Source organism: Kineosporia babensis, assembly GCF_021129305.1.
Taxonomy (GTDB): domain Bacteria; phylum Actinomycetota; class Actinomycetes; order Actinomycetales; family Kineosporiaceae; genus Kineosporia; species Kineosporia babensis.
Window position 1 is genome coordinate 57,672 of the sequence record NZ_JAJOMB010000006.1, and the last position, 115,343, is coordinate 173,014.

Consider the following 115,343-nt stretch of genomic DNA (forward strand, 5'->3'; position numbering starts at 1 on the left):
GCGGCAGCCAGCGAGGTGGCCACGGACACGCTTGCCGGGCTGCGCATCGTGCACGGCCTCGGCGCCCAGGCCGAGATGATCCGGCGCTATCGCCTGGCCAGTCAGGCATCTCGGGTCGGGGCGATCGCTGCTGCCCGGATGCTGCTGGCATATCAGGCGGTCAGCACCGCGGTTTCGGTGATCTACCTCGCGGTGCTCGCGCTGGCGGCATCATGGCTGGCCGTGGCCGGGCAGATCACTCCGGGGCAACTGGTCACCGTGGTGGGACTGGCGCAGTTCCTGCAGGGCTCGCTGGACCACGTGGGGACGTTCGGGGCCAACTGGGCGCACAAGCGGGCTTCCGCCCGGCGGCTGCACGGCTTCGTTGCCGAGCCCTTCGTGCTGCCGGCCGGTTCCCCCGAGGCTGTGCTGGGCGAGTCGTCGCTGCGCTGGCAGGGGATCGATCTGGGTGCGAAACAGCTTACCGGGGTGAAGGTTTCCTCGGCGATCGAGGCCCGGCGCGTGGCTGAGGTTCTCGGATTCCGGGTGGCGGCTCACGGGCTGACGCTGCGCGGCCAGGATGTACGAGAGATCGGGCCTGAGCGTTACGCCGAGAACGTGGTTGCCCCGCCGCACGATGCGATGGTCTTCAGCGGCACCTTGCGCTCGAACATCGTTACGGGGCGCGAACTTGACGCGGATCTTCTGGCCGCCAGCGCGCTCGACGACGTGATCGATCAATGGGGGACGCCCGACGCGCCGGTGGGGGAGGGTGGCCGTCGGCTCTCGGGTGGGCAACGACAGCGCGTGCTTCTGGCCCGCGCCCTGCACGCCCCCGGGCGGGTGGTGGTGCTGGACGAGCCCACCACCGCACTCGACCCGGTCACCGAGCAACGGGTGGCCAACCGCCTGCGTGAGCTGAAACGTCCCATTGTTGTGGTCACTTCCAGCCGGATTCTGCTCGACGCCTGTGATCTGGTGGTGCAGCCGTGAACGTCCTGAAGGTGGCCGGTGCCCGGGAGACCGCCCGGGTCGGGTTCGCGTTGCTGGCACGGCGCCGCCGGCTGTTGGCCCTGACCGTGGCGCTGCTGGTTCTGGGTGCGGCCACGGCGCTGCTGATTCCGCCGCTGCTCGGCGCTTTGGTGGATGCGGTGATCGAACGCAAGCCGGTGCGCGACCTCTGGCCGGTCTGCGCCGCGCTGCTCGGGGCAGGTGTGCTGGCGGCCGCCGCGGAGTGGGCCGGTGGGCTGCTGCTGGTGCGCTGCCTGCAAGGTGCGCTGAGCGAACTGCGCGAGCAGGTCTTCGCCACCGCCCTGACCCTGGACCTGGCCGTGGTCGAGGAAGCCGGCAGCGCCGACGTGGTCTCCCGCGTCACCGGCGACGTCGAAGCCGTCACCGAAGCCGTCTCCGGCGTGCTTCCCCGTTTCCTGCAAGCACTTTTCACCATCGCTCTGACCGCCGTGGGCCTGGCCGTGCTCGACCCCTGGCTGGCCCTGGCTGCCCTGCTGGCCGTGCCCGTCCAGGCATTCGCCACCGTACGATTCCTGCGCCGATCCCGGCCCCTCTACATCCGCCTGCGCCGAGAGGAAGCCCTGCGCGGCCAGGTGCTGATCGAAGCCGTGGCCGGCGCCGACACCGTACGCGCCTACCGCCAGCAGCAGGAGCATCTGGACCGGATCGCCGTCGCCAGCACCGCCGCAGTGCAGACCCAGCGCACCGCCGCCCGCGAGCGAAACCGCTTCTTCGCCGGCCTGAACGGCGCCGAATACCTAGGGCTGGCGGCAGTTCTGGTCACCGGCTTCTGGCGCGCCACGACCGCCGGCCTGTCCATCGGCTCGGTCACCGCCGGTGCTTTGTTCTTCCACCGCCTGTTCGGCCCGATCGGCGCCCTCCTGGGCAGCATCGACGACCTGCAACGAGCGATGGCCGGGCTGGAACGCCTGGTCGGAGTCCTTCAGACCGCACCGGTTCACGGGGAGCCCGGGCAGGAAATCAAGGACGCGGGCGTGCACGTCTCCGGGGTGAGCTTCCGTTACGCGGTGGCCCCCGAACGCGAAGTACTCAGCGACGTCACACTCACCGTCGAGCCCGGATCAAAGGTTGTGCTGGTGGGCGCATCCGGCTCGGGCAAGAGCACACTGGCGCGACTGCTTGCCGGATTCGAGAAGCCCGGCCAAGGCTATGTACTGATCGGCGGCGAGCCAGCCTTCCAGGCCCGGCGCTACGGCCGGCCGGCCGTGCTCCTGGTCACCCAGGAGACCCACCTCTTCACCGGAACCCTGGCCGAGAACCTGCGCCTGGCCCGCCCGGACGCCTCGGACGAGGAACTGCGCGAGGCACTGCGAGCGGTTGGCCTGAACGCCGAACTCGACGCAGCGCCGGTGGATCAGGCCCAGCGGATCGCCCTGGCCCGGGTGCTGCTGGCCGACCCCGCGGTGGTGATCCTCGACGAGGCCACCGCCGACGACACCATGGAAGAGGCCCTCAATGCGGTGACCGCCGGGCGCACCTCGATTGTCATCGCACACCGCCTGTCCCAGACCCGGGACGCCGACCTGGTCGCGGTGTTCGACGGCGGCCGGATCGTCGAGGTCGGCGCCCACGCCGAACTCCTGAACCAGCACGGAGTGTTCGCCCGTCTCTGGACCGCCTGGGACTCGGCGGCGTGAGTCACGGGAAATCGAGCCTCTCGAGGTAACGATCTTGTCAGGATCGGTGGTCCGGGCGTCAGAAATGTGTCAAGGCGCATGATCCGGCAGCAGATCGGCGGTTCACTGCTCGAACCTCCCGGAAGGCGGAGCGGATGGAGCACCGAAGGAAACGATCATGGGCGCGGCTATGCCGTTCGAGCCGGACGGCCCCAACCACGAATTCCAGCAGAATGTGACGGTTCCCGAGCCCCGATCGTCCTCTGAAGCCCGAGAGCCCACCCACTGGGGAATTGAGTTCGTGGCTGGAGCTCTCATCATCGTGACTGCGGCTCTGTTCGCAGCTCGCCTGCCGTCGTCGGCCAGCGAAGCTCGCTGTCTGGTCGTGGCTTTCGCCGTGATGGCGGTGGCCGGGTGCAGTCGCGACCTTCTGACCCTGCTGTTTCTGGTGCCGACAGCCGGGGCGCTGGTCAGCGGATTTCTGGTCGGCGGGCCGGACACGCTGGTGTGGTGCCTGGCCGCCCTGACTGTCGCTGCGCTGGCCGGGCGGGCTGCCGGGCGGTTTCTCAGAGCCAGTTCCGCTTCTTGAACGTGTGATGCAGGGCCACGCCCGAGCCCACCATGAGCAAGAGCGAGAAGGGATACCCGAGCTGCCAGCCCAGTTCGGGCATGTGCTCGAAGTTCATCCCGTACACCGCTGCGACCAGCGAAGGCGCGAAGAAGATGGCCGCCCACGACGAGATCTTCTTCACCTCCTCGTTCTGGGCGTAGCTGGCCTCGGTGAGGCGCTCGATCTTCTCGTTCTGCAGGGTCGCTGTGTTGGTGTTCCGCACCGTCAGCACCCCTTGGTAGAAGTCGATGACACCTTGCAGGTATTCGCGTTCACCGTCGGCGAGTTGGCGGACCCGGGTGAACTGCTCGGCGTTCTCCGTGATCAGCGGTGCCCCCTCGGCCGGCAGGCCGGGCAGTGAAGCCAGTCGTCCGTAGATCGCCCCGCTGAGGGCAGCCATGGTCCGCACCGCCAGCAAGCCGTGCCGAACCTGGAACAGATCCTCGAGGAAGATCTCGGGTTCGCTGACTCGGCCGCCGGTGACCTGCTGTTCCAGGCGCCAGACGTCAGCTGTGGCCTGCTCGATGTATTCCTCCTGATTGCGGGTGACCTCGGAGACGATGGCGTGCGAAAGGGCGATCGCCGAACCAGCTGTGAACCGCCTGGCCGCCAGACGCTTCAGCACAGCCCGGGTCTCCCGTTCGGCCGTGGCCGCCGTAACCGCCGGATTCACCGGACCGTGCACCGTGACCAGGAAGCCGTGGCCGATGAACAGGTCGAGTTCGAGGTAGTGCACATGCCCGCGGTCGCCGCGCTCGGGAGCGTGCAGGACCACGAGGATGACGTCGGTGTAAGCGTGCATCTTCGGGACACGGTTACGTTCCAGCGCGTCCTTGACCGCCAGAGGATGGAACTGGAACACCGACTCCAGCACGTTCGCCGTACGTGGGTCCTCGGCCTGGGCGTCGACCCAGACGAACCCGTCGGATCTTTGCCGCAGCACGGCAATGTCTCCGGGTTCGTGCTGATGGATGCCGTCGACGGTGATCAGGTGCACGTTCATCGCCCCAGCATGCATGATCGTCCGTCGGATATCAGCTTGCTGGGGAGAATGTTTCATTGATTCTACGCGAAAGATACTGCACTTATGATGACTCTGGCATGCTCTGACAGGCATGAGCGGACGATTCGGTCAAGATCCGTGGATTTGCTGTCAGGAATCTGTCAAGGGGTCTTGTAGCGGAGTTCTTTTGGTGCTCTTCCCCGCCCGGGCTGGAAGGGTCGTGCGGGCCTTTCAGTGTGGACGAGTTGCTGGCCCGGATCCCGCCCGCGCATCTGCTCACCGAGCCGGGCATGGGTTACCGCTTCGAACCCTGAATCCCATCGAAACGGTCAGCCTCGCCACTGGTTTCGTTGACAAGTCTCTGACGATCGTGGGAACGATCTCACTGATCTGCTGCATTTTGACGGCGCTCTGACAGTTGTTAGCGAAAGCACGTGAATGGTGGCTGTTCATCGGCAAATTCGGCGAACCTTCAGCGCGGTCGCCGACGTTGCAAACGTTTGTGAACGACATCCGCGACCAAGACCTCCGGCGCTTCCTGGAAGCCGTCACCGGAATTCCTTATCCGGCGGTCGACGAAGTCAAGCTACGGGCCGTCGCCGAGGTCCTGTCGCGTTCCGCTGTCAACGTGGGGGAGATCGCTGACCTGCTCGTTCCCGTCGTGCACGCGGTCCAGGGCGATCTGAACGGCCAGACCGGAAGAGCTTTCCGGCAGCGGGTTGCCCCTTTCGTGCTGCAGGAGCCGGGTCTGCTGCAGAGGACGGCGGACCATCTCTCGGAGTCCGGCCGGCACGCCGAGGCGGTTGCCCTGGAGATCGACTATCTCAAGCGCCTGATGAGATACATGATGGTCTTTCTGGCGATCCAGATCGCGATCGCCTACGTCGAGGTGCTCTACAACCCGCCGGGGGCGGCTGCCCGGATCCTGGCCGCCCAGACGATCGCCCGCACCGCCGTGACCAGGGCCGCGGCTGCGGTCATGGCGCGGGTGACGGCGCAGGTCATGGTGCTTGAGGTCGGGCCGGTGCTGCTGGCCCAGCTGGAGCAGATCGCGGTCGGTCTGCGTACCAAGGGCCTGGACCAGAAGAAAGTGGTGGACGCGGTGGCTGAGGGCTTCCTCGGTCTGGGCCTTGGGCTGACGGCGGCCAAGGTGCTCGACAGCGGACTGTCGGCGCTGGGTCGGAACCTGGGCCCCGATCTGGGCAAGACCGGGTCGTTCGCCAACGCCCTGCGGGACCTGCCTCTGGCGGTCGGTACGGACGTCGTGGCCGAGTTGCTGACCACCGGAATCCTGTACGGCACCTGGTCGGTGGGCTGGTCGGCGGTGACCTCGGCAGCGATCGAGAGTGCCGGGGTCGCCGGGGCTGCCGGGATCGGCACGCTGGCCCTGCTGAACAAGCAGAGCGGACTCAACGATCTGCCTCGGACGCCGAAACAAGACAGAGAACGGGGCGTGTCGGCTGAGCGGGCCGGTTCACCATCTGCGGTCCCTCCCCGCGAGAGAACCGAACCGGCCCCGCTCACTTCCCCGGCAACGTTGGCCTTCGGTCCCGGAGTCCGCGCCGCAGAACAGACTCATCGAAACGATCTCTCGGTCGAAGCACCGCGCTCGGCCGCCGGGGAGGAAACCCCGGCCTTGGGTGCGTGGGCAACTGAACAGGCAGCAGACAGCAGCCTGGCCGAGCACCTCGCCGAACTGCTGGCCCGGCGCCGGCAATACCTGGAGGACTGCCTGGACCTGTTGCGGCGCCTGCACGAACGGTTGTACTCCGGTTCGGGTCCGGCTTTCGCTGCGACTGCGGATCAGGCCCTGACCCCGGAGGCTCAGCTCGCCCAGGAACTCGGAGCGCGACGATGGCAGCCGGTCGGAAACACCTGGGGCGCCGTGACCGAAGCCGTGCAGCGCAGTGGGCCGGGTAGTACTGCCTTCGTCTATTCACGCCTGCCCGAGCGCCCTCAGCACGCGTTCGCGGTGACGAACTGGGGTGGGCAGGTGCTCTGGGTCGATCCGCAGGCGCCGCGCGGCGAGCAGATCCGGGCCGTCGATCAGGCCCCTCAGATGCCGGTCGAGGCCCGGGCGATCGTGCTCGACAGCGCCGGCCGGGTCGTGGAACTTCCCGAGACCGGCCGATTGGGCAGGCTGGCCGACGCGCTGACCCTGCCGAGCACGTCCCATCACCCACTTGGGCGAGAAGCCCTGCCGGGCAACCGGATTCTGGCTGAGGCCGAACGTGTGCTGGATCTGCCCGCAGCCCGGGGAATTCGCTGGTTCGAAGCCCAGCGGGAAGCGTTTCAGCACCTGCGGGACCTTGGCGCCGACAGCCCGCAAGGTGCAGTCCGGCTGGCGGAGCAGGTCGGCGCCCGGCGCTCGGACTTGCTCAACGACGCCGTGCTGGCCCGGCACTTCTACCCCGAGGGATACACGGTCGGCGAGCTGCGCGGTATGGAGCGGTTGCGGGCCATGGTCGCTGACGACCCGACCTTGCGCAGCGCGGTCGTCTCGGTGGACGGCCAACTGTCCCCGGCTCACCTGAGAGAGCTGGCCAGGGTCACGGTCCCCGCATTCTCGACCGACCAGGCAGGGCTGGACGCACTGGTGCGCGACCTGGCGAACGCCGGCACCCGGGCCGAACGTCTTTACCTGCAGCAGGATTGGAGTGACTGGCACGATCGTCTGGCTCAGCAGCGCATCTATGATCTCGAGCAACTCAAGGTCCGGATCGGTGACACCGGTCGCTCGCTAGCCCTGCTTCCGCTGCCGGAACAGCAGCAACATCGTCAGTCTCTGAACGAAAGTTTCTCCTCCGCAAAGGAACTGACAATCCTGCAACGGCCCAGCTGTCAGGAACGCGACACCTTCGAGCGGATCGTCCGGACCGTGGAGGACGAACTCACCGCCATCCACGGCGCAGCCGTCACGCAGGCTTCTGACCTGCCCCACCGGATCGGCGCACTGAGCCAGCAGTATGCCGATCGCTACGGTCCGCCCGGGGCAACTCATGGCCCGGTTGCCCCGGGTCCGCTGACGGCGGCCGACGTCGTCACCGCGCGCGCGGCCCTGAACGACATTGAGACCGGCCTCAACCGCCTGGCCGTTCTGAGCCCGGACGCCGGCGTGGCCGACCGCGCCGCGGTTCTGCAGGAGCAGTTGGCGAAACTGGAGAAGGACTACCAGACGCATCATGCCGCGGCCGGAGGGGATACTGCGAAGCCGCAGCCGGAGGCCTCCGCAGCCGGCCGCCGTCTGCCTGGCCGGGTCCTGGTCGAGACAGAGGCCGGGCGGCCGGTGCCCTGGGGTGAGCTGGGTCATGTGGTGCGCGTGGGCGACGTTCCGGTCCAGGCCCTCGACCGCGTTGCCGACCGGGCAGTCATCGCCTTCGGTGACCGGATCGACGAAACGGTGAGAACAGCTATCCGTCAGGAGATTTCGAATCTGGCTCTGATCAACCAGGCACCGCCGCCGGAGCACGTCCCAGCGGTGGAGCAGACCGACCACGGATACGAGGACCAGCAGTCCGGATGGGAGGCCGGACGGCGCCTGAGCGCTCCGGAAGGGCTGGACCTGGGGCACGGCGTGCGCCTGCATCTTGACCTGGGACCGTTGCACGAGGACGGCGCGGTGACGTACCGCAAGCCCGAGGACATGCAGAACCTGCGGATCGGACAGAAGCCGACCAAGACCAGCGACCCCACCCACATCCACATCCCGGGTACCTACGCCGCCACCTACGACGGCCGTTCCGCCAACCTCAATGCCGGCCTGGACGTGAACCTGCCCGGTGCGGCCACGCTGAGTGTGGGCGGCCGGCTGACTGCGCGCGGTCAGAAGCTGCAGGCCAGGTGGGAGGGCGGTCTTTACACCACCGAGCACTTCGTCGAGACCGCTCAGTTCGCCTACTTCAGCACCAGGGCGGACCGCGGTCCTACCGGAAGCCGCTGGCGGCTGACCCGGGCCGGGGCCGAGGATCTGACCGCCGCCGAGAACGTCCTGCTGGCCTTCCCCGACAACGAGTCTCCCGAGTCCAAGGAGATCAGAACCAATCAAGGACGTCTGTTCCGGCTCCCGGAGGCTGCCTCACCGATGCAGCGGGAGGCGCTCATGGACGTCCTCTGGCGGGTCGTCCCGATCGACGAGTCGATCAGTCTGGACGCGGCCGACGACCCGGCCCGGCAGTTGGCCGGAAGGTTCACCGGGATCGGCGAACAGACCCGGCGAGCTCTGGACGACCTCTTCACAGATTCCTCGCTATTACGGCATCGGATGGACATTTTCGGATCCGGTTACCTGACTCCCGCAATGGAGACCGACGATCACGGTGGCTGGGCCGCCTTCCGTCTCAAGGGCCAGGCGCTGTCGGTACAACTGGTCGACACCGGTAAAGGATCGATGCGCCAGGATGCTCGGCATCTGTTCTGGGGGAGCGAGACCAAGAACTACCAGGGGACGCAGGGGGGTGCGGGGCGTGGGTCGGTCCGGTTCCCGAAGATTGGTCTTCCGGAGGGAAGTTCGTCGTTCGGCCTAGGAGGCAGTAGCGGGCCGCTGGGCGCCCGCACCCGGGAGGAGGGAGCTTCCAGCGGCGCGGGTGACTGGCGCGTGCGAAACATCGAAGGGAAATGGCGCACCTACCGCATCGAGGCAGAGCTGGAGACAGACGTCCGGTCCGACGACCACACGGCCCGGGAGCCGATCGCCTCCCGGCTCATCCGGTACCTGCGGGTCGGTGAGAACGAGGCCGATCGTTTCGAGAAGGAGGTTGAGGCGGTCGTGAACAGTACCGACGACCTGACCGTGCGCCCTGGCTCTCGGTTGCCGGTGGACGCGGACAGCGCCCGTGACCGGCAGCCGCCGCCCTCTGTCCTGGCCGGAAAGAGCCGGGGGCCAGGGGTGGTGGACGTCCTCGGCACCTACTACCGGATCGCCGGTGAAGCCACCGAGCTGCTGCAGGAGGGGCTCAACCGCTCAGGACTGCTGGGTGCTCAGGGGCTCTCGGCCTGGGACGCGCACGACCTCGAACGCTGGATCATGCAGAACTTCTCGGTCCGGACGGCCCTGCCGTTCACCAGCCAGCTGATCAGCCACCATCACTCGCGCACGACATACCTCGACGCGCCGGGCGGCCGGCTGAAACTGGCCGTACAGGTGCGTTCCGATCAGGGCACTACCTGGGAAGGCGCGAAACTTGCCAAGGGTGCCATCGACCACACGCACATCGGTTACTCCGACTTCGCCAACATCGAGCGGCTTCTGGCCGACGTGTCCTCCACCTGGAGCGGCAATTTCGGTGGTTCGTCCGGTGGCGTGACCGACGCCCGGGGAACTCTGGGCGTCGGCTGGCGCAACCGGCACCAGGTCGAGGCGATGATCCGGAACGGCACCTCGATCACCCACGGCTACCAGTACAGCGGGGCCTTCCGGTCGTTCACCTTCCCGGCCAGCTTCAGGATCGACACCTCGATTGTGTTCGAACCGCACGTGGCCACCGGGGGAGTGGTCTCGGCCGCACTGGTCAAGTCCGCGACCGGAGCAGTTCCGAAGGCCTTCTCATGGTCAGGATCCCGGAACATCGCCGGCATCATCCGCTACAACGTCCCGGAAGGACTCTCCCCCACCGCCGACCCCGGGAACCCAGCACCGGCGTCCCCCGTTCTGGGTTCTGTTCAGACGATCGTGCCGCCCGGTCCGGGCCCCCTGCCCCCGATGGATCTGGCCGCTCTGACCAATGGTCCGGTGCTGGAGACCCCACGACTGCGGCGCAACGATCTCGCTCTGGAAGTCCTTGGCGTACCGGAGATTGCGGCGACGACCGCCCGGCTGCTGGAAGCGGCCGGCATCCCGGAGAGCGACTACCGCAACCCGCTCGAGACCTGGATCAACGAGGACGAGTTCCTCGGCCGGCTGATGATCAACCGCGAGATCGTCTCGTTCAACCACTACTTCGCCGCCGGCGCGACCGCCAACCGGCATGCCCGGGTCACCCTGGTCGGCCGGCCGTTCACCGAGCATGTCGAGGCCGGCCACGGCACCTTCCAGCAGACCGTCGTGGTTCAGGCCGAGCCCGCGACCTTCTCCCGGTACCGGGTGCGGCCCACCGAGATGGCCACCACCGGCCTCGACCCGGTCCGGACCGGAAACGGTGCTTTCACGGCCACGAGCACTCGCACGGTGCGTGACACCGAGATCAGCAAGATCCAGTTGAACGAGCCAATCGGTGCCCGACGCCTGTATTTCGAGAAACGGGAGCACACCCTGGTTCGTTCAGGCATGGTCTGGGACATCCAGGTCGACAGCGCCGACGCCAATCTGGCGCTCAATTCGGCCGACACCCGGCACGGCGGAGCCCGTCTGGTCGTTCTGGGCGGGTTGCTGGTCCTGCGTCCGGAAGCCGACCTTCCGCAGCCCCAGCCCACCGGCATTCCCCAGACCTTGTCTCCCCAGAGCTTCCCACTCTTCACGCTGCCCATCACCCTGGACGTCCCGCAGGAGGCCCCGGGCACGATCAACGACGTGCTGGCCGCAGTCCGGGCCGTTCTGGTCGGGATCGACCCGAAACTGCTCGACGGGGAATGGGTTGCCGGGAAGGACGGGCGGGTGCCGGTCGGGCTCAACGCCGGGCTGAGTACGTTGCTGGACGAGGGGGCGGTGCTGGGGGAGCGGTATCCGATGGAAGGGCCCGGGCTGCTGCTGCACCAGAGCCGTTCGGTTCCCGGTGGGATCGAGGACGTGACGTTGACCCTTCGCTCGCAGGAGATTCCGCCGGAGGAAATCCGCCCGGAATGGGTCGAGGCGGGCCTGATCGCACCGGACGGCAGCTACCTCTACGACGGTTCGCAGACCGGCGACCAGTACATCGGCAAGGTGAACACCCAGAAAGGCGTGACTCTCAAGAACTGGTTCACCATGCGAATGAACACGGCGACCGGAACCGTGTCGGCCTTTCCGGTGCTGCCCGGAACCAGCGGGGGCAACGTGTCTGGTTCGGTGATGAGCAACCCGTACATCTCGGAGGTTCGCAGTCGGGCGAAGATGCTGCGTACCCGGGACCTGTTGAAGTTCAGCGGACAGGTGCACGGTTACCGGGGCATGTACCAGATCACGGTGTCTGCCGAGCGCTATTTCCGGCCTTCCAAGCCGGTTCGCGCAGTGGGCTTGGGCCTGGCTGGGCGAGCCCTGAACTGGGTGGCCCAGGAGCGTAGTCCTGCGGTGGTGAGGGTGTACGTGCCCGAGACGGTTCATGTTCTCGACAGGGTGCTGCGGGCCCCGGGCCCGGTTCCCGGACGTTCTGCGGTTGTGCTTGAGGGGATCGGGGATCTGTCGGAGATTCTCCGGGAGAACGGTTTACGTGAGCTTCCCGTGTCGCGGGCCGAGATCTTCGATCGTAACGTGGTGGTCTCCAACCTCAGCCCGAGAGCTCTGCGTGAACTGTACGACTCCACCCTGCATCTGCTGGGCACCCAGGCGCCGGGCATCGTCCGTACTTTGATGGCGGTCACCGGTGGGCCGAGGGAGGCGTACTCGGCCATGGTGGGGCACACCCAGACCGTGACCAGTTTTCACCTGACCACCGGGGACGGCCACACCTATCCACCGCTCGTTCTGGAAGACGGTTCGCTGTCCGACCCGCGGGGCAGTCTGCATCTGACCCATCGGTTCTACGATGCCGAGACAGTGGACTGGATCACCAGCGCGATGCTGACCGAGACCAACGGCATGCGGGAACAGGCGAATCTGAAGATCTTCGGGGACAGCCTCAGCGGCACGATCGGTGGCGTGGTGAACAAGCCGCTGGCAACACCCTCGGTGCTGTTCACCTTCGGCGCGGGCGCCGGCGGCGATCACGGCAAAGACGTCATCCAAACCGTGAACGAGCGGCTGCCGTACCCTAGCCCGCACCGGCGACTGGCCCCGTTCATGCGAGTTCAGGCCGGGCTGCTGGTGGCTCAGGAGTTCGGTGCTCATCGCGAGCGCCGCTCGTCGTCGCACGGGCAGGGCGACTGGAACGTGGTGCATCGACTGGACCAAGCGGTCGAGATTCTGGTGGACAGCGAGACCGTGGTGACGAACCGGCTTCTGCACCGGGAACTGGGTTCCCCGACCGCTCATGGCCGGTGGCTTCCGGACCTGCCGGTCGAGGCTCCGGAACCCGGATCAGATCGGTTCCGCGCTGAACTGACGCTCTTGCAGGCGGCTTTCGCCCTGCCTCGGTACGGCGAGTGGTATCCGGTCGCGGGCACCTATCGTCCGGCTTCGGCCGGCGGGCCCGGGCATGTCCTGCTCACGTCCAACCGCGAACGGGAGGTGATTCGTGAGGAATTGACGGTGAAGGAGTTCGCCCGCCGTCTGGACCTGTTCCCGGATCGCTGGACGGCAGCGGGTGACCCGGCTCCGCGGCCGGTGTTGCTCGTGATGGGCGGGGTCGATCACGAATTCGGGAGCCGTCTGGCGGAGTTGACCGGTACGGACGTGATGGCCACCCCGCATGCCTGGCGCCAGGACGGGCACCTGCGGGCGGTCCGGCGAGGACCCGTTGTGGATGTCGACGGTGAGATCGTGCTCTACCCCCGGGACGGTTCCGTTGCCCTGACTTACGAGGGGGACCTGGGCAAGGTACTGACCGAGCAGGTTCCCTGGCATCTGCTGGGGAAACGGGTGAAGGATCCGGTGGGGTTGATCACCCCACGTCAGCCGGTGTACTGGGAAGCCACGTCATCGGCGGTTCGGCTGCCGGACAACATCGAGGACCTGCTGACGGCCGAGGCGGAGGCTTGGCAGACCGAGACTGTGCTCCGGCCTTCGGCGGTCCGTCCGTTACCGGCTGCGCTGGTGCGAGACCTTCTGAAGCGCGAGGCCAGGGCCTGGCGGGAGGAGGTGGACCGCAGAAACGCCGGCGAATGAGCGCAGGCAGCTTGGGGACGGTCCGGAAACCGGCACGCTGGTCGCATTCTCCGGTTCACTCACCGACGAGGCCGCACAGCCACTCACGGGCGCTGGCGAAGTTCGTGCAGGTAGCCGACCGATTCCAAACATACTTGATTTGTGCGATGTGGCCGGAGGGCCGTTCTTGATCGGATTGCAGCGCTGGCGAAGGGCTGGTGATCGAGATCGAGGAGGCGCACGGCGATGAGGTCCGAAGAAGTCGACACCGTTGTGATCGGTTCGGGTGTGGGCGGTCTGGCCGCGGCCCGGGCCCTGGCCGAGTTCGGCGGGCAGCGCGTGCTGGTGCTGGAGCAGCACTACACGCTGGGCGGAATGACCCACGAGTTCTCCCGGGAGGGACGGTTTCATTTCAATACCGGGCTGCACTATCTGAGTGCCCGCCACGAGCCGTTCCTGCAGTACCTGACCGAGGGTCAACTGCAACTGGCGCCGATGCCCCAGGACTTCGACATCCTGCACTTCACCGGGTTCGATTTTGCTGTCCCCGGCGGGCTGGGGGAGTACGAGCGGCGGCTGTGCGAACTGTTCCCGGACGAGGCAGAAGCCATCACCAGGTATTTCGGGCAGGCGCTGGCGACCACCGATGCCTTGTACGAGCGCAATGACCTCGTCTCACTGCCGGGCGCCGACCTGGTTGAGCACGAGAAGCGTTTTCCGCTGGTGTATCGCACGCTGGAAGAGCACCTGCAGTTGAGCTTCCGGAACCCGAGGCTTCGGGCCATTCTGGGTGCGCGCTGGGCGCTCTACGGGCCGCCGCCAGAGCTGGGCACCTTCAGTTACCACGCGGCGGTGACGCATTCCTACTACGGCGAAGGCGGCTGTCATCCGGTGGGCGGCGCCCAAGAGGTGGGCCGGCTTTCGATCGAGGCGCTGCAGCGGCGCGGGGTGCAGTTGCGCGCTCGGCAACGGGTTCAGCGCGTGCTGATCGAGGACGGCCGGGCGGTGGGGGTGGAGGTGCTCGGCCCCGAAGGGCTCTATCAGGTCAAGGCCGAGACCGTGATCTCTGATGCCGGGCACGTCAAGACCTACGAGTTGATCGGCCGGCCGGCTCCCCTGCAGAGCCTGGGTGGTTTCTCCTGCGTCTCGCTGTTTCTCGGCCTGGACCGCTCACCCGCCGAGTTCGGGCCCCGCGGCGGCAATCACTGGTTCATGCCCGACGATGACGAAACCTTCTACGTCGCCTTCGCCTCGCTGAACAACCCGGCCGCCCGGCATCACACGGTCGAGGCCTTCGCCATGGTCGACCCGGCCGACTTCGATCGCTGGCGCGACGCCAAAGACGAGAGCTATCGACAGTTCAAGCGGGACAAGATCGAACAACTGATCACCCGCCTGGACACCCAGTGGCCGGGCCTGCGTGAGGCCATCGTGTTCGCCGAGTTGGCAACCCCGCTGACCTTTGAGACCTACCAGAACAGCGATCGCGGCATCTTCTACGGCCTTCCCGCCACACCCGAGCGCCTGCGTTCGACGGCGGCCGGCCCGCTCCTGCCGGTGGAAGGGCTGATCCTGGCCGGCCAGGACGCGGACATGCCTGGCGTGGTCGGCGCGCTGTCGGGTGGTCTCAGAGCTGCCGGGCTGGTGCTCGAGCCGGAGCAGACCGGGACGATGTGGGAAACGGTCAGCACCTACCAGGCCGCTCCAGCCGAATCCGGCTACCTGAAAGTCGCTGCGGTGCAGCAGCTGACCGCTTCGGTGAAGCGCTTCCGCCTGGAGCCACTCAACGGTGATGAGCTGCCCTTCACCTTCCAGGCCGGGCAGTACCTCACCCTGGACCTGCCGGTCGCCATCGACCCGATCGCCCGGTCGTACTCAATCTGCAGCAGCCCGGCCGAGCGCGGATTCGTCGAGATCGCGGTCAAGCGCGAGCCGGAGGGCCTGGGCTCGGTCTTCCTCAACGACGAGCTGGCGGCGGGGCAGGTGCTGCGCTCGAGCGGCCCGCTCGGCGACTTCACCTGTGACTTCGCCGAGGACCCGGGCCCGCTGCTGCTGATCGCCGGAGGGATAGGCATCACCCCGCTGCTGAGCGTGCTGCACGCTGCCGTCGCGGCCGGACACCAGGGCAGGATCACCCTGCTGGCGGCCTACCGCGGTGAGCTGCCCTTCGCCGACGAGTTGCCGGCGCTGCCGGGCCTGGAGGTGCAACTCTTCCCCTCCGAAGCAGGCCAGCGCATCGGGGCCGAGCAACTCACGCCATACGTGGCTGATGTAAGCCGAGTGCACGTCTGCGGACCGGCGCCGATGATGCAGGCCATCCTCGGCCACCTCGCAGACCTGGGCGTTCCTCGTGACCGTGTGCACACCGAGGCCTTCGTGTCGGGCGACAGCAAGCAGACCCGGCTGGAGCGCGCGCACGCTATCGCCCTGGCCGCCACGGTCGACGAGTTCACCATCGCCATGCCGGACGGGAAGGCGTTCCCGTGCCGCCCAGGGGAGTCGCTGCTGACCGCAGCCAATGATGCCGGGGTGGAGGTGGAGCAGTCCTGCGAGGAGGGAGTGTGCGGCAGTTGCAAGATCCGCGTTCTGAGCGGCCCCGCCGACAGCGATCCGCGCGGCCAGTTCTCCACAGCCGAGATCGACGCCGGCTGGACCCTGGCCTGCCAGACCCTGCCGACAGGGGACCTGATGATCGCCCAGTAGCCGGCTGACCGCTCGGGCACGAGGCCGAAACGGGGCTCGAGACCGGGCACCGATATCGTGGGCCGAAGCCGCCACCCGGCCGTACCCGGCCAGCCGTCATCCGGCGGCCGGGAGAAACGATGACCAGGCCACCTCTGCGGGGCCGGGAAACCGAGCTAACTGAACTGCGCCGCCGCCTGAACCTCCTTGCCGGAGGCCGCGGTGGCGCAGTCGTCGTCGAGGGGACGGCCGGTAGCGGCAAGACCCGGCTACTGGCCGAGGTGAGCGAGCAGGCCCGGACACAGGGGTTGCGGGTCTTCACCGGCGCTGGTCAGCAGGCGTGGCAGGTGCTGGAACTACTCGACGGCCTACCCGGCACCAGCACCAGCGCAGGCCCCGACGATGTGGTCCGAGAACTGCAAGAAGGCCTCGAGCGCGCCGCCTTGGACACTCCCGTTCTGGTGGTGCTCGACGACTTTCAATGGGCCGACGCGGCAGCCGCCACTGCGGTGCGAACCCTGCTGCGCCGCCTGGCCGCCGACCCCGTCCTCTGGCTGATCGCCCGCCGCCCCAGCGCCTCACGAGACCTTGACGCCGACGTCCTGAGCCTGGGTGACCTGGACGAAGCAGCTGTGGAACAGGTCGCGCGAGATGTCCTCGGCACCACCCCGCACCCGCACCTGAGTGAACTGCTGGCCGGTGCCCAAGGCAATCCGCTGTTGCTGGGCGAACTGCTGCACGACATCAAAGATGGGCAGCTGAGAGCGGGCGAAGCCGTGACCCGCTCAGGCTTAGCCCCACAGCGCTTCCGGGAGTCGATCCGCCGACAGGTCCGGCAGCTGTCCGAGCCAGCCCGCGCGGCCGTGGAACTGGCCGCCATCCTGGGCCGCACCTTCACCGCCGGCCAACTCGCCCGCATGCTCGACCGCAGCCCGGCCACCCTGCTCAGCCCACTGAGAGAAGCCCTGGACGCACAACTGATCCTCGAGCAGAGCGATCGGTTCGCCTTCCGGCACGACCTGGTCCGCGAAGCGATCGAGACCGGCCTGCCCGAGCCGCTACGCCGTGACCTGCGCCGACAAGCGATCGAAGCAAGCCTGGCCGAAGGCGCACCGGCCGCCGACGTCGCTGCCCTGGTCCTGCAGACCGCCACCCACGGCGACACCCGATCCATCGCCCTGCTACAGCTAGCCGCCGCCGAGATCGCCCCGCGCTCGCCGCTGGTCGCTGCCCGCCTCAGCACCCGCGCCCTGGACCTGGCCCGCCCTGGAGCTGCCAAAGGCGCGCTGCTCACCGACGCCGTGACCCAGCTGGTCCTGGCCGGCGAGGTGGACGAGGCATCAGCGCTGTTCGAGCGCTATGCCGCAGCCGCACTGGAGCCACCGACCGCGGCCCGATTGCGTTGCCTGCTCGCCGAGGTGCTTCTGCCGGCTGACGCAACCCGTTCAGCCACCCTCTGCCACGAGGCCCTAGCCCTGCCTGATCTGCCCGAACACCTGCGTGCCCGGCTCTGCGCGGCCCTGGCCAACGCCCTGATCATCTCGGGTGACGCCGCAGGCGGCCGCCGGCACGCTCAGGCCGCCCAAGCCTTGGCCGCGAAGAACACCGACCCGTTGCTGATGTCGGCGGTGGTGATCACCGACGCAGTCAGCGGCTTCCAGCAGTGCGACTGGGAAACCGGGCTCCACAAGGCCGACCAGGCCATCCGCCTACGAGACCAAGTTCCGGGTGCTCGGGCCTTGTGGCTGCCCGACGGCTACAAAGCGATGATGCTGGACGCGATGGGTCGTCTGAGCGAAGCCTGGCAGCTCACCGAGGCAGGCCTGCGCCTGGCCCGAGCCGATGGTCAGCACGCCAACGAGTGGACGTGGGCGATGATCCGGGCGCGAATCCTGTTGCGCAGCGGCCGTCTGAACGAAGCTCAGGCGGAGGCGGAAGGCATCCAGGCGATGTCCGAAGAGCTCGGCACAGCGCTCTTCCGTGGCTTCGCCTCCTCTGTGCTGGCTCATGTCGCGCTGCACCGCGGTGACCCAAACTTGCTGCCAGCAGCCAGGTCACATGCGGCAACGATGGGCCCTGGGAAAGCTTGGAAAGGGCGCGGGCAGTGGCTGCGCGCACTGCTCGACGAAGCCTCCGGTACTCCAGCGGTTTCCCCAGACCCAGCAATGGACGACTTGTTCTCGGGTTGCGTGGACATCGTGGCACTTTCGGGTCACGCGGAGACGGCCACGTTGGTGCGTCTGCTGCTGCGCGCTGACCAACCCGAACGAGCCGAGGCGGCCGTCGAGCGCCTCACAGCAGAGGCGAGCCGCCATCCGCAGGACCGACTGGTCGCAGCGGCGGAAATGCACGCCCGCGGAATGCTGCTGGCCGATCCCGATCGGCTGTCCAAAGCGGTCGAAATGTATGACGCCGATGAGCGGCTCCTGCTGAAAGCCCGGGTTTACGAGGACGCGGGTGTGGCGATGGCCCGCACTGACCGCAGCGCGGGCGTTGCTCTACTGGATTCCGCGCTGAACCAGTGGTCGTCGCTGGGCGCAGACCATGATGCGGGACGGGTGCGGAGTCTGTTGCGCCAGCACGGAGTGCGTCGGCGAGCCCCGGAAGGCCCTCAGACCGGATGGGCCGGTCTGACGGAATCGGAGACCCGGGTTGCCCGCCTGGTCGCGCTGGGCCGGACCAACCGCCAGGTGGCCGACGAACTGCACCTTTCCCCGCACACCGTCAGCACTCACCTGCGGCACGCCTTCGTAAAACTGAACATCCGCACCCGAACCGAGTTGGCCCGGCTCAGCCCTGACACCGGCCTGTCCCTCGGACGCTAAGGCTCAGGTAGGTTCAACCGTTCGCTCCAGACCCACCCCACCACGCGCCAACCCTCGCCCAAGAAGCTGCGGCCGGCGGGCGTCCTCTGGTAGTTGCAGTGAGGGGCGACGGCATCCGGCCTGGGGCACCGCAAGGTCTGGGCGATGGCTAACTACGGCGTTCTGTACCGGGCCGCGTTGGCCGCGAACGACTCGATGCCGACCTCGGCCCGGCGCTCGTCCAGGCCGGTGGGATCGGTGCACGGCCACGGCACCGGCTGCCCGTCCACCACATCGGCGATCTGCGTGCCGTAGACCTGATAGCGGCCCTCATTCATCGCCACTCGATCCTCCAGGAACGCCAGGTCACGAGCGTTGGCCGCGCCCTCGGCGACGGCTTGGCGCAGCAGGTGAAGGGCCAGGCGTTGCACATCGAGTTGGGTGTCGGCGTGCTGGGCGATCAGCCAGGCCGCTCGCGCCGCCTGCTCGTCGCTCGGCCAGCCGTGGGTCTGCAGTAGCTCGCGCAATCGGTCGGCGTGCCGCACGAACACCTCGCGCTGCTCCCGCTTGGCCTCCAGAGCGACTGGGCCCGGCGCGCCCGCCCCGGTCCGGATCATCAGCTCCTTCTGCTCGGTCATCATCGCGATCAGTTCCTGCGTGACCATGTTTTTCCTCCCCGAAAACATCTCTGCCGCAGGTACTCTGCCGCACAACGGGGCCCTTGCTGCAAGCCCCCCTCAAGCCGGTACAGTTAAGGAAGGGGAACAACCGGTGACCGGGGCTGCGTGGGAGGATCGGCGCGCATTGACGGTTTCCCGAGGAGAGTCCCCTTGAATGCCAGGCCGATCCTGCTGTCCGTTGCCGCTGGTGTGCTCGTGGTCGGCGCGATCGCGGCGGTCAGTTCCCTGAACCGGTCCGATGATGATGCGGTCGAGGTGGTCAGCACTCGCGGTAGCAATGCCGTGCAGGCTGGTCCGGCCGATGTCGGGGCCAGCTACGAGCCGATCCCGGAGGAGCCCACCGACGAGCTGGGCTACGCCAAGACCGGCCTGGAGTTCGGCTTCATCACCAAGGCCGAGCTGGACGGGGGCAAGCTGCGGATCACGTTGCGCCAGGCCGAGTTCTACCTGGGCAAGGCGGCCAAGACGGTGAACGGCGGTATCACTCCGCCGAACGACTACGTGGTGGCCGAGGACGCGACGATGGGGGAGTTCCGTTACGTGGTCGACCCTCAGGCCAGCCTGGTCGGCGTCAACACCCTGCTCCCGGAGCCCGGCGCGGTGGAGCGGCAGGAGATCACGGCCGAGGAGCTGGTGAAGAGCTTCAACAGCGACTCCAACCGTGGGGTCGCGGTCTGGCTGCGGCACACGGACACCTCCACCAACAGTGGGCCGGTGCTGGCTCTGGCTGAGCAGTACATTCCCTGACCACAGACCAAAGCAAGAATGGGGGACGACGTGCGCACGTCGTCCCCCATTCTTTGAAGTTCTAGACCGTGGCTTCCTCGACCTCCGGTTCGGGGGCGCGCCCGTCGGCCAGTTCCTTCTCCGGCAGCAGGAATGCCAGCACCAGTCCGACCGCGAAGATCGGGATCAGGTACAGGAACACCGGCGTGAGGGCGTGCTGGTAGGAGGCGATCACCGCGTCCTGGGCCTCCTGGGGCAGCGCGTGCACCAGGGCCGGCGTGAGTGAGTCGGCGTTACCCACGGCCTGGGCGCTGGAGGCGGTCAGGCGCTCGGCCAGCTGGTCGGTGAGCCGGCTGGTGAACACCGCGCCGACCGCTGCGATGCCCAGCGTGGCTCCGATCTCCCGGAAGAAGTTGTTGGCCGAGGTGGCGGTGCCCACGTCCGAGGAGGGGAAGTCGTTCTGCACGGCCAGCACCAGGGTCTGCATCATCAGGCCCAGCCCGGCGCCCAGGACGAACACGTACACGCAGATCAGCGCCACGGTGGTGTCCACGGTCAGGGTGCTCATCAGCAGCGCGGCCAGCATCACCAGTGCGACACCGGCGATCGGGTACCAGCGGTAACGGCCGGTCTTGCTGATCGCGTTGCCCGAGGGGATGGCCGCGGACATGATGCCGACCACCATCGGGATCAGCAGCAGGCCGGACTCGGTGGCGCTGACCCCGTAGACCATCTGCAGGTAGGTGGGCAGGTAACCGATGATCGCGAACATCCCGACGCCGATCACGATCATGCCGATCAGGGTGGCGATGTTGAAGATCCGGCTGCGGAACAGGTACAGCGGGATCAGCGGCTCGGCCACCCGCGACTCCCAGACGAAGAACAGCACCCAGGCCAGCACACCACCGGCGGCGGTGGCGAGCACGATCGGATCGGTCCACTCGTATTCCGTGCCGCCCCAGTCGGCCACCAGCACGGTGGCGGTGACGGCGGCGGCCATCAGCACGAAGCCCAGTACGTCCAGCCGGGCCTGTACCTGACGCTTGGGCAGCTTCAGCACGATCGCACAGACCACCAGGGCCAGCAGGCCCAGCGGCAGGTTGATCCAGAACGCCCAGCGCCAGCCGATGCTGTCGGTGAACCAGCCGCCCAGCAGCGGCCCGGCCACCGACGAGAGGCCGAAGACGGCACCGATCGGGGCCATGTACTTGGCCCGCTGCCGGGCCGGCACCAGGTCGGCGATGATCGCCTGCGAGGTGATCATCAGGCCACCGCCGCCCAGGCCCTGGATGCCGCGGCCGATGATCAGCCAGGTCATGTCCTGGGCGAGCGCGGCGATGGTGGAGCCGGCCAGGAAGATCCCGATCCCGGACAGGAACAGCGTCTTGCGGCCGATCAGGTCGCCGATCTTGCCGTAGACCGGCATGGCGATGGTGGCGGCCAGGATGTAGGCGGTGGTGACCCAGGCCATGTGCTGCACGCCGTGCAGTTCGCCGACGATGGTGGGCAGGGCGGTGCTGACGATGGTCTGGTCCAGCGCGGACAGCAGCATGGTGAGCATGAGGCCGCTGAAGATCACCCAGAAGTTGGCGGGAACCTCAGAGGGGCCGCTGTTCTCGGGTGTTCTGGCGGCCGGGATGGATTCGGCCATGGGGTGTTTTCTCCGGGGGAAAGAAAATGGGGGACGGGTGCGCGCCTTCGCGCTGGGAACTCGCCTCAGTCGGCGAGAAAGCTGTGGAGCAGGGTGACGGTCTGCTCGACCTGGGCAACCGGGCTCGCGGGTGACTCCGGTGCCTCCGACCAGCAGTGCAGGCCGGTCCGCATGGCCGAGAAGGCCAGCGAGGTGATCAGCGTCGGGGTGACGTGCCCGGCCGGCAGTTGCAGGCGCTGGGCCACCGCCTCACCCACCACCCGCTCGAACCGGTCGAAGTTGCCGAGCATCGCGGCCATCAGCGTGGGGTACGCCTTGGCCAGTTCCATGACCTGACGCAGTTCCTCCCGCTCGGGCTGGTTCTCGGCGAGCTCGCGCAGCAGCAACCGGGTCAGGTCACGCAGGACCGGCACCGGCTCCCGGTCGGAACCGGCCAGGAACTCGGCCAGAGCATCGTCCGGCAGGCCCCGTGGCCCGCTGACCGCCGCGGCCTCCTTGGACGGGAAGTAGTTGAAGAAGGTGCGCCGGGAGATGCCGGCCTGGGCGCTGATCATGTCCACGGTGACGTGCTCGAACCCGTGCTCGGCGCACAACCGCAGGGTGGCCTGGTGGATCTCGCGCGCCGTGGCCCGGCGGCGGCGTTCGCGCAGGTCTGCCGAGTTCGTCGTCACCCGTTCAGTATTGCACACTGTGCAAAGTATGCATGATGGGCAGCAGTCAGCCCACGCGGCGGCTCCCGGCCAGTGCAGCCAGCAGGGTCAGGGCCGCGCAGAGGAACACGACCGCGAGCACCGGCAGCCAGGGAATGGTCAGGCTCTGCTCGGCCACGTCGGCTGCGGTGGCGCTGCGGATCGTCCAGCCCACCACCGCCGTGACCAGCGCACCCACCAGCAGCGCAGAGCCCCCGACCAGCCCGGCTTCCCACAGCGCCATCCGCCGCAGTTGCCGCCCGGTGGCGCCCAGCAGCCCGGCCGTGCGCAGCTGTGCACGGCGCTGAGAAGCGCTCACCAGGACCGAGTTCACGATTGCGATTGCCGCGTACAGACCGGAGGGCCCGAGCAGCACCCAGAGCGCGAGGTTGTTGTTCTGCCGGGTCTGGGCCTCGGTCTCGGTCAGCCATTCCTCGGCGGTCAGGATCCGCGAGCCCGAACCCGCCAGCAGCTTGGGCAGATTCGCCGTACCCGGATCGACGAACCACAGCTGGGGTGCGACGTCCCGCTGGTCGGCCGGTACTAGATCACGGCCGATCATCACGTCGCTGTGCAGTCCGGGAGCGTCGGCCACCAGCGCCACCACCCGGCCGCCGAGCAGCCGATCACCCAGACGCACACCCGAGTCCAGCGCCCAGCTGTCGGTGACCACCACGCCGCGCCGAGCGTCCTTCAGTGATCCCTTGACCGCATGCAAACCTCGTGCTGCGACGGCTGTTCGGGGTTCGAGGACGTCCACTTGCTCCTGCTCGCGCTCGAGGCCCATCGGCAGGGTCAGCGTGGTCCGGGGATCGGCGAGCGGAAGCTCGCGCAGGGCCTCGGTCCCGCCTTCCACCACGTAAGGCGTGGCGAGGTGCTCACGGTCCAGGCCCGTGGCCCAGTCCGCGGTGAAGCTGAGCGTGACGATCATCGAGCCGGCGATGGCCGAGATCGCCAGGATCGGGGCAGCCAGCGCGACCGGTGCCCGAACCGCGGTGCGGACGTGGTCGCGGGCCAGGCGCGCCGCCACGTCCCGCTCGGCGAAGGGCCGGCCCAGGAGCCCGGCCAGCGGCGGGAACAGCCAGCCGCCGAAGCAGTACAGGCCCAGGACGATGGCTTCGGGCAGCAGGATGCCGGCGACCAGGGCGAACAGCGGGTCCAGTTGAGTGCTCAGGGCCAGGGTCACCACCGAACCGCCCAGGCAGGTGGTGCCGATCAGCAACTGCCACACACTCGGGCGGCGCCGTTCCAGCCCGGCCTCCTGAAACACCGCCATCGGCGAGACTTTGGCCGCCCGCTTGGACGAACGCCAGGCACCCAGCACCGCCACCACACACCCGCACGATGCCGCAATGGTCCAGGGCAGCCACGGCGTGTGCAGGGTCAGGTCGACGGTGAGCAGACCGCGCCACTTCAGCACCGCCAGGAACGCGGGTGTGGCCACCGAACCCAGCAGGCATCCGGCCACCGCGGCCAGCAGCGCCACCATCGTCGACTCGCCTAGCACCATCAGCCGCACCTGCCGGGGCGTGGCCCCGACCAGACGCAGCAGCCCGAGCTGACGACGGCGCGTCGCGACCACGAACCCGAAGGTGCTGCCGACCACGAAAACGGCCATGAACAGCGCCACCCCGGCCATGATCCCGATCAGGGACGCCAGCCCGTCCAGTTGCGAGCGCTCGGCTGCGCTGAGGCCGGCCTGCTGCGCGGTGCCGTCCACGGCGGCGATCACGGTGATTGCGGTCGTCAGGAGGGCGATACCGAAGGTCAGCGCCACCAGCGCACCGACGTACGGCGGCCAGGAGTAACGGACGGTCTGCCGGCTCAGGCGCAGCATCACCGCTCCAACTCGCTCATCGTGGCGGCGATCTGGGTGGCGTCGGCGCGTTCCAGACGGCCCACGATCTGACCGTCCTCGAGGAACAACGTGGAGTGCGCGTACGAGGCGGCGAGCGGGTCGTGCGTCACCATCACCACGGTCTGCCCCCGTACGTCCGAGGCTTCGCGCAGCAGTTCCAGCACCCGGCGGCCCGAGGACCGGTCCAGCGCGCCGGTCGGCTCGTCCGCGAAGAGCACCTCGGGCTGCAGGTGCAGGGCCCGGGCGATGGCCACGCGTTGCTGCTGGCCACCCGACAGTTCCGGCGGCCGGCGCTTGGTCTTCTCCTCCAGCCCGACCTGACGCAGGGCCTCGCGCACCGCCGCCTTGTCCACCCGTCGTCCGGCGAGCCGGGCCGGCAGGGCCACGTTCTCGAAGGCGGTGAGCGCGTCCAGCAGGTTGTAGGCCTGGAACACGAACGCCATCGAGGTCCGCCGCAGCTTGGTCAGCTGGGTCTGGGAGAGCCCGCCCAAAGCCACGTCACCGAGCCGGACCTCGCCCTGGGTGGGCCGGTCGAGGCCGGCGGCGACCTGCAGCAGGGTGGACTTGCCGGAACCGGAGGGCCCCATCACGGCGGTGAAGGTGCCGCGCACGAACGTGTGGGTCACGCCACGCAGCGCCGGTACGTGCCCGGCCCGGGACTTGTAGGTGTGCGAGATTCCGTCGAGAGTCACTGCTACAGCCGAATGGTGGACGCTGGTGGGCGCCGGTTCGGTGAGTGGTCGGGTCATGCAGACCATCTCAGCGCCGAACGCCGCGATGATCACGGGTGCCAGCGCGAGTCTGGGGTAGCGCCGACGCTACCCCAATCGTCCGTTGATCCCCGTATTGTCAGGCCCATGACGGACGCGTGGTCGGCACTGCGCGGCCACCCCCTGCGTTTCCTGTTCTCGTCCTGGCCGTTGCGCTCGCTGGCGTACCTGGCCAGCACGGTGGTGACCGGGCTGGCCGCGTTCCTCCTGCTGCCCTTGTCGCTGCTGTTCGGCGGGATCCTGGTGGCCCTGATCGCGGTGCTGGAACGCGCCCGGCTGCGGCTGGTCCAGCAGCGCCCGGCCGATGCGATCGGGCTGCGCATCCGGCTGCGGGCCCGGCGCCGGATGCCGGTGGCCTGGTTCGAGATCGCCTACGTGCTGCTCCTGGCCACCGGGCTCTGGCTCCTCGACCTCCTGCTGCTGGTGCTGAGCCTGCTCGTGCCGGGGGTGCTGCTGTTCGCGCCGCTGATCGTCCACTGCGACACGATGAATGTCGGCAACTGGCAGGTCTCTTCCGGCGCCGAGGCGCTGCTGGCGAGCTTGCTGGGCCTGCTGGTCGGGGTGGCCGCCTTGTACCTGATGACGCTGGTGGTGGCCGGGCAGTCGTTGCTCGCCAGGGCGTTGCTCGACTCCCGGGAAGGCGATCTGGCGGCCACTGTGGCGCAGTTGCGGCGCTCGCGGGTGGATCTGGTGGACGCCTTCGAGACCGAACGGCGCCGGATCGAGCGAGACCTGCACGACGGCGTCCAGCAGCGTCTGGTCGCGCTCACGATGACGCTGGGCCGGGCTGAGCTGGACGTACCGGACGGGCCCGGGCTGCTCGCGGTGCAGGACGCGCACCGGCAGGCCGAGCAGGCCCTGGCCGACCTGCGCGGCACCATCCGCGGCATCCATCCCCGGGTGCTGGTGGACCACGGGCTGACCGCGGCAGTCAACGAAATCGCCGACCGTTCACCGGTTCCGGCCACGGTAGACGTCCGGCTGCAGGAACGGCTGCCCGCGCCGGTCGAGTACGCGGCCTACTTCGTGGTGAGCGAGGCGCTGACCAACGTGGCCAAACACTCGCAGGCCCGCCGGGCCGGGGTGCACGCCTGGCGCCAGGGATCGACCTTCGTGCTGACGGTGGAGGACGACGGCGTGGGCGAGGCCACCGCCTCCGGCCCCGGCACCGGGCTGGCCGGCCTGGTGGTCCGCCTGGACGCCCTCGGCGGAACGCTGAACGTGACCAGCCCACCGGGCGGCCCGACGGAAGTACGGATGGAGTGCCCGCTGTGAGGATCGTCCTGGCCGAAGATGCTGCGCTGCTGCGCGAAGGACTGACCGGCATTCTGGAGCGCTGCGGCCACGAGGTTCTCGCCGCGGTCGAGAACGCCGAGGCCCTGCTGGCCTACACCGCCCGCCACCGCCCCGACCTGATCATCACCGACATCCGGATGCCACCCACCCATACCGACGAGGGCCTGCGTGCCGCCGCCCGGATCCGCGCCGAGCACCCGGACATCGCGATCATGGTGCTCTCAGCGTACGTCGCCGAGGCCTACGTACCGGAACTGCTCGAGGCCACCGCCGGCGCTGCGGGCGTGGGCTACCTGCTCAAGGACAGGGTGGGCCACGTCCGCGAGTTCATCGCCGCGCTGGACAGGGTGGCCGCCGGCGAGACCGTGATCGACCCCGAGGTAGTGGTGCACATGCTCGGCCGCCGCCGCGACGACGGCCCACTGGCCTCACTCACCGACCGCGAGCGCGAAGTCCTGGCACTGATGGCCGAGGGCCGGACCAACGCCTCGATCGCCCAGGCCCTGGTGGTCAGCGAGGCCGCGGTCCGCAAGCACGTGGGCGGCATCTTCGCCAAACTGGACTTCGCCCCGGCCACCGACCGCCGCGTCTCCGCCGTCCTGGCCTACCTCCGCGGTTAAAGACGCTGCAGAGCCTGGGCCAGCGAGGCGTTGCGCTCGCGGGCGTACAGGTCGTTCGGGTCGTGGATCTCCCGGCCGATCACCTCGGACAGCCGCTGCAGGTCGTACTCGGCCCCGGCCTGTTCGTCGTCTCGGGTACCGTCGTCGGTGAGGTTGGACTGGAAGATCCCGGCCGCGGACCGGGGCAGGAAGTCCTCGTAGACGATCGGCTCCGGGATCAGCGCCCCCTGCCGGATCAACTCGGGCACGCTCTCCGACCGCGGCCGGGCCGGGCCCGGCCGGAAGGTGAAGAACCCCAGATCCTGCGCCGCCAGTTCCAGTTCGGTGTTCGGCAAGTGCTCCTGCCACACCTGCCGCGCCACCTCCGTCCGCACCCGATCACCTCGCACCTCGTCCACCTGCGCCACCATCCGGTCGTACAGCTCCCGCCCGGCCACGGTCAGCGCGATCCCCCGCTGCTCCACCTCCCCGAAACGCACCTTCAGCTGGCCCCGTTGGATCGTGCCGTCGGCTCGGCGGAACACCCGGTCCTCGGCCAGGGCCTTGAACGAGGTCTGGCGCAGCAGCACGTCCGGACCGTCCCAGGCGGGCGGGCCCTGGATCTCGTCGATCATCGTGATGCCGTGCGCCTGCATCCGGCGGTACAGGTCGTCGATGTCCAGCACCCGCGGCGTCAGGTGGTTGATGTGGGTGGACGCCACCCCGCCGATGTCCGCCGCCACCGACGAGATGCGTTCCAGATGCTGATACCAGTCCTGATCGACCGGCTCGGCCGACAAAGCGAACGCCCCCGTGGCCAGCTCGAGCAGCTCGGCCGCCTCGGCTGCGGACAGCTCACCCAGATCAGCGGCCCGGTCGGCCAGCTCCAGCAACCGAGGCCCGAACAGCCGCCGCGCGGCGATGAACTGCTCCAGCCGGCCCTGGGTTTCGGCATCGAAGAACCGCCGGTCCTCGGTGACCAGCATCGAGGTGAACACCCGGAACGGGTTACGGGCCAGCTCCCCGGCCTCGACCGGGCGGAACGCGGTGGAGACCACCGGCACCGAACTCTTCGAGGCGTCCCGCAGATCGTAGAAACCGACCGGATGCATCCCGAACGCCGCGAACACCCGCGCCACCTGGGCCAGCTCCCGCCGCGAACCCACCCGGATCGCCCCGTGCCGCTCCGCCGAGACCCGCTCGATGCTGCCCAGCCGCCGAGCCTGATCCCCACGGGCCGCCGCGACGTCCTCGTTGACCGCCCGCGAAACCTCCACCAGCGTGGTGTAGGCGGGCACCTCGGTGCCGTACATCGCGGCCAGCCGCAGGGCGAACTGCGCTCGCAACTGCCACTGCGGGACCAGGGAATCAGGCATGAACCCAACCGTACAATCACGACAGTGAGCATGGGATCCTCAACCGCCGCCCTGCGTCCGTTGCTGGTCACCGATCTGGACGGCACCCTGCTGGCGCCGGACGGTCGGATGTCGGAGCGAACTGCAGACGTGGTGGCTGGGTTGCTCGCGCAGGGTTTGCAGTTCACGTTCGCCACGGCCCGGTCTCCGCAGACCGCCTTGCCCCTGCTGCGCGATCTGCCGTTCACCCTGCCCGCGGTGGTCTACAACGGCGCCTTCCTGACCGATCCACGCACCGGGGAACTCACCGACGGCGTCCTGCTGGAACCCGGCGTGACCGAGGTCGTGATGCGGCAGGCAGCCCAGTTCCGGTTGACGCCGATCATCTTTCACGTCGAGCACGGTCATGACCGGGTGAGCGCGGTCGAGCACGACCAGAACCCCGAAGCCGCGCAGTATTTCCGCGAGCGTACCGATGATCCTCGGGTTGCCCTGGTGGCCGAGGCCTCGGACCTGTTCGGCGCCGATGCCTTCGTGGCGACGGTGATGGGAACCGCCGAGCAGATCACCGGACTCATCCCCCTGATCACCGAAAACCTGCACGCAGAATGCACCTTCAATGCCCAGCCGGACACCTACCATCCGGAACAGGTGTGGCTGGAGATCACCGGCGTCGGGGCCACCAAGGCGGCCGGGATCGCCCGGCTGGCGGACACGGTCCCGCACGAGCACCTGATCTGCTTCGGGGACAACCACAACGACCTGAGCATGTTCGCCTCCGCCGACGAGAGCCTGGCCGTGGCCAATGCGGCGCCCGCGGTGCTGGCGGCCGCCTCGGCGGTGATCCGGGGCAACAGCGCCGACGGAGTGGCGATGTGGCTGCTGGAGAACCGGTCTCGCCTCGGTCTGCTTGATTAGAGGACGCCTCTGGCGGGCTCGGTGGGAGCGGCCGCCCGGAGGGGGCCGGTTGCGGGCAGCCGAGCCACCACCACCCAGTACGGACCGTCCCGTCCCGCCTCCACCCGTCCTCCCATCGGCTCCAGGCGCTCGCGCAGACCCAGCAGACCGGAACCGTTCCCCGGCCGGGCCGTGGGTTTGATGCCGTCGTTCAGGATCCGCAGCTCGCCGTTGTGGTAGGTGATGCGCACCCAGCCGGCCTTGGAGTGGCGCAGCACATTGGTCACGCTCTCGCGCACGACCCAGGCGGCTGCCTCCTGCCATGGCTGCGGGATGTCGCCGATGTCCAGGGTGGTCTCGATCCCGGCTGAGCTCAGGAGGGTGCGGGCGCTCTCGAGTTCCTGGGGGAGGCTGGTCGGGTGGTAGCCGCGAGCGAGTTCGTCGGCCTCGGCCATGGCGTTCAGGGCGCTCTGGCGGACCCTCAGCATCTGGGCCCCGGCGCCCTCGTCGTCGCCGCGGTTGGCCAGGGCGGTGGCGAGTTCGGCCTGCACGGCGATGGTGGACAGGTACCGGCCCAGGACGTCGTGCACGTCCTGGGAGAAGCGCAGACGTTCCTCGGCCACCGCGAGGCTGGCCTGGGTGTGGCGGTTGGCGTCGAGTTCGGCGACTGTGCGGTTCAGCCACGTCGCCGCCCGGACGGTGATGATGGCTCCACTGCAGTTCAGGAGTCCGTTGAAGAGCGAGAACCACGGGCCAGCGTTCACCGTGCAGAAGAGCGCCGAGCCGGCCAGCAGGCCCACGACGATGAGCCGGCCGGGCAGGCCGCTCAGCGCGAAAGACAGGTTCTGGACGACGAGAAGGGCGACATTCGCCCGGACCAGGGGATCGGCGGTGAGGCCGAAGAGCCCGAAGAAGACGACGTTGCCGATGGCCAGCGCCACGATCCGGCGTCTGGGAAAGGGCCGACGCTGGGCAGAGGACGGCGCCAACGCGGTCATGGCCCGCATCGTCGAACTGCACACGGCGGTCAGGAACAGGCAGCCGCCCAGCGAGGCCAGGCTCACGTGGGCCGGTACCGCCAGTCCGGCGTTGGAGGCTTCGATGAATCCGAACGAGAACCACAGCAGGGTCCCGGCCCACAGGTTGCTCTGCAGCAGAACCCGGGTGAAGAGATCCACCCGCTCGGCTCGGCGGAGCTGCCCCCAGCGTCGTCGGCCGCGAATCCTCACCCTGATCAGCTTAGACGCGTTCCTGCTCCGGCCGGCTCACTTCGGAAAGCCGAGTCGGCCGGAGCAGGAACTGTTTTCGGGCCACAGACGTGACCCGCCAGTAGGGAAGGATCAGCCGCCGTTGGACTGCCGGATGCCCTGGGCCAGGGCCTCGAAACGGTAGACGAATCCACCCGAAGGCCCGCTGACGGTCAGGTAGGCATCCTTCTTGCCCGGGCGGATGGCCAGGTTCGTCGCGGAATACTTGCCGTCGTCCGGGACCGGAGCCTCGACCGTGGCCAGGTGGTCGCCTTCCGGGCTGAACACCATGACCCGGGCCTGGTTGTGGAACATCTGGTACACATTGCCCGCGGCGTCCACCGCGTTGGAGTCGACCTGAGCCCGCCCGGCGTTCACGTACATCGCCGGGTGCTGGCTGGTGACCGTGGTGCCGTCCTCGGCGAGTCCGATGTAGTCGATCCGGTTGGCCGTGTACTGGCTCACCCACAGCCCGCCGAAGTCCTCGTCGAACGAAATGCCGTTCGGTGCGGGCAGCCCACCGGCCACCACCGTTGCCGACTGGCCGTCCCGGTCGATGCGTACCACCCGGCCGCGGTCCTGCCCGCCCGGATCGTCGTGGCCGGTGGTGTCGCTGATGTAGAGGTTGCCCTGCTCGTCGAAGGCCAGGTCGTCGGGCTTCATCGCCGAGCCGTCCACGTCACCGGTGAAGAAGGTCTGCGGATCGGTGCCGTCGGCCGCGATGCTGACGATCGCACCGGAGACGAAGTCGGTGAGGTAGATGCGGCCGTCGTGCGGGCTGACCTGGGCCGAGGTGTAGGCGCCGGCCTGGTCGGTGAAGAAGGGACTGGCCTTGCGGGTGGCGGTGTCGATGCGGATCACCTTGGGCTGCCCGGCCGGGGCGGTGACGTCCACCACCAGCAGCGAGCCGTCCTCGGTGAACACCGGGCCCTCCAGCAGGGTCATCCCGGTCTGCGGGTGCACATCGCTCACCTTGAGCAGCTTCTTGGCCGTGACGTCACGCCCGGCGGGTGCAGCGGCGGCGGATCCGGCTCCACCGACGGTCAGGACCAGACCGGTCGCCGCCACAGCGGCCAGAATGCGGTGCTTCATCGGGTCTCCTTAACGGGGGTCAGCACGTCGTCGATCTGCTCGGAACGCCACCGGCGCAGCAGGTCGTGGAACTTCACCGGCCCGGGGGAGAAGGTCAGGATCTTGCGAGTACGCCCCTCACCGTTGTAATAGCCCGGGGTGCACTCGCTCTGGAACTTGGTGGTGTCGGCCGAGACCTCGGCGATCGTGCGCACCCACTGCTGGGCGTCCTGCGCGCTGGGCTCCACCACCGCGCCCTTCTCCTGGGCCCGGGCCACCACCGCGGCGATGTGCTCGGCCTGCTCGCCCAGGATGTGCGCGAAGTTGACCGAGTTGGCGTTCTGCATCGAGCCGAGGTGGAACAGGTTGGGGAAACCCGGGCTGTAGAAGCCGTGCAGGGTCTGCGGGCCGCCTCGCCAGGTCTGCAGCAGGTTCACACCGTTACGGCCGAGCACCGGCAGGGCCCCGGTGACGATCCCGGACATGCCCACGTCGAAACCGGTGGCGAAAATGAGGCAGTCCACCGGGTACTCGGTCTCGCCCACCACCACGCCGGTCTCGGTCATCCGGGTGATGCCCCCGGTGTCGGCGGTGTCGACCAGGGTGACGTTCGGCCGGTTGAAGGTCTGCAGGTAGTAGTCGCTGAAACAGGGCCGCTTGCACATGTACCGGTACCAGGGCTTCAGCAGTTCGGCGGTCTGCGGATCGGCGACCACCTCGTCCACCCGGGCCCGGATCTGGTTCATCTTGTGCGCGTCGAGCAACTCGTCGGTGAGCTCACGCTCGGCCTCGGACACACTCTGATCCACCACGCCGGACAGATACGTCCGCTGCAGCCGGGAACTGGACGTCCACCCGTCCCCGATCAGGTCTTCCTCCACCGGCTCACCGGTGATCGCGGCCAGGAAGTTGTCCATCCGCCGGCGCTGCCATCCGGGCTCCTGCCCCTGCACCCACTGAGGGTCGAGCGGCCGGTTACCCCGCACGTCCACCGCTGATGGGGTTCGCTGGAACACATACAGATGAGCTGCATCCTGACCCACGTGCGGAATCACCTGCACGCCGGTCGCTCCCGTGCCGACTACCGCGACCCGCTTGTCCCGCAGGCCTGCCAGGCCACCGTCGGCGCTCCCGCCGGTGTAGGCGTAGTCCCAGCGGCTGGTGTGAAAAGTGTGCCCGCGGAAGGTCTCGATCCCCGGAATGCCGGGCAGCTTCGGCTGGGTCAGCGTGCCCTGCGAGACCACCACGTACTGCGCCCGGATCCGGTCGCCGCGGTCGGTCTCGACCTGCCACTCGTTCTCTGCGTCCAGCCATTCCAGCTGGCTCACCCGGGTCTGGAATAGCGCGTCCGGGTACAGGCCGTAGTGCTCGGCGATCGCGATCGCGTGCTGGCGGATCTCCTCGCCCGGCGCGTAGCGCATGCTCGGCATCCGGCCGAGCTCCTCCAGCAGCGGCAGGTAGACCGAACCCTCGATGTCGCAGTGGATTCCGGGGTAGCGGTTCCAGTACCAGGTGCCGCCCACGTCACCGGCCTCGTCGACCAGCCGGATCCGCTCCAGCCCGGCCTCGCGCAACCGGGCCGCGGTCAGCAGCCCGCCGAAGCCGGCGCCGATCACCAGGGCGTCCACCCGGTCCTGGCGGGGCTCGCGCTCGGTGAACGGGGTGTACGGGTCCTTGGCGTAGTAGCCGAACTCGCCGGCGGCCGATCTGTACTGCCCGAGTCCTTCGGGTCTGATCCGCCGGTCGCGCTCGTGGCGGTACTTCGCCCGCAGCGCCTCGATATCGATGTCCGCGGACAGGTTCTCGAAGGTTTCGGTGCTCGTTGCCACTGGCCGTCCTCAATCCCGGCGCCCGCCGGACGAAGACAGGCAGCACGCGCCACATCGTCCAACGATGCGTCGTTGCCTCGATGCCGTCGGCAAACAACTTAGCATCAGGCTAAGTATCTCGCTGCCCTCCAGGCCCCCGCGGGCCAGCGGTCCGGCATACTGGCCGCCGTGGAGGCGGAACGGGCAGAGCTGGTGCAGATCCTGGGCGACCTGGTCGAGACGATGCAGACCTCCCGCCTGCCCGGGGCCGTGCGTGACCTGCTCGCCTCCGACCTCACCTTCCAGCAGCTGAAGGTCCTCACCGTGCTGGTCACCCTGCCCGACGGGGTCACCGTGCGCGGCCTGGCCGAGACGTTCGGGGTCTCGATGGCCTCGATGTCGAACATGCTCGACCGGCTGGTGGCGCAGGACACCGCCCGCCGTGACGTGGATGCCACCGACAGCCGGGTGCGCCGGATCCACGCCACCCCGCAGGGCCGGGAGGTGGTCCGCAAACTGGTGGGCGCACGTCCCGAATTCTCCGAGGACATCCTGGCCAACCTCTCGCTGGAGGATCTGCGGGCCCTGACCCAGGGACTACGCGCAGTCGAGGCCGTCTTCAGCCACCGCATCGACGGCGGCCCGGCCGCGCTGGTTGCCAACGCGTCGGCTGAAACCCGCGAGCTGTCGTAGGCCAGATCCGCGGCTGCACCGCGCTTGGGCAAGAACTCTCAGTAATCAGCGAACCGCGTCCGGCCCTGTCAAGATTTTGTCAAAAGGTTGCGGCTTCACGCTTTTGGCCTCAAAGTCGCTGGTCGTGTCCAGCCATGCCCCCGCCGCACCGCAGAGCCCCGCCCCGGACCCTTCACCGGGCCCGGCCAGAGGTACGGCCAGTTCCGCCCACGGCCCGTCGCTGGGCCGGCTGGCGCTGACCATCGGCGCCCTCGGGGTGGTTTTCGGTGATATCGGGACAAGCCCGATCTACACCGTGCAGACGATCTTCAACCCCGAGGACCCGCACCCGGTCCCGGCCACCCCGGACAACGTCCTGGGCGTGATCTCGCTGATGATCTGGTCGGTGACCCTGATCGTCACGCTGGAGTACGTCTCGTTCGTGCTGCGGGCCGACAACGACGGCGAAGGCGGCATCCTGTCGCTGATCACCCTGATCCGCCGCCGCGCGGTACCCGGCAGCCTGCGCACCAAGGCAGTCCTGGCCGGGCTGGGCATCTTCGGCGCCTCGCTGTTCTTCGGCGACAGCATGATCACCCCGGCCATCTCGGTGCTGTCCGCGGTCGAGGGCCTGGAGGTGGTCAACCCCTCGCTGGGCAGCCTCACCGTGCCGATCACGGCGGTGGTCATCGTGCTGCTGTTTCTGGGCCAGAAGTTCGGCACGGCCCGGGTGGGCGGGCTGTTCGGGCCGGTGATGATCATCTGGTTCACCACCATCGGCGTGGCCGGTGTGCACGGCATCACCCAGAACCCCGAGGTCCTGAAGGCGCTGTCGCCCACCTACGCGCTCGGCTTCCTGTTCGGCCACCCGGGCATCGCGTTCTTCTCGATGGCGGCGGTGGTGCTGGCGATCACCGGGGCCGAGGCGCTGTACGCCGACCTGGGGCACTTCGGCCATGCGGCGATCGCCCGGGCCTGGCTGATCCTGGTCTTCCCGGCCTGCCTGCTCAGCTACATGGGCCAGGGCGCCCTGGTGATCCAGGACCCGGTGGCCAACCTGAGCAGCCCGTTCTTCCTGCTGGTGCCCGAGTGGGCCCGGCTGCCGCTGGTGCTGCTGGCCACCCTGGCCACCGTGATCGCCTCCCAGGCGGTGATCACCGGCGCCTTCTCGGTGGCCCACCAGGCCATCCAGCTCGGCTACCTGCCCCGGCTGCGGATCACCCACACCTCGGCCCAGGCGATCGGCCAGATCTACGTGCCCTGGGTCAACTGGGTGCTGATGTGCTCGGTGCTGACCCTGGTGTTCGCCTTCCAGAGCTCGCACAAGCTGGCCTACGCCTTCGGGATGGCGGTCACCGGCACCATCACCATCACCACCCTGCTGTTCTTCTACCTGGCCCGGCACCGCTGGAAGAAGCCGGCCTGGCTGGTCTACGGCCTGGGCGGGCTGTTCCTGACGGTGGACCTGCTGTTCCTCTCGGCCAACCTGACCAAGCTGGTGCACGGCGCCTGGCTGCCCCTGCTGATCGGCATCACCGTGTTCACTGTGATGACCACCTGGCAGCGCGGCAGGGCCGTGGTCACCGCCCGCCGCGAGCAGGAGGAGGGCTCGCTGCGGGAGTTCGTGGACAGCCTGCACCACCGTGAGCCGGTGGTGGTCCGGGTGCCGGGCACGGCGGTGTTCCTGAACCGCGGCAAGGAGACCACCCCGCTGGCGATGCGGGCCAACGTCGAGCACAACCACGTGCTGCACGAGCACGCGGTGATCCTCTCGATCGAGACCTGCCCGGTGCCCTACGTCCCACCCGCCGAACAGGTGGTTCTGGACGAGCTCGGCTACGCGGACGACGGCATCACCCACGTCACGGCCTACTTCGGCTACATGGATGAACCCGATGTACCCAGCGCACTGGCCCGGCTGTGCGGGAACGCGCCGGAGATGCCGGACTCGCTGAAGGACGCCTCGTACTTCCTGTCCACCATCGACCTTCAGGTCGGCGACTCCAAGTGCCTGCCGATGTGGCGCAAGAAGCTGTTCGTTGCCACCTCCGGGATCACCGCCGACGCGGCCGACTACTTCCGGCTGCCCAGCGACCGCACCGTGGTGATCGGGTCCCGGATCGCGGTGTAAATGTGAGACGTCGGTGAGGCTTTCGTACCCGGGTCGCCGGGGCGGCCCTGCCTGACTGCGGTTGCCCGAAAGTCCTCTGTCTCATGCACGGACATTCCGGCCTGGGGATAGGTTCGTGGTGAAAGAGCAGCTCTGCGTTTGATGTTACTTTGCGTGTCGGTATTGCGCCTGAATAGGCTCAGCATTCGTCGTTGAGAGGAATGCGGTGGCTCGGAAAGGCGAGGATCTTGGGGTCAGCATCTACGGCCTGTGGAGGGCCGGGAACGAGAAGCTGATCCCGATCTCCGGTCAGTACCGGGACATGGGTAGGGCGCTTCAGGCGGTCCCCCAGATGCACACGGTTCTGCTGCGGCATGATGATCTGGCCGTTGCGCCGGCGCGTTCCATGACGTCCCGTGCGTACATGGCGGCCGAGGGAGCGGTCGGGCTGAGCGGTCCGGTGGCCGGTCCGTTGGAGGAGATGCGCCAGATTCTCGCTGACATCTTCGTCTCGACCGCGAACAACCTCGAGGACACCGGCCATGCTCTGATCCTGGCGGCCGACCGGTACAGCGAGACCGACGAGGCAGCGCGGATCAAGTACGAGAAAGAGCGCGAGAACTACGCCGAACAGCGGGCTCACGAGGGCCTGTCGTGAGCGCCGCAGACGAGCAGGGATTGCTGCTGCAGCGGTACGGGCAGCTTCGGGAGAAGTCGATCAGGCTTGAGGAGTCGATGGTCGAGGCCTACCTGAAGGCGGGCAACATCACCAAGAACAGCCAGACCGGTCGCTACGAGAGCCCAGGCGAGAACCCGAACCTCGTACCTCTGATCGACCAGGAGATCGACCGGGTGCACGAGTCCTTCTCCGGCGTCGCCGACATCTTCACACCGTTCGTCGCGTTGCCTGATCCCGCTGACTTTCGAGATGCTATGCGAGAGATCGCAAGTGTGGCGGGTGTTATCAACACCGGCCAGTCGAGCAAGACCGATGATGGGAACCTGGTCCTGGGCGGTACCGGCCTGGCCGGCATGGCCGATGTCCGGAGCCTGGTGGAGGACTGGAGTGGGTACGCGTCCCAGAGCTTCCAGGACAACTTCCTCTCCCCATGGCCGACGATCACCGCGAACCAGTCGGCGATGGTGCTGGCTCTGCACGGCGCTGTGGAAGCTGAAGCCACCATCTGGAAGAACGTTCGCGCCAACATCGTCGACCTGGTCGAGAAGGCGCAGCACGCGGTTGACGCTGCGGGTGAATGCTCACCAGAGCAGGTTGCACTGAACCTGACGGTGGCGGCTTCGATCGTCTCGGTCGTGGCGACTCCGGCCAGCGGGGCTGGCGCACTGGCTCTCACCTTTGTCGGTGAGGCGCTGTCCATCGCCAGTTCGCTCCCGGGCGAGAAGAAGGAGATCAAGCACAGCGTGGGATCCCAGGAGATCGTCCTTGGCGGTTCCCTCAAGGAGATCGAGACCCAGGTTCGCTCGGCTGCGGAAGCGTTGCGGGGAGAGATCATCACGGCCGAAGCAGCGATCGAGGCCGCGGTGAACGCCAACATTGCGGTGATGACCGATCCGGCGAATCAGTCCCGCTTCGTCTCGGCCCGTCCCCTGCTGGCCGACAAGACAAGCTCCAGCATCACGCACGAGTACAACGGCATGGGTAAGGCGTACTGATGGGCGAACTGGCAGATCGGCTCGCCAGTATGCGGGTTTCGGTGACGATGCCCGACCAGGGGATGTCCGCGGAACTGCTGGGCAGCAGCCAGGTGACCGCGCGTATCCAGGAGGGTCTGTATACCCGATCCCGTGATGCCGATCTGGAATGGCGGCTCACCACATTGGCCGGCTTGCTCTGGGTTGCCCGCACCCGGGAGTACCGGCGTATCTTCGCGGATGTCACCGGTCAGGCGTCAGCGGGAGCGGCACGACCGATATCTCCACGGGACATTGCGTTTGCCCAAGAGCGGGACGAGATCGTGGCTGCGGGCTCTTCGGCCGACGGGCGCGTGGCTCTGCAGACCACAGGGATGCTGCAGTGGCGGGCCACCGTTGAGCCCGGCACCCTTCGCCAGCTGGATGAAGCAGAGTTCCTGGCCGGGGTCGGCCAGGCTGCCGGTGCGTTGATCCGTGATCATGCCGATGCCGTGGCCGCGTTGAAGAACAAGCACTACGACGGCTGGCCCGACTGACCTGGAAAGTGATGGCTGATAATGAAGGTTAACGCCTGGACGGCAGGGCTGAGCGCGGTGCTGCTGACCGGCACCCTGGCGGGCTGCTCGTCGCGCGAGGAACCGGAAGCAGTTGCCTGTGAGGCTCTCTCGATCCCGGAGACGGAGAACTCGGGCGAGCCGTCCCCAGAAATCAAGGTCGTCGAAGAAGGGTTCTCGGAGGTCCGGAAGAAGGAGTACGACCCGAGCTACTCGATCGTGTCGGCAGGAGCGGTGCTCGAAAACACCAGTGACCGTGTCGCCTACCGTACGCGGGTCGTCTTCGACTCTCTGAACAAGTCCGGCGCATCGAACCTCGCCGAACCGGACGGCATTTTCAAGACGGTCGAGGTTCCGGTGATGAATCCTGGCGAACAGGTGCGGGTCGGGACCGTGCTGGCTCCTTCGCTGGGTGCCCGGACCTTCGAGGTCTCGGTGCTTGCAAGCGTCACACAGTGGCTGGACCGAGCTGATACAACAAACGGCCTCGCACCTGTGAAGGTGTCAATTGCCGACCCGGGGGCCGCTCAGAGTTCGGTGTCCAGTCAGGTGGAGATTCCGCTGGCAGTGGAGAACACGAACTGCAGGAGCTCGGTGTTTCGCGGGTACTCGGCGCTCTACCGGGATTCCTCCGGGACCTTGATCGGTGGCTTCACCGAGACTGGGGGGACCCCGGACGGAAATGCCTGTACAGCGGGGATGTCGACGGCGCGCATGCTGGCCGGCGAGGACTACATGCCGGAAGAAATCGATCTGACCAAGATCGAGGTGAGCGCCATGTGCGATCTGGCCCCCAACGAGAATCCTGGCGAGCGCAACCGTCCACTCAACTGACCGGACGAGGTGAGGGGGTGGGCGCCCCCGGACCCGAAGCCGGTCACGGTCCGGACGCTGCTGGATCTTCTGGCCGACGATCCGGAATGAATTCGCCGTAGGGCGCGGTTGGAAAAAACGGACGAGCCTCCGCTTCGGGTTCTAGAGTGGAGGCTCGTCCGTGCACATCTGATCGGGCCTGGTACCGGCAGCGCCCCCGTCCGCAAGTGAGGGAAGGCAAGTCATGGATCTCGGGATTCACTACTTCACGTTCACCCACCCCGAGTGGGAGACGACGCTGGCCGACCGGTTCCAGGAAACCGCCCAGATCGCCGACCAGGGCGGGGTGAACCTGCTGACGGTGATGGACCACTGGTTCCAGATGCTGCACGCCGGAGGCCCGTTCGAGCCGATGCTCGAGGGCTACACCTCGCTGGGCTTCCTGGCCGGCGTCACCCAGAACGTGCGCCTGAGCCTGCTGGTCACCGGCGTCACCTACCGCCACCCGGGCCTGCTGGCCAAGACCGTCACCACCCTCGACGTGCTCTCCAAGGGCCGCGCGATGCTCGGCATCGGGGCCGCCTGGTACGACCGCGAGCACGCCGGCCTGGGAGTGCCGTTCCCGCCCACCGCCGAGCGGTTCGAGCGCCTGGAGGAGACGCTGCAGATCTGCCGGCAGATGTGGTCGGACAACGACGGCGCCTTCCACGGCAAGCACTACCAGCTGGAAGAGACGATCAACCTGCCTCCCGCGGTGCGCGGCAGCGTGCCGGTGATGATCGGTGGCGGGGGAGAACAGAAGACCCTGCGGATGGTCGCCGAGTACGCCCAGGCCTGCAACCTTTTCGGGGGACCGGGGGACGAGGCACTGGGGACCGTGCGCCACAAGCTCGAAGTGCTGCGCGGGCACTGCGAGCGACTGGGCACCGACTACGACGCTATCGAGAAGACGATGCTCTACCGGAGCAACCCGGTGGAAGACCCGGACGCCTTCCTGACCGACGTCGAGCGGTACAAGGCACTGGGCATCGACCTGGTCAACTTCACGCCGCCGGCCTACGTGGACCCGATTCCGTGGGCCACCGGCATGGTCGAGAAGGTCGTTCCCCGGCTGAAGAGCGTCTGATCTCGTGCTGAAAGGCTCCGGCCCGGCTTTCCGGTGCCGGAGCCTTTCAGAACTAAGGACGCTGTGCGCGCCTGAGCAGCGCGTCCCACCTTCGGGTGGGGTTCAGGCCCGCTGGTAGAACTCGTAAACCACGCCCTGCTCGAACGTTCTGGTCTCGGCCAGCCGCAGCGGCACGTTCTTGGCGACCGCCGGCAGGTAGGGTGTACCCCCGCCGACCAGCAGCGGGTACCGCACGATGTGGAACTCTTCGACCAGGCCGAGCTCGATCGCCTGACCGGCCAGGTCCGGGCCGCCGATCGAGACCTTCTGGTCGCTCGCGCCCAGCGCAGCCGCTACCTCCTCGGCCACCGTGCCCTGAGCCAGCCGGGCGTTGCCCTGCACGCTGGTGAGGGTACGGCTGAAAACGACTTTCGGCAGAGCGCTCCAGACCTCGGCGAACGCGGTCCGGTCCGCATCTGTCCGCATCGCCGGGTCGTTCTCCCAGACCAGCATGTCCTCGTACAGCCGGCGCCCGAGCAGGTAGCAGCCGAGCTCGCTGACTTGTTCCAGGCTGTAGCGGAAGCGGTCGTCGGTCACCGGCAACCAGGCGAAGTTGCCCTGGCGGTCCTTCACGAAGCCGTCGACCGACACACCCATCGAATAGATCAGCATGCTCGCGAACGTAGTGCACCCATGCCCCGCAGGTGAGCAGATTCGTCAGGACCGGCTGCCCAGGTACCGCAGCACCGCCTCGACCCGGCGGTGGGTGTCGTCCGAGGGATCCAGGCCGAGCTTGCCGAAGATCCGGTTGATGTACTTGCTCACCGCCCGCTCGGTCACCACCATCTCCGCGGCGATCGCAGCGTTGGACCGGCCACGAGCCATCAGCTCCAGGGCCTCGCGCTCGCGGGGCGTGAGATCGTTCAGGGCATCGGAGTTCAGCGCATCGGCCCTGGCCAGGACACCACGCATCACCTCCGGATCGAGCACCGTGCCACCGGCCGCGACCGTACGAAGGGCAGCCAGGAACTGCTCCACGTCTCCCACCCGGTCCTTGAGCAAATAACCAATGCCGCCACCGGCGTCCTCAAGCAGTTCCCGCACATACGCCTGCTCGATGTACTGCGACAGAATCAGCACGGGCAGACCGGGCCAACGACGCCGGGCCTCCAACGCGGCCCGCAGACCCTCGTCACGGAAGGTCGGGGGCAGACGGATGTCGACGATGGCCAGGTCCGGGCGCTCGCGTTCCAGCTCCTGCAGCAGCGCGTCCGGGTCACCGACGGCGGCCGTGACCTCGCAGTCCAGCTCGGCCAGCACCAGTTTCAGGCCTTCCCGGAGCAGAAGCAGGTCTTCGGCGATGACTACGCGCACGGTATCTCCACGGACAAGTGGGTCGGGCCACCCGGCGGGCTGCTGAGGGTCATGGTTCCGTCGAAAGCTGCTACTCTGCGGCGTAACCCGGTCAGACCTGACCCCTGAGTCTCGTCGGCTCCGCCGCGCCCGTCGTCGACGACCTTGATGGTGACCTGCTGGCCGTCGCTGCGCACCTCGACCGAGGCGTGAGCGGCGTTGCTGTGCCGACTGATGTTGGTCAAGGCTTCGGCCACCACGAAATAGACCGTCGACTCCAAGGGAACCGGAAGGCGCTGCTGGACCACAACGTCCATTTGTAAGTCGTAAGTGACCTGTTCGGCGAGGGATTCGAGACCGCCGGCCAGCCCGCGGTCGGCCAGGATCGGCGGATAGACGTTGCGGACCAGTTCCCGTAGTTCCCGCAGCGCCTCCTCGACCTCGCCCCGGGCACTGCCCAGCAATTGACGAGTGCTCGCCGGAGCATCCCGGAGCCTCCGGTCGAGCACGCCCAGAGTCATGGTCAGAGCGACCAGACGAGCCTGCGCGCCGTCATGCAAATCCCTTTCGATCCGGCGCAGTTCGGTGGCCTGCGCCTCCAGTGCACCGGAGCGCGACTGGGTCAGCGCCGCCACCCGCCGTTCCAGCCGGGCACTTCGTCCTGCGCTGCTGAGCATTTCGTTGACCCGGGCGTGCCAGCGCGGCAGCCCGTGACTGCAGGCGGCCGCGATGACCACGAACACCAGGCCCAGACCGGCCAGCACGAAGGAGTTCCGGGTACTGCCGACCTCGACGCGCAGGCCGGGCAACGGGGTTTCGGAGGCGAAGTTCCACCAGAGCGGAATGGCCACGGTGCCGAGCGCGCCGCCCCACAGCAGGAGACTCAGCGCCAGCAGGCCCGGCCCGAGTACGGCCTGGGCGATCAGCCAGGTCGTGCTGACGGTGACCGGCGTTCTCAGGCCGGCCGGATCTCCCGGACCGAGCGCCCGGCTGTCGTTGCGATGCTGCCGAGCGATGACGTTCTGCACCACGGCATTACGGTCACGGGCGGCCACGATCAGTAGCACCCGCAGGCCGGTCAGCGCGTTCGACAGCAGGAGCGCGAGGTCCTGGCGGATCATGGTCACCTGCTTGAAGCGTGCGGAACGGCCTGCCGCCGGAGGACCGGCCTCGAGCGTGATCAGGCGTTCACGGCCTGGTAGATCTGGTCTGCGAGCTCAGGCAGCGTACTCGTGTCGACTGAGCTGTTCACCGCCACCGCCAGCAGCACCCCGGTCTCCGGGACGTACATGTGCAGCACCCGGTAACCGAATGTCGCGCCCTCGTAGGCCCAGGTCTGCCCGGAGACCTCGCTGTACTTCTGTGCCACGCCCAGACCGAAGCCCACCGGGTCCTCGGCACTCAGCTCGGTGACCGGCCGGCTGGTGACCACCGAGGTCAGCGACTTCAGCTCGGTCTGCTGCTTTTCCGGCAGCTTCCACCCGGTGTAGAGCGCACGCTGCCAGGTCGTCATGTCCTCCAGCGAGGAGACCAGACCGCCCGCGCCCTGCCCCCAGCTCAGCGCCAGCTTGGGCACGGCCTGGCCTTCCAGCTCGGGCAGCCAGGACTGCATGCTGTAACCGTCGGGAATCTTGGTCGCGACCTTCGGCGAGCAGGTCTCCGGGGCGAAGCAGCTGGTCTTCATCCCGAGCGGCTTGAGGATCCGGCGGTGTACCTGGTCGAAGTAGCTGTCCCCGGTGACCTCCTCGACCACCAGCTGGGCGAGCAGGTAGTTGGTGTTGGAGTAGGCGTAGGTGTTGGCCCCGACCTCGGCATCTTCCACGAAGGCGATGAGCTCCTCGGCGGTGGCGGTGCGCTCCGGGTCCTCGCGCAGCGTGGCGATGAACTCGGGCGACTCCGTGTACCCAGGAATGCCGCTGGTCATCCCGAGCAGCTGCCGGATCGTGACGTCCTTCCACTGCGCGTACTGCGGCAGCCACCGGCCCAGGCTGTCGTCGATCGAGAGCTTGCCCTCGGCCTCCAGCTGCAGCAGCACCATCGACGTCATCGCCTTGGTGTTGCTGCCGATCTGCCACAGCGAGTTGTTCCGGGCCTCACCGGCTGTCACGGCAACATCGGCCTGACGGCCCGGGTAGGTGATCCGCACTGAAGCCGCCGTTGCGTGCTCGGTCTCGCCGGACGTCTCCAAGTACTCGTTCAGCTCGGCCCGGACCCGTTGCTCCACGGCGCTTTTGTGCGAGGTGTCGTTCTTCGGCCGGGCCTGCGCGTCGTCGGCCTGCGCATTGACCGCGATCAGGGCGAGGGCCGAAAGGGCGGCCACACCACCGGCGAGCTGGGCTGCCTTGCTGGTCTTGCTGACCTGGAACCGCATGAGCCTGGTCCTTTCCGTTGACTGCCCTCAACGCTAGGGACCGGGCGCATGACGAAGAAGCAGGCCAGGATGCCAGTACATTGACATGCAGGCACCCCTTGCCAGCGCTACGGACGGATGCTCGCGGCGTCGAAGAAGTCCCAGCCGTCGAGCGTCGTGCGGGTCGGATCGTCGGCGGCCCATCCACCGGCCAGCGCCTGGTCCAGCAGGGCCCGGACCACGCCGGGTTCGTTCAGGTTCAGCACCTGCCCGTCCGTGCGCATGAGCATGCCCGAGGGCAGGAGGCCATCGGGCCCGAAGCGGCCCGGGCCGAGCTCGAAGGTCACTACCAGTTCGCCCCGCGAGCCCTCTTTGCGCAGGTGAACCGCGGGGGCGGTGTCGTTGGGGGAGACCGACCAGAGATACCGGTCAGAGGCAACCGTCAGACGGCGAACTCGGCGACGGCCCATGGGCTGAGTCTAAAGGGCTCAACGGTTTTGACGGGCCGGAACGGTCGGGGCCGGGTTCTGTGCAGCCCCGACCGTTTCGATCAGCGCCGGCGCAGGCGCACCTTGATCGTCGTCCGCGAGTAGTCCACGTCGGCCCGCAGACCGTTGGAAACGCGCACGGTCGTGAACGTCCCGCGAACCCGGCGCGCCGAGATCAGGACGATGTCGCCGGCCTTGCCGCCGATGTGAAGCTCGCTCTTGCCGCTCAGCACCACATCGTCGTCCACCGCAACCTTCGTGGACCCGTCGACCTTGAGAACGCCAGCAGTCTGGCGGTATTCGCCGTCAACCCGCACCGAGCTGTCGAGCTGCAGGGTACCCCCGCCGACGCTCACGTCACCCCGGCCGAGCGACTTGGCCTTGGCCACCACCAGAGTGCCCGCGGCCAGCGTGGTCCCGCCCTGGTAGGTGTTGCTGCCGGCCAGCGTGAGCGACCCGCTACCGGACTTGGTCAGGCCGCCGCGGCCGTCGATGTCGTTGCGCCAGGTGTCACTGCTCGCGAACCCACCGATGGACGCGTCCATGCTCACCTTGACGTCGCGGTCGAAGGAACCGTAACCGTCGGCCGCCGCGAACAGGTTCAGCCGGCCCCAGTTCTCCGGTCCGTCCAGCAGCGGGTGCCCGGCCTCCAGAGCGGTCGTGCGCAGCACCTCACGTCGCTGGTCAGCGCTCAGGTACGGCAGCCGGGTCTCCAGCAGCACCTCCGCGCCCTTGGGCACAACCATGGACGCCGACGAACGCTTGGCCGGCAGGTCGTAGGTCAGCTTCTCCTCGACCAGGCGGCGGTTGGCCGTGTAGTCGGCGTAGTCGTCGTTCTTGCGGTTGCCGGAGTGCGCGAACTGGGCCAGGTCGTCACCCACGCGGGCCGTGAAGAAGTCGTGAGCCTGCTGGCGCGCGGCGGTCTTGAGCTCGGCGTTGTCCGGGTCGTTGAGGATGGCCGCGGCCAGAGCGGTTGCCAGGATGCGGCCACCGATCACGTCCAGGGGCGAGTGCATGCCGGAGACCACGCGGGTGTCGGCCAGGTCGACGGCCGCGGTGAACAGCTCCTGGAAGCGCTCGGGCACCGCGTAGGCGTAGGCCAGGGCGCTCAAGTAGAAGGCGTTGGTGTGGCCGCTGGGGTAGCCACCGTCCTCCGCCGGGGTGGTGCTGCGCTGACGCAGCAGCTGCGCGATGACCTTGACGTCGGACTTGTAGACGGGGTAGCCGAGTTCGTCGGTCTTGCCGGTGTCGACGACCTTGTTGTCCAGCGTCATCCGCCACGGCCGCGGGTACAGGTAGGCGAACTTGCCGGGGTTTCCGGAGGAGAAGTTTCCCCGCAGCCGGCCGACCAGGTTCACCACCTGCCCGAGCTCGGAGTCAGCCGAGCCCGCGCCCAGAGCCGAACCCGGCGCTGCCCCGGCCGGAATCGCGTCCTCGATCTTGGTGGCGGGCGTACCGGTCGGAGCCTCGGTGATCCCGGTGACCGCCAGCGCGCCCGCACGGTAGTGAGCCGCCAGCGGGCCGAGGCCGACGATCGTGGCGTAGCTCTGGTGCTGCCGGTCAGCAACGAAGGCCCGGGCCGCGTCGGCCTTGGTCCGGGTCCGGGTGATCTGGACCATGTGACGCATGTTGGCGCGCAGCACGGAGGACGACCGCACGGTGCCGGTGTTCCAGGCGTCGCCGGTGCGCCACAGCTGCTCCATCCCGGCCAGGATGCGCACAGCAGCATTGGTCTCGGCGGTCAGGTTCGCCGTGGTGTTGGTCTTGTAGGAGTCGACGAACGCCTGCGCAACAGCCCGATTCGCGGCCGAGACGATCGGGGCGGTCACGGTCGGGGCGGTGAGCGGCGCCGCCGAGGCAGGCCGGGAAAGCAGAGCCGGGCCCGCGGCGATACCGGCGGAGGTCGCAAGGGCGGCCCGCAGGAGGGCGCGGCGGTTCAAGGTGGGTGACGCTGGCATTGCGCCGATCTTGCTGGCGCCGACGCACGGCTTGACCAACATCAGGTCGTGCCAGGGTTAACGCTGGGCGAATCTGCCCCTTTGCCCGGACTTATGCCTGAAACTGTGCTCCGGCTGTGCAGGCCAAGGTCCGATCAAATGATCGGTTGCGCCCCGACCCGCAGGTAACCGCTTAGCGTCCGCGTATCCCGCCGACAACGTCTCGGAGCTCCCGATGCACCAGCCTCACTCAGCGCCCCCGGAAGTCATCTACATCATCCGCCACGCCGAGAAACCCGAGGACTCCACGAAGCCACCCCATGGCGTGGACTACGAAGGCATCGCATGCGAGCACTCGCTCCTACCCAGGGGCTGGCAACGCTCCGGAGCCCTCACCGTGCTGTTCGACCCACCACCCAGCCTGCCCCCGGCCCGCCTGGAACGACCCACCGACCTGATCTCACCCACCTACGGCGGTTACCACAAGACCGCCAAACACCGCACGTACCAGACGATCCAGGGAATCAGCGCTCGGACCGAGGTCCCGATCACCTCGAAGTTCGCCGAGGGACTGGAGGCAGAACTGGCCGACCACGTGGTGCAGCACGGCAGCGGCGTGATCCTGATCTGCTGGGAGCACCACCACATCCCCGACATCGCCCGCGCCCTGCCCACCATCAACCCCGCGGACATCCCCGCGACCTGGCCGGACGACCGCTTCGACGTGGTCTGGACCTTCACCCTGATCCCGAACAACGGGTCACCGAGCTACGTCTTCGGCCAGATCCCCCAGGAACTGCTGGCCGGAGACCGCGACACCGTCATCGCGCCCTGAACCGCTTGCCGGACAGCATCGTCCTCGGCGCTAGAGACCGAGGTCGCGGCCGATGAGTTCCTTCATGATCTCGTTCGAGCCGGCCCAGATCGGTGTCACCCGTGCGTCCCGCCAGGCCCGGGCCACGCGGTACTCGTTCATGAAGCCGTAGCCGCCGTGCAGTTGGACGCAGCGGTCCAGCACCTGGTTCTGGGTCTCGCTGGTGAACCACTTGGCCTTTGCCGCATCGACCGCGCTGAGCTGACCGGCCGCGTGCGCCTCGATGCATTTGTCGACGAAGGCCTCGGCCACCTCGATCCGGGTGACCAGTTCGGCCAGGAGGAACTTGTTGTGCTGGAACGATCCGACCGGCGCACCGAAAGCCTTGCGCTGCTTGGTGTACTCGATCGTTTCCAGGAGGATCTGCTTGGCGTGGGCCACGTTGCTGATCGCCGAGCCGAGGCGCTCGCGGGGGAGCATCTGCATCATGTGGATGAAGCCGTTGTCCACCTCCCCGATCACGTGCTCGTCGCCCAGCCGGACGTTCTCGAAGAACAGTTCGGCGGTGTCCGCCTCGTCCTGGCCGACCTTGTCCAGCTTGCGGCCCCGGCTGAAGCCCTCGGCCTCGGCCGGGATGGCGAACAGGGTGATGCCGCGGGCCTTCTTCTCCGGCGCGGTTCGTACCGCGGTCAGCACCAGGTCGGCCGAGTAGCCGTTGGTGATGAACGTTTTCGAGCCGTTGATCAGCCATTTTCCGTTCTCGCGGACCGCGGTGGTCCGTAGCGCGGCCAGGTCGGAGCCGCCTGAGGCCTCGGTCATCCCGATCGCCAGCCAGGTCTCACCGGAGGCGATGCCCGGCAGCCAGCGCTGCTTCTGCTCCTCGGTGCCCAGCTGCACGAAATACGGTGCCGTGATGTCGGAATGGATGGCCCAGGCCGAGACCAGGGCCGCGTTGACCTTGGCCAGTTCTTCGGCCATGACTGCGATGAACCGGCCGTCGGGAGCCTGCGAGCCGCCGTACACCTCGGGGATGGCCAGGCCGAGGAAACCGTGTTTGCCGGCCTCGAGCCAGACGCTGCGCGGGATCTGCCGATCGGCTGCGTGCTGCTGCACATCGGGCAGGACGGTGCGCTCGAGGAAGGCCCGGACCGAACGCCGGAACGCCTCGTGGTCGGCGTCGTAGATGCCACGTTGCACAGCTCAGCTCCCTCGGTAAGCGCGCGCTCAGCGACACCCTACGAAGGGTCGAGCGCCTTCACAACACCGTCCGGCGCTCGGAGCAGTCGACGGCTGCGCCGGGGGCGGCCAAAGAAAATTGAGGACGTCCGTGAGCGGGGGACCCCGGTGGTGGGGCGATCTCCGTGGCGGGTGAATGCGGTGGTGGGGTGGACGTGGTGGCGCGGTGAACGCCGTCGTGGGGTGAATGCGGTGGTGGGTGACTGCGGCGGTGGGGCGAATTCAGCGGTGAAGTGATCTGGCCTGACCAGGCCAGACGGTTCTCGCGCCGTCAAAGGGTCGCGTCCAGCCCTGAGGGCGACCTTCCTGGTCCAGGTCCGCCAGATTTTTCTTCACGCAGGCAACCTGCCCGTCGCTTCCCGGCGTTCGGTTCATCGAGCAACTTACGACGCAAAGGGAAGGATGTACCCATTTCATGGATGACGAATCCGGCTTCCGCCAGTTCGTCAATGCGCGCTGGCCTGCCCTGGTGCAGAGCGCGTACCTGATCACGCTGGACCGGGGCATTGCCGAGGACTGTGTGCAGGAGGCCCTGGCCCGGGTGCATCGCCGATGGAATCGTACCGCGGTGATGGACAACCCCGAGGCCTACGTACGCAAGGCGGTGGTCAACGCGGCCTTCTCCTGGCGCCGAAAACGTCGGGTGCGGGAGGTCCCGCTGGAGCATGCGGGAGCGCAGGCGGCGGGTGAACCGGTGACGTTGTCGATGCTGGACGCGGACGACCAGTTGGTGGCGGCGTTGCGCTCGCTGCCGCCGCAGATGCGAGCGGCGGTTGTGCTGCGGTACGTGGAGGACCGTTCCGAGATGGAGACCGCGCATTTGCTCGGATGCACGGTCGGCGCGGTCAAGAGCGCCACCAGCCGTGGGGTTTCCAAGCTGCGGGTGGCGCTGGGGGCGGTGGAAGGTCAGCAAAGCCAGAAAACTCAGAACGCCCAGTCCCCGCGAACGCCGTCGATGACCGCCGAGTTGATCAACCCAGACGAAGGCCACACAGACGAAGGGCGCTCTGGCGAAGTCCGCCTGGACGAGATCAGCCCTGGCGAGAGAAACCAGCACAGGCCTCACAAGCCCCAGTCGTTCCGGTTCGTGGAGGGATCGCGATGACCAAGCACCTGGAACCGGAGCAGGGTCTGCCCGACGGTCTGGCCACCCGCATCCAGCTCCTGGCCGAGAAGAAGACCGACGGGAGCCAGTCGTTCCCGGGTGTGGATCGGGCCATCCGGCGCGAGCGCCGGGTGCGGTTCGCCGGCATAGCCGCGGCCATGGCCGTGGTGGCGGCTGTGGCCACCGGCTCGGTGCTCGTGGGGGAGGCGGTTCGTGGTCACAACACCCCCGATAACTCGGCTCCGGCCAATACCCCGGACGATCCGCAGCAGCACTATCCGGACAACCCCCAAACACCAGAGGACGCAGGGTACCCGGCCAAGGCGTCCGGCTCGCTGTCGGAGGATGCGGCCTGGCTGGAGGAGATGCGAGAGCGTGCGTTCACGACGTCTTCCGAGTACATCGTGTCGAAAGCTGACGTCTACGTCGTGGCGGCCGGGGATGTCGAGGGCGAACTGCGTTATGCGCTTACGGTCACCAAGATGAAGGAGGCTTGGGAGCAGAAGTTCTGGATCGGTGAGCAGGGTGCCGCTGTGAAGGACATGGCTTCTGACACGAGGGCCGGGGCCCGGGATTCGGTGCCGGTCGGCCCGTTCATGACGATCCGGGACGACGTGGTGCTGGTCAGCGCGCCTCAGGAGCGTTCGGCCTCAGTTCTGTCCGCGCGGCGGGTGGAGGCGGACGGCCGGTATGTGGAGGAGCGCCGGGAACTGCCGGAGGTAGCGCAAGGGGTCTGGGCGGATGCGGTGACCACGGACGAGCTCCGCTACGCGGATACTCGGGCGGGCGACAACCGGGAGATGAACGGTGAGGCAGGCACGTCGTTCGAGCCTGACTTCGGGTCGGTGGTGGTTCCGAAGGACACGACCGCGATGGACCAGTCCAACGTGAACCTGCTGTTCGCGTCCGGGCCCGACGTTCTGGCCGGGTTGGAGGACCAACCGGTCTACGGGGCGGTCGTGCCGACGGATGCCAACCGGCGCGCCCTGGCCGGCCTGTTGCGTTCGCCGAGCGGGGCGTTCCTGTACGCGATCGCGGAGATCAATCAGTCCGGCCAGGCGGTCAGCTTCAGCCACGCCGCCGGCACGTACCCGGCCGGCTTGGAACAGGGTGAGGTGATGGCGGCCCTGCGAACGGCCGAGGGCGACCGCTACCGCTATGTGGTGCTTGCCCCGGACAACGCGGTGCAGGTCCGGGTCGGTGACCAGAGCGCCGAGGTGAAGCACCGGATCGGGATTCTGGAGCTACCGAAGAACGATGACCAGGACGGGGTTCCGTTGCCGGTGCAGGCCCTGGACCAGGACGGACGCGTGATCGTCGACGTCGTACCGGAGCACGTCGAGGTTCAGAAGTGAGTCAGTCCTTGGGTTCCAGGACGAACACCGGGATCTGCCGTTCGGTGTTGGTCTGGTACTCGCCGTAGCGGGGGAAGGTCCGGACGGCCAGGTCCCACCACGGCTGCTTGTCCTCGCCGAGCACCTCGCGGGCCTGGTACGTCCGGGTCACGGTGCCGTCCTGAAGCTGCACTTCGGGATGGGCCCTGATGTTGTAGTACCAGCCCGGGTTGCGGTCCGAGCCGTCGTTCGAGGCCACCACCACGTAGATGTCGTCCTGCTGCACCCGAATCACGAGCTGGTAGCGGAGTTTGCCGGTCTTCGCGCCATGCACGGTGAGCAGGACGGAGGGGGCCGGGCCGGTGAGCATCTCGGTGGTGCCGCTGGCCAGGACCTGCTCGGTCTGCCGGCGCACGTGAGGTTCGGGGCTGAACTCAACTGTTTCGCTCATGATGGCCTGAAGCGTCGTTCGGCCCCGGAATAGTCCTGCGCGAGAGAGAATGCTGAGAAGGAACGGCCGCAGCGAACACCCGTTCCCAGAGCACAGAGAACGAACACAGGGTTGTCGAGCACAGGGGTTCAACTCATGTCTGTCTCCCGCAACGTCCGCCTTTTCGCCGGTGCGGCGACCACAACGTCCCTAGTTGTTGCTGGTGTGGTTGGAATCGCCGGTAACGCCCAGGCTCAGGAGACCGAGGCGGTGGTGAGCCTGACCAACGACCTGAAGTACCAGGCTGTGCCCGGGCAGGTGAACAACCTGACCGTGACCAGGCGTTTCGTCGAGGGGCCACCGGACGACGGCAGTGCCTACGGCCAGGCGACGTACCAGTACCGGCTCGATGACGTGGTGCCGATCGACGCCACCACCGACGCTGCTGCCGCCGAGCGGTGCATCTATCCGACCGCGTCCGACCGGACGGTGGTGGAGTGCACCTGGACGGTGGACTACGGGCAGGACCCGGGCACGATCAGCAATTTCCGGCTGGGCGACAAGAACGACAAGGTCAGGTTCAACGACCAGGCCGGGGACCACTACGAGAACGACCTGTTCCACCTCGGCGCGGGCAACGACAGCTACGACGGCACGCTGGGCAAGGTCGACGGCAGTTCGATCTTCGGCGGTGAAGGCGACGACTCGATCACCACCGGGGAGCAGATCGGCGATGTGGCCTCGATCAGCGGCGGCAACGGCAACGACACCATCCGTACCTACGGCGAGTGGAACGGCGCGCACGGCGACGCCGGCAACGACAAGCTGTACGGCGGGGTGGGGCGGCAGGACTTCTTCGGTGGCCCGGGTAACGACCTGATCTACGGGGGTAAGGGAGCCGACGTCCTTCGCGGCGAGCAGGGGAACGACACGCTGTACGGCAACAGCGGCGCCGACACGATCTACGGCAACAGCGGTAACGACAAGATCTACGGCGGTCCGGGGACGGACACCGTTTCGGGTGGTCCGGGGAAGGACTTCATCAAGATGGATTAGAAGCCGCGAAGGTGCACCATGGGTCCGCCGGTGAGGTAGTTGTTCAGGGTGGCGCCGGTGGTGGGGACGAACTCCGTGGGGAGCTGATCCACGGGGGTCCAGATCAGGCGGTCGTGTTTGTGCGGCTCGGTGTTCACGGCTTCGCCGCGCCAGCGGCGGGTGGCGAAGACGACGGTCAGGTAGCCGTTGGGGGATTCGATTCCCCAGGCGCCGTGGATGATTCCGCTCACCTGTAGGTCGGATTCGTCGACCTCGAGGCCGGTCTCCTCTCGGAGTTCCCGTACGGCCGCGGCGGTGATGGACTCTCCCTTGTCAGCCTTGCCGGAGGGGAGATCCCACAGCAGGGGAGCGAATTTGGCTCCTGGCGCCCGCCGCAGCAGAAGCACGCTGTCGGTGTTCTTGTCCGGGCTCTGGTCGTGGACGATGACGGCAGCGACGAGCAGCGTGTGGGAGTCGATCGCTGCGGGCAGAGCGGTGTTGGTCATGGCCGGGATCGTACTGAGCAGCGAGCGGGGTATCCATGGCTGTATCAACGGGGCACCTGAAAAGGGCGGTGGGCATGGATGCCCACCGCCCTTTGCGTCGAAATCTCAGCGCAGCCAGGCGAACCGCTGAACGATCGGCAGGCTGTTCCAAATGCGGCCCAGACCCCAGGTGTTTCCGGCGTAGGTCAGCGCACAGAGGATCAGGACCAGGGCGTACGCGATGTGGTAATCCATGAACGGGTTGGTCGATCCGGTCAGTTCTCCGGCGCTGTTGTACTGCGCCATCGGCCATTCCGCGGCCCACATCAGCAGCATCATCACGGTGCCGCTGATCGCCGAGATCCGCAGCGCCACACCGGCGAGCACGGCGACGCCGATCGCGCCCAGGCCCAGCATGAACAGGACGTTGGCCCAGGCGGCGCCGGCGATGTCCTGGAACAGCGACTCGAACGGGCCGACCGAGACGTGTGACAGGAAGCCCTTGGTCGGGGATCCGCCGTTGACCCAGGCTTTCTCGCTGGAGGTGGAGTAGTTCAGGCCGAACAGCTTGTCCAGGAAGGCCCACAAGAAAATGAATCCGACGGCGATCCTGGTCACCGCCAGGACCTTGGCCGCTGCGGTGGTCATCACGGTGCCGTGCTCGGCCGGTGACTGCTGGGCGTCCTGCGCTCGTGGGGATGGAGAATGGAGAGCCATGGTGTCTCCTCGATGAGAATGTCTCCTGATGGCTCCTACGGTTTCACCGGGTGCTGCGCGGCGCACCGGCCGGAGAGCATGTCAAATCGGGCAAAAGGTCACTTCAGGGGAGTGGGGGCGGACCGGGGTGGCGGACGGCCTCGCGCAGGGCGGCCGCGGTCATCGCCTGCTGGTACTGCCCGCGGGTGATCTCAGCGGACAGGAGTTGCTGGGTAAGAACGCCTTCCAGGGATTGTGGCCGGGCCTTGGGGTTGTCGGGTGGCGGGCTGATCCGGCGCCCGCGTCGTTCCCGGAGGTCGTGATGGACGTGCCGGGCGTCCGCCCAGGTTGCCCAGGCGACGATCAGGCCTGCGGCGAGGAGGACTGCGAACGCGATCATTTCGGCCCCATGGGCTTCATGGTCCACCTTGGCTGCGGCTGATCGGCAGGGGCTAAGGCCCTTCGGCTGCGGCCGTCGAATTCGTCGAGACCATAGGTCATTTGGTCACTTTGACGTTCCCGGCCGGTTGGGGACCTTGGTCCCTGTGGCGCAGCTGTGGCCGGGCGGAATCTTGAGGTGTCCGTCCCGCCGCACGCGGACGTGCCGCGGGCACGATGATCCCTCCTGGAGGAGAGAGACATGTACGAGCGTGTGCTGGTTGCGGTCGACGGTTCGGAGTGCGGCGATCACGCCTTCGGGGTGGCCCGGTCACTGGTCAGCCGTGATCTGGGTTCCGAGCTGACCGTGGTGCACGTTGCCCAGTTGGTCACGGGCCGGGCCGGCACCACCCGGCGGGCCGCCCAGGACGAGGAACTGGTGGAGCGGCTGCAGCAGAGCGTGGCCAAACTGCTGGCCGAGGGCGTGAAGACCCAGCTGATGACGCCCACGACGTACCAGGACGGGCCGGCGTTCGCCATCGCCGAGGTCGCCGACCAGGTGGACGCCGACGTCATTCTGATCGGCAGCCGGGGTGAGTCCTCCGGGGCGCAGGCGGTGCTCGGTGAGGTTCCGGTGCAGTTGCTGCAGAGCGCCTATCGTCCGGTGATGGTGATCCCGATGCCGCGGCAGCTGGTCGGGCTGGACTGACAGCCCGGGCCCGAGGCTGGGGTGCAGGGCGCGCCGGGCATACTGGCGCAGGTCCCCTCCTGCGATAGGCCGCCCGTGAGTAACCCGCTGAGCATTCGTTTCCTGCCGTTCGATCGCACCGCGGTGCCTGAGCAGGCCGTGCGGCTGGTGCCGGAGTCGGTGCTGGCCGGCTGGCGCGACATCGACCGCTCGGCGGCGAACCCGCGTCTGGTGGTCGCCTCGTCCGTCTCTTCGGCCGGATCCGGATCGGGCGACTGGGTGGCGGTGGCGTTGGTCTCGGCCCGCCCGCACACCTCCTACCTGAAAATTGTGGACGTGGTGGGCACCGAAGCGGCCAGGGCGGCGGTGGTGGAGGCGGTCGTGCAGGACGCCCAGCAGGCCGGGCTGGCCCAGGTGAAGTGGGAAGGCGGCATTGGGCCGGGCTTCACTCCGCTGAACCCGCCGCTGGTGTCCGGCCCGGGCACCGACAGCCCGGCGAGCGGTTCGGTGCGCTGGCTGACGCCGGAGGTCACGCTCTCCACAGTGCCCTACTACGGTCAGACCACCCACTACACCTGCGGGGCGGTGACCGCCCTGTCCGTGCTGGCGGTGCTGTCCGGGCCGGACCGGCGGGGACTGGATGCCGAGCGGGAGATGGCCTTCTGGAAGGAAGCGACCAACCATCCGGCCGTCGAACCGGTCGGCCTGGGAGTGGCGCTGGCCCGTCGGCGGCCCGATCTGGACGTCACCATCGCGCTGGACTTCGAGGAACCGGTCGTCCTGGAGCATCTGGACGGTGCGGAGCGGGACTGGCGGGCCGATCTGCAGCGGGCTTCTCGCCGGGAGGCCGCTGAGCTGGGTGTGCCGATCCGCTCCGAGCGGCTCGCCATCGCCGAGGTGGCCGATGCGCTGGCGGCCGGAACCGGAGTGCTGCTGCTGATTTCGCTGGACCTGATGCGGGGCTTCGCCGTGCCGCACTGGGTGCGGTGCTGCGGGCTGGCCGGCCCCACGGTCGTGATCGACGATCCGGCGGTCGATCCGGCGAAGGGCGAGAGTTGGGTGGACGGCCATCTCCTGCCGATCACGTTCGACGAGCTCGACGCGATGGCCGCCTACAGCCTGGACGGCTACCGCGGAGCAGTGCTGCTGAGCGCTCCGGCCGCGTAGGTGCCGTCGGGGCTGCGGTGGCAGGATACGGAAAATGATCTTGAGCGAGCTGACCGTGGCAGTGGTCCAGGCGGTGCCGGTCGACGGTGATCTGGAAGCGAACCTGCGCGGCACTGAGAGCCTGGTCGAGCAATTGGTGACCTCGGCTGCGGGCGCCGATCTGATTGTTTTCCCCGAGCTGTCTCTCACCGGGTACGACCTGAGCCTGCTGGCGGACGAACGGAACTGGTTCACCCCCGGGGACGAGCGCCTGAACGCCGTTCGCAAGATCGCGGCCGAGCACGGCACGACCGTCGTGGTGGGCGCCCCGGTCCGGGTCGGTGAGCACCAGCACATCGCCTCGATGGTGCTGACCGGTGATGCTCCGGACGTGGTGGCGGCCAAGACACATCTGCACGGGGCGGAGAACGACCTGGTCGAGCCGGGGACCGGTCCGGTGGTGATATCGGTCGCGGGCTGGAATGTGGGTTTAGCAGTCTGTTACGACACGGCCTTCCCAGCTCACGCACAGCAGGCCAAGGAGCGCGGTGCGCAAGCTTACGTGGCCTCGGTCCTGTTCACGCAGGGCGAGGAGCGGCGCCTGGACGTGAGGATGGCGGCCCGGGCGGTGGATCACGGGATGTTCTCGGTCACCGCCAATCTTGGTGGGTATCCGCTGGGTCAGCGCTCGGCCGGTGGTTCGGGGGCCTGTGCACCGGACGGGACGGTGCTGGCGGTGGCCGCGGGCCGGGACCAGGAGGTGGTGACGGTCCGGCTGGACCCGGCTCTGCTCTGAGTCATCGGCCTGAGCCATTCGCAGGTGTCAGGACCAAGGGCCCGGGACCTGGCAAGATACCCCGGTGTCCGAACTCGTGTTCTTCTCCGGGACGATGGACTGCGGCAAGTCGACCGTGGCCCTTCAGACCGATCACAACCATCGCATCCGGGGCCGTAAAGGCCTGCTGTTCAGCCGGTTCGACCGGTCCGGGGAGGCGGTGATCTCCAGCCGGATCGGGTTGTCCCGGACCGCCAACGAGGTGCACGACGACACGGATCTGCACGCCCTGGTCACCGAGCGCATCGCCGCCGGCCACCCGGTCGACTACCTGGTCTGTGACGAGGTGCACTTCTACACCCCCGAGCATGTTGAGCAGCTGGCCCTGCTGGTGGACGACCACGGCGTGGACGTGTTCGCGTTCGGGCTGCTGTCGGACTTCCGGACCAAGCTGTTCCCGGCCTCGGCCCGGTTCATCGAGCTGGCCGACCGGATCGTGGGCTCCCAGGCCGAGGCGCTGTGCTGGTGCGGGGCCCGGGCCACGCACAACGCCCGCACGGTGGACGGCGTGATGGTGGTGGCCGGGCAGCAGGTGGTCGTGGGCGACGTGGCCGGGGGCGCGGTGGCGGCGGTGGCCTACGAGGTGCTGTGCCGGCGGCATCACATGCGCCGCCAGACCGCCAAGACCGCGCTGGATCTGCGGGGCGCCCAGCAGCCGGTCTGAAAGCAGCTCCTGATCAAGGGGAGTGCTCCGTCCGCTTCGAGACAAGCAGCGGGGCAAGGGCTTTCGATCCACCGGACAAGTGCGGAACCAGGGCCTTCGAGTTGCCGAAAAGCGAAATGCCCGTTTGGGTATGAACCGGGCGTTCGATACGCCCGGCGGGTTTCGTGACAGCTTGTGGGAGGACGACGTGATGTTCCGGGCGAGGCACTCCGTGCTGAAGGCTGCGGTGGCGATTCCGGTAGCAGCCCTGTTGCTGGCCGGGTGCGGCGACGGCGGTGACGACGAGCCCGCCGATCAGGCCAGTCCCAGCGCCACCCAGGAAGCCACGGCAACCCCCGAGTCCACTCCCTCGGAAGAAAGCAGCCCGGCCGCGGTGGACACCTCCGCCGCCCTGGACGAGCTGAACGCCCAACTCGAGCAGGCGGCCGAGCAGGCCGGCCCGGAGGGCTTCGGCGCGATCACCTGTGAGTCGGTCAAGGGCGGCGTGATGGGCGTGACCGGCGGCGCGGCCGACGAGGCGGCGGTCGCCGAGGGCCTGGGCCAGGTGCTGGAGAGCGTTCTCAAGGGCGCCCAGCGCAGCAGTGACAGCATCAAGGACGCCGACCTGGACTCCACGATGGAAGAGCAGTGCCCGGACGTGCGGGCGGACGCTCTGAAGGCAGCCGGCGCCGAGAGCATGGAAGACCTGCTGTCGAAGTAACTCTGCCTGCCGAAGTATCTCTGCACAAGCATTTCAGCATGCCCGCGAGTCCGTGAGCGATCCGGAGGTGGCACGGTGAGAATCGGTATCGGTCTTCCGAACCTGGTACACAACGTGAACGCGAAGGTGATTCCCGGCTGGGCGGCCGACGCCGACCAGGCCGGCTTCTCCACCCTGAGCACCGTCTCGCGGCTGGCCTATCCGGGGGTGGCCGACACCGTGGCGCTCGCCGCCGCAGCCGCCGCCACCTCCGGCATCGGGCTCCTGAGCACCGTGCTGCAGGGCCCGGCCTGGCCACCGGTCCTGCTGGCCAAGGAACTCGCCGGGATCGACGCGATCTCCGGCGGCCGGCTCACCCTCGGCCTCGGGCTCGGCGGCCGGACCGAGGACTTCGTGACCGAGGGCCGCGGGCAACGCGGGGCCGGTAAACGCCTCGACGAGGACATCGAGGTCTACCGCCGGGTCTGGGGCGGGGAGCCCATCAGCGGAACCAACCCGGCCGTCGTCGCCGGGCAACGGCAGATCCCCCTGATCATCGGGGGCCTCGTGCAGGCCGCCTACGACCGGGCGGCCCGGGTGGGCGAGGGCTACGTGGCGGGCTCGCTGCCCGCCGCGATGGTGGCCCCGTCGTTCGAGGCCGTGCGGACCAGCTGGAAGGATGCAGGTCGCGAGGGTGAGCCGCGGCTGATCGCGGTGGCCTACTTCGCGCTGGGCGACGGCGAGGCCGGCCGGGCCGACGTGCACGAGTACTACAGCGACATGGGGCCGGAATTCGCCGCGATGGTCAGCGGGACGGTGTCCACCACCCCCGAGGCCCTGCACACCACGCTGGCCGAGTTCGCGCAGATCGGCGCCGACGAACTGATCTTCCTGCCCGCCACCGACGACCGTGACGACGTTTCCCGACTGGCCCACATCGTCCTCTGATCTGAACGGATGTTGCGGCTGAGGTGGCCGGATCGGCAGAGTGCTCACGATGATCACGACAGTCGGCCACCCAGAACCCCACCGCAGCTCAGTTCCCCACCTCAGCGCGGCCGAGGTGTTCGCCGCCTGCGGCTACCGCGAGGCCGTGGACGCGTTGCGCACCGCAATGAGCACGCCCACCAACGCCCTGGCCGACCCGGCCCGGCAGTTCGTTCCGGTCGAGAATGGGGTGATGCTGCTCATGCCCGCCAGCCGGGGCTCCGCCCTGGGTGTGAAGGTCCTGACCGTCGCCGACCCTGGGCTCGACCAAGCGCCGGCCCGGATCCAGGGGCTCTACCTGATGTTCGACGGCACCACCATGTCGCCGTCGGCCATCCTGGACGGGCCCGCCATCACCACCCTCCGCACACCCGCGGTCTCGGTGGCGGCGGTGCTGGACGCCCTGCCGCAGCGGCCGTTGCGGGTGGCGGTGTACGGGCACGGCCCGCAGGCAGTCGGGCACGCCGAATGCCTGGCTGCAGTGCGGGACGTGGCCAGCGTGCGCTACCTGGTGCGCCGACCCGTCACCGTGGCGGCTCTGGGCGATGCCGATGTCGCGGCGATCGGCCTCGACGAGGCCGAAAAGGCCGTGCGGGAAGCGGATGTGGTGGTCTGCGCGACCACCGCCTCCGAGCCGCTGTTCCCGGCCGACTGGATCAAGGACGATGCCGTGGTGATCGCCGTGGGCTCGCATGACCCGGACGGGCGCGAGCTGGAGGCAGACCTGCTCGGCCGCGCGCATGTCATCGTCGAGAGCCGGGAGACGGCCCTGCGGGAGGCCGGCGACGTGATCATGGCGATCGCCGAACAGGCCCTCACCGCCGACGACCTGATCCCGATGGCCGACGTGGTCACCGGACGCGCCCGCCCGAGCGGAAAGCCAGTGGTGTTCAAGAGTGTCGGGATGGCCTGGCAGGACCTCGTGGTGGCCGGAGCAGTGTTGCGTGGGGCCTCTGCAGAGCCTGCTGGACAGAGCTGAGCCCACGATTTCCATGACGGCTGGCGGTCCCTGGGCACCTGCTCCAGGGACCGCCGGCCGTTCGGCTACTTCTTCTCGGCCTTGCAGGCCACGTCCTGGGCCGGATAGCGGCCCGTGACCAGGAATTTCGTGGTCGTGTCGTTCGCACACCGGTTCGTGCCCAGCGCGTAGGTGCCGTGCCCACCCTGGTCGGCGGTCACGATCCGGGCCCGCTCCCCGAACGCCTTACGCATCCTCAGGGCGCCGGCCAGCGGCGTCCCCGGGTCCCGAAGGTTCTGGACCATGAGGACGTTCGCCGGGCCCCGGTCGGTGATCGTCACCGGAGCTTCGATCGGCTCGGGCCAGAACGCGCAGGGACGGATGTTGGCGGCGGCCGCTCCCAGCATCGGGTAGCGCGCACGGTTGGCCTTCACATCGCGCTGGTAGAACTTCACCGTTTTCGGCCAGTACGAGTCGTTGCAGATCACGTGCAGGTGACCGGCGATCTGGTTCTCGGCGACCGGCACCACCGGACCCGGATCGGCGTCGGCACCCTGTTTCACCGCGTCCCACAGCTCGGCCAGATCGGTGAACTGGGAGTCCGAGTACGTGAACGCGAAGGCGGCGATCCGGAAGTCCGATCCGGTGAGCCATTTCAGCGGCTTGCGGTCCAGTTCGCGGGCCAGTTCGAAGAACGTGGCCTTGACCTCCTTCTGGGTGGACCCCATGCCGTACTTCTCGTCCCGGGCCGCCAGCCACTTCGCGAAGTCGGGGAAGCGGTCCTTCAGGCCCTGCGCGAACAGGATCGAGCCGTCCCGGTCCAGACCACCCGGGCCGGTGTTGCTGTCCAGGACGATCCGGTCGCTGCGCTCGGGGAAGAGCGAGGTGTACACCGCCCCCAGATGCGAGCCGTAGGAGTAGCCCAGGTACGAGAGTTTCGGCTCACCCAGCGCCTGCCGGATCAGGTCCATGTCGCGAGCGGTGTTGGCCGTGCTGATATAGGGCAGCATCGCCCGGCTTTCCGAGGTCAGGCACTGCTCGGCCACGGTCTTCACCTCGGCCGCGCGCTTCTTCACGTCTTTCGGCCCGTTCGCCCAGGGCGGGATGTTGCCGTACCGGAGCTGCTCCTGCGTCATGTCGCAGGTCACCGGTGCGCTGGCGCCCATTCCGCGCGGGTCGAAACCGATCACGTCGTAGCTGCTGAGCACGCTCTTGGGCAGAACCTCCTGCATCAGGGTGGGAAAGGTCCGGCCCTCGTAGCCCGGCCCACCCGGATTGGTCAGCAGCACACCCCGGCGCTTGGCCGGATCGGTGCTGGCCAGCCGGGACAGGGCGATCTCGATGCTCTGGCCCTCGCGCTTGCGGTGATCCAGCGGCACCTTCACCGTGGCGCATTCCAGCCCTTTGGCGGCCACCTCCTCCGGGCAGGCGCCCCATTTCACCGAGCTCCGGACCGGTGTCTCACTGGCCTGAGCCGGTGCAACCAGCAGGGTGGTGGCTATCGCGGCGAGGACAGCGGCCCCCGACAACGTCTTTCGCTTGCGATAGGACATGATCAGCCTCCCGTACCGTTTTACGGACGGGGCTATCCCACGCCGTGCCGTCGCGGCATGGTCAAGAGCCGACGCGTGGTTGCTGCAGCACCAGGCGGATCTCGGTGATCTGGTAGCCGGCCCGGTCGAAGGCGGCGGCCATCGGGAGGTTGACCAGGTCGGTGGTGGCGGTGATCCGCTGCGCGCCCGCCGCGGCGTGGATCCGGGTGATCTCACCGAGCAGATCGTGCACCAGGCCCTGCCCACGGTGGTCCGGCAGCACCCCGAGGTAGCCCACGTTGCGGTGGTAGGGAGTTGCGGAGGGAACGATGAAACCGGCCGGCTGATGCTCATGGTCGAACGCAACCCGCCACCAGTCCCGTTCGCCCGGGCAGGACAAGTAGAACGCGAGGTCGTCCCGGGCCTGGCTGATCTCGTCGGTCTCCTCGAGAGCGCGCCGGGTCTCGACATCGAGTGAACCGCGGGCGGCCTGACCGAAGAGGCTCACGAACTCTTCGTCCGAGCCTTCGCGGAAGGTGAGCCGGGTGGACGCTTGCGGCACCCCGGCCGGAGGCGACCACTGATACTGGAGACGTTCGAGCGTCTCGGTGAGCCCAGCGTCCTGTGCTGCCTCGCACCGCCACCGCACCGGGTGACCGTGCCGTTCGCCGACCGGGATCCGCAGCCGGTAGGTGGGTAGCTGCCCCAGGTCTGCCCGGCCGCCCTGAAGCAGTTGGGCGGCAACCGATCGCGGGTCCGGCTGCTCCGGAAGGACATCGAGCGTGTCCAGGGACTCCGGCCGCGACCCACCGAGTCCCCACCACAGCGCGCGGCCCACGAGCCGTCCGTCATTTTCGGCCAGCCAGGACCATTCGGGCCGCATCCGCCCGGTGGCGAAGTCGTCCCGCACCTGATCGCGCGGCAGGTTCTGCACCCCCGGGGTGTCCGGGAAGGCGATCAGGGCGGGGACGTCATCGGTCGTGGCGCGGCGAACACTCATGGGCCGCCACGGTATCTCCCTACAGGTCGGCCGGTCCGGGAACGGTGAACGAGGTGCTGAAGCCGGCGGTGTTCAGGTCCAGGTAGAGCCGGCGCCGCAGCACCGCCAGCGCCCGCTCGGCCGAGGTGTCGGCCACCCGGCCGGTCACCCGCAGCACCACGTGGTCCTCGCCGGCGTTGATCAGGCCGTTCAGCACCGTGTTGGTCAGCACCGGCACCTGGGCGTCCTCCAGCAGGTCGCTGAGGCGCTCCAGGTCGTCCAGGGTTCCGGGGGCCAGGTCGAGCGGCTTGGTGTCGACCAGGTCGGCGCTGGAGGTGGCGGCCGCGAGCGCGGCCAGGGCCTTGCGCGGGGCGCGTGGGACCAGCACCGGCAGGATCTCGACCAGGGTGCCCGGCACGTCGCCGCGGTTGATCAGGTTGGGGCCGGAGGCCGAGGCCAGGTCGCGGTCCAGCCGGTCCAGGCTCATGCGCACCACGCGCTCGGCGGCGGCCAGTCGCCCGGCCGCGGTGGGCGGCAGCGCCGACTCCGGGGACTCGGGGAACCCGGCGGTGATGTCGAGGGTCAGGTGGGTCTGGGCCTGAGTGCGGTTGCCCAGGCGTGGAACCTGGCTGTGCCGCACGTGCCAGATCGTGCCGTCCTTGCCGCGCAGTCGGGTGGTGCGCAGGCCGATCTCCTCGACCACCCCGGCCGCGCCGAAGGTGGTGTCCACGTAGTCGCCGATCCCGTAGGTGTCCTCGACCAGGACGAACAGCCCGGCCACGATGTCCTTGGCCAGGCCCTGCACGCTGACCGCGGCGATCACGCCGAGCATGCCGGCGGTGAACACCCCGGCCTTCGACAGCCCGGTGCCCTGTACCAGCAGCAGGACGCCGGTCACCACCAGCGCGGCGGTGACCAGGTGGGACAGCAGCGAGGCGATCGCCCGGGCGCGTTGCTTGCGGCGTTCGCTCCAGGCCTCCTCGGTGAAGGCCGGGCGGCGCACGATGCTCTTCCAGATGGTCTGCAGGGTGCCGCGTTCGGGCGAGACGCTGAGTGCGATCCGGTCGGCGACCGACTTGATCACCCGGTGCATGAGCAGCCGGATCAGCAGCAGGACGGCGAGCATGACCAGGGCTTTGAGGGTGAACCGGAGCAGGGTGTCACCGGCACCCAGCAGGAGATGAGTCAGGGCGTCCGGGCCGCTGTGGGCAGCGTCCGACACCTGGTTCCAGACTTCGGTGGGGGAGGGAGTGGCAGTCGCCGCCGTGTCGGTGGAGGGTCCGGGCACGGCGGGTGTTGCGGGGAGCACGAGGTTCCTTTCCGGCCCGGGATCAACCGGGCGTTCAGTGGATCAGGTTGCGCCGAGGACATCGTTGTCGTAACGGGAAGTGTTACGGGAATATGTCCTGGCCAAAGATCCTGCGCTGGGCCATCTTTGCAAGTGCCTCGGTGAAATTCGCTGGGAGGATGAGAATTGGCGGTGATGGATGCTGTCGTGATGTGAGTCACGGCCTTGGTTCGGGAGCTTCTACGACTAAGGTCGTACGGCTTTCTCCGCGGATCCGATCGAAGTCTGACGACTGCGGCATCGAGCTTGGGGACGATGGGTGCGGGCCCGGTGCCGGATCGCGCCCATCGCACGGAAGCGGAGAAGACACGTGTCTTCAATGGGTATCGAGAGACTTGCGCGGCAGGCTCAAAGCGAGGGCATGCGGATCGAGACCGACCTGCCCCCGGCGCCGTACGAGCTCACCGAGGAGGAACAGGGTCTGCTGGCCGGCATCGTGCAGGAGGCCCTGGCCAACGTGCGCCGTCATGCTCCGAAGGATGCCGTCACCGAGATCCGGCTGTACTTCGAGCCGACCTACCTGATGCTCGAGATCACGGACGACGGCGGCACCGAGAGCGCCCCTCCGGCGCTGCGTCTGGTCGAGCAGGAGCCGGAGGGTGGGCAGGGGATCGCCTGGATGCGCGATCAGCTGGATCTGCACGAGGGCAAACTCGACGCCGGGCCGCAACTGGGCCCGGGCTGGCTGGTGCGGGCCTGGCTACCGGTCCAGGCCGGTGAGCATCAGGCCCTTGGGCGTCTTTTCGGCCCGACGGCGGAGGCCTGAGGGTTGTAGCTACGGTGGAACGCTTCCGGTGTATGGGCGCTGACGGCTGCTCTGGTGGCCGGGGCATAGGATCGGCAGATGAATGACACCGCCAGGACACGTGAGGTCGCCCGCGCGTATGTGGAGCGCAGCGAGCAGCGCGACTGGGCCGGCCTGGCGCAGTTGCTGGCCGAGGACATGGTGTACGAGATGCCGCAGACCGGTGAGCGGATTCGCAGCCGTGAGCGCTTCCTGCAGTTCAACCGGGAGTATCCCGGCGACTGGCATCTGTCCGTCGGCCGGATCGTCGCCGACGGTGCGAATGCTGCTGTCTGGATGCAGGTTTCGTCAGGATCGGAACTGATGGACGCCTGTGCCTGGCTGGAGTTGTCGGCTCAGGGGCTGATCACCAGGGTCACGGACTTCTGGCCGGAGGCGTACGAGCCTCCGGCCGGGCGCGAGCATCTGGTCGAGCGATTCAGCCGTTCAGCGACCTGACTGGGCGGCCCGGTCGGGCCGGATGACGATCGTGCTCACGCTGCCGTCGCCCCAGATCGCGGTCTGCAGCAGCATCTTCTGGTCCAGCGAGTGCATGGTGAACTCGGGCAGGTAGCGGTCTGTGAAGTGAGTTCCGAACCAGCCCCGCAGGACTGCAGAGCCGCTGCCGGCTATGTCCCAGGTCTCGGCCAGCCGGACTCGTACCCAGACGTACTCGGACTCGACCGAGCCCATATCGCTGACGTCGACGGCGAGCGCGAATTCGCGGCTCTCGTCGAGCAGCCCGAACTCGTCGGCCATCTGCCACCAGCCGGCATTGATCTTGGCGGTGCCGTCAGGGTCGTCGACCTGGGCTGTCTTGTCGGGGGAGGAGTCGAAGCGGCCGTGGTTGTGCTCGGTCGGATGGCAGGAGGCGGGCGACTCGAGAGGCGGTAGCAAATCGGCGAACTCGATTGTGAGGCGCTCGATGAACTGCAGGCCGGCTGCCGTGAGGTCTGCGGCGATGTCGTGGTCGGTCATGCTCACTGCAGGATCGTAGCCGGATTCGGCCGGATTTCAGCGGGAATTCGGCCGGATGGTGCTGGGCCCGGACCACGGGGGCCCGGGCCCAGCCGCCCGGTCAGAACTTCTGGATCTGCTGGTAGATGGTGACCGCCGAGAGCACGCCGAAGAAGCCGGTGCTGAAGATCAGGACGGCGGCCCGGCCGCGGCCCACCCGGATCGCCCGGGGCAGGGCGCCGCGGTTCATCACCAGTAGCAGCGTGCTGTAGAAGAACATGCTCAGCCCGGCCACGCAGGCCGAGATCACCAGCAGCACCAGGGGCTGGTCCAGGCCCGCGGCCAGGATGGTCACGCCGGTCAGGACCAGCACCCAGACCGCGCCGAAGTACAGCCGGTTCTCGCTGACCGAACGGCGGCCCAGGTAGGTGCCTTTGAGGATGTCGGCGACCAGTCGGCTGGTGTAGTCGACGATCCCGGCGGCCGCGGCGAACAGCGAGAACATGCCGACCACCCAGAACAGGGTGCCGAACCAGCCGCCGACCGCGCCCTTGAGCGCCTCACCCTCGACGTTCAGGAAGTCGATCGAGTTCTCCAGGCCCGGGCTGCCCAGCACGGTGGAGTGCGCCAGCATCGAGGTGAGCAGGATGGTCAGGAAGGTGATCAGGGCGAAGGTCAGGGCCTGCTCGAGGTTGGCGAAGCGCCACCAGCGCTGCCAGCGGCTCAGGTTCGCCGGGGTCGGCTCGAAGACGAAGGCGGTGGTGCTCGGGGCGGCCACCTTCTCCCCGGTGATCGGGCTGACCAGGCGCGGGATGTACGAGCCCATGCCGAAGCCCTTGTCCCGGATCCAGTTGCTCTGGCACAGGTTCTGCCCGCCGCCGGCCCCGGCGAAGGCGATCGCGCCCATCAGCACGGCGAATTCGATGTCGCCGGGGAACTGTCCCACGTGGGTCACCGCGTCGGGCAGTGCCTGCCAGGTGTCGGCCTTCAGTGCCAGCGTGACGGCGACCAGGAAGAACAGGCCCACCGCGACGATCTTGACGATGAGCAGGCGTTCCATCAGCGTGTAGACCACCGGCGCCAGGGTGAGCATCGCGCCGATCGCCAGGAGCATGATCACCGCGACCACCGTGGCGTTGCCGCCGAAGAGGTAGGTGAACATGGTGGCGGCCGCGGTGGCCCAGCCCGGCCAGAGGTTCTGGAACACGGCCAGGACCACGAAGAACAGGCCCCAGTGCTTCCAGTACCGGTTGAAGCCGCTGAGCGCGGTCTCGCCGGTGGCCAGGGTGTAGCGCTCGATCTCCATGTTCAGGAACCACTGGATGGTCAGGCCGAGCGCGGCGCCCCAGAGGAAGACCAGGCCGACCTGGCTGGTGATGTACGGCCAGAGGATGAACTCGCCGGAGGCCAGGCCCACACCCGAGGCCACGATGCCGGGCCCGATCAGGCGCCACATCCTTCTGGGCGGGTCGGGCAGTTCTCGCACCTGCGGTTCGGGCAGGTTGCCGGTCTTGAGCGCGAAGACGCCGGCGTCGGTGGCGGCGGGTTGATGAGTCATACGCCATCGTCCGCTTTGTCCGGGTTCTTTTCCAGGCGTCGCGAAGAGTGCAGGGTGGGTGCGGCGCGGCCTCCCACCTAAGCCAGCAGATACCTACGGTCGAGGCATGAGTGCTACCGAGAACGTCTCCGCCATCGTTGCCGATCTGCACAGCCGCTGGGTGTTCGGCTGGGAGCGCAACGAGGGCGACCCGCCCTTCGACTTTCCCGCGACGTTCGGCGACTTTTACGACTTCGCCGGCTCCGGCGTCCGTCTGTACGACGACTACGACCCGCAGCACCGGGTGGCGACCAGCGCGGCCGGGTACGGGGAGATCTTCACCCCGGCGTTCAACGCGATGCTCTACGCCCGCCACGCCATCGACAGTGCCCCACAGGTGGTGGCCGGAAGTGAACTGGCCGCGTCCACCCTGGTGTTCGTGGCCCGGATCGCCACCGCGCAGGCGGTGACCGACATCCGGACCACGTCGTCGCTGGTGTGGCGGCGCACGCCGCAGGGCTGGCGGATCGTCCGCGAGCACAACTCCACCCAGGTGCTCGAACCCGGAGCCCTGGACGGCCGTCTTCCGTTGTGATCGACGGCCGCCCCGGGCGTCAGGTCAGGGTGGGGACCTGGGGGCGGAGCATCACGGAGCAGTCGGTGCCGGGCAGGTCGGCGACCTTACCCACGGTGCGGAAGCCGAACTGCTTGTGCAGCCGGACGCCCGCATGGGTGGTGGTCTCGGCGATCACCGGGGCGGGGGCCCGGTCGATCCGGTCGAGCCGATGGGTCAGCAGGGCCGACTCGATGCCCAGGCCGCGCAGTTCCGGATCGGCGGCCACCTCCAGCAGGGCCCAGTGCGGCTCCTGCGGGCGGTAGCGCTTGACGGCCAGTTCGTGCCCGGCTCCGCAGTCGAACAGCGCCTTGAGTGCATCCCAGACGCCGGGTTCGCGGCGCAGCGCCGGGTCCTGGTCGTCCGGGTGCGGCTGCGGGGCCTCCCAGCGCAGGGCGCCCACGAGGTGCCCGCTGGCCTGGTGCACGGCCACGTCGAGGGAGTTGATGCCACCCCGCTCGAGGTCCTTGGTGACGCTGCGGTGGATGAACCTCTGCCGCCGGCTCTCCCGGGGCATCAGCGCGTGCCAGTAAGGATCGTCCTCAAAGGCCCGCGCGAACAGGTCTGCTACTTCGGCGGCTTCTTCACGTGATGCCGCACGAACGGTGAACATCCAGAGTCCTTCCACATCTGCATCCCGGGGTACTGAGGCCGCCAACCGTACCGACCATCTGGTCGGAATAGCAAACCAGATGGTCGGTTAAGGTGTCGTCCTCAGGCTCATCGGCCGCTGAGCATGCCACGGGCAGCTGGGAGAGGACTAACCCGCAGCGGCGACGCGCCGTGCGGAATCGGAGGGTGATGAACGGCTACGGAACTCGCCTGAGCCATTCGTCACTGCGGTACTTGCCGGCCGCCAGTTCCTCGGCCTCGGCCCGGGTGTCGGCGTCCAGCGAGGCCGGCTCCAGGCCGTAGCTGTCGCGGAAGTGCCCGAGCATGGCCTCGATCACCTTCTCCCGCGAGAGGCCGGTCTGGCTGCGGATCGGGTCGACCCGCTTGACCGCGCTCTTGATGCCCTTGTCGGAGAGCTTCTCCCGGCCGATCCGGATGATGTCGAGCATCTTGGCCGCATCGATGTCGTAGGACATGGTCACGTGGTGCAGCACCGCCCCCGAGGCCAGGCGCTTCTGCGCCGCGCCGCCGATCTTCCCGGCGGGGGAGGCGATGTCGTTCAGGGGCACGTAGCTGGCGTCCACCCCGAGCTCGCGCAGCGCCCGGATCACCCAGGCATCCAGGAAGGCGTACGACTCGGCGAAGCTCAGGCCCTCGACCAGGGTGGCCGGCACGTAGAGCGAGTAGGTGATGGTGTTGCCGGGCTCGACGAACATCGCCCCGCCCCCGGAGATCCGCCGCACCACGGTGGCCTCGTGCCGTTCGGCGGCCGCCAGGTCGACCTCGTTCGACAGCGACTGGAACGAGCCGATGATCACCGCGTTGGAGGCCCAGTCCCACACCCGCAGCGTCGGCGGGCGGGTACCGGCGCCCACCTGGCGGGCGATCACCTCGTCCAGGGCCATCTGCATGTGCGGGTGCTGCCGGCCGGTGTCCAGCAGCTCGAAGGCGTGATCGCGCCAGGCGGTGGAACGGCCCAGCGCCCGCAGCACGGCCAGACCTACCGCCGGCGGGTCGAAGCCGACCATCACCGCGTCCGCCCGAGCCTCGTCCACGGCCTGCACCAGGGCCGCCAGCGGGGCCTCGGCGGACAGCCCCTCCAGCGCCTGCGAGATGCGGCCCAGCGCCTCGTCCGGTTCCAGGAAGAAATCGCCGGACAGGACGATGTCGGCCAGCCGGCCGTCCTGGACCGTCAGGTCGGCGACCACGAGCTTGCCACCCGGGACCTTGAACTCGCCGTGCCGGCGTTCGGCAGATGTAGAAGTCACCTTCGGGCCAACTGCCGGGCCCCGGGCTTCATGCCGGACCGGCCGGGAGCGAGGGGCAACTCACAGGCCCTACTCTTCGGGGTTGTGCCTGGAACCACCGTGTCGATACGCCTGCTGCAGACCGATCCCACACTGGGCGACGTCGAGGGGAATCTGCGGCACCTGGACGAGCTGGTGGCGCAGGCGCGAGGGCGGGACCTGGTGGTGGCCACCGAGCTCGCCACCCACGGCTACCACCTCGGCGACCTGGACGAGCCCGAGCAGCTGGGCGCGGACGATCCCCGCCTGCTCGCGCTGGGCCGGCACGGGCCGACGGTGGTGGCCGGGTTCGCCGAGAGCACCCGGCTGCACCGCTACAACAGCGCAGCGATCATCTCCGGCGACCAGGTGCGGGTGCAGCGCAAGCTGTTCCTGCCCAACTACCGGGCCTGGGAGGAACGCAAGCACTTCCGGCCGGGCTCCGAACTGGAATGCATGGACGTGGTGGGCACCCGGGTCGCCACCCTGATCTGTAACGACGCCTGGCAGCCACCACTGCCCTGGGTGGCCGCGCACGACGGGGCCGAGGTGCTGCTGGTGCCCGCCAACAGCGTGGTCAGCGAGATCGGGACACCCACGTCGCACGCCTGGGAGCTGCTGCTCCAGCACGCCGCGGTGACGCTGCAGACCTACGTCGTGTTCGTGAACCGCTCGGGGGTCGAGAGCGGTCAGCGGTTCTGGGGCGGATCGCGGGTGTACGGGCCGACCGGAGACGTGATCGGTGAACTCGGCGAGGAGCCCGGCGTGCTGGACGTCGACCTCGATCTGACCGAGTTGCGGCGGCTGCGGCGGGCCTGGCCGTTGCTGCAGGAAACCCGGGCGGACCTGATGGCCCGGCTGGTATCGCGCCTCGGCGATGCGTAGGAAAAGCTTGCCGGGTGCCCGAAGGTGACACGGTGTATCTGCTGGCTCGACGGCTGAATGCCCGGCTGCGTGCTCAGCTGGTGCTGAAATCGGACTTCCGGGTGCCGCAGCACGCCACCGCCGACCTGGGCGGGGCGCGACTGCTGGGCACCGATACGCACGGCAAGCACCTGCTCACCCGCTTCGACAGTCCGCGCACCGGGCCGTTGACCCTGCACACCCATCTGCGGATGGACGGCTCGTGGACCGTGCTCAACCCGGGTAAACACCTGCCGCGCCGGGTGCTGCCGGACCTGCGGGTGCTGCTGCGCTTCGAGAACGGGCTCAGCGCGGCCGGGCTCAAGCTCCCGGTGGTGGAGCTGCTGAAGACGGCCGATGAGGGACGCGTGACCGCCCACCTCGGTCCCGATCCACTGCGACCGGACTGGGACCGGGACGCAGCACTCGCCCGGCTCAGTGCAGACGGAGACCGGGCGCTCAGCGCGGCCCTGCTCGATCAGACCCGGATGGCCGGGCTGGGCAACCTCTGGGTCAACGAACTGTGCTTCCTGCGCGGTGTTTCCCCGTGGACCCCGGTCCGCGAGGTCGACCTGCCCGCGGTGGTCGATCTGGCGGTGCGGCTGCTGCGCTTCTCGGTGAACACCCCGGGCGCCGCTCAGGTCACGACCGGCGACACCCGCCCGGGCCATACCCACTGGGTAGCTGGGCGTGCTGGTCAGCCCTGCCGCCGCTGCGGTACCCGGGTTCAGGTGGTGGCCGAGGTCAGCGGTGATCCCGAGCGGCGGCGCACCTGGTGGTGTTCGCATTGCCAGCCCGGCCCACCGCCGCCCTGAAACCGATCACTCGCCGGCCGGGGGAGTGCCACCAGCGCCACCGTCGCCGCCCGCCGGGCCACCGTTCATCCCAGACGCTGCCTGCTGGGTGACGCTGCCGGCGTAGTCGTTGCTGGGGTCGCGGTAGATGGTGTGGATGTGGCCCCAGCCGGCGGTGGTGACGCCGTCGACGTCCGCGCCTGCCGAGCCCTGCTGGCTGGAGAGCTCGATGAAGACGTCGGGGCCGGAGATCTGGTAGTAGATGCCTTCGCCGATGCTCATGTCGTAGCTGGTGGCGCCGGACCAGTTGATGTACGTCTCGTCGAGGGTGGCCTCAATCTCGGCGAGCGCGGCGTCGGTGGTCTCCTGGTCGGACAGGCCCACCCAGTTGGCGATCACCTCGAGCAGCAGCTCTTGCTGCTCGTCGGTGAGATCGGCGCCGGAGATGCCGGTGCCGGTGGGGTAGTCGCAGGTGTCTCCCGGCGCGCAGGTGAGGTTGGAGACGTCCTCGCTCTGGTAGAGGGTTGCCTGCTGCTCGGTGGTGAGGCTGTTGTAGAAGGCGAAGGCGTCCTCGTACATGCCGGCCAGGGGCTGGACTTCTTCACCGTCCTCGTTGGTGTAGACCGCGGGCTGCGAGCCGAGGTGGGTGGGGGCGAAGGTGATCGCGTTACCGGTGCCGTCGAGGGTGGCGTTGATGCCGAGGTGATGACCGCCGAACTGCAGCTCCCAGGCGGAGGAGTCGGACGGGTCGCCGAACAGGGCGATGTAGTACTGGCCGAGAGAGTCTTCGGTGGTGGTGCTGTTCTCGAGAAGGTATTCGTCGCCGGCGATGATGCCGGTGACCGTCTCGTACCCCTCTTCGCTGAGCAGGGCCTGCAGCACCTTCATCGCCGCTGTCTGCTGTTCCTCGGTCAGGTCGGTGAGATTGAGGCCGGCGCGGTCGACGAAGGTGACCGGGAAGTTCGACCAGGACGTGGTTTTGGTCTCGTCGTCGTAGTCGTACAGCACGCTCTCGCGCTGCTCGTCCGAGAGGGTCTCCAGGAAAGCCTCGGCAGCGGCGGCGGTCTCGGTGATCGTCTGTGCGGTGGTGGTCGACTCGCTGGTGGTCGAGGCCACCGAAACCGCCGAGATCGAGGAGCCGGAGCCCGAACTGGCGCTGGAGCTGGAGGTGGAGGTCGCGGAGCCGCAGCCACTCACCGTGAGCAGCGCGGCCAGTCCCACCGAGGCCAGGGAAAGGTACCGGCGGCGGTGCGTCTTGATCAGTGTCGCGGTCATGGGAACAAGGTGTCAGCGCTGCTTGGGGGCTCTCTGGACCTTTGCTGTGCGAAGCCTGTGCCCAGTGACTAGGCTCGTCCCGTGGCTGAGATCACCGCTGACCTGATCACCCACCTGCTGCGCGAACAGCATCCGGATCTGGCTCATCTGCCGGTGACCTTCGCGGCCAGCGGCTGGGACAACCAGTTGTGGCGCCTCGGCGAGGAACTCGCCGTCCGGGCACCGTGGGCCACCCATCACGCGGGCGCGCTGCTGGTGAAGGAGTACACCTATCTGCCGGAACTCAGCCGGACACTGCCGCTGAAGACCCCGGTTCCGCAGCGCCTGGGCCGGCCCTCGGAGAGCTTCGATCACCCGTGGATCGTCACCACCTGGGTCGAGGGCGAGCCGGCCGACCGGGCACCGGTGACCAAGGGCATCGAATCAGCCGACCGCTTGGCGGCGTTCCTCACAGCGCTGCACCAGCCCGCGCCCAGCGACGCACCGGCGGACGCGGACCGTCGAGGAGTCCCACTGGCCGCTGTGGATCACGGATTCCGGCGTTTCCGGCAGCAGGTACCGGCCCAGGCCGAGGCACTGACCGAGATCTGGGAAGACGCGCTCCAGGCACCGGTGTGGGACGGGCCGCCCATGTGGGTGCACGCCGACCTGCACGCTGCGAACGTGCTGACCGAAGACGGAAACATCTGCGGCATCATCGACTTCGGCGCCCTGTGCGCCGGAGACCCAGCTGTCGACCTGGCCGGCGCCTGGCTGTTGCTGCCCACCGAAGGCATCGACCACTTCAGCGCCCAGCTCGATGACGCCACCCGCCGCCGCGCTCGCGGCTGGGCCACGCTGAAAGCCCTGGCCTGCCTCAGCATCGGCACCGATACAGGCCCGGGCGGCAAACCCAGCTGGGCGCCCCCAGCCCGTGCGGCCCTGACCTACTTGGTAGGCCTGTCCTGCGGATCTTTGCCTACTGCGGGGCACCCGTGACGCCGTCTGACCGCGTCCGGCGTGGCCCCACGCAAAACCATTGCGAGGGGCCCCACCGGCCACGTCAGCCGACGCCCCGGGCGCCTCCTCGCTACGGCCAGGATCCACAGGACAGGCCTAGCCAGTTCCGAACGCCGGTAACGGTTCACGGGCCGTGAGCCAGGCGCGAGGCACCCCGTGGTCGCCGATTCCGGTGAAGGTGGCGACGATCCCGCCGACGATGGCTGCGGTGGTGTCCACGTCACCACCGGCCTCGATGCAGGCGATGATCGCGCGCGGATAGTCGTGCAGATAGGTGGCGGCTGCCCACAGGGTGAACGGAACGGTCGTCTGGGCCAGCGGCCGGGCGCCGTTGCCCAGCTCGTAGCTCGCCTCGGCGACACTGGCACCGAGCAGGCTCCGGGCGCGGGCGATACCGGCGCCGGTCTGGCCGGTCGCGACAACATCGAGCACCGCATCCAGCAGCTGCGCGGGTTCGAGGCCGGCCCCGCTCAGCCGGGCCCGGCCCACTTCGGCGGCAGCCACCGCCACCGCGATCGCGCCGAGCACGGCCTCGGGGTGAGCATGAGTGACCTCGGCCGAGCGCATCGCCTCCAGCGCGGCGGTGCGGGTGTCGCCGGCATGGAAGGCGCCGATCGGAGCCACCCGCATCGCGGCCCCGTTGCCCATCGAGCCCTTGCCGTCGAACGCCGCCGCTGCGGCCTGCTGCCAGGCAGCGCCGTCCCGCACCTGTCTCAGCAGTACGACCGATCCGGCGCCGTACCCGCGGTAGGGCTCGTACCGGTGGGCGAAGGCGCTGGCCAGGCGGTCCTGGTCGATCTTCCCGAAATCGCGGAGCTCGGCGAAGACCGAGCAGGCCATCTCGGTGTCGTCGGTCCAGGGCCACGGCGAGGCCGGCGGCCGCCCGGCCACGAGCTCGCTCACCGAAGTGCCGGGGACGAAGAACTGGGCGCCCAAGGCGTCGCCCACGGAAAGGCCGTCGAGACTGTCTCGGCACAACTGGAGATGAGTCATGGGTGCCCGACAGTATGCCCTGCCGTGGGCTACTCGCGGGCCAGAAGCGCCAGCAGAGAACTCTCGTCGCGAGGCCGGGACTCCGCCTCGATCACGCCCAGCGCCCGCAACCGGGCCGCGACGGCCAGCACCCAGGGCCGCCGCAGCCGGGCTTCCTCCAGCACCGGATCGGAATCGAGCAGTTCAGCCGGAGCACCCTGCCGTACGACGCCCCGGCTCAGCACCACCACCTCGTCCGCCCAGGCCAGAGCCAGGTCCACGTCATGGGTGGCCATGACCAAGGTGGTGCCCTGCTCATGCAGGCGGGCCAGAGCGTCCACGGCCTCGATGCCGGCGGCCGGGTCCAGACCGGCGGTGGGTTCGTCGAGCACCAGCACCGCGGGGCGCATGGCCACGGCGCTGGCGATGGCCACCCGCTTGCGCTCGCCGAACGAGAGCTGATGGGTGGGACGATCGGCCAGGTGGGTGGCGGCCAGCAGGTCTAGGGCCTCCTCGCAGCGGGCGCGGACCTCCTCCTCGCTCAGGCCCTGGTTGACCGGGCCGAACGAGACGTCCTCGCGGACCGAGGCGGAGAACAGTTGGTCGTCCGGGTCCTGGGTGATCAGCTGCAGCAGGTGCCGGTGCCGGCGCAGACCGGACCGGTTGTGCCGCAGTTCGTGGCCGCCGACGCTGATCCGGCCGGAGGTCGGCTTGAGCGCGCCGGAAAGACAGCGCAGCAGGGTGCTTTTACCGGACCCATTGGCGCCGAGCACGGCGATCCGCGAGCCTGAAGGGATTTTCAGGTCGACCCCGGCCAGAACGGGCGGACCGCCGGTGTAGGCGAACGTCAGGCCGGCAACTTCGGTGTTCATTACGCGACCCCGAGCGATACTGCGACCACGAGCGCCAGGCTCGCGAACGTCCACAATTCAAAACTGCGTGAGGACGATTGTTGCTCACCGACCGTTCGCATCACCCCCTCGAAACCCCGCCCGGCCAATCCGGTCTCCAGGCGTCGGGCGCGATCGAAGGCGCGCGTGAGCGTGGCCGCGGCCAGCCCGGAGGCGGAGCGCAGAGTGGCGCGGCGAGAGGTGTAGCCCAGGCGGGCAGTCTGGGCGGAGCGGACGGCGCTGACCGATTCGAGCAGGACGAACAGCAGGCGATAGGTCAGGCCGGCCACATCCACCACGGCCTCGGGGACGCCGCGCCGCCGGGCCCACGACAACAGGTCTGTCATCGGCGTGGTGGCGGCCAGCAACAGCACGGCCGAGGTTCCGGCCACCGCATGGGACAGGGTCGATGCTGCTGCGGTGAGGCTCTCGGAGGTGACGGTCGGGCCAAAACCTGATGTGCGCCAGGTGATCGCAATAGACACAGTACCGAGAACGATGAACGCAGCCGGGCCTCGGGCCGCCCGTAGCAACAGATGAGGGGGCACCCGGCCCGGCCCCAGGATCAGGCCGAGCGCGATCGCGGTCACCAGACCGGAGGCCGGCCAGGGCGGCAGAACCAGGGCACTGATCACCAGTCCCAGGCTCAGCAGCACCTTGTCACCGGGGGAGTACCGCCGCCAGGGGCTGGCCCAGGCGGCGGTATCGAGGGCCGGTGCGCTCACGCCTTCTCGGGAACCTCTGAACGACGGCGTTTTCCGGACAGCCGCCCGATGACGAAGCCAAGGGTTCCGGCGCCCACCGCGGCCTGCAGGGCGAACAGGCCGGACTCGATCTCGCCGGACGAGGGCTCGAACAGCGGGCTGAACCAGACGTCGTAGTCCGGGTTGATCTCCTCGACCTTGGTGGCCGCCGAAGAGTCGCTGCCGGCGTAGGACTCGCCCTCCTCCTGGCCGTCGGTGTTCAGCCGCAGGCCCAGCGGGACGGCGAAGATCGCGACCACGAGCAGCAGCAGGGCGAAGTCGACGGCGAGCCGACGAGGGGTACGGGAAGCCATCTCAGTCACGCTCCTGAGCCGTTGCGGTGACGGTGTTCTCGTCGTTCTCGTCCAGAGCCTTGCGCAGGCCGAGGGAACGCAGTTCCTCCGGGGCGATCCGGGCCAGGATCCGGAAGACCAGCACGCCCAGCAGGCCCTCGGCCACCGCCAGCGGGATCTGGGTGAGGGCGAAGATGCCCAGGAACTCACCGATCGAGCCGAGCACCCCGCCGGTGGGATCCGGGTGGGCCAGACCGAGCTGGACCGAGGTGACCACGTAGGTGGCCAGGTCGGACAGCGACAGGGCGGCGAACACCCCGACCCAGAACGACAGGCCCACGGCCGAACAGGCCCGGTAGGCCCCGTACCCGACCCACGGACCGACGATCGCCATCGAGAACGCGTTGGCCCCCAGCGTCGTCAATCCGCCGTGGGCCAGCAGCAACGCCTGGAACAACAGCACGATCGTGCCCAGCATCGCCATCACCGGAGGCCGGAACAGCACGGCGCCCAGGCCGGTACCGGTGGGATGGCTGGAACTGCCGGTGACCGAGGGCAGTTTGATCGCCGAGAGGACGAAGGTGAAAGCACCCGCCGCACCCAGCAACAGCCGGGACTCGGGTCGTTCGCGCACCTCTCGCACCACGCAGCGGGCGCCGTGGACGACGAACGGGGCCGCCGCCAAGGTCCAGGCAGCGGCGTGCAGCGGGGGAAGATAGCCCTCAGCGATGTGCACCGGGCACCTCGCAACGGCAGACGTGTGTCATCGGATCTCCTCGGGTCCTCGCCCTGGATCGGATGCGACGGCTGAAGTCTCCTGGCTTCCCGGATCGAGGCTCACCCCGGCCTTCCAGCCCGATCGAGGGCCGTGGCACGGCAAAGGGTCTGCTCCCCGGTGACAGTGGCGGGACCGCGCCGGATTCACACCGGCTTCCTTCACTGCCGTCGCGGTGAATATGTGGTTATGACGGGCTCGGGCATCATGCCACGCCCCGCTCGCGGTGAATAGAGACAGATGGCGAAGACCGCGGGCGCTGCGGCATCGGGGTGTTCTAGGGTGGTGTGGTTGCTGGTTCCCCCTGCCCGCCAGGCAGGGGGAGGCAAGAGGGAACCCGGTGTGAGTCCGGGACTGCCCCGCAGCGGTGAGCGGGAACGACCGCCGTCAACAGCACTGGGCGCGAGCCTGGGAAGCGACGGCCAGTAGGTGTGCTTCGTGAGCACGGGCCCGCGAGTCCGAAGACCTGCCAGCAATGCCGCGGTGCCACCAGGCGCCCGGCTCTCCGGTGACCACGTGGGCAGGTCAGCGCGCGCAACGGTGGACGCCGTCGCTCGCTCTTTGCTGCCCGGTCGCCGGAACGACCGAGCTCGCGAGGAGAGAGCACGTGATGAGCAGTTTCAGCGGAAACCCCTTGCCCGCGACCGTCCTGGGGTATCCCCGGATCGGCCGCAACCGGGCGATGAAGAAGGCGATCGAGGCCTACTGGCGCGGTGAGCTGAGCGCCGCCAACCTGCAGCGGACGGTGGTGGACGAGCGCCGGGCGGTGTTCGAGACGCTGCAGTCGGCCGGCCTGACCGACGTCCCCTGCAACGACTTCTCGCTCTACGACCAGGTGCTCGACACCCTGGTGATGGTCGGGGCGGTGCCCCCGCGCCACCGTGACCTCGGCCTGAACGCGCTGGACACCTACTTCGCCATGGCCCGGGGCACCGCCGAGGTGCCCCCGCTGGAGATGACGAAGTGGTTCGACACGAACTACCACTACCTGGTGCCGGAACTGGCTCCGGACACCGAGTTCACCCTGGACCTGAGCAAGCCGCTGCAGGAGTACCGGCAGGCCCGAAGCCTCGGCCTGGAGGCCCGGCCGGTGCTCCTCGGCCCGCTCACCTTCCTGCACCTGGCCAAGGTCGCGCCGGGAGTAGCGGCGGACTTCGACCCGCTGACCCTGCTGGAGCGGTTGCTGCCGGTCTACGAGCAGGCACTGGCCCAGTTCGCGGCCGAGGGCGTGCACTGGGTCCAGCTGGACGAGCCGGTTCTGGTGTCGGAGCAAGCTCAGGCCGAGCTCGTCCTGCGGCGCTTGGGCAGTCTGCCGGAACGGCCGAAGTTGCTGATCGCCACCTATTTCGGTTCGGTCCGCGAGGCCCTGCCGATCTTGCGTCAGGCCCCGGTCGAGGCCGTGGCCCTGGACCTGACCGGCCCGGCCGAGTCCAACCTGCGTGATCTGGCCGGCGCGGGTGGTCTGCCCGGTAAGCGTCTGGTGGCCGGGGTGATCGACGGCCGCAACGTCTGGGCGGCGGACCTGCGGGCGCAGCTGGCTCGCCTGGCCTCACTGCATGGTCTGGCCGACGAGATCGTTATCGCGCCGTCCTGCTCGCTTCTGCACGTACCGCTCGACGTGAGCCTGGAGACCGGACTGGACCCCGACGTCCGTTGCTGGTTCGCCTTCGCCCGGCAGAAGCTCGACGAGGTCGCGGTCCTGGCCCGGGGGATCTCGGCCGGCCCGCAGGCGATCGAGGCCGAGCTGCAGCGCAACCAGGAAATCCTTGCCCACCGGGCGGCTTCGCCGATCACCCGCGATCCGGCCGTGCGGGAACGTGTGGCCGCAGTGACCCCGGCCGACGAGCACCGGGCCGTATCGTATCCGCAGCGGGCCCGGCAGCAGGCCGAACGCCTGAACCTGCCCAGCCTGCCGACCACCACCATCGGATCCTTCCCACAGACCCAGGCCCTGCGCGCGGCCCGGGGCCGTTTCCGGCGTGGGGAACTCGGCCCGGACGGCTACGCCGAGCGGATGCGCACCGAGGTCGAGCACGTGATCCGGCTGCAGGAGACGCTGGGCCTGGACGTCCTGGTGCACGGCGAGCCCGAGCGCAACGACATGGTGCAGTACTTCGCCGAGCAGCTCACCGGTTTCGTCGCCACCCAGCATGGATGGGTGCAGTCGTACGGAACCCGCTACGTGCGTCCCCCGGTGGTGATCGGTGACGTCTCGCGGCCGCAGCCGATGACGGTCGAATGGACGTCGTTCGCCCAGTCCCTGACCGACAAGCCGGTCAAGGGGATGCTCACCGGCCCGGTGACGATGCTGTGCTGGTCGTTCGTGCGCGACGACCAGCCGCTGGAGGAGACCGCCCAGCAGGTCGCGCTGGCGCTGCGCGACGAGGTCGCGGACCTGGAAGCGGCCGGTACCGCAGTGATCCAGGTGGACGAGCCGGCGCTGCGCGAAGGCCTGCCGCTGCGGGCCTCGGACCGGCCCGGCTATCTGCGCTGGGCCACCGCGGCCTTCCGGCTGGCCACCAGCGGCGTGCGGGACAACACCCAGATCCACACCCACATGTGCTACGCCGAGTTCGGTGAGATCCTCTCTGCGGTGATCGATCTGGACACCGATGTGATCAGCCTGGAGGGCGCCCGCTCACACATGTCGATCGCGGCGGATCTGTCGGCGGCCGGGTATCCCTCGGGAGTCGGTCCGGGGGTGTACGACATTCACTCGCCGCGGGTGCCCGGACGCGACGAGGTCACCCGGATGCTGCGCCAGGCTCTGGAACACGTTCCGGCCGAGCGGCTCTGGGTGAATCCGGACTGTGGGCTGAAGACCCGGGACGAGGCGGAGGTGAAGTCGTCGCTGGCCAACCTGGTGGCCGCGGCGGAAAGCCTGCGCTGATGGTTCAGGCCGTTCGCGCGAGGTGACGGTGCAGGACCTGCCTGGCGGCAGGCAGGTCCTGCTGCCGTAGGAGCTCGAGGATCTCGATGTGCTCGGCGATGCTGCGGGGAAGATGGAGCGGCTCGGGGCCGCTCGGCCGGATCTTCTCCAGGACCGTGACCAGCGCCTCGGTCAGCTGTGGGTTGCCGGCGGCCTGGGACAGCACGCGGTGGAAGCGGTCGTCCTCCAGCCCGAAGGCCGGGCCGGGATCAGGGGGTTGCCGTTGCCGGGCCTGCCAGTGCTCGAGTTCGTCGTCCAGCAGGGCCTTGTCGTGCACCCGGTCGGGGGTGTCCAGGCAGCGGGTGATCCCGTGCAGCTCCAGGGTGATCCGCAGCTCGTGCAGGTTCTGCAGCTCGTCGGGGGAGGGCACGGTGATGGCGTAGCCGAAGTCGGTGCGCTCGATCAGGCCCTCGGACAGCAGCCGGGACAGGGCCTCGCGGACCGGGGTACGGGAAACCTCGTAGCGCCGGGAAAGTTTGGGTTCGGTGAGCCGGTCGCGCGACGACACCCGGCCGTTCAGGATGTCGTCGCGCAGCGACCGGTAGACCTGTTCGCGCAGCGGCGTGCTCACGCAGCGGTCACAAGGCCATGGCGGACCGGACGTCGGACTCGTTGGCCGCGCCGCCGGCGCCCTGGGTGCTGACCCGGCCGGACTCCAGCACGTAGTAGCGGGCGCAGGCATCCAGGGCGAAGCCGATGTGCTGCTCGACCAGCAGGACCGACATCCCGGAGCCGGCCAGCTGGACGATCGCGTCCTCGATCTCGCCGACCACGGAGGGCTGGATACCCTCGGTGGGCTCGTCCAGCAGCATGATCTTCGGGCCGACGATCAGCGCCCGGGCGATCGCCAGCTGCTGGCGCTGCCCACCGGAGAGCAGCCCGGCCCGGCGGGTGAGCAGGCTCTTCAGGGCGGGGAACAGGTCCAGCGCCTCGTTCATCCGCGCGGTTCCGGCGGCGCCGAAGGTGTCGGCCACGAGCTGCAGGTTCTCCCGGGTGGTGAGCTGGCCGAACGACTGCTGGCCCTGCGGCACGTAGGCCAGGCCCAGCCGTACCCGGCGGTGCGGTTTGGCCCGGGTGACGTCCTCACCACCGAGCCGGATGGTGCCGGTCTCGACCGGGAGCAGGCCGACCGCGGCCCGCAGCAGGGTGGTCTTGCCGGCCCCGTTGTGGCCCATCACCGCGACGATCTCACCGGTGCCGACCTTCACATCGACACCGTGCACCACCGTCGTGCGACCGTAACCGACCCTCAGGTCACTGATCTCGAGCATCACTTCGTCTCCCCGTTCTCGATCACTGCCGTTCCGCGACCGTGCGAGCGGCTGCCGAGATACACCTCGATCACCCGCTCGTCCTCGGTCACCTCGCTCACCGACCCCTCGGCGAGCACCTTGCCCTGATGCATCACCGTCACCGACGACGCGTAGGTGCGCATGAACTCCATGTCGTGCTCCACCACGACGACCGTGCGCTGCTGCCCGATCCGCTGCAGCAGCAGGCCGGTCTGCTCGCGCTCGGCCTGGCTCATCCCGGCCACCGGTTCGTCCAGCAGCAGCACGTGGGCGTTCTGCACCAGCAGCATGCCGATCTCCAGCCACTGCTTCTGCCCGTGCGCCAGCACCCCCGCAGGCAAGTGAGCTACTTTACCCAGTCCGATCGTCTCCAGTGCTGCTTCTACTTCGGTGGGCACCGAGGTGCGGCGGCGAAGAAGCGTTCTGAGTTTCCGTCCGGCCCCGGCCGCGATGTCCAGATTCTGGAGAACTGTGAGTTCTTCGAACACGCTGGCGGTCTGGAAGGTCCGCCCGACTCCGGAGCGGGCGATCCGGTGCGAGCTGCGGCCGAGAAGTTCTACCCCGCCGAAGCGGACGGATCCGGCGGCCGGCGCGAGGCCGGTGACGGCGTCCACCAGGGTGGTCTTCCCGGCGCCGTTCGGGCCGATCAGGAAGCGCAGATCGCCGCTGGTGACGGTCAGGTCCACGCCGTCCACGGCGACGAATCCGTCAAAAACTACTTTCAGATCCCGAATTTCGAGGTAGTCGTGCTTGAATGCGGCCGCCGGTTCGGTGAGGACGTTCTCCAGGGCCTCGACGTGGATGTCCTCGGTCACGGGTGCCCTCCCGAAGTAGCGGGCAGATCAACGGACGTCGCCGGCTGGGTCTGTTTCCCGGTGGCCGGGGAGGGGCGGCGCCGGAAGGTCAGGGAGGCCAGGCCGTTGGGCAGGAAGGCGACCACGACGATGAACAGGCCACCGAGGAAGTACGTCCAGATCGACGGGAATCGCTCGGACAGGCCGGTTTCCGCCCAGGAGACGGCGATCGATCCGATCACCGGGCCGAGCAGGGTGGCCCGGCCGCCGATGGCCACACCGATCAGCAGCGAGATGGAGGGGACGACGCCGACGTCGGCCGGGGAGATGATGCCGGCCACCGGGGTGAACAGGGCCCCGCCGACGGCTGCGAAGCAGGCGGCCAGGGCGTAGGCGCCGGCCTTGATCAGGGCCGGGTCGTAGCCGAGGAAACGGACCCGGTTCTCCTGGTCGCGCACGGCCACCAGCAGTTCGCCGTAGCGGGAGTTCATCAGCAGCCGGACCCCGGCGACCATGGCCAGCAGCACCCCGGCGCAGATGTAGTACAGGGTCTGCTTGTTCAGCGGGTCGGCCAGGTCGTAGCCGAAGAACGAGCGGAAACCGTTCAGGCCGTTGGTGCCTCCGGTGACGGTCTGCTGGCCGATCAGCAGCAGCGCGAAAGCCGCGGCCAGGGCCTGGGACAGGATGGCGAAGTAGGCGCCGCGCACTCTGCGGCGGAACACCGCGTAGCCCAGGACCAGGGCCAGGGCGGCGGGCAGGACGAGGATGGCGAGCACGGTGACGACCGGGCTGCGCATCGGCTCCCACCAGCCGGGCAGCACCCCGTTGCCGTACAGCAGCATGAAGTCCGGCACCCCGCCCGGACCGGCGTCGGCCAGCTTCATGTGCATGGCCATCAGATAGCCGCCGAGGCCGAAGAACACGCCCTGCCCGAGCACCAGCATGCCGCCGCGGCCCCAGGCGAAGCCGATGCCGACCGCGACCATGGCCAGGCAGAGGAACTTGGCCAGCAGGTTCAGCCGGAAGTCCGATAGCGCGGCCGGGGCCACCGCGAAGAGCAGGACCGCCGCCCCGCCGAAACCGGCCCAGGTCTTCAGCGCCGGGTTCACGCCAGGCTCCTGGTCCGCAGGGCCACCAGGCCCTGGGGGCGTACCTGCAGGAAGGCGATGATCGCGACCAGCAGCAGCACCTTGGCCAGGCTGGCGGTGGTGGAGTACTCGAAGGTGGCCTGCACCACGCCCAGCGAGAAGGCCGCGATGACGGCGCCCTTGAGCTGCCCGATCCCACCCACCACGACGACCAGGAACGCGTCCACGATGTAGTTCGTCCCCAGCGTCGGCCCGATCGAGCCCAGCAGCGACAACGCGACTCCGGCGATCCCGGCCAGGCCGGAGCCGAGGAAGAAGGTGATCCGGTCGGCGGAGGTGGTGGAGATGCCGGAAGCCTCGGCCAGGTCGCGGTTCTGGACGGTGGCCCGGATCCGGCGGCCCAGCGGGGTGAGCTTCAGGGCCAGGGCCAGCAGCGAGACCGCGACGACGGCCAGGACCAGGATGAACAGCCGGGTCTTGGGGATGGTGGTATCGAGCACGGCTCCCTGGAGCCAGGCGGGCGCCCGGACGTCGACGTTGGGTGCGCCGAAGATGTCCCGGGCCAGCTGCTGCAGCACCAGCGCCACGCCGAAGGTGACGAGCAGGGTGTCGAGCGGGCGGCTGTGCATCCGCCGCAGCAGCGTGGCCTCCAGCAGCAGGCCGAGCAGCCCGCCGGCCAGGAACCCCAGCGGCAGCGCGATCAGCAGTGACAGCCCGGCGTTGGAGACCACGTGCTGCACCACGAAAGCGGTGTAGGCGCCGGCCATCATGAACTCGCCGTGAGCCATGTTGATCACGCCCATCTGGCCGAAGGTCAGGGCCAGGCCGAGCGCGACCAGCAGCAGGACCGAGCCGAGGCTCACCCCGGCGAACAGTTGCGAGAACAGTGCGTCCATCTTCGTCCTTCCGGCCGCAGGGGTTTCAGGAGAGTCCGGCCGCCCAGTCGTAGCCCTTGAGGAACGGGTCGGGCTCGATCGCGCCCTCGGACTCCCAGACCGGGTAGATCAGGCCGTCCTGGTCGATCTTGCCGATGTACGCGGTCTTGGCGATGTGATGGTTCTCGCCGTTCACCGTGACCGTGCCCTCCGGGGCGTCGAAAGTCACTCCGTCGGCGGCCGTCTGCACCGCGGCCACGTCGAACGAGTCGGCCTTCTCGACCATCGCCTTCCACAGGTACAGCGAGGTGTAGGCCGCCTCCATCGGGTCCGAGGTGGGCCGGCCGGCGCCGTACTCCGCCTTGAACGCCTTCACGAACGTCTCGTTCTCGGCCGACTTGACCGTCTGGTAGTAGTTCCAGGCGGTCAGCTGGCCCTCGATGTTCTCCACCCCGATCCCGCCGACCTCCTCCTCGGCGATCGAGACCGAGACCACCGGCACGGTCTCGGCCTTCAACCCGACGTTCTTGTACTCCTTGAAGAAGGCCACGTTCGAGTCGCCGTTGAGGGTGTTGAACACCGCGTCGGCACCGGAGGCCTTGAGCTTGTTGACGATGGTGGCGAAGTCGGTGTGGCCCAGCGGGGCGTACTCCTCACCGACGATCTCGATGCCGTTGGCCTTGGCGTAGGCGTTGATGATCTTGTTGGCGGTGCGCGGGAAGACGTAGTCCGAACCGACCAGGAACACCTTGCTCTTGCCCTGTTCCTTCAGGTAGTCCATGCCCGGGATGATCTGCTGGTTGGTGGTGGCGCCGGTGTAGAAGATGTTCTTCGAGGCTTCCAGCCCCTCGTACTGCACCGGGTAGAACAGCAGCGAGTTCTTCGATTCGAAGACCGGCAGCATCGCCTTGCGGGAGGAGGAGGTCCAGCCCCCGAAAACCGCTGCCACGCAGTCCGAGGAGATCAGCTTGTCGGCCTTCTCGGCGAACACGGTGGGCTCGGAGGCGCCGTCCTCGGCAACGATCTGCAACTGCTTGCCCAGAACCCCGCCGTCGGCGTTGATCTCGGCCGCGGCCAGGTCCAGCGAGTCGCGCACGGTCTGCTCGGAGATCGCCATGGTGCCCGAGAGCGAGTTCAGGAAGCCGATCTTCACCGCGCTGCCGGAGGTGTCCACGCAGCTCTCGGCCGGGGCGGCGGATCCGGATTCCCCGGCCTTGGCTCCACAGGCGCTGAGCGCGAGAGCCGCGGCCAGGGCGATGGTGACGGCGCTTCGACGGGTCGACTTCGAAGAATGAGGCAAGGGAGCGCCTTTCGTGGAAGCTGTCGGGGGAGGGGCCGGGATGTATACAGCCCTGGATCCAGACAGGAACCTACGAGCGCTCCATTTCACCCGCTGCGCCCGAATGCTGCCGGTACGTTACGGGTGTCGCGGATTGTTGCTGTGGGATTTCTGCGTGTAGTCAGTTTCCGGATGGGCGTGGTGCCATCCAGATGTTCACGCCGCTGTGGGTCTGCGGGGGCGTGCCGACCAGCTTGGTGACCACCTCCTTCAGTGCCTCGTAGTGGTAGTCCGGCCCCAGGATGATCATCTCGGTCTGCCAGGTCTGCAGATCCCGGCGGGCCTGGGCCCGGGCGGCCTCGTCGATGAACGGCATCTCGCCGGTGCGCTGCACGTCGGCCAGCAGCTGGGCGGTCGGCAGGGGCGGGCCGCCGCTGATCCGGGCCTCGCCCTCGGCGTTGGGGCCGAGGAAGTAGCCGCCCGGCATCTCGAAGCGGTAGTCGGCCTGGGACTGCCAATACATGACGTGCGCGGTGCCGGGCAGCGGGAAGGGGAGCACGAGAGCGTTGGTGCCCTTGGGGAGTTCCTGGGCCTTGCCGGTGAAGTAGGCCGGCACGTCCGGCGCCTCGACGGTGGGGATCTTGGCGGGCAGCAGCGGCAGCAGGCACATCACCGCGGCGGTCAGGGCGGCGAAGGGGAAGCGGGCGGTGCTCAGCTGGTGCACGGCCAGGGCCAGCAACGCGGCGGCGAAAACCGCTACCAGCAGGCCGAACCGGCTGGCTAGCGACGCCTCGGTAACGGGTAGATCGCGCAGGATCCGGTAGGGGCCGCCGATCGTGGTCTGCACCCCGTCCACCCAGAGCTTGGCCCCGAGCGAGAGCACGGCCGAGACCAGCAGGCCCACCGCGGCGCACTGCACGGCCATCCGTTTGCGGCCCAGGACCAGGGTGGCCAGACAGAGGATGACCAGGGGCCAGCCCAGGTAGGCCAGGTGTTCCTCGATGCCGCCGGGGAACTGCTCCGAACGCTGGACGGCCTCCTGCGAGTGCAGCAGCACGCCACGGGTCGCGGTGGTGAAAGCGGTGACGTCGGCGGCGTAGTAGTCGGGCAGGAAGGGGCTGCCGTGATGCTTCAGCGGGCCGAAGAACTGCAGGAACAGCGGGTAGGCGGCGACCGGCAGGAACACCGCGAAGGCCAGGCCGAGGTGACGGGCCAGGCGGGGCGCCGCCGAACGGATCAGCCGGGGCCGGCTCACCGCCGCGCTCAGCAGCACCAGAAGAGCGCCAAGCCCGGCCTGGAACAGCACTTCCTCACCGGTGAACACCTGGGCCAGCGCGACCAGGCCCAGCCAGAGCCCGGTCCGCCCGGCCGGCCGGTCCACCCGCCAGGCCTGGATGCTGAGACCGATCAGCACCGGCAGCGAGCCCGCCAGCGACATGGTGATGTGCCCGGTCAGCGAGTTCACGACGGCCGGGCTGATCGCGAAGCAGGCCGCCCCCACCGCCGCCGGCCCGGTGGGCAGCTCCAGCGGGCGGCGCAGGGCCCAGTAGGCACCGGCGAAGCACAGCGGCAGGGCCAGGAAATTGAGCAGGTTCAGGGTGAGCATCGGCCCACCCAGCGCGGTAACCGGGAAAAGCAGCACCGCCGGCAGCAACAGCGTGGTGTTGTTCATCGCGCTCACACCGGTGGGCCAGTTCATGTCCCGGGTGAAGAACGGGCTCTCACCTTGACTGATCGCGTGCGGAGTGTGCCCCAGCCACCAGGTGTAATGGAAGGCGTCCGGGGTGTTCGGCGCGATGATCCGCGCTCCCGGGGCGCTCCACAACCCGGAGGTAGCAGCGACACCGAAACCCATGGCGACGATCGCGAAGACGACCAGCAGCCGGTTGGTCCAGTCAGGCCCCGCCACGGGGTCGGCCGGTGGGGCTTCGGCGGTGATGGTCACGTTCGGGTATTCCATTTCGCTCAAGGGGTGCCGGGCCGGGTTCAAGCATGCCGGTAGACCCGGTAGACCGAGTACCCCGCGCGCCCTGGTGATCCGACAACCTGCCAGTCCGCCCGGCCGATGGTGCGGGTGAGAGCCGCGTCCTCACGGCTGCCCGACGGTAGGACGACGATGCTCGCGGCCGGTGCTTGCCGAACCGTACCGGCAACGGCGCCGGGCTCGAGCACGACGATGCCCGCCAGGCTCGGGGCCAGCACCCGGCAGACCTGCTCACCGGCGCAGTAGACCGGTACGCCCGGGGAGACCTGATCAAGGACGAGGGCGAGCACCTGTCCTTCCGGCGTCACCAGATCGGGGGCCGGGGTAAACGGCCGGGCGGTACCCGTCCGGGCGGGCTCGGGAGTGCGGGCCATTTGCATGACGAAGACGGCGCAGGCCAGCGACAGCATCAGACCTGCGGCAGGCGCCAGTTTTCGCACGAGTTACCCGGTGGATCCCGGTGAAACAGCCGTCCCATCCAGTCCGTCCAGCCCGGGGGAGACCGGGATCGACGGCTTGGGAGTCCGGGCGGGCGCTCCGGTGGGCGTCTGGTCCACAACTGAGGACGGTGTGCTCGCCTCAGTGGGACGGTTCGGCGCGGCGGTCGGTTGCGTGGTGCTGGGCGGCTCGGTGGGCGTGGCCGTGCTCGCGGCGCTGGGGGACACTGAGTTCGTAGGAGCGACCGCCGGAACCACCTGACCGCTCGGCTGACCGCTGAACAGGAACTGGACCGAGAGCACCAGAGTCGCGACCACCGCAGCCGCCCCGACCGGAAGCAGGATCACCGGCCGTACCCAGCCGACACGACGTTCGCGGCGCACTCGTCGCACCAACTGATGCCACGCGCTCGCCGACGTACTCACGAAGGCGAGTTCCCCGTCCATCATTGACCGCAGTTGCCGGCCCAGGACCTCTTCGTCGTTCACCGCTGCTCCCCGTCGGTATTCGCGCCGGACACAACCACGGCGCGCAGTTTCGCCAAACCGCGTGAGGCGTACCCCTTGACCGAACCTGGCTTCAGCCCCATCGCCTCGGCCGCTTCTCGTTCCGGCAGGTCGAGGTAGTAGCGCAGGACGACGGCCTCCCGTTCGCGCCGCGGCAGCGCGACCATCGCCGCGAACAACGGCGGTGGCAGATCGGCCTTCAGCGCGGTCTCCTCCGCGCTGGCCTGCTCGTGCTGACGCAGCCGGGCCAGCCGCTCGGCCACCGGGCGTCGCCGCAGATAGGACCGGGAGGCGTTCACCACGCTGCGGTGCAGGTAGCCGACCGCGCCGTCCTGGTTCCGGATCTTCGGCCAGTTGGTGTAGACGGCCATGAAGGCGTCCTGGACCACGTCCTGCGCCACCTGATGATCACGCACCAGCACGGCGGCCACCCGCAGCATCGGGGTGTGGTGCTGGTCGAAGAGCACGCGCAGGGCGCTCTCGGCGTCTGTCGGGAGTGGGCGGTGGGAAGGGACTTCGGTGCCCTCGCTCCGTTCGGACTTCGTGATCACACAAGAACGACGCCCGAGCCCCGGAAAAGGTTGTGTTTGGTGGGCGCGGTAAGTGATGGTTTCGGGCTGATTGACCCGCACGGCTAGGATCGCGGGGCAGTACACGCGCCGGGCGACAGATTGACGGGTAATGGATCAGGCTTGGCAGATCGAGCAGGAGTTCTGGCAGGCCTCGTCCGACGAGGTGGGCCCGCAGCAGTGGTTCGCCAAGTACATGGAGACCGACGGCTTCATCGTCCTGCCCAACCGGGTGGTCAACCGGGACGACCTGGTGCACGGCTGGCACGACCGCAAGCCCCTGAAGTCCTGGACCCTCGGCGAACCCAGCTTCACCGTGATCGAGGGCGGCAACCTGGTGATCCGCTACGAGGCCCATTTCGAGGCCGACTGGCTGCCCAGCTACGACGCCTTCATCACCTCGGTCTACGTCTGGGGCACCGGTCACTGGACCCTGGTCTGCCGTACCCACACCCCCCGCGGGTCCTTCCCGTTCTGAGCGGCCAGCAACGCGTTCAGGCCGGACAAGGTGGCCGCGCCTTCCATCGGCCCCAGCTTCGTCACCGCGTGAGCGCCCGCAGCATTGGCGTAACGCAGTGTGGTTTCCGGGTCGGCGCCAGCCAGCCAGAAGCTAACGTAGGCGCCGGCGAAGCAGTCTCCGGCGCCGGTGGGATCCACCTCGTCCACCGTCAGCGCCGCCGCATCGATGCGGCCGTGCTGATCGAAGCGGCTGGCCCCCTGATTCCCGCGCTTGATCACCACCGTGCCGATGCCCCGCTGCAGCAGTTCGGTCACCGCCGCAGCCTCGTCCTTGGACTCGGTGAACAGGAAGATCTCCTCGCCGGAGGGCAGGAACACGTCGCACTGGGCCAGAACCTCGTCCAGCGCCTCGGGTAGGCCGGGCGCCTGCAGGATCTCGGGCCGCAGGTTCGGGTCGAAACTCAGGGAGCCGCCGCGCGCCTTGACCCTGCGGACGGCTTCGCGGGCCAGGTGCGCGATGCCGGGCGCGGACAGGGCGCTGCCCATGATGTGCAGGTGGTCGCACCGCTCGATCAGGGCCTCGGCCGACGGCGTGAGCGAAAGACGGCCGGTGGCGCTGTGCGCGATGTTGAAGACGAAGGCCCGGGAACCGTCGGGCCGGTAGCGCACGAACGCCGACCCGGTGGTCTCGCCGGCCGCGACCTCGATGCCGGACACGTCGACCCCGTCGGCGCGCAGACGATTCAGGTTCAGCCGGCCGAAGTCGTCGTCGCCGACCCGGGAGACGATCGCAGCCGGGGTGCCGAGGCGGCTCACCTGGTCGATGAAGATGGCAGGGGCACCGGAGGGGAACGGGCCGACCAGGGGCTGCGGCTCGCCGAAGCCCTCGCCCGGGGTGGTGGCCATGATCTCCACCAGAATCTCGCCGATCGTCAGCACTGTGGCGGCCATGCGTATCTCTCCTTCCCTCAGTCTCCGGGCGCCGGCTGCAGATGCACCGACCAGGTCGTGAACCATTCGCCACCTGGCTCGAGCCAGGCCAGATCGGTTCCCGACCGCAAAGCGTCGGGTGGTGCGGTCAACGGATCACCGTCAGGGAACCCGGTCCTTCAGGTCCGGGAGGAATGACGGTCACGCCTGGGCGTGATGAGTCGGGTGTTTCTTGACGTCGTCGGCGGCGCTGTGGTCAAGAAGGACGGTATTCAGCTGTGGTCGTGGGGTGGTTGATCCGGCTGGTGTACGCGGCGCGTTGGGTGTTGTGCTGGGATGTCCTTGAGATCTGTTAGCCGGTTGGTGCAGGGTGAATAGGCCGCCGTTGATAACACTGTGCTAGTTCTTGATAACGAAGGGTTAATGGTAGTTTTGAGTGTATGTCCCGGTTCCGGCTGTATCCGACTGCGGCGCAGGAGGTGCTGTTGCTGGAGGCGTGTGGGCATGCCCGGTACGTGTGGAACCTGGCCCTGGAGCAGAGGAACATGTGGCGGCGGGACCGTCCGCACGCCCCGGGTTATGTGGCGCAGGCCAGGCAGTTGACCGAGGCGCGTCGTGAGTTTGATTGGTTGGCGGCTGGTTCGGTCACGGTGCAGCAGCAGGCGCTGCGGGATCATGACCAGGCGTGGCAGAACTTCTTCGCTGGTACGCATGGTCGGCCGACCTGGCGTAAACGCGGCCAGAGCGAGGGGTTCCGGATCGTCGGCGGCGAGGCGCAGCGGGTGCGTCGGGACAATGGTCGCTGGTCGGCGGTGAGCGTGCCGAAGGTGGGCTGGGTGCGGTTCAAGCGTTCCCGGCATCTGCCGGACTTCAAGTCGTATCGGGTGACGCGGGATCGGGCAGGGCGCTGGCACATCGCGTTCGCTGCGATCCCGGACCCGATCCCCGCGCCGGGTACTGGTGAGGTGGTCGGTGTGGACCGGGGTGTGAAGGTCGCCGCCGCGTTGTCCACGGGCGAACTGTCGTCCCCGGCTGGCCTGCGTCCCCAAGAAGCTCAGCGGTTGCTGCGGCTTCAGCGGTGTCTGTCCCGGGCCCGGAAGGGGTCCGGTCGGCGTGAGCGGGTCAAGAGGCAGATCGCCCGCTTGCGGGCGCGTGAGGCCGACCGGCGCAAGGACTGGGCCGAGAAGGCCAGTACCGGTCTGGCTCGCCGGTTCGACGTGATCGGCGTCGAGGCCCTGAACGTCAGGGCGATGACCCGCTCGGCGCGCGGCACCGAAGCTACGCCGGGCCGTAACGTCCGGCAGAAAGCGGGGTTGAACCGGGGCATCCTCGCCGCCGGATGGGGCCTGCTGGTGGCCCGTCTAGAGCAGAAGGCGCCTGAGCGGGTCGTGAGGATCTACCCGGCGTTTACGTCGCAGACCTGTCACGCCTGCGGGCATCGCGCGCCGGAGAACCGCAAGAGTCAAGCGGTGTTCCGGTGTGTGGCCTGCGGGTATCAGGCGAATGCTGATGTGAACGCTGCTCGTAATATCAGGGATATCGCCGCAGGGCTTGCGGTGACAGCGCGTGGAGACAGGGTGAAGTCGGCCCGGTCGGTGAAGCGTGAACCTCAACGAAAACGCGTCCCCACGGTCGCGTAAGTCGTTGGAATCCCGTCTTTTCAGGGGCGGGAGGATGTCAAGGGTTCCAGAGCAACGGACGACGACGACGAGGTCAGTTCACCTGCGCGGGGAACGTCCGGGCAGGTGTAAACCTGCAACCAGCGATACGTTTCGTCGGCCCGCAACTCCACACAACGTCCGTCGGGTGCTCGCAGGCGGTGATGAATCTGTCCGTCGACCACGTCCAGGCCGCCATAACAATGATTGAGAACGGCACCGCTTAAGGATAAATGGCGGGGCTCGGCCGGACGAGAGCCGTTCGGCAGCAGGCGTTCGTCGAGGTCCAGAACCTGGCCGGCCGGAACTTCGAGAACCAGGTCGTGCATCGGGACGTCGCCTATACGCAGGTACGGGTGGAAGCCGAGCGCGACCGGGGCACGACGCGTCCCCAGGTTCTCCACTGCAGTTCGGACATGCAGGCCGTCGTTGAGAGCCCGGTAGATGATGGTCAGATCCACCTCGAACGGATAGCCCGGATCGCCCGACACGCTGATGCGCAGCCGGGCCAAGTGCGGGGAGACGTGGTTGACGTCGAAGGGACGCGAGCGCACCAGGCCATGATTGGCGTTGTTGCGCTCGGGTTCGTCGATCGTCAGCTGCTGTTCCTCGCCGTCCAGCCGCCAACGGCCGTCACGCACTCGGTTCGGCCAGGGGAAGAGCACCGCTCCGGCTGCGTGCGGTGCCGGTTGCCCGGCCGGGTATCCGTCCACGATCGGGCAGCCGTCGACCTCAAGTCCTTGGATGCCGCCACCGTGCGGGTCGATCCAGGCCCGGGTGGCGCCGTTGCGGGAGACGAGTTCGATCGGGTTCACCCGGGCAGCGTAAGACCGAGCTAGTTGCGCCCGTAGGTGAGGCCGAGCGCGATGACCTGGGTGACCTCTTTCTCGTTGAAGTTGTTGTCGGACACCAGCACGACCGTCTGCGTGCCGTCCTTCAGCCTCGGCCCGAACGTGATGCCCTCGACGTTGTCCACCACCGGCAGGCCCTTGACCGAATCCAGGTCCAGCAGCAGCTTCTTCGACATCGGCCGGACGTCGTCGGTGAGGGTGTCGCGGCTCAGGACGTTGGTGGCGCGCTGGGGTGAGGCCAGGTAGATGCGCACCTTCCACTCGTTCTCGGCGTACACCGAAGCCCGCTCGATCACCAGGAGGTTGCCGTCGTCCAGGGCCAGAACATCGGTCAGGCCGTTGGTGTCGGTGGCGGCCCCGGCCTGGAACTGCTTCTCCAGCGGGTAGGCGAACTGCGCCTGGGGCCGCTGGGTCTTCAGGTCGTAGCGGGTGATCCGGGTCAGCGCACCCTTCGCCACGCTCGGCAGCGCACCGTCCTGGTACAGCGGATCTTCCATGGCGGTGTACAGCGTGCGGCCGTCACGCGTGATCGAGAGTCCCTCCAGCGCCATGTTGCGCCGCGGGCCCACTTCCTGCGTGTTCACGTGGAACTGCGGCGGCTGCTCCGCCTGGCCCAGGTACGTGCCGCTCGGGCTGGCCGAGCGCAGCCACGGGTCGGCCAGCGCCGTGCCGTCCGCGCCCACCACCCGCTCGCCTTCGCTGGTCCACCAGAGGTTGCCGCTGCGAGGGTCCACCGCGATGCCCTCGGCGTCCGGCGCGATGGTGCCCTTGGCCGCGTCGGTGGCTGGGAAGGTGGAGCCGTCCTGGTCCAGCAGCGGCTTGGTCCCGGTCAGCTGCACCGGGCCGAGCTTGCCGTTCTTCAGGCCGATCTCGGCTGTGTAGAACCGGGTCGGGGCCAGCGCTGATCGGTCGTCGCTGATCAGGTAGTAGGTGCCGGACCGGGCGTCGTAGCTGATCCCGGAGAGGCCACCGACCGGCGTCGAGGCGTACGTGGTGCCGAACGGGATCTGCTGCTCACCAAGGAAACGCAGGCCGGTCGGCTGCCTGGCCGGCGCGTCGGCAGCCGAGGCGGCGTTCGGAGCCACCGTGGCAACCGTCAGGAGCGCAAGGGCCGCGAGACAGACCCGGACGGGACGGGCGAAAGATGAGATCGTCACCCGCCAATGCCAGCTGGGCCCGGTGCCCGGCAATCGTCCGGGACGTGGAGGCCCGGTGAACGGCTGCTGCCGTCATCAGCAGTTGGAGAAAGCGGTGGGGATGGTGGCGGCGCTCTGGGCACCGGCCACGGCGAGGTCTGCGCGGCGGTCACCGCTTTGGTGAGCGGCCCTCACGCAGCGAGACCACGCTGATCCGGCGGAGTGACGACCACCGCACCAACTGTCGGGGATGCAACGTCCACCCGGCAACGGACGTCCGTCGGCGGTTGGAGCAAACGGTTTCCGAGGGGGGAACTTTTATGTCCTGGTCGTCGCCGCAACACCAGCAACCGGGTGGGTGGACCGATGAGAGGCAACCGGGGGCGGGCCAGCAGTACCGGCGGCCGATGCAGGTAGCGGTCCGGGCCCGGGGCGTACGCAAGATCTACGGCCGGGGCGCCTCCGAGGTGGCGGCGCTGCGGGGGATCGACGTGGACTTCGAGCAGGGGGCGTTCACCGCGATCATGGGCCCGTCCGGCTCCGGCAAGTCGACGCTCATGCACGTGCTGGCCGGTCTGGACGTGGTCACCGACGGCCAGGTCTGGCTGGGGGAGACCGAGCTGACCGGGCTGAACGACGCCAGGCTGACCCGGCTGCGCCGCGACCGGATCGGGTTCGTCTTCCAGGCGTTCAACCTGATCCCGGCGCTGAGTGCCAAGGCCAACATCGAGCTGCCGCTGACCCTGGCGCGGCGCAAACCGGATCAGGGCTGGTACGACTCGATCGTCCGGCGTCTCGGTCTGACCGAGCGCCTGCAGCATCGTCCGGCCGAACTGTCCGGCGGCCAGCAGCAGCGGGTGGCGATCGCCCGGGCTCTGCTGCCGCGCCCCGATGTGGTGTTCGCCGACGAGCCCACCGGCAACCTGGACTCCACCGCCGGCGCTGAGGTGCTGAGCATGCTGCGTTCCAGCGTGCGCGAGGCCGGGCAGACCGTGGTGATGGTGACCCACGACCCGGTCGCGGCCACCTACGCCGACCGCGTGGTGCTGCTGGCCGACGGGGCGGTGGCCGGTGAGCTGTTCAGCCCGACCACCGACAGTGTTCTGGACGCGCTGCGCCGGCTGGGGCGCTGACCATGTTTTCACTCAGCCTTGCGCAGTTACGCAGCCAGGCCCACCGGCTGGTCGCCACCGCTGTGGCCATCGTCATCGCGGTCGGTTTCGTGGTGGCCACCCTGGTGCTGAACGACTCCTCCCGCCAGACCGTCCTCGGGGCCCTGGCCAGCCAGTACCTGCACACCGACGTGGTGGTCGCACCGGACGACACCGGCGAGGTCGCGCCCCAGACGCTGGCCAAGGTCGCCAGCGCGATCACCGGTAACCCCGCGGTGGCCGCGCTGACCTTCGACAGCAGCACCTACGTCAGCGCCCGCCTACCGGGCCGCGCGGCCTACCAGTTCTCCCAGGTCACCGGGCTGGCCAACGACGAGGTGCTGCGCTGGCAGAAACTGGAGGAGGGCAGTTGGCCCAGCGAGCCGAACCAGATCGTCACCGCGGTCGGCCGTGACCTCGAGGTCGGCTCGGTCGTGGAGATCCGGATCTTCGGCGCCGAGCCCGGCCAGGAGACCGTCCAGGCCACGGTGGTCGGCCTGACCGAACGCTCCTCCGACATCGCCAGCATCGGAACTCCGCTGTTCTGGGCAGCCTCGGACCAGGCCCGGGCCTGGGGCGCGACGTCCGGGGGTGCCCTGCGAGTGGCCGCGACAGCCGGCACCACGCCGCAAGACCTGGCCCTGACCGTCCGGCAGACCATCCAGGAGATTCCGGAGACCGAAGGACTGAACGTACGCACCGGCGAGCAGGAAGCCGAGGCGCTGGCCGATGCCCTCACCTCCGACACGGCCGTCCTGGCCAACGTACTCCTGGTCTTCGCGGCCATCGCGGTGTTCGTCTGCGCCCTGGTCATCGCCAACACCTTCTCGGTACTCCTGGCCCAGCGGGTACGAGAACTGGCTCTGCTGCGCGCGGTCGGGGCAGGAGCCGGGCAACTGCGGATCAGCGTGCTGACCGAATCTCTGGCGATCGGGCTGATCGCCTCACTGCTCGGCCTGCTGGGCGGGCTCGGCGTCGCGGCCGGGATCTCCGCCCTGGCCGCCCGCTACGAGACCCCCGTCCCGCTGGCCGGGATCACGATCACCTGGCCACCGCTGGCGATCGGTCTGGCCGTGGGCGTCGTGGTCACGGTGATCGCGGCGTTCATGCCGGTCTGGAAAGCCACCCGAATCTCACCGATGGCCGCGATGCGTCCGCTCGACGATGCCCCGGTCCGCAGCGGTGGTGGCCTGATCCGCCGGCTGCTGGGCCTGCTCCTGCTGATCCCAGGGGCCGGAGCGATCTGGTGGGGCCACCAGGAGTACGCCCTTCACGCCGTGATCGGCGGCGGGATGGCCACGTTCCTGGGCACCCTGCTGCTCGCCCGCTGGCTGGTTCCGCTCCTGGTCTCCCTGGTCGGCCGGATCGTCGGCCCGGCCGGACAGGTTCCAGGTCGGCTGGCCGCACTGAACGCCACCCGTAACCCTCGCCGCACCGCCGCCACCGCCACTGCACTGATCGTCGGAGTCACGCTCAGCACCACGATCGTCTCGGCCGCGGCCACCGTACGCGCCTACGGCGTATCGGAGATCGACGAGACCTACCCGACCGACGTGGCAGTCTCGGCGGGCCAAGGTTTCCCGGACGACATGCTGAACACCGTCACCGCTCTGCCCCACGTGCAGGCTGCCTTGACCGTGACCTCGGCCTACCTGGAGATCGGCCGCGGACGAGGGGAACGGGACAGCCAGAACGTCCAGGCGATCAACCCGCAAGAGGCGAGCCAGGTGATGCGGGCGGTCGGGCAGGACATGCCCACCGACGGCACGATCGTGTTCCCGAGCTGGGGATCGGACGAAGGTGGCTGGGACTACGCCGACGGCGACAAGATCACCCTGTGGGCCGGTCAACGCAAGGTCGAGCTGACCGTGCGCCGGGGCAGCGACAACCTCAACGACGTCCGGATGAGCAGGAACGACCTGGCCACCCTGAAGACCGCCGACGCCGAGGTCTACGAGATCTGGGTCCGGCTGGCCGACGACCTGGGCAAGAGCGAGCGGGCCGATGCGGTCGACGCCATCGCCCGCGCCTCGGCCGACGCGGACCCCGACAGCACCCTGGGCGGTTCGGCCGAGGCCCGGGTGTCCGCCGACGAGTTCCTCGACACCATGTTGCTGATCGTGCTGAGCCTGCTCGGGGTGGCCGTGATCATCGCGGTGATCGGCGTCGGCAACACGATGGCCCTGTCGGTACTGGAACGACGACGCGAATCGGGCGTCCTCCGAGCCCTGGGCCTGACCCGGAGCCAACTGCGCTGGATGCTGCTGTGGGAAGCGATGCTGATCGCCGCGGTGGCCTCGGCGATCGGGGTAGCGCTGGGTGCCTTCTACGGAACTGGCGCGGTGACCAGTCTTTTCCGGCTGCTGAACTCCGACGGCAGCGACGTGCCCGCGGTGATCCCGGTCGGCCAACTGGCAGCGATCCTGATCGGCGCCACCCTCTCCGGTGCGCTCGCATCGGTGCTGCCGTCCCGGCGGGCGGCCAAGGTCTCACCGGTCGAGGCCATCGCCTCGCTCTGAGGCCGGTTGCGAACTGTGGACGAGCGGGTCAGGGGACGTTCCCACGTCCCCTGACGTTCGGGTACCACCAGGTAGTGGTGGACGATGTGCCCATGATCGAGAAAGTGTCGTTCCCGAGTTCACTGGGCCCCGCGCTCGCCGGCGTGCTGGAGGTGCCGGACGGGCCGGTGCGCGGTTGGGGAGTCTTTGCCCACGGGTTCACCCTGGGCAAAGACTCGCCCGCCGCCACCCGCGTCTGCCGGCGCCTGGCCCGCGAAGGCATCGGGATGCTGCGCTACGACAACCTGGGCCTGGGCGACTCCGAAGGCGACTGGGGTGACGGATCGTTCACCGTCAAGATCGACGACACCATCCAGGCCGCCCGGTTCATGGCCGAACGGGGAACCCCGGTGGAACTGCTGGTGGGCCATTCCTGGGGCGGCGCCACCGTGATCGCCGCCGCCCGCCAGACCCCAGGCATCCAGGCCGTGGCCACCGTGGGCGCCCCGGTGGACCCGAGCCGGGTGGAACGCCACTACGACGCGGTGGTCGAACGAGTCCTGGCCGAGGGCGAGGCCGAGTGGTTCATCGGCGGCAAGGCCCTGACCCTCAAACGCGCCTTCGTGGAGGACGTCCGCGCCGCCGAACTGCGCGATCGCATCCGTGACCTGCGCCTGCCCCTCCTGGTGATGCACTCACCCACCGACAACACCGTCGGCATCGAGAACGCCAGCGAGATCTTCCAGATCGCCCGCCACCCGCGCAGCTTCGTCTCCCTGGAAGGCTCCAACCACTTCCTGACCGGCTCCGGTGAGGCTGACCGGGCCGCCCGCCTGATCAGCGCCTGGGCCGACCCGTACCTGGGGCGTTCCGCGGCCCTGTGAATCAGTTGGCCCGGTAGAGATCGTCCACGCCCACCAGAACGATCTCAGGATCTCCCTGCGCCGCTTCCTGCAACTGCTCAGAGAATCCGCCCGCGCCGTAACAGACCAGTTTGGCCGTCTCCGCGCCGTGACGACCTTGGGCCGTGAGCAACTGACGAATATGCCGCAGTCGCTCCAGGTGCCCCAGCCCCATCGGCTCGGCGTACTTGGCTTCACCGATGGCCATCAGGTAGGGGCGGTCATCGTCGTCCAGTCCGGTGGTGACGATGTCGACCTCGTGACTGGTGCGGGCCGCCGGGTCGTTCACGGTGCCACTGGTGACGTCCGAGGGATAGTCGCCGAAGAATTCCGGACCGGCGAAGTGCCTGGTCCACTGGCGGGCGATGCGTTCGAAGTGTGGGCCCATCACGTTCCCGGTGAAGCGACGCTGACTGCGCTGCCACAACCGGGTTGCGTCCCGGGCCTGTCCCAGGTCGCTCCAGATCGGGCGCATCACCGCGTGGTAGAAGGTCACGAGCGGTTCGGCGATCCGGAACGTGGTCCGATTGTCCTTGAAGGCGTCCGGCTCTCGGGTGACCAGACCGCAATCCATCAGCACCGTCAGCGGATGAGCCAGGTCGCCGGACTTACGGCCCAGATAGGAGGCAATACCCCCGCGGTGGGTGTTGCCGGCCGCAATGGCTCCCAGAACCGAATGATAGAGGCCGGTATCGTGCAGTTCCGCTTCGACCGCGAGCAGGTACCGGGCCTCACGGAAGAGCGGAGTGGTGGGGGACAGCACCGTTCGCACGACCCACGCGTCGAAGTCTTCGGGGCCGGCCGGGGCGTCGTCACGAGCGAACTCCCGGCGGTAGGCGGGAGTCCCACCGACAACGGCGTTGACCTTCAGCGCGGTGAGCGGGTCGGTGATGCCCCAGAACTGCGCGGCGAGGAGGTGATCGAGGGTCGGAACGACGAGCTCGAGTCCGGCCCGGCCCCGAAGCGGGGCGTTACCGCTGAGCAGACGCCCCATGAAGGACATGGCAGATCCGCACAACAACAGACTGACCTGACTGTTGTCGCGCTCGGGGCGCAACGGCGCCAGAGCGTTCTGAATGATCGAGGGCAGCTGCGGGTTGGCCTTGACCAGGTAGGGAAATTCGTCGATGACGACCGGGATCCGACGCTCGCGCCCCAGCGCCAGCAGGGCGTCGACCGCAGCGTGCCAGGTTTCGAAGGTCAGCGGGGCCGGGGCATCGAGGTGGTCGGCCAACGCTGAGCCCAGCCGGGTCAAGGACTCGCGGTCGGTCGCCTCGTCGGCAGCGAAGAAGAAACCGCCGGTCGCCTGGCAGAGCGCGCGCAGCAGGAACGTCTTGCCCTGACGCCTGCGGCCGGACACCACTCCCAGCCGAGCGCCCGAAGGTGAGGGATCTGTCGCGAAGGAGGTCAGGGCCTCCCATTCACGATGGCGGTCGAACATCTCAGCGGGGCGTTCCAGCACGCAGCCTCCTTCGTAACTCCATCTATCATAACTTAACCTATGAGAGGTGCCTCACTCTCCTGCGGCAAGGGCGGCCGATGGTGCAGCAGACAGTTGTCAGGCAATGCTGGTCCCGTGACGAAGGAGTTGCCGGTGCCGCCTGTCGACCCACTGCCCGAGGCCGTCTGGGAACAGTTGACCGCCCTGATGGACTACGTCGTCCCGGCCGACGACTACCCCTCGGCCTCGCAGGCAGGCGGGGCGCACTTCCTGGCCACGTTGCTGGAGGAACGCCCGGACTGGCGCGCAAGGCTGGACGCGGTGGCGCGTGACGGGGAAGCGAGCGAGCACTGGGACTGGTTCGCCGAGATCGTCTCCGGCGGCTACTACGCCGATCCGGCCAACGGCGGCAATACCGATGCGGCCTCGTGGCGGATGGTGGACTGGCAGCCGGAACCGCTGGGTGGCTGGCCGGAGAAGGTGCCAGCCGAAGAAGCCGCGCCCGCGATCGTCCATCCGCGGGATCTGGAAAGTCGCTACGACGCGATCGTGATCGGCTCGGGGGCCGGCGGCGGGGTTGCCGCCTGTGGTCTGGCCGAGGCCGGCCGCCAGGTTCTGGTGGTGGAAGCGGGGGAGTGGCCGTCCATCGAGAGCCTGCATCGCGATCACCTGCGGAACCCGCGTTCGGACTGGGGACTTGCGCCGCTGAGCGGGCCGGTGGACGAGCGGCAGGTGCGGGTTCTCGAGAACGGGCGCATCGTGCGTCCGTTCGAGGGTGCCTGGAACAACAACGCTTTCACGGCGGGTGGTGGTACCCGGGTTTACGGTGCTCAAGCGTGGCGGTTCGGCCCGCTCGACTTCCGGATGGCCAGCACGTACGGGGTTCCCGACGGCAGTGCGCTGAGCGATTGGCCGATTTCGTACCAGGATCTGGAGCCGTACTACGAACGGGCCGAATGGGAGATCGGGGTCAGCGGCGGCCCCGAGGACGGGCCCTGGGCTGGGCCACGCACTCGCGAGTTCCCCATGCCGGCGCTGAGATCCGGCCCCAAGCGCGACCGCCTGGCCACAGCCGCGGCATCGCTCGGGTTCTCGACCGTGCATGTGCCGATGCTGATCAATTCACAGCCCTACCTGGGCCGGCGGGCCTGCTCGAGCTGCAACCTCTGCATCGGGTTCGCCTGCCCCGACGATGCCAAGAACGGCTCGCAGAACACCATGCTCACCCGCGCTTTCGCGACCAAACGGGCGCACATCGTCCTCAATTCCAGAGCCTCACAACTACGAACGGACGTCTCCGGTCGCGTTGTCGGGGTAACTCTCGTCGGCGAGACGGGCGGGGTGATGTGGAGTCGGGAGATCGACGCCGCGGAGATCGTGGTCGCGGCAGGCGCGGTGGAATCGGCTCGGCTGCTGCTGAACAGCCGCAGCACCCGTGAACCGCACGGCATCGGCAACAACAACGACCAGGTCGGACGTCATCTGCAGGGTCACGTCTACGGTGGTGCTTTCGGTCTGTTCGAGGACGTGGTGGAGGACTTGGTCGGTCCCGGCCCGTCGATCGCGACCACCGACTACCGGCACCGCAACGGCGATCTCGTGGGCGGCGGCATCATCGCCGACGAGTTCGTGGCCCTGCCTGCCAACACCTACTGGTACCTGGTCAGCAGCGGCTTTATTCCCCGCGCCGGGCTGGCCGGCAAACAGGGCATGCGGCGCTACCTTCGGCGCAGCCTGCGGTTGATGGGCCCGGTCCAGGAAGTGACGTCGGCCGAATCTCGGGTGCGCGTGGACGACGGCGTCGTGGACCAGTACGGCCTTCCGGTGGTGCGTTTCAGTGGAAGCGTTCACGCCGAAGACCTTCGCGCGCGCGATTTCACCAGCCGGATGAGCGGCGAATGGCTACGGGCGGCCGGGGCGGTGGACACTTTCGAGTTCGGCGGCAAGCGCGCCGGACCCTCGGGCGGCCAGCATCAGGCGGGCACATTGCGGATGGGCTCTGACCCGTCGAACTCGGTGGTGGACGAGTACGGGCGGGTGTGGGGGCACGAGAACGTCCGGGTCATGGACGGTTCCGTGCACGTGACGAACGGCGGCGTGAACCCGGTGCTGACCATTTTCGCCACGGCCCTGCGCAGCGTTGAGCACATGACCGGCAGTTGGAACGGCCTGCGGAAGGCTGGAAGCGGCGGCACCGACTCGTAGCTCCAGTGGCAGCAACCTACTGAGCCGCGGCCAGCACGCGCTGACGTCGCAAGAGAGGGCCTGCGAGGGCCAGCACGGCCAGTTCAGGGAGGAGTGGCACCAGCACTGCCGGCGAGTCTCCGTGCGAATGAACGTCAACCGCCGCAACGCCGTGATGGGAAGCTGTGGCCCCGAAAGGCTGGGCGACAGTGAAGGCGTAGCCCAGGTGCAGCACGATCATCGTCCCGGCCATCAGGGCCGTGAGAGCCAGGCCCTCGGCCCGCACCCAAAGATGAACGGCGCAGGCCAGGCAGGCCAGTGACATGGTGCCGAACAGCCATGCATGGGCCGAGAGCGCCAGGTGGGGCAGCAGCATGCTCAGATGTGCTGCCCCACCTACGGCTGCCAGGGCAGCGACGGTCCGGTGGCTCATTCGGTGTTTTCGAGCAGGGCCGTGCTGGCGGAAGGCTTGAGCGCGGCCAGGAGGATGCCGGCGACGACCGAAAGCACCAGCAGCGCATCGATGGTCAGGGCCAGGGTCTGGGATCCGCCGACCAGCAGGGGCATGTTCTGCAGGGTGATGATCAGGCTGAGCGCCAGGCCGATCAGGCCGAGGCCGGGTGCGAGACGGGTCTGCCAGAAGCGGTTGTCGGCCCTGGAGCGTTGGAACCAGACCAGGATGGCGATGCTGGTCAGCAGCATCAGCATGAGGATGCCGAGGGTGGCGGCGCCGGAGAGCCAGGCGAAGACCTCGGTCACCGGGTCCAGTCCGGTCGCGGCGAACAGCAGGAGAAGGGCAGCGGCGCAGGCGGTCTGGGTGAGGGAGCTGAGGTGCGGGGAGTGGTGGCGGGGGTGGCTGCGGCCGAGGCGCGAGGGTAGGACGTTGGCGTTGCCGAGGGCGAAGAAGTAGCGGGAGAGCACGTTGTGGAAGGACAGGACGCAGGCGAAGAGGCTGGAGACGAGCAGGACCTGGACGACGTGGCCGGCGGCTGAGCCCAGGTAGTTCTCGGTGGTGGTGGCGACCATTGTGCCCGGGTTGGCGTTGGCTTCGGCGACGGCGGCGTTCTCGCCCCAGCCGCTGATCACGGCCCAGGCCGAGACCGAGTAGAAGGTGCCGATGACGGCGAGGGCGGCGTAGGTGGCGCGGGGGATGGTGCGGTCGGGGTCACGGGCCTCGTCGCGGAAGACGGCGGTGGCCTCGAAGCCGATGAATCCGGCGATGGCGAACATCAGGCCGATGCCGGGTGCGCCTGCGGTGATGGTGTCGAGCTGAAAGACGCCGGTGGAGAAGCCTTCGGTGTCGCTGCCGCCCTTGAGGATCACGGCGAGGTCGAGCAGGAGGACGATCGCGATCTCGGCGATCAGGAGCACGCCGAGTACCTTGCCGGACAGGTCGATGTGCCGGAAACCGAGTAGACCGGCGATCGCGATGGCCACCAGCGTCCACAGCCACCAGGGCAGCGACGGGGCGCCGTAGGAGACGAACAGTTCGTTGGCGGCGAAGCCGAGGTAGCCGTAGACCGCGCCCTGCACAGCGGTGTAGGTGGCGAGGGCGAGGAAGGCCGCTCCCAGTCCGGGGCCGCGTCCCAGGCCCTGTTCAACGTAGGAGTAGAAGGCTCCGGCGTTGGGGACGTGGCGGGTCATGGCCACGAAACCGACGGCGAAGAGGGCGAGGATGACGGCGGCGGAGGCGTACATGGCGGGGTATCCGGCGCCGTTACCCAGGGCCATGCCCAGCGGGACGCTGCCGGCCACGACGGTGAGGGGTGCTGCGGCGGCGACCACCATGAAGACGATCGCGCCGGGTCCGAGGGTGCCGGTGAGTCTTTGGTCAGTCGTTTCAGTCATGGCAACCACCAGTGGACGTTGTGGCACAGTGGCCACTCTCGGATGGGGGAACGTCGAGGGTCGGGTTGCGGTCGAAGAAGCCGACCGGCTTCAGCGTGAATCCGGTGTAGTCGACCGGCATGATCGGCCAGTCCTCCGGGCGTGGGGTGTGGGTGAGGCCGAAGGTGTGCCAGAGCACCAGGTCCTGGTTGTCGAGGTCGCGGTCGTGCGCGGTGTAGGTGGGCAGGCCGGCCTGGCCCGGGTGCTGGTTGACGAAATCTCCGGCGGCATAACGTTCTGAGGCGTCGTACTGGGTGACCCACAGGTGCTTCGTGGCGAAGGCGGCCCGGGCGGCAACGGACGAGCCGGGGTCGGCCAGCAGGGTCGGCAGGCCTTCGGGGATGAGGGCGTAGGTGACGGGGCGGCCCAGCCGGTTGAGGCGGCCGGGGTTGCTGATGTGCCAGACGCGGTTCTTGGAAGGGTCGGCGTCGCGGCGGGCCTCGGATTCGCGGGCGAGAACGGTGGCCGACGTGGTGAAAGCGTTGCCGCGGGGGTTGTCCGGGCCCATCGGTACCCGGGCGACGTCAATTTCGGAAACGCGGTTGCTCACTCCGTCGACGGCCATGTCCAGGCGGGCGCTGAACAGGTGCTGGTGGAAAGGCGCGCCGAGGCCGGGTGCGATCTCGGAGGCGTACGGGTACTCGCCGCCGGGGTGGGCACTGGTGAAGACGATGCCGGTGGCCTTGGCCTCGAACTCGATCGTGCCGTCCAGGTACAGGTACCAGTAGAAGCCGTAGTCGTAGTTGCCGATGGTGGTGAAGAACGAGACCACCAGACGGCGCTGGCGGCGGACGTGGCGCGAGCCGGCCCACAGGTCGGAGTGTTTCCAGAGGATCCCGAAGTCTTCCTCGTGGATGCAGATGGCGTTGGGAAGGCGCTGGGGCTGACCCTTCTCGTCGGCGATCACCGCATCGAGGTAGGTGATCTCGCCCAGGCAGTCGCAGCCCAGCTCGAGCGCGTTGGCGTAGCGCCCGACCAGGTATTCGCCGGTGTCGAAGTAGTTCTGCCAGGAGCGCACCGGGGCCGGATCGGCGTAGGGCACGACCATCTCGCTGATCGAGGCCCGGTGAATGATCGAGCGAACGCCCTGGCCCTCGTCAAAACCGACCTGGTGCAGGATCAGCCCTTCGCGCGCGTCGAAGCCCACCCGCAGTGACCATTTCTCCCAGGTCAGCAGGTTGCTCTGGTCGATCGTGAGGCTCGAACCCTCGGGTTGGGTGATGTGCAGCGGCTTCTGGGTGGTGCGCGGCGGCCCGCTGACCGCCGGATCGTCGTAGTTGCCCGACTCCGGCGGCAGGGCCACCACACCGAAATCGATGACCTGGTCGACCACCTGGTTCATGGTGTCCACGTAGGCCAGCAGGTTGTCGATCGGATGGGCCCAGGCCGAGTCACTCGGGTGCTCCTGGTAGAAGGCCAGTCCGCGCAGCACGCGACGCCCGGCCTCCTCCGGATACTCGTCGGCGTAGAAGCCGGCCGAAAGCGGTGCTACCCGGACCTTCTCGATGTCCAGGTGGCGGGCCGCAATCGCCGCCAGCCAGCGTTCGTCCTTGCGCAGGAGCTGTTCGACGAGCTCGAACTCCTCGTCCAGGACGGGCAGCTGGCCGGTGCTCACCGGATCGAGCACAGCGTCCGAAAGTACTGTGCCGGAGGTGATGTCGACCAGCACGTCACGCGAGATCTGAGCCTGCACATCGAGCAGGAGAGCGCGAAAGCAACGGACGACGGGCTCGCCGGGCGTCCAGGCCAGGGTTTGTGTCTTGGTCGGCTCTTCCAGGCCGACATAGACGAAGCGGGTGCTTTCGGTGAGCAGGCCGTGCTGGTCGAGGAGGCTACGGACAGCGTGGATCTCCGCCTCTGCGACGGGGCCGAGCGGGTGGGATGAAGATGGTTCTGCCACAGTGACTTCCCTTGTGAGCGGGCCGGGGGCTGCTACCTGAGAAAGTAAAATCAACAGATGTACAAAATAAAGACCCTGGGTGGTTACGTCGAGGTAAAACTGACACTTGTAGCCCGACGGTCGGGGCCCGGGGGCTCTGGCTAGGCTGACCGGGACAGCGGGCAAGGGAAAGGCCGGGCACAGTGCCGAAGATCGTGGACCACGACGAGCGACGCAGGCAGATCGTCGAGGTGGTGTGGCGGCTGATCGCCCGCGAGGGGATCCAGGCGGTCACCACGCGGCGGATCGCCGAGGTCTCCGGCACCTCCAACGGCAGCCTGCGTTACTACTTCCCGAACAAGGAGGCCGCCCTCACCGCTGCCTTCGAGTACGTCGTGGACGCCACCAACCGCCGGGCCGACGAGGCGGACTCGCACCGGCACGGCCTGGGCGGGCTGCGCACCCTGTGCCTGGAGATCATGCCGCTGGACGAGCAGCGCCTGACCGAGGCCCGGCTGGTGATCAACTTCTGGCAGCAGGCCCTGAACTCACCGGACAAGGCCGCGCTGCACGCCGCGGTCCAGCAGCGCTGGCGCACCGAGATGGCGGCCCGGCTGGGCGAGGCGGAGGCCGACGGTGAGGTGATCCCGGCCGCAGCCGGGCCCGCCACCGTCGACGCCCTCGCCTCGTTCCTGCTCGGCCTGCAGATCGAGGCCGTGATGGCTCCGGACTACACCACCGCGCCACGACAGTTGGCCCAACTGGACGCCTTCCTGGCCCGCCTGAAGGTCAGTTGACCTTCCGGGTGACGACCTTCGGGACCGCGACTGCCTTCAGGCCCTCGACACCGAACTCCAGCCCGTAGCCCGAGGCCTTCACCCCGCCGAAGGGGACCATCGGATGCACACCGCCGTGCCCGTTGATCCAGACCGAGCCGGCCTCGAGCCGATTGGCCACGGCCTGTGCCTGGTCGGGGTCACTGCTCCACACCGAAGCACCGAGGCCGACGTCGAGACGGTTGGCGCTGGCGATCGCGTCCTCCACGTCGGCGTAGCTGATGATCGGCAGAGCCGGGCCGAACTGTTCCTCGTCCACCAGTCGGTCGCCGTCGTGCAGGCCGGTGACCAGGGTGATCGGGTAGAACAGCGGTCCGAGCTCAGTGGCCGGGGCACCGCCGGTGACCATCGTGCCGCCCCGCGCCCGAGCGTCCTCAATCAGGTCTGAGACGATCTTGAACTGCATGGCGTTCTGCACCGGCCCCAGTACGCTCTCCTCGGACAGCGACGGGCCCAGCGGCATCTTGGCAGCCACCCCGGCCAGCGCCTCGACCACCCGGTCGTGGATGGACTCGTGCACGTACAGGCGCTTGAGCGCGGCACAGGTCTGGCCGGTGTTGATGAACGCGCCCCAGAACAGGTCCTGGGCGATCGCCTCGGGATCGGCGTCGGGCAGGACGATCCCGGCGTCGTTGCCGCCCAGCTCCAGGGTCAGCCGGGCCAGGTTCGCCCCGGACGCCTCGACGACCTTGCGCCCGGTCGCGGTCGAGCCGGTGAACATGATCTTGCGGACGTCGGGGTGGGCCACCAGCGCGGCCCCCACCTCCCGGTCACCGGACAACGCGGTCAGAACACCCTCTGGCAGCTCCTCGTTCAGGATGGAGATCAGCGCCAGCACGCTCAGCGGCGTGTACTCGGACGGCTTGACCACCACGGTGTTGCCCATCCGCAGCGAGGGTGCGATCTGCCAGATCCCGATCATCAGCGGCCAGTTCCACGGTCCGATCGCCGCGACCAGCCCGATCGGCCGGTAGGTCAGCGTCGAGACCTGCTTCCCGTCGTCCACCACGACCTGGTCCTCCAGCACCGTCGCCGCAGTGGCCCGAAGCCAGGCCGAGCAGGCGCCCACCTCGAACCGGGCGTTCGGCCCGTTCAGCGGTTTGCCCTGCTCACGGGCCAGCAACCGGGCCAGCGACTCGGCCTCGGCGTCGATCCGGTCGGCCATCCGGACCAGGCGGGCACTGCGCTCCTCGTGCCCGAGTGCCGCCCAGGCCGGCTGCGCCGCCCGGGCTGCCGCAACCGCCCGTTCCAGATCCTCCTTCGTGTCCTGCGGGGCATGGCCGAGCAGGTCGCCGGTGGCGGGTTCGAAGATTTCCCGCCCGCCCGGGACGCTCACCCGGGCCAGCAGATCGTTCTCAGACATCGTCGTCCCCTCAGAGTTGGTGACCGAGCTTGAAACCCTTTTCTACATCGCCTTCCCGGGTGTAGGAGAACCCGTCGGCGCCGATCGTCACCGCCATCTCGCTGTCGTCGGTACGCGTGACCAGGGACACCGGGTTGCCGTCCAGGTCCAGAACGGCGGACGCCTCGGTGTACCAACTGGGGACGACCGGGTTGCCCCACCAGTCCCGCCGCTGGTTGTCGTGGACGTCCCAGGTCACCAGCGGGTTGTCCGGGTCACCGGTCCAGTAGTCCTGGGTGTAGACCTCCACCCGGTGGCCGTCGGGGTCGAGAATGTACAAGTAGAAAGCATTTGAGACGCCGTGCCGGCCCGGTCCACGCTCGATCCGGTCCGAGATCCGCAGCGCCCCCATCGTGTCGCAGATCGCCAGGATGTTGTGCTTCTCATGGGTAGCGAACGCCACGTGGTGCATCCGCGGCCCGTCGCCGCCGGTCATCGCGGTGTCGTGCACCGTCGGCTTGCGCCGCATCCAGGCCGCGTACACCGTCCCCTCGCCGTCCTCGATGTCCTCGGTCACCCGGAACCCCAGATCGACCAGATGGGCCGCCGCTTTAGGGACGTCCGGGGTCACCTGGTTGAAGTGGTCGAGCCGGACCAGGGCGCCCGGGTTGTGCAGGTGGTAGGCCCAGGCCAGCCGCTCGACGTGCTCGACCTCGTAGAAGAACTCGATCGGGAAGCCGATCGGGTCCTGCACCCGCACCGCGTCGCCGATCCCCTTGACGAAACCGTTCTTGCGGCGTTCGACCCGGCAGCCCAGTTCGGTGTAGAAGTCCACCGCCCGGTCCAGTTCCTCGGGGGAACGCACGCGGTAGGCGAACGCTGCCACCGCCGCGACCGGGCCCTGGCGCAGCACCAGATTGTGGTGAATGAACTCGTCGAACGTCCTGAGGTAGATGGCCTCGTCGGACTCTTCGGTGACCACCAGACCCAGCAGGTCCACGTAGAAATCCCGGGACCGGGCCAGATCGGTGACCACCAGGTCCAGGTAGGCACAACGGACGATGTCCGGCGCGGGGGACTGCGGGGTGGGGATTCTCTCGGACATCGGTGCCCTCACTTCTGGGTCGTGAACGAGGTGGCGGACTCCGGGCCGGCCCCGAAACGCGGCGAATGGGAGTCACTCAGGGAGATGTGCACCGCCTGCTGGTCGGTGTAGAAGTCGATCGAGCGATACCCGCCCTCATGGCCCAGCCCCGAGGCCTTCACCCCACCGAACGGGGTGCGCAGATCCCGGACGTTGTTCGAGTTCAGCCAGACCATCCCGGCCTCGAGATTCTGGGCGAAGGCATGAGCCCGCTTGAGGTCGTTGGTCCAGACATAGCCGGCCAGACCGTACTTCACGCCGTTGGCCAGCTCCAGAGCCTCTTCGTCGCTGTCGAACGGGGTGATCGCCACCACCGGCCCGAAGATCTCCTCCTGGAAGATCCGGGCCTCGGGCTTCACATCCGCGAACACGGTCGGGGCGACGTAATTGCCCGGCAGGGTCTCGCCCCCGGCCACGAGACGCGCCTCGCTCTTACCGATCTCGATGTAGCTGACGACCTTCTTGAAGTGCTCCGGATGCACCAGCGCACCCACCTCGGTCGCCGGGTCGGACGGGTCGCCGACCTTGATCGCAGAAGCCCTTCGAGCGTAAGCAGCCACGAACTCGTCGTACACCGACCGCTCCACCAGCACCCGGCTACCGGCGGTGCAGCGCTCGCCGTTCAGTGAGAACACCCCGAAGACCGTCGCGTCCAGGGCTGATTCGAGGTCGGCGTCGGCGAAGACCACAGCCGGTGACTTGCCGCCGAGCTCCATGGACAAGCCCTTGAGATAGGGCGCGGCGTTACTGAAGATCAGCTGACCGGTACTGCTTTCGCCGGTGAACGAGATCAGCGGCACGTCCGGATGCTTGACCAGGGCGTCGCCGGCGGTCTCACCGAAGCCGTTGACCAGGTTGAACACCCCGTCCGGCACGCCCGCGGCGCGGAAGATCCCAGCCCACAGCGAGGCCGACAGCGGCGTGAACTCGGCCGGTTTGAGCACGACGGTGTTGCCGGTGGCCAGAGCCGGAGCCAGTTTCCAGGACTCCAGCATGAACGGCGTGTTCCAGGGGGTGATCAGGCCGGCCACACCCTTGGGCTTGCGGTTGACGTAGTTCACCTGCCGCCCGGGCACCTTGTAGGTGTCGTCGCGCTGGGCCACGATCAGGTCGGCGAAGAACCGGAAGTTCTCGGCGGCGCGCCGGGCCTGGCCCAGGGCCTGGGTGATCGGCAGGCCGGTGTCCCAGGTCTCCAGTTCGGCCAGGCGCTGGTCCTGCTCTTCGATCAGGTCGGCGATCTTGTGCAGGATGCGGGAGCGGGCGCGGGGGAGCAGCCTTGACCAGGGTCCGTCGAAGGCCCGCCGGGCGGCGGCGACGGCCAGATCGATGTCGGCCTGCTGGCCGGAGGCGGCCTGGATGTAGACCTCGTTGGTGGACGGGTTGATCACGTCGAACGTCTCGGCGTCCACGCTGTCGACGAACTCGCCGTCGATGAAGTGCTGGATGCGCTCGGGCAGATCGTCCGGGATGCGCTGGGGCATGTCACTCCTTGCACAGAAAATGGGGGACGGGGTAGGTCCGGTCGGAAAATCAGCTCTGGTTGCGCTTCTCGGACTGATACCGGGCCAGCCATGCGGCGTTGGGCGGGAACAGGCCGTCGACCGGATTGCCCTCGGCGACGCGGGCGGCTACCCAGGCGTCCTGAGCTTCTTGTTCGGCGGCGGCGCGGGCTACCTCGTCGAGCAGGTGCGGTGGGATCACCACCACGCCGTCGTCGTCGCCGACCAGGATGTCGCCGGGCTGAACGGTTGCTCCGCCGCAGGTGATCGTGGCGTCGACTTCCCAGGGCACATGCCTACGGCCGAGGACCGAGGGATGCGTGCCCTGCGCGAAGACTGGCAGACCGATGTCGGCGACGGCGGCGCTGTCACGCACAGCGCCATCGGTGATCACCCCGGCCGCGCCGAGAGTATGCGCCCGCAGGGCAAGGACGTCGCCGACGGTACCCGCAGTGGCGTCGCCGCGGGCCTCGATCACCAGCACCTCGCCGGTCTTCAGCGAGTCGAAAGCCTTCTTCTGGGCGTTGTATCCGCCGCCGTGGCTGGTGAACAGGTCGGGCCGGTGAGCGACGAAACGCAGAGTCCGCGCGATGCCGATCATCCGCGTGCCAGGGGTGAGCGGGTGCACTCCGTCGATGCTGGAGTGCGGGTAGCCGCGCTTGCGTAGCTCGGAACTGAGGGTGGCCACCGCGACCTCGTTCAGCAGAGCCCGCAGCTCGTCGCTCAGAACCGGTTGCAGCCCAGCAGCTTCAGCCGACCCCCACGCCTCGGCCCGCTGGAGATCGTCCACTGCTGGTTGGGCCCCGAAGCCCGCGAACGGAATCTGGCCTTCGACGACGTGGGTGACCAATCGTCCACTGCTGGGGCCGTCCGGAACATCGACCTCGACTTCGACGGTGTCACCCGGCCCCGCGACCGACGAGCCGGCCGGGGTTCCGGTGAGCACAACGTCTCCAGGTTCGAGGGTGATCAGCTGGGACAGATCAGCGATCAGGACGCCGAACGGGAACAGCAGGTCAGCGGTGGTGTCGTCCTGAGTGATCCGGCCGTTGACCCAGGTACGCACGCGCAGGCCGGCCGGATCCAGACCCTCGGTCGGGATGATCGTGGAGCCGAGCGGGGTGAAGCCGTCACCGCCCTTGTTACGCAGGTTGGAACCCTTGTCGACTGAGCGCAGATCGTAGACACCCCAGTCGTTCGCAGCTGTGACCCCGGAGACCGCGGCCCAGCCTGCTTCGGGAGAAACCCGGCGGACCTGACGCCCGATGATCAGGGCCACTTCACCTTCGTAGGCGAGAAGTTCGGTTCCGAGCGGGCGTTCGATCGTGTCACCGGATGCCGCGATCGACGACGGGGGTTTGAGGAAGTACGAGGGAAAGGCCGGTTTGCGGCCGCGCTGGGCGACCCGGGAAGGGTAGTTCAGGTGCACGGCAATGATCTTCATCGAGCCTCCCCGAGGTACGTGGCCGCCAGCTTGTCGCTGCCCTGGGCGAGCAACTGCACGTCAGCGCCGACCAGGATGAAGTTCACGCCGGCGGCCAGATAACGCTGGGCCAAGGCCGGGGCGAAGGCATTGACGCCGAGCTTGGTGCCCTGCTTCGAGGCCGCTGCTATGCAGGTTTCGATCGCCGCGATCACGTCCGGATGGTCCTGCTGACCCAGGAGCCCGAGTGAGGCGGCGAGGTCGGACGGGCCGATGAAAATGCCGTCGATACCGGGGGTTGCCGCGATCTGCTCGACGTTGCGGACGGCTTCGGCACTCTCGATCTGGACGAACAGTGAGATGGTTTCGCGTGCCCGTGAAAGGTAGTCCTCCACCCGGTTCCAGCGGGAAGCCCGGGCCAGAGCGCCGCCCACGCCGCGGATTCCGTCGGGTGGGTAGGCCACGGCCTGAGCAACGGCCAGAGCCTGCTCGGGGGTGTCGATCATCGGGATCAGCAGGTTCTGCACCCCGAGGTCGAGGTACTGCTTCAGCAGCACCGGGTCACCCGACGGCGGCCGGACCAGAGCGGGTTTCGGGCCGATGGCGTGCAGTTGCGCCAGGATCGACTCCAGACCGTTGGGGCTGTGCTCGGCGTCGATCAGCAGCCAGTCCAGATCGCTGCCTGCGCAGATCTCCGCCACCAGGGGGCTGGTGCTGCAGACCCACATCCCGACCAGAGCGCGATCGGTCTGGCCGAGCAGCTGGGCGAACGTCGGTTCTACTCGAAACGGCACGTGATGGCTCCCAAGGTTCCGTAGTCCGCGTGCACGGTGTCACCGCGTTCCACCCACATCGGCCGGGTGAACGAGCCGGCCAGGACGATCTCGCCGGCCTCCAGTCCGCTGTCGTGCTGGTCGAGCTTGTTGGCCAGCCAAGCCACGCCGGTGGCGGGATGATTGAGAACGCCTGCAGCAACGCCGGTTTCCTCGACGGTTTGATTGCGGTACAGCAGGGCGCTGACCCAGCGCAGATCCACGGCGTCCACCGCGACCGGCCGCCCGCCCAGCACCATCGCCCCCAGCGCCGCGTTGTCGCTGATCGTGTCCACGACGGTGCGGTTGGCCATCTCGATGTGGGAGTTCAGGATCTCCAGCGCGGGCACCACGTACTTCGTGGCGTCCAGCACGTCGAACAGAGTGACCTGGCCGCCCTTGAGCGGCTGCTCGAGCACGAACGCCAACTCCACCTCGATCCGCACGTTCGAGTAGTGGTCGAACGGCACCACCGCGCCGTTCTCGTACACCTGGTCCTCGAAGATCACGCCGTAGTCGGGTTCGGTGATGCCGGTCGCGGACTGCATGGCCCTGGAGGTCAGCCCGATCTTGTGGCCGATCACCCGGTGCCCGGCCTCGCTGCGGCGGCGGGCCCACCGGGCCTGGACTGCGTAGGCGTCCTCGATGCTCATGCCCGGATAGCGGGCGGTGAGCCGGGGAACGGTCGTGCGGTCACGATCGGCCTGCACCAGTTCCTCGGCGATCGCCTCGATGTGCTGAGGGTCTAGCACTCTGGCTCCCTTTCAGACGTATTCAGACGTGTCAGACCTGTTCAGACCTGGATGCCGGCGAAGAAGCTGGTCAGCTCGTCCCCGGCGGTCAACGGCAGGACGTTCGCCACGTACTGGTCGGGCCGGACCACCACGATCGCGCCGTCCCGGCTGATCCCGCGCTCGGCGAAGATGTCGTGACCGTCGCCGGTGGCGTAGATCCTTTCCCAGTCCGTGACCTGCAGTCGTCCCTGCTTGGGCCGGAAGACGGCGGGTACCTTCTGGATCTGCACTTCTGCGAACGGTTGCTGGTAGATGATTTTCAGGTCGAACCAGGCTTCCTGCACCGTGAGCTCTGCGGCCAGCCCGTGGGCCTTCTCGCCATTGTCCGCGAAGACATAGATGCGCCAGCGACCGTCCGCCCGGGCGTGGTGGCCCAGGTGGACCGGAGTGGTGTCGCTGACCCGGTGCACCAGCGCGGACTTGAAGCGTTTGCCGATCGGGAAGCCGGTGGCCAGATGCTGGTGCGTAGGCTGGGCGGTCAGCATCGAGGGCTGGTACTGGGTCATGAAACCGGCCGGGAACTCGAAGGTCTTCACGTAGAAGTCCTCCAGGTGGGCCGGGTCGGGCATCTGGTCGGCGGGCATCGCCATCAGCGCCGACCATTCCTTGTCGAAGGCGATCAGGTTCTGGGCGACCACCTGCCGCTCGGCCGAGTAGGTCTCCAGCAGTTCTGGCCGGGCCCGGCCGTCCAGGACGTGCCCCAGCTTCCAGGCGATGTTCCAGCCGTCCTGGATCGAGACATTCATTCCTTGACCGGCTTTCGCGCTGTGCGTGTGGCAGGCGTCGCCGGTGATGAAGACCTTCGGGCTTTCGTCGGCGTCATGGAACTTGTCGGTGAGCCGGTGCCCGACCTCGTACACGCTCCACCACGGCACGTCTTGCACCTCGATGCGGTACGGGTGCAGGATCCTGTTCGCCTGTTCCACAATGCTGACCAGAGGTGTCCTGCGAACCGAGCCCGCATCGTCCTTAGGTACTTCACCCAGGTCCACATAGAAACGGGTGAGGTAACCGCCCTCGCGGGGGATCAGCAGGATGTTGCGGCCGTCGTGCGACTGGATCGCGCACTTGGTCCGGAAATCGGGAAAGTCGGTGTTGGCCAGCACATCCATCACTCCCCAGGCGTGCATGGCGGCCTGGCCCACCAGCTTGCGGCCGATTGCCTCCCGGACCTGGCTCCGGGCTCCGTCGCAGCCCAGCACGTACTTCGCGCGGATGACCCGTTCCTGGTCGTTCTGGCGAACGGTGACCAGCACGGCATCGCCGGTGACCTCGAGTCCGACGAACTCGACGCCGTAGTCGGGGACGGCCCGGGCCGGGGAGTTGAACGCGAACTCGGCGAAATAGTCCAGTACCCGGGCCTGATTGAGGATCAGGTGCGGGAATTCACTGATCCCCGAAGGGTCGTCGGGCACCAGCCTGGTGCGGACGATCTCGGTGGGCCGCTCCGGATCGGGCCGCCAGAACGCCATCGAGTAGATCCGATAGGACTCCTCGATCACCCGCTGCGCAAACCCGAACGCCTGGAACGACTCGATGCTACGGGCCTGCAGACCGTCGGCCTGACCGATCTCCAACCGCCCGGCGCGCCGCTCGATCAAGCGGGTGCTGATCCCGGGGAACTGCGCGAGCTGAGCGAAGGCGGCCAGCCCGGCCGGACCGGCGCCGACGATCAGCACGTCAACCTCGTCAGGCAGGTGCTGCGGACGTTCCGGGTCTGC

The 115,343-nt window shown here is 68.2% G+C and carries 100 protein-coding genes and 2 riboswitches (2 of these 102 cut by a window edge); of the genes, 42 read left to right on the forward strand and 58 right to left on the reverse strand.

All coding sequences use genetic code 11. The features are described 5' to 3' along the window. From LR394_RS13135 to LR394_RS13145, 3 genes are all read left to right on the forward strand, one after another. A protein-coding gene (locus LR394_RS13135) for an ABC transporter transmembrane domain-containing protein (protein WP_231441467.1) crosses the window boundary here: on the forward strand, positions 1-972 show its 3' portion. Its footprint begins 603 nt before the window's first position; only the last 972 of its 1,575 coding nucleotides appear in the window; the start codon falls outside the window, past its left edge; the stop codon is at positions 970-972. After that, entirely contained in the window at positions 969-2,648 is a 1,680-nt protein-coding gene (locus LR394_RS13140; protein WP_231441469.1) for an ABC transporter ATP-binding protein, read from the forward strand. Before LR394_RS13135 ends, LR394_RS13140 begins: the two co-directional genes overlap by 4 nt. A 157-nt stretch (positions 2,649-2,805) precedes the next feature. Continuing rightward, complete coding sequence (locus LR394_RS13145; RefSeq protein ID WP_231441471.1) at positions 2,806-3,216, forward strand: hypothetical protein; 411 nt, start codon at positions 2,806-2,808, stop codon at positions 3,214-3,216. Here the strand turns inward: LR394_RS13145 and LR394_RS13150 are convergent. Beyond that, entirely contained in the window at positions 3,194-4,240 is a 1,047-nt protein-coding gene (locus tag LR394_RS13150; RefSeq protein ID WP_231441473.1) for a magnesium transporter CorA family protein, read from the reverse strand. The genes LR394_RS13145 and LR394_RS13150 overlap by 23 nt on opposite strands. A gap of 502 nt (positions 4,241-4,742) precedes the next feature. Between LR394_RS13150 and LR394_RS13155 the strand changes: the two genes are divergently transcribed. From LR394_RS13155 to LR394_RS13165, 3 genes are all read left to right on the forward strand, one after another. Further along, positions 4,743-13,133 (forward strand): WXG100-like domain-containing protein, encoded by an 8,391-nt coding sequence (locus LR394_RS13155; protein WP_231441475.1) that lies wholly within the window; start codon positions 4,743-4,745, stop codon positions 13,131-13,133. Between the two features lie 225 nt (positions 13,134-13,358). Further along, a complete protein-coding gene (locus LR394_RS13160) occupies positions 13,359-15,815 on the forward strand; it encodes an FAD-dependent oxidoreductase (RefSeq protein WP_231441477.1) in 2,457 nt (818 codons plus the stop codon). Positions 15,816-15,934: 119 nt separating this feature from the next. Then, entirely contained in the window at positions 15,935-18,619 is a 2,685-nt protein-coding gene (locus tag LR394_RS13165) for an ATP-binding protein (RefSeq protein WP_231441480.1), read from the forward strand. Between the two features lie 152 nt (positions 18,620-18,771). Here the strand turns inward: LR394_RS13165 and LR394_RS13170 are convergent, their stop codons facing one another. Further along, positions 18,772-19,263: a DUF6624 domain-containing protein gene (locus tag LR394_RS13170; RefSeq protein ID WP_231441482.1), complete on the reverse strand. Its 492-nt coding sequence runs from the start codon at positions 19,261-19,263 to the stop codon at positions 18,772-18,774. Positions 19,264-19,428: 165 nt separating this feature from the next. On the opposite strand from LR394_RS13170, the gene LR394_RS13175 reads away from it, so the two are divergent. Next, on the forward strand, positions 19,429-20,025 hold the full coding sequence (locus LR394_RS13175) for a hypothetical protein (protein ID WP_231441484.1): 597 nt from the start codon (positions 19,429-19,431) through the stop codon (positions 20,023-20,025). 61 nt (positions 20,026-20,086) lie between these two features. On the opposite strand, the gene LR394_RS13180 is transcribed toward LR394_RS13175, so the two are convergent. The 4 genes from LR394_RS13180 to LR394_RS13195 form a co-directional block, all read right to left on the reverse strand. After that, positions 20,087-21,655, reverse strand: a complete 1,569-nt coding sequence (locus LR394_RS13180) for an MDR family MFS transporter (protein ID WP_231441486.1) — start codon at positions 21,653-21,655, stop codon at positions 20,087-20,089. A gap of 65 nt (positions 21,656-21,720) precedes the next feature. After that, positions 21,721-22,326 carry a TetR family transcriptional regulator gene (locus tag LR394_RS13185; RefSeq protein ID WP_231441489.1) on the reverse strand — a complete coding sequence of 202 codons (606 nt, stop codon included), beginning with the start codon at positions 22,324-22,326 and terminating at the stop codon, positions 21,721-21,723. Between the two features lie 46 nt (positions 22,327-22,372). Beyond that, positions 22,373-24,181: an FtsX-like permease family protein gene (locus LR394_RS13190; RefSeq protein WP_231441490.1), complete on the reverse strand. Its 1,809-nt coding sequence runs from the start codon at positions 24,179-24,181 to the stop codon at positions 22,373-22,375. Beyond that, a complete protein-coding gene (locus tag LR394_RS13195) occupies positions 24,181-24,951 on the reverse strand; it encodes an ABC transporter ATP-binding protein (RefSeq protein WP_231441492.1) in 771 nt (256 codons plus the stop codon). The genes LR394_RS13190 and LR394_RS13195 overlap by 1 nt, the downstream gene beginning before the upstream one ends. 108 nt (positions 24,952-25,059) lie before the next feature. Between LR394_RS13195 and LR394_RS13200 the strand changes: the two genes are divergently transcribed. Then, the gene (locus LR394_RS13200) at positions 25,060-26,247 is read left to right on the forward strand and encodes a sensor histidine kinase (protein WP_231441495.1); all 1,188 of its coding nucleotides are present in this window, start codon (positions 25,060-25,062) and stop codon (positions 26,245-26,247) included. Continuing rightward, entirely contained in the window at positions 26,235-26,888 is a 654-nt protein-coding gene (locus tag LR394_RS13205) for a response regulator (RefSeq protein ID WP_407937043.1), read from the forward strand. The genes LR394_RS13200 and LR394_RS13205 overlap by 13 nt, the downstream gene beginning before the upstream one ends. Here LR394_RS13205 and hglS read toward each other — a convergent pair. Beyond that, positions 26,885-28,243 carry a 2-oxoadipate dioxygenase/decarboxylase gene (hglS, locus tag LR394_RS13210; RefSeq protein WP_231441500.1) on the reverse strand — a complete coding sequence of 453 codons (1,359 nt, stop codon included), beginning with the start codon at positions 28,241-28,243 and terminating at the stop codon, positions 26,885-26,887. The two genes, LR394_RS13205 and hglS, sit on opposite strands and share 4 nt — an antisense overlap. A gap of 30 nt (positions 28,244-28,273) precedes the next feature. Between hglS and LR394_RS13215 the strand changes: the two genes are divergently transcribed. Further along, the gene (locus tag LR394_RS13215) at positions 28,274-29,140 is read left to right on the forward strand and encodes an HAD-IIB family hydrolase (protein WP_231442026.1); all 867 of its coding nucleotides are present in this window, start codon (positions 28,274-28,276) and stop codon (positions 29,138-29,140) included. Here LR394_RS13215 and LR394_RS13220 read toward each other — a convergent pair. The 3 genes from LR394_RS13220 to LR394_RS13230 form a co-directional block, all read right to left on the reverse strand. Then, positions 29,137-30,348 carry a sensor histidine kinase gene (locus LR394_RS13220; RefSeq protein WP_231441502.1) on the reverse strand — a complete coding sequence of 404 codons (1,212 nt, stop codon included), beginning with the start codon at positions 30,346-30,348 and terminating at the stop codon, positions 29,137-29,139. The genes LR394_RS13215 and LR394_RS13220 overlap by 4 nt on opposite strands. Positions 30,349-30,459: 111 nt before the next feature. Next, positions 30,460-31,458 carry an SMP-30/gluconolactonase/LRE family protein gene (locus tag LR394_RS13225; protein ID WP_231441504.1) on the reverse strand — a complete coding sequence of 333 codons (999 nt, stop codon included), beginning with the start codon at positions 31,456-31,458 and terminating at the stop codon, positions 30,460-30,462. Next, positions 31,455-33,266: a flavin-containing monooxygenase gene (locus tag LR394_RS13230; RefSeq protein ID WP_231441506.1), complete on the reverse strand. Its 1,812-nt coding sequence runs from the start codon at positions 33,264-33,266 to the stop codon at positions 31,455-31,457. Before LR394_RS13230 ends, LR394_RS13225 begins: the two co-directional genes overlap by 4 nt. A 168-nt stretch (positions 33,267-33,434) precedes the next feature. On the opposite strand from LR394_RS13230, the gene LR394_RS13235 reads away from it, so the two are divergent. From LR394_RS13235 to LR394_RS13265, 7 genes are all read left to right on the forward strand, one after another. After that, a complete protein-coding gene (locus LR394_RS13235; RefSeq protein ID WP_231441508.1) occupies positions 33,435-33,938 on the forward strand; it encodes a MarR family winged helix-turn-helix transcriptional regulator in 504 nt (167 codons plus the stop codon). A gap of 124 nt (positions 33,939-34,062) precedes the next feature. Next, positions 34,063-36,048 carry a potassium transporter Kup gene (locus LR394_RS13240; RefSeq protein ID WP_231441509.1) on the forward strand — a complete coding sequence of 662 codons (1,986 nt, stop codon included), beginning with the start codon at positions 34,063-34,065 and terminating at the stop codon, positions 36,046-36,048. Between the two features lie 205 nt (positions 36,049-36,253). Continuing rightward, positions 36,254-36,685 carry a hypothetical protein gene (locus tag LR394_RS13245; protein WP_231441511.1) on the forward strand — a complete coding sequence of 144 codons (432 nt, stop codon included), beginning with the start codon at positions 36,254-36,256 and terminating at the stop codon, positions 36,683-36,685. Beyond that, a complete protein-coding gene (locus tag LR394_RS13250) occupies positions 36,682-37,701 on the forward strand; it encodes a hypothetical protein (RefSeq protein ID WP_231441513.1) in 1,020 nt (339 codons plus the stop codon). The genes LR394_RS13245 and LR394_RS13250 overlap by 4 nt, the downstream gene beginning before the upstream one ends. Next, positions 37,701-38,216 carry a hypothetical protein gene (locus LR394_RS13255; RefSeq protein ID WP_231441515.1) on the forward strand — a complete coding sequence of 172 codons (516 nt, stop codon included), beginning with the start codon at positions 37,701-37,703 and terminating at the stop codon, positions 38,214-38,216. The genes LR394_RS13250 and LR394_RS13255 overlap by 1 nt, the downstream gene beginning before the upstream one ends. A gap of 21 nt (positions 38,217-38,237) precedes the next feature. Beyond that, on the forward strand, positions 38,238-39,068 hold the full coding sequence (locus LR394_RS13260) for a hypothetical protein (protein ID WP_231441517.1): 831 nt from the start codon (positions 38,238-38,240) through the stop codon (positions 39,066-39,068). Between the two features lie 223 nt (positions 39,069-39,291). Beyond that, on the forward strand, positions 39,292-40,173 hold the full coding sequence (locus LR394_RS13265) for an LLM class F420-dependent oxidoreductase (protein ID WP_231441519.1): 882 nt from the start codon (positions 39,292-39,294) through the stop codon (positions 40,171-40,173). Positions 40,174-40,275: 102 nt separating this feature from the next. Here the strand turns inward: LR394_RS13265 and LR394_RS13270 are convergent, their stop codons facing one another. The 6 genes from LR394_RS13270 to LR394_RS13295 form a co-directional block, all read right to left on the reverse strand. Continuing rightward, on the reverse strand, positions 40,276-40,824 hold the full coding sequence (locus LR394_RS13270) for a dihydrofolate reductase family protein (protein WP_231441521.1): 549 nt from the start codon (positions 40,822-40,824) through the stop codon (positions 40,276-40,278). A gap of 45 nt (positions 40,825-40,869) precedes the next feature. Next, positions 40,870-41,526 carry a response regulator gene (locus LR394_RS13275; protein ID WP_231441522.1) on the reverse strand — a complete coding sequence of 219 codons (657 nt, stop codon included), beginning with the start codon at positions 41,524-41,526 and terminating at the stop codon, positions 40,870-40,872. Beyond that, complete coding sequence (locus tag LR394_RS13280; RefSeq protein ID WP_231441524.1) at positions 41,517-42,626, reverse strand: sensor histidine kinase; 1,110 nt, start codon at positions 42,624-42,626, stop codon at positions 41,517-41,519. Before LR394_RS13280 ends, LR394_RS13275 begins: the two co-directional genes overlap by 10 nt. 59 nt (positions 42,627-42,685) lie before the next feature. Next, a complete protein-coding gene (locus LR394_RS13285) occupies positions 42,686-43,876 on the reverse strand; it encodes a serine hydrolase domain-containing protein (RefSeq protein WP_231441526.1) in 1,191 nt (396 codons plus the stop codon). A gap of 107 nt (positions 43,877-43,983) precedes the next feature. Continuing rightward, complete coding sequence (locus LR394_RS13290; RefSeq protein ID WP_231441528.1) at positions 43,984-44,325, reverse strand: hypothetical protein; 342 nt, start codon at positions 44,323-44,325, stop codon at positions 43,984-43,986. A gap of 80 nt (positions 44,326-44,405) precedes the next feature. Beyond that, on the reverse strand, positions 44,406-46,301 hold the full coding sequence (locus tag LR394_RS13295) for a phosphatase PAP2 family protein (protein ID WP_231441530.1): 1,896 nt from the start codon (positions 46,299-46,301) through the stop codon (positions 44,406-44,408). A 214-nt stretch (positions 46,302-46,515) separates the two neighbouring features. On the opposite strand from LR394_RS13295, the gene LR394_RS13300 reads away from it, so the two are divergent. Next, positions 46,516-47,115, forward strand: a complete 600-nt coding sequence (locus LR394_RS13300; protein WP_231441532.1) for a hypothetical protein — start codon at positions 46,516-46,518, stop codon at positions 47,113-47,115. A 30-nt stretch (positions 47,116-47,145) separates the two neighbouring features. Here LR394_RS13300 and LR394_RS13305 read toward each other — a convergent pair whose 3' ends face one another. Further along, on the reverse strand, positions 47,146-48,291 hold the full coding sequence (locus LR394_RS13305; protein WP_231441534.1) for an acyl-CoA dehydrogenase family protein: 1,146 nt from the start codon (positions 48,289-48,291) through the stop codon (positions 47,146-47,148). 454 nt (positions 48,292-48,745) lie between these two features. Here LR394_RS13305 and LR394_RS13310 point away from each other — a divergent pair, with 454 nt between their 5' ends. Then, positions 48,746-49,435 carry a SigE family RNA polymerase sigma factor gene (locus LR394_RS13310; protein ID WP_231441536.1) on the forward strand — a complete coding sequence of 230 codons (690 nt, stop codon included), beginning with the start codon at positions 48,746-48,748 and terminating at the stop codon, positions 49,433-49,435. Next, positions 49,432-50,790: a hypothetical protein gene (locus LR394_RS13315; RefSeq protein WP_231441539.1), complete on the forward strand. Its 1,359-nt coding sequence runs from the start codon at positions 49,432-49,434 to the stop codon at positions 50,788-50,790. The genes LR394_RS13310 and LR394_RS13315 overlap by 4 nt, the downstream gene beginning before the upstream one ends. 1 nt (position 50,791) lies before the next feature. Here the strand turns inward: LR394_RS13315 and LR394_RS13320 are convergent, their stop codons facing one another. Then, entirely contained in the window at positions 50,792-51,220 is a 429-nt protein-coding gene (locus tag LR394_RS13320; RefSeq protein ID WP_231441541.1) for a nitroreductase family deazaflavin-dependent oxidoreductase, read from the reverse strand. 135 nt (positions 51,221-51,355) lie between these two features. Here LR394_RS13320 and LR394_RS13325 point away from each other — a divergent pair, with 135 nt between their 5' ends. After that, positions 51,356-52,255 (forward strand): calcium-binding protein, encoded by a 900-nt coding sequence (locus LR394_RS13325; RefSeq protein ID WP_231441543.1) that lies wholly within the window; start codon positions 51,356-51,358, stop codon positions 52,253-52,255. Here the strand turns inward: LR394_RS13325 and LR394_RS13330 are convergent. The 3 genes from LR394_RS13330 to LR394_RS13340 all read right to left on the reverse strand — a co-directional run bounded on the left by LR394_RS13330 (position 52,252) and on the right by LR394_RS13340 (position 53,815). Then, on the reverse strand, positions 52,252-52,740 hold the full coding sequence (locus LR394_RS13330; protein ID WP_231441545.1) for an NUDIX domain-containing protein: 489 nt from the start codon (positions 52,738-52,740) through the stop codon (positions 52,252-52,254). The genes LR394_RS13325 and LR394_RS13330 overlap by 4 nt on opposite strands. A gap of 105 nt (positions 52,741-52,845) precedes the next feature. Further along, positions 52,846-53,436, reverse strand: a complete 591-nt coding sequence (locus LR394_RS13335) for a DoxX family membrane protein (RefSeq protein ID WP_231441547.1) — start codon at positions 53,434-53,436, stop codon at positions 52,846-52,848. Positions 53,437-53,539: 103 nt separating this feature from the next. After that, positions 53,540-53,815, reverse strand: a complete 276-nt coding sequence (locus LR394_RS13340; protein ID WP_231441549.1) for a hypothetical protein — start codon at positions 53,813-53,815, stop codon at positions 53,540-53,542. A gap of 240 nt (positions 53,816-54,055) precedes the next feature. Here LR394_RS13340 and LR394_RS13345 point away from each other — a divergent pair, with 240 nt between their 5' ends. From LR394_RS13345 to LR394_RS13375, 7 genes are all read left to right on the forward strand, one after another. Beyond that, complete coding sequence (locus LR394_RS13345) at positions 54,056-54,502, forward strand: universal stress protein (protein ID WP_231441551.1); 447 nt, start codon at positions 54,056-54,058, stop codon at positions 54,500-54,502. A 75-nt stretch (positions 54,503-54,577) separates the two neighbouring features. Next, entirely contained in the window at positions 54,578-55,648 is a 1,071-nt protein-coding gene (locus tag LR394_RS13350; RefSeq protein WP_231441553.1) for a peptidase C39 family protein, read from the forward strand. A gap of 34 nt (positions 55,649-55,682) precedes the next feature. Next, a complete protein-coding gene (locus LR394_RS13355) occupies positions 55,683-56,423 on the forward strand; it encodes a carbon-nitrogen hydrolase family protein (RefSeq protein WP_231441555.1) in 741 nt (246 codons plus the stop codon). A 64-nt stretch (positions 56,424-56,487) separates the two neighbouring features. Continuing rightward, complete coding sequence (locus tag LR394_RS13360; protein WP_231441557.1) at positions 56,488-57,126, forward strand: thymidine kinase; 639 nt, start codon at positions 56,488-56,490, stop codon at positions 57,124-57,126. Positions 57,127-57,316: 190 nt separating this feature from the next. Then, entirely contained in the window at positions 57,317-57,826 is a 510-nt protein-coding gene (locus tag LR394_RS13365; protein ID WP_231441558.1) for a hypothetical protein, read from the forward strand. Between the two features lie 75 nt (positions 57,827-57,901). After that, positions 57,902-58,753, forward strand: coding sequence for an LLM class flavin-dependent oxidoreductase (locus tag LR394_RS13370; protein ID WP_231441560.1), 852 nt, complete (start codon positions 57,902-57,904; stop codon positions 58,751-58,753). Positions 58,754-58,802: 49 nt separating this feature from the next. After that, the gene (locus tag LR394_RS13375) at positions 58,803-59,771 is read left to right on the forward strand and encodes an ornithine cyclodeaminase family protein (RefSeq protein ID WP_231441562.1); all 969 of its coding nucleotides are present in this window, start codon (positions 58,803-58,805) and stop codon (positions 59,769-59,771) included. 65 nt (positions 59,772-59,836) lie between these two features. On the opposite strand, the gene LR394_RS13380 is transcribed toward LR394_RS13375, so the two are convergent. From LR394_RS13380 to LR394_RS13390, 3 genes are all read right to left on the reverse strand, one after another. Continuing rightward, complete coding sequence (locus LR394_RS13380; protein ID WP_231441564.1) at positions 59,837-61,303, reverse strand: alpha/beta hydrolase; 1,467 nt, start codon at positions 61,301-61,303, stop codon at positions 59,837-59,839. Positions 61,304-61,364: 61 nt separating this feature from the next. Beyond that, positions 61,365-62,282: a GNAT family N-acetyltransferase gene (locus LR394_RS13385; RefSeq protein ID WP_231441566.1), complete on the reverse strand. Its 918-nt coding sequence runs from the start codon at positions 62,280-62,282 to the stop codon at positions 61,365-61,367. A 19-nt stretch (positions 62,283-62,301) separates the two neighbouring features. Beyond that, complete coding sequence (locus LR394_RS13390; protein WP_231441568.1) at positions 62,302-63,570, reverse strand: mechanosensitive ion channel family protein; 1,269 nt, start codon at positions 63,568-63,570, stop codon at positions 62,302-62,304. Positions 63,571-63,970: 400 nt separating this feature from the next. On the opposite strand from LR394_RS13390, the gene LR394_RS13395 reads away from it, so the two are divergent. Both LR394_RS13395 and LR394_RS13400 read left to right on the forward strand, forming a co-directional pair. Beyond that, positions 63,971-64,375 (forward strand): sensor histidine kinase, encoded by a 405-nt coding sequence (locus LR394_RS13395; RefSeq protein ID WP_231441569.1) that lies wholly within the window; start codon positions 63,971-63,973, stop codon positions 64,373-64,375. 78 nt (positions 64,376-64,453) lie between these two features. Beyond that, positions 64,454-64,852 carry a nuclear transport factor 2 family protein gene (locus LR394_RS13400; protein WP_231441571.1) on the forward strand — a complete coding sequence of 133 codons (399 nt, stop codon included), beginning with the start codon at positions 64,454-64,456 and terminating at the stop codon, positions 64,850-64,852. On the opposite strand, the gene LR394_RS13405 is transcribed toward LR394_RS13400, so the two are convergent. Next, positions 64,841-65,371: a hypothetical protein gene (locus tag LR394_RS13405; protein WP_407937050.1), complete on the reverse strand. Its 531-nt coding sequence runs from the start codon at positions 65,369-65,371 to the stop codon at positions 64,841-64,843. The two genes, LR394_RS13400 and LR394_RS13405, sit on opposite strands and share 12 nt — an antisense overlap. Positions 65,372-65,471: 100 nt before the next feature. After that, positions 65,472-66,908, reverse strand: coding sequence for an Nramp family divalent metal transporter (locus LR394_RS13410; protein WP_231441575.1), 1,437 nt, complete (start codon positions 66,906-66,908; stop codon positions 65,472-65,474). Positions 66,909-67,014: 106 nt separating this feature from the next. On the opposite strand from LR394_RS13410, the gene LR394_RS13415 reads away from it, so the two are divergent. After that, the gene (locus tag LR394_RS13415; RefSeq protein ID WP_231441576.1) at positions 67,015-67,482 is read left to right on the forward strand and encodes a Cif family virulence factor; all 468 of its coding nucleotides are present in this window, start codon (positions 67,015-67,017) and stop codon (positions 67,480-67,482) included. A 19-nt stretch (positions 67,483-67,501) separates the two neighbouring features. On the opposite strand, the gene LR394_RS13420 is transcribed toward LR394_RS13415, so the two are convergent. Together LR394_RS13420 and LR394_RS13425 are read right to left on the reverse strand one after the other, a co-directional pair. Next, on the reverse strand, positions 67,502-68,113 hold the full coding sequence (locus LR394_RS13420; protein ID WP_231441578.1) for a GNAT family N-acetyltransferase: 612 nt from the start codon (positions 68,111-68,113) through the stop codon (positions 67,502-67,504). A 196-nt stretch (positions 68,114-68,309) separates the two neighbouring features. Then, a complete protein-coding gene (locus LR394_RS13425; protein WP_231441580.1) occupies positions 68,310-69,380 on the reverse strand; it encodes a lipoate--protein ligase family protein in 1,071 nt (356 codons plus the stop codon). Between the two features lie 99 nt (positions 69,381-69,479). Between LR394_RS13425 and LR394_RS13430 the strand changes: the two genes are divergently transcribed. Both LR394_RS13430 and LR394_RS13435 read left to right on the forward strand, forming a co-directional pair. Then, on the forward strand, positions 69,480-70,283 hold the full coding sequence (locus tag LR394_RS13430) for a nitrilase-related carbon-nitrogen hydrolase (protein ID WP_231441582.1): 804 nt from the start codon (positions 69,480-69,482) through the stop codon (positions 70,281-70,283). A 14-nt stretch (positions 70,284-70,297) separates the two neighbouring features. Beyond that, the gene (locus LR394_RS13435; RefSeq protein ID WP_231441584.1) at positions 70,298-71,116 is read left to right on the forward strand and encodes a DNA-formamidopyrimidine glycosylase family protein; all 819 of its coding nucleotides are present in this window, start codon (positions 70,298-70,300) and stop codon (positions 71,114-71,116) included. Between the two features lie 6 nt (positions 71,117-71,122). Here LR394_RS13435 and LR394_RS13440 read toward each other — a convergent pair whose 3' ends face one another. Then, positions 71,123-72,370: a DUF3500 domain-containing protein gene (locus LR394_RS13440; RefSeq protein ID WP_231441586.1), complete on the reverse strand. Its 1,248-nt coding sequence runs from the start codon at positions 72,368-72,370 to the stop codon at positions 71,123-71,125. Between the two features lie 81 nt (positions 72,371-72,451). Between LR394_RS13440 and LR394_RS13445 the strand changes: the two genes are divergently transcribed. Then, on the forward strand, positions 72,452-73,348 hold the full coding sequence (locus LR394_RS13445; protein ID WP_231441587.1) for an aminoglycoside phosphotransferase family protein: 897 nt from the start codon (positions 72,452-72,454) through the stop codon (positions 73,346-73,348). A gap of 117 nt (positions 73,349-73,465) precedes the next feature. Here LR394_RS13445 and LR394_RS13450 read toward each other — a convergent pair whose 3' ends face one another. From LR394_RS13450 to LR394_RS13470, 5 genes are read right to left on the reverse strand one after another with little or no spacing between them, the layout of a single operon-like run. Further along, a complete protein-coding gene (locus LR394_RS13450; RefSeq protein WP_231441589.1) occupies positions 73,466-74,362 on the reverse strand; it encodes an ADP-ribosylglycohydrolase family protein in 897 nt (298 codons plus the stop codon). 29 nt (positions 74,363-74,391) lie between these two features. Beyond that, on the reverse strand, positions 74,392-75,213 hold the full coding sequence (locus LR394_RS13455; protein ID WP_231441591.1) for an energy-coupling factor ABC transporter ATP-binding protein: 822 nt from the start codon (positions 75,211-75,213) through the stop codon (positions 74,392-74,394). Further along, positions 75,213-75,956 carry a cobalt ECF transporter T component CbiQ gene (cbiQ, locus tag LR394_RS13460; RefSeq protein ID WP_231441593.1) on the reverse strand — a complete coding sequence of 248 codons (744 nt, stop codon included), beginning with the start codon at positions 75,954-75,956 and terminating at the stop codon, positions 75,213-75,215. Before cbiQ ends, LR394_RS13455 begins: the two co-directional genes overlap by 1 nt. Further along, positions 75,953-76,288: an energy-coupling factor ABC transporter substrate-binding protein gene (locus LR394_RS13465; protein WP_231441595.1), complete on the reverse strand. Its 336-nt coding sequence runs from the start codon at positions 76,286-76,288 to the stop codon at positions 75,953-75,955. Before LR394_RS13465 ends, cbiQ begins: the two co-directional genes overlap by 4 nt. Before the next feature lies 1 nt (position 76,289). Beyond that, on the reverse strand, positions 76,290-77,003 hold the full coding sequence (locus LR394_RS13470) for an energy-coupling factor ABC transporter permease (protein ID WP_231441597.1): 714 nt from the start codon (positions 77,001-77,003) through the stop codon (positions 76,290-76,292). Between the two features lie 52 nt (positions 77,004-77,055). Further along, positions 77,056-77,229: riboswitch (cobalamin riboswitch) on the reverse strand. Positions 77,230-77,320: 91 nt separating this feature from the next. Beyond that, positions 77,321-77,530: riboswitch (cobalamin riboswitch) on the forward strand. A gap of 122 nt (positions 77,531-77,652) precedes the next feature. Between LR394_RS13470 and metE the strand changes: the two genes are divergently transcribed. Next, positions 77,653-79,932, forward strand: a complete 2,280-nt coding sequence (gene metE, locus LR394_RS13475) for a 5-methyltetrahydropteroyltriglutamate--homocysteine S-methyltransferase (RefSeq protein WP_231441598.1) — start codon at positions 77,653-77,655, stop codon at positions 79,930-79,932. A gap of 4 nt (positions 79,933-79,936) precedes the next feature. On the opposite strand, the gene LR394_RS13480 is transcribed toward metE, so the two are convergent. The 10 genes from LR394_RS13480 to LR394_RS13525 form a co-directional block, all read right to left on the reverse strand. Next, entirely contained in the window at positions 79,937-80,542 is a 606-nt protein-coding gene (locus LR394_RS13480; RefSeq protein WP_231441601.1) for a GntR family transcriptional regulator, read from the reverse strand. Between the two features lie 7 nt (positions 80,543-80,549). Continuing rightward, positions 80,550-81,242 (reverse strand): urea ABC transporter ATP-binding subunit UrtE, encoded by a 693-nt coding sequence (urtE, locus tag LR394_RS13485; protein WP_231441603.1) that lies wholly within the window; start codon positions 81,240-81,242, stop codon positions 80,550-80,552. Next, a complete protein-coding gene (gene urtD, locus LR394_RS13490) occupies positions 81,242-82,051 on the reverse strand; it encodes an urea ABC transporter ATP-binding protein UrtD (protein WP_269329138.1) in 810 nt (269 codons plus the stop codon). Before urtD ends, urtE begins: the two co-directional genes overlap by 1 nt. A 23-nt stretch (positions 82,052-82,074) precedes the next feature. Then, positions 82,075-83,166, reverse strand: a complete 1,092-nt coding sequence (urtC, locus tag LR394_RS13495; protein WP_231441607.1) for an urea ABC transporter permease subunit UrtC — start codon at positions 83,164-83,166, stop codon at positions 82,075-82,077. Continuing rightward, entirely contained in the window at positions 83,163-84,041 is an 879-nt protein-coding gene (urtB, locus tag LR394_RS13500) for an urea ABC transporter permease subunit UrtB (protein ID WP_231441609.1), read from the reverse strand. Before urtB ends, urtC begins: the two co-directional genes overlap by 4 nt. 25 nt (positions 84,042-84,066) lie before the next feature. Continuing rightward, a complete protein-coding gene (urtA, locus tag LR394_RS13505; protein ID WP_231441611.1) occupies positions 84,067-85,320 on the reverse strand; it encodes an urea ABC transporter substrate-binding protein in 1,254 nt (417 codons plus the stop codon). Positions 85,321-85,480: 160 nt separating this feature from the next. After that, positions 85,481-87,259 (reverse strand): hypothetical protein, encoded by a 1,779-nt coding sequence (locus LR394_RS13510; RefSeq protein ID WP_231441613.1) that lies wholly within the window; start codon positions 87,257-87,259, stop codon positions 85,481-85,483. Between the two features lie 26 nt (positions 87,260-87,285). After that, positions 87,286-87,723 (reverse strand): hypothetical protein, encoded by a 438-nt coding sequence (locus LR394_RS13515; protein ID WP_231441615.1) that lies wholly within the window; start codon positions 87,721-87,723, stop codon positions 87,286-87,288. A gap of 3 nt (positions 87,724-87,726) precedes the next feature. Continuing rightward, positions 87,727-88,209, reverse strand: a complete 483-nt coding sequence (locus LR394_RS13520) for a superantigen-like protein SSL4 (protein ID WP_231441616.1) — start codon at positions 88,207-88,209, stop codon at positions 87,727-87,729. Next, complete coding sequence (locus LR394_RS13525) at positions 88,206-88,778, reverse strand: RNA polymerase sigma factor (protein WP_231441618.1); 573 nt, start codon at positions 88,776-88,778, stop codon at positions 88,206-88,208. The genes LR394_RS13520 and LR394_RS13525 overlap by 4 nt, the downstream gene beginning before the upstream one ends. Before the next feature lie 130 nt (positions 88,779-88,908). On the opposite strand from LR394_RS13525, the gene LR394_RS13530 reads away from it, so the two are divergent. Then, positions 88,909-89,274 (forward strand): hypothetical protein, encoded by a 366-nt coding sequence (locus LR394_RS13530; RefSeq protein WP_231441619.1) that lies wholly within the window; start codon positions 88,909-88,911, stop codon positions 89,272-89,274. Here LR394_RS13530 and LR394_RS13535 read toward each other — a convergent pair. Then, positions 89,220-90,206 (reverse strand): tagatose kinase, encoded by a 987-nt coding sequence (locus LR394_RS13535; protein ID WP_231441622.1) that lies wholly within the window; start codon positions 90,204-90,206, stop codon positions 89,220-89,222. The two genes, LR394_RS13530 and LR394_RS13535, sit on opposite strands and share 55 nt — an antisense overlap. Before the next feature lie 419 nt (positions 90,207-90,625). On the opposite strand from LR394_RS13535, the gene LR394_RS13540 reads away from it, so the two are divergent. Then, positions 90,626-91,825: an RNA-guided endonuclease InsQ/TnpB family protein gene (locus tag LR394_RS13540; protein WP_269329096.1), complete on the forward strand. Its 1,200-nt coding sequence runs from the start codon at positions 90,626-90,628 to the stop codon at positions 91,823-91,825. Positions 91,826-91,845: 20 nt separating this feature from the next. On the opposite strand, the gene LR394_RS13545 is transcribed toward LR394_RS13540, so the two are convergent. Together LR394_RS13545 and LR394_RS13550 are read right to left on the reverse strand one after the other, a co-directional pair. After that, positions 91,846-92,658 (reverse strand): aldose epimerase family protein, encoded by an 813-nt coding sequence (locus tag LR394_RS13545; protein ID WP_231441626.1) that lies wholly within the window; start codon positions 92,656-92,658, stop codon positions 91,846-91,848. A 20-nt stretch (positions 92,659-92,678) separates the two neighbouring features. Then, on the reverse strand, positions 92,679-93,851 hold the full coding sequence (locus LR394_RS13550) for an esterase-like activity of phytase family protein (RefSeq protein WP_231441627.1): 1,173 nt from the start codon (positions 93,849-93,851) through the stop codon (positions 92,679-92,681). 386 nt (positions 93,852-94,237) lie between these two features. Here LR394_RS13550 and LR394_RS13555 point away from each other — a divergent pair, with 386 nt between their 5' ends. The 3 genes from LR394_RS13555 to LR394_RS13565 all read left to right on the forward strand — a co-directional run bounded on the left by LR394_RS13555 (position 94,238) and on the right by LR394_RS13565 (position 98,363). Continuing rightward, a complete protein-coding gene (locus tag LR394_RS13555; RefSeq protein WP_231441629.1) occupies positions 94,238-94,963 on the forward strand; it encodes an ABC transporter ATP-binding protein in 726 nt (241 codons plus the stop codon). A gap of 2 nt (positions 94,964-94,965) precedes the next feature. Continuing rightward, positions 94,966-97,500, forward strand: coding sequence for an ABC transporter permease (locus LR394_RS13560; RefSeq protein WP_231441631.1), 2,535 nt, complete (start codon positions 94,966-94,968; stop codon positions 97,498-97,500). A 92-nt stretch (positions 97,501-97,592) separates the two neighbouring features. Next, positions 97,593-98,363 carry an alpha/beta hydrolase family protein gene (locus LR394_RS13565; protein WP_231441632.1) on the forward strand — a complete coding sequence of 257 codons (771 nt, stop codon included), beginning with the start codon at positions 97,593-97,595 and terminating at the stop codon, positions 98,361-98,363. A gap of 1 nt (position 98,364) precedes the next feature. Here LR394_RS13565 and LR394_RS13570 read toward each other — a convergent pair whose 3' ends face one another. Continuing rightward, positions 98,365-99,840 (reverse strand): AAA family ATPase, encoded by a 1,476-nt coding sequence (locus LR394_RS13570; RefSeq protein WP_407937051.1) that lies wholly within the window; start codon positions 99,838-99,840, stop codon positions 98,365-98,367. A 135-nt stretch (positions 99,841-99,975) separates the two neighbouring features. On the opposite strand from LR394_RS13570, the gene LR394_RS13575 reads away from it, so the two are divergent. Beyond that, on the forward strand, positions 99,976-102,027 hold the full coding sequence (locus LR394_RS13575) for a GMC oxidoreductase (RefSeq protein ID WP_231441637.1): 2,052 nt from the start codon (positions 99,976-99,978) through the stop codon (positions 102,025-102,027). Between the two features lie 16 nt (positions 102,028-102,043). Here the strand turns inward: LR394_RS13575 and LR394_RS13580 are convergent, their stop codons facing one another. The 3 genes from LR394_RS13580 to LR394_RS13590 are packed head-to-tail and all read right to left on the reverse strand — an operon-like array spanning position 102,044 to position 105,793. Continuing rightward, positions 102,044-102,439 (reverse strand): hypothetical protein, encoded by a 396-nt coding sequence (locus LR394_RS13580; protein ID WP_231441640.1) that lies wholly within the window; start codon positions 102,437-102,439, stop codon positions 102,044-102,046. Next, the gene (locus LR394_RS13585) at positions 102,436-103,854 is read right to left on the reverse strand and encodes an APC family permease (RefSeq protein WP_231441642.1); all 1,419 of its coding nucleotides are present in this window, start codon (positions 103,852-103,854) and stop codon (positions 102,436-102,438) included. Before LR394_RS13585 ends, LR394_RS13580 begins: the two co-directional genes overlap by 4 nt. Beyond that, positions 103,847-105,793, reverse strand: coding sequence for a primary-amine oxidase (locus tag LR394_RS13590; RefSeq protein WP_231441644.1), 1,947 nt, complete (start codon positions 105,791-105,793; stop codon positions 103,847-103,849). Before LR394_RS13590 ends, LR394_RS13585 begins: the two co-directional genes overlap by 8 nt. Positions 105,794-105,975: 182 nt before the next feature. Here LR394_RS13590 and LR394_RS42920 point away from each other — a divergent pair, with 182 nt between their 5' ends. Further along, positions 105,976-106,569 (forward strand): TetR/AcrR family transcriptional regulator, encoded by a 594-nt coding sequence (locus tag LR394_RS42920; RefSeq protein ID WP_231441645.1) that lies wholly within the window; start codon positions 105,976-105,978, stop codon positions 106,567-106,569. Here LR394_RS42920 and LR394_RS13600 read toward each other — a convergent pair. The 7 genes in view from LR394_RS13600 to LR394_RS13630 are tightly spaced (at most 49 nt apart) and all read right to left on the reverse strand, a layout consistent with a single transcriptional unit that may run on beyond the window. Further along, positions 106,562-107,971 carry an aldehyde dehydrogenase family protein gene (locus LR394_RS13600; protein WP_231441647.1) on the reverse strand — a complete coding sequence of 470 codons (1,410 nt, stop codon included), beginning with the start codon at positions 107,969-107,971 and terminating at the stop codon, positions 106,562-106,564. The genes LR394_RS42920 and LR394_RS13600 overlap by 8 nt on opposite strands. A 10-nt stretch (positions 107,972-107,981) precedes the next feature. Next, positions 107,982-109,055: a 3,4-dihydroxyphenylacetate 2,3-dioxygenase gene (gene hpaD, locus LR394_RS13605; protein ID WP_231441649.1), complete on the reverse strand. Its 1,074-nt coding sequence runs from the start codon at positions 109,053-109,055 to the stop codon at positions 107,982-107,984. Between the two features lie 8 nt (positions 109,056-109,063). Next, positions 109,064-110,575 carry a 5-carboxymethyl-2-hydroxymuconate semialdehyde dehydrogenase gene (gene hpaE / locus LR394_RS13610; protein WP_231441651.1) on the reverse strand — a complete coding sequence of 504 codons (1,512 nt, stop codon included), beginning with the start codon at positions 110,573-110,575 and terminating at the stop codon, positions 109,064-109,066. Positions 110,576-110,624: 49 nt separating this feature from the next. Further along, positions 110,625-112,037: a fumarylacetoacetate hydrolase family protein gene (locus LR394_RS13615; RefSeq protein ID WP_231441653.1), complete on the reverse strand. Its 1,413-nt coding sequence runs from the start codon at positions 112,035-112,037 to the stop codon at positions 110,625-110,627. Further along, the gene (locus tag LR394_RS13620) at positions 112,034-112,810 is read right to left on the reverse strand and encodes an HpcH/HpaI aldolase family protein (RefSeq protein ID WP_231441655.1); all 777 of its coding nucleotides are present in this window, start codon (positions 112,808-112,810) and stop codon (positions 112,034-112,036) included. The genes LR394_RS13615 and LR394_RS13620 overlap by 4 nt, the downstream gene beginning before the upstream one ends. Beyond that, positions 112,795-113,580, reverse strand: a complete 786-nt coding sequence (gene hpaH / locus LR394_RS13625) for a 2-oxo-hept-4-ene-1,7-dioate hydratase (protein ID WP_231441656.1) — start codon at positions 113,578-113,580, stop codon at positions 112,795-112,797. The genes LR394_RS13620 and hpaH overlap by 16 nt, the downstream gene beginning before the upstream one ends. A 41-nt stretch (positions 113,581-113,621) precedes the next feature. Beyond that, positions 113,622-115,343, reverse strand: the 3' portion of a protein-coding gene (locus LR394_RS13630) for an FAD-dependent monooxygenase (protein WP_269329099.1). It continues 54 nt past the right edge of the window; only the last 1,722 of its 1,776 coding nucleotides appear in the window; the start codon falls outside the window, past its right edge; its stop codon occupies positions 113,622-113,624.

Coding starts and splice junctions, on each gene's coding strand:
- hglS (WP_231441500.1), bottom strand. CDS start 28,243: ATGCCTGATTCCCTGGTCCCGCAGTGGCAGTTGCGAGCGCAGTTCGCC.
- LR394_RS13290 (WP_231441528.1), bottom strand. CDS start 44,325: ATGGGCCGTCGCCGAGTTCGCCGTCTGACGGTTGCCTCTGACCGGTAT.
- LR394_RS13345 (WP_231441551.1), top strand. CDS start 54,056: ATGTACGAGCGTGTGCTGGTTGCGGTCGACGGTTCGGAGTGCGGCGAT.
- LR394_RS13400 (WP_231441571.1), top strand. CDS start 64,454: ATGAATGACACCGCCAGGACACGTGAGGTCGCCCGCGCGTATGTGGAG.
- hpaE (WP_231441651.1), bottom strand. CDS start 110,575: ATGCCCCAGCGCATCCCGGACGATCTGCCCGAGCGCATCCAGCACTTC.
- LR394_RS13440 (WP_231441586.1), bottom strand. CDS start 72,370: ATGACCGCGACACTGATCAAGACGCACCGCCGCCGGTACCTTTCCCTG.
- LR394_RS13615 (WP_231441653.1), bottom strand. CDS start 112,037: ATGAAGATCATTGCCGTGCACCTGAACTACCCTTCCCGGGTCGCCCAG.
- urtB (WP_231441609.1), bottom strand. CDS start 84,041: ATGGACGCACTGTTCTCGCAACTGTTCGCCGGGGTGAGCCTCGGCTCG.
- LR394_RS13420 (WP_231441578.1), bottom strand. CDS start 68,113: ATGTTCACCGTTCGTGCGGCATCACGTGAAGAAGCCGCCGAAGTAGCA.
- urtE (WP_231441603.1), bottom strand. CDS start 81,242: ATGCTCGAGATCAGTGACCTGAGGGTCGGTTACGGTCGCACGACGGTG.
- LR394_RS13385 (WP_231441566.1), bottom strand. CDS start 62,282: ATGAGTGTTCGCCGCGCCACGACCGATGACGTCCCCGCCCTGATCGCC.
- LR394_RS13340 (WP_231441549.1), bottom strand. CDS start 53,815: ATGATCGCGTTCGCAGTCCTCCTCGCCGCAGGCCTGATCGTCGCCTGG.
- LR394_RS13150 (WP_231441473.1), bottom strand. CDS start 4,240: ATGAACGTGCACCTGATCACCGTCGACGGCATCCATCAGCACGAACCC.
- LR394_RS13415 (WP_231441576.1), top strand. CDS start 67,015: ATGAGTGCTACCGAGAACGTCTCCGCCATCGTTGCCGATCTGCACAGC.
- LR394_RS13225 (WP_231441504.1), bottom strand. CDS start 31,458: ATGAAGCACCGCATTCTGGCCGCTGTGGCGGCGACCGGTCTGGTCCTG.
- LR394_RS13330 (WP_231441545.1), bottom strand. CDS start 52,740: ATGACCAACACCGCTCTGCCCGCAGCGATCGACTCCCACACGCTGCTC.
- LR394_RS13530 (WP_231441619.1), top strand. CDS start 88,909: ATGGATCAGGCTTGGCAGATCGAGCAGGAGTTCTGGCAGGCCTCGTCC.
- LR394_RS13325 (WP_231441543.1), top strand. CDS start 51,356: ATGTCTGTCTCCCGCAACGTCCGCCTTTTCGCCGGTGCGGCGACCACA.
- LR394_RS13560 (WP_231441631.1), top strand. CDS start 94,966: ATGTTTTCACTCAGCCTTGCGCAGTTACGCAGCCAGGCCCACCGGCTG.
- LR394_RS13410 (WP_231441575.1), bottom strand. CDS start 66,908: ATGACTCATCAACCCGCCGCCACCGACGCCGGCGTCTTCGCGCTCAAG.
- LR394_RS13315 (WP_231441539.1), top strand. CDS start 49,432: ATGACCAAGCACCTGGAACCGGAGCAGGGTCTGCCCGACGGTCTGGCC.
- LR394_RS13355 (WP_231441555.1), top strand. CDS start 55,683: ATGATCTTGAGCGAGCTGACCGTGGCAGTGGTCCAGGCGGTGCCGGTC.
- LR394_RS13320 (WP_231441541.1), bottom strand. CDS start 51,220: ATGAGCGAAACAGTTGAGTTCAGCCCCGAACCTCACGTGCGCCGGCAG.
- LR394_RS13270 (WP_231441521.1), bottom strand. CDS start 40,824: ATGCTGATCTATTCGATGGGTGTGTCGGTCGACGGCTTCGTGAAGGAC.
- LR394_RS13300 (WP_231441532.1), top strand. CDS start 46,516: ATGCACCAGCCTCACTCAGCGCCCCCGGAAGTCATCTACATCATCCGC.
- metE (WP_231441598.1), top strand. CDS start 77,653: ATGAGCAGTTTCAGCGGAAACCCCTTGCCCGCGACCGTCCTGGGGTAT.
- LR394_RS13200 (WP_231441495.1), top strand. CDS start 25,060: ATGACGGACGCGTGGTCGGCACTGCGCGGCCACCCCCTGCGTTTCCTG.
- LR394_RS13280 (WP_231441524.1), bottom strand. CDS start 42,626: ATGATCCGCCAGGACCTCGCGCTCCTGCTGTCGAACGCGCTGACCGGC.
- LR394_RS13365 (WP_231441558.1), top strand. CDS start 57,317: ATGTTCCGGGCGAGGCACTCCGTGCTGAAGGCTGCGGTGGCGATTCCG.
- LR394_RS13535 (WP_231441622.1), bottom strand. CDS start 90,206: ATGGCCGCCACAGTGCTGACGATCGGCGAGATTCTGGTGGAGATCATG.
- LR394_RS13195 (WP_231441492.1), bottom strand. CDS start 24,951: ATGACCCGACCACTCACCGAACCGGCGCCCACCAGCGTCCACCATTCG.
- LR394_RS13145 (WP_231441471.1), top strand. CDS start 2,806: ATGGGCGCGGCTATGCCGTTCGAGCCGGACGGCCCCAACCACGAATTC.
- LR394_RS13260 (WP_231441517.1), top strand. CDS start 38,238: ATGAAGGTTAACGCCTGGACGGCAGGGCTGAGCGCGGTGCTGCTGACC.
- LR394_RS13380 (WP_231441564.1), bottom strand. CDS start 61,303: ATGTCCTATCGCAAGCGAAAGACGTTGTCGGGGGCCGCTGTCCTCGCC.
- LR394_RS13540 (WP_269329096.1), top strand. CDS start 90,626: ATGTCCCGGTTCCGGCTGTATCCGACTGCGGCGCAGGAGGTGCTGTTG.
- LR394_RS13585 (WP_231441642.1), bottom strand. CDS start 103,854: ATGACTGAAACGACTGACCAAAGACTCACCGGCACCCTCGGACCCGGC.
- LR394_RS13180 (WP_231441486.1), bottom strand. CDS start 21,655: ATGGCCGAATCCATCCCGGCCGCCAGAACACCCGAGAACAGCGGCCCC.
- LR394_RS13510 (WP_231441613.1), bottom strand. CDS start 87,259: ATGGAATACCCGAACGTGACCATCACCGCCGAAGCCCCACCGGCCGAC.
- LR394_RS13455 (WP_231441591.1), bottom strand. CDS start 75,213: ATGAACACCGAAGTTGCCGGCCTGACGTTCGCCTACACCGGCGGTCCG.
- LR394_RS13285 (WP_231441526.1), bottom strand. CDS start 43,876: ATGCGGTTCCAGGTCAGCAAGACCAGCAAGGCAGCCCAGCTCGCCGGT.
- LR394_RS13215 (WP_231442026.1), top strand. CDS start 28,274: ATGGGATCCTCAACCGCCGCCCTGCGTCCGTTGCTGGTCACCGATCTG.
- LR394_RS13450 (WP_231441589.1), bottom strand. CDS start 74,362: ATGACTCATCTCCAGTTGTGCCGAGACAGTCTCGACGGCCTTTCCGTG.
- LR394_RS13555 (WP_231441629.1), top strand. CDS start 94,238: ATGCAGGTAGCGGTCCGGGCCCGGGGCGTACGCAAGATCTACGGCCGG.
- LR394_RS13565 (WP_231441632.1), top strand. CDS start 97,593: ATGATCGAGAAAGTGTCGTTCCCGAGTTCACTGGGCCCCGCGCTCGCC.
- LR394_RS13255 (WP_231441515.1), top strand. CDS start 37,701: ATGGGCGAACTGGCAGATCGGCTCGCCAGTATGCGGGTTTCGGTGACG.
- LR394_RS13580 (WP_231441640.1), bottom strand. CDS start 102,439: ATGAGCCACCGGACCGTCGCTGCCCTGGCAGCCGTAGGTGGGGCAGCA.
- LR394_RS13190 (WP_231441490.1), bottom strand. CDS start 24,181: ATGCTGCGCCTGAGCCGGCAGACCGTCCGTTACTCCTGGCCGCCGTAC.
- LR394_RS13310 (WP_231441536.1), top strand. CDS start 48,746: ATGGATGACGAATCCGGCTTCCGCCAGTTCGTCAATGCGCGCTGGCCT.
- LR394_RS13160 (WP_231441477.1), top strand. CDS start 13,359: ATGAGGTCCGAAGAAGTCGACACCGTTGTGATCGGTTCGGGTGTGGGC.
- LR394_RS13395 (WP_231441569.1), top strand. CDS start 63,971: ATGCGGATCGAGACCGACCTGCCCCCGGCGCCGTACGAGCTCACCGAG.
- LR394_RS13465 (WP_231441595.1), bottom strand. CDS start 76,288: ATGGCTTCCCGTACCCCTCGTCGGCTCGCCGTCGACTTCGCCCTGCTG.
- LR394_RS13170 (WP_231441482.1), bottom strand. CDS start 19,263: ATGGTCACGCAGGAACTGATCGCGATGATGACCGAGCAGAAGGAGCTG.
- LR394_RS13295 (WP_231441530.1), bottom strand. CDS start 46,301: ATGCCAGCGTCACCCACCTTGAACCGCCGCGCCCTCCTGCGGGCCGCC.
- LR394_RS13375 (WP_231441562.1), top strand. CDS start 58,803: ATGATCACGACAGTCGGCCACCCAGAACCCCACCGCAGCTCAGTTCCC.
- LR394_RS13335 (WP_231441547.1), bottom strand. CDS start 53,436: ATGGCTCTCCATTCTCCATCCCCACGAGCGCAGGACGCCCAGCAGTCA.
- LR394_RS13265 (WP_231441519.1), top strand. CDS start 39,292: ATGGATCTCGGGATTCACTACTTCACGTTCACCCACCCCGAGTGGGAG.
- hpaD (WP_231441649.1), bottom strand. CDS start 109,055: ATGTCCGAGAGAATCCCCACCCCGCAGTCCCCCGCGCCGGACATCGTC.
- LR394_RS13165 (WP_231441480.1), top strand. CDS start 15,935: ATGACCAGGCCACCTCTGCGGGGCCGGGAAACCGAGCTAACTGAACTG.
- LR394_RS13600 (WP_231441647.1), bottom strand. CDS start 107,971: ATGTCTGAGAACGATCTGCTGGCCCGGGTGAGCGTCCCGGGCGGGCGG.
- LR394_RS13405 (WP_407937050.1), bottom strand. CDS start 65,371: ATGACCGACCACGACATCGCCGCAGACCTCACGGCAGCCGGCCTGCAG.